Source organism: Gillisia sp. Hel_I_86 (assembly GCF_007827275.1).
Classification (GTDB): Bacteria; Bacteroidota; Bacteroidia; order Flavobacteriales; family Flavobacteriaceae; genus Gillisia.
This window is the reverse complement of sequence record NZ_VISE01000001.1, coordinates 4,152,346-4,245,106: the sequence shown is the minus strand read 5'-3', so window position 1 is coordinate 4,245,106 and position 92,761 is coordinate 4,152,346. Positions and strand designations below refer to the sequence as shown.

General features: G+C 38.9%; 99 protein-coding genes and 4 pseudogenes (1 of these 103 cut by a window edge). 24 read left to right on the top strand and 79 right to left on the bottom strand.

What is annotated here, in order from left to right:
* Positions 1-45: 45 nt before the first annotated feature.
* The 4 genes and pseudogenes from JM83_RS19045 to JM83_RS19030 form a co-directional block, all read right to left on the bottom strand.
* Positions 46-886 (bottom strand): annotated as a pseudogene (locus JM83_RS19045) (hypothetical protein).
* Positions 886-1,389 (bottom strand): annotated as a pseudogene (locus JM83_RS19040) (conjugal transfer protein). The pseudogenes JM83_RS19045 and JM83_RS19040 overlap by 1 nt, the downstream one beginning before the upstream one ends.
* Before the next feature lie 318 nt (positions 1,390-1,707).
* Entirely contained in the window at positions 1,708-2,838 is a 1,131-nt protein-coding gene (locus tag JM83_RS19035; protein WP_144958286.1) for an IS91 family transposase, read from the bottom strand.
* Between the two features lie 96 nt (positions 2,839-2,934).
* Entirely contained in the window at positions 2,935-3,402 is a 468-nt protein-coding gene (locus JM83_RS19030; RefSeq protein ID WP_144958285.1) for a helix-turn-helix domain-containing protein, read from the bottom strand.
* Positions 3,403-3,476: 74 nt separating this feature from the next.
* Here JM83_RS19030 and JM83_RS19025 point away from each other — a divergent pair, with 74 nt between their 5' ends.
* Both JM83_RS19025 and JM83_RS19020 read left to right on the top strand, forming a co-directional pair.
* Entirely contained in the window at positions 3,477-5,078 is a 1,602-nt protein-coding gene (locus JM83_RS19025) for an ISL3 family transposase (RefSeq protein ID WP_144963644.1), read from the top strand.
* Positions 5,053-5,406: a hypothetical protein gene (locus tag JM83_RS19020; protein WP_261376876.1), complete on the top strand. Its 354-nt coding sequence runs from the start codon at positions 5,053-5,055 to the stop codon at positions 5,404-5,406. The genes JM83_RS19025 and JM83_RS19020 overlap by 26 nt, the downstream gene beginning before the upstream one ends.
* Before the next feature lie 551 nt (positions 5,407-5,957).
* Here the strand turns inward: JM83_RS19020 and JM83_RS19015 are convergent.
* The 41 genes and pseudogenes from JM83_RS19015 to JM83_RS19820 all read right to left on the bottom strand — a co-directional run bounded on the left by JM83_RS19015 (position 5,958) and on the right by JM83_RS19820 (position 41,616).
* Positions 5,958-7,178, bottom strand: coding sequence for an MFS transporter (locus JM83_RS19015; RefSeq protein ID WP_144963643.1), 1,221 nt, complete (start codon positions 7,176-7,178; stop codon positions 5,958-5,960).
* Positions 7,179-7,184: 6 nt separating this feature from the next.
* Complete coding sequence (locus JM83_RS19010) at positions 7,185-8,519, bottom strand: MBL fold metallo-hydrolase (RefSeq protein WP_144963642.1); 1,335 nt, start codon at positions 8,517-8,519, stop codon at positions 7,185-7,187.
* 183 nt (positions 8,520-8,702) lie between these two features.
* Positions 8,703-9,338: a Crp/Fnr family transcriptional regulator gene (locus tag JM83_RS19005; protein WP_144963641.1), complete on the bottom strand. Its 636-nt coding sequence runs from the start codon at positions 9,336-9,338 to the stop codon at positions 8,703-8,705.
* A gap of 12 nt (positions 9,339-9,350) precedes the next feature.
* On the bottom strand, positions 9,351-11,309 hold the full coding sequence (locus JM83_RS19000) for an FTR1 family protein (protein ID WP_144963640.1): 1,959 nt from the start codon (positions 11,307-11,309) through the stop codon (positions 9,351-9,353).
* A 760-nt stretch (positions 11,310-12,069) separates the two neighbouring features.
* Entirely contained in the window at positions 12,070-14,037 is a 1,968-nt protein-coding gene (locus tag JM83_RS18995; protein WP_144963639.1) for a heavy metal translocating P-type ATPase, read from the bottom strand.
* Between the two features lie 33 nt (positions 14,038-14,070).
* Entirely contained in the window at positions 14,071-14,613 is a 543-nt protein-coding gene (locus JM83_RS18990) for a hypothetical protein (protein ID WP_144963638.1), read from the bottom strand.
* A 131-nt stretch (positions 14,614-14,744) separates the two neighbouring features.
* The gene (locus JM83_RS18985) at positions 14,745-15,056 is read right to left on the bottom strand and encodes a hypothetical protein (protein ID WP_144963637.1); all 312 of its coding nucleotides are present in this window, start codon (positions 15,054-15,056) and stop codon (positions 14,745-14,747) included.
* A complete protein-coding gene (locus tag JM83_RS18980; RefSeq protein ID WP_144963636.1) occupies positions 15,053-15,418 on the bottom strand; it encodes an STAS/SEC14 domain-containing protein in 366 nt (121 codons plus the stop codon). Before JM83_RS18980 ends, JM83_RS18985 begins: the two co-directional genes overlap by 4 nt.
* Before the next feature lie 20 nt (positions 15,419-15,438).
* Positions 15,439-15,615 (bottom strand): hypothetical protein, encoded by a 177-nt coding sequence (locus tag JM83_RS19260; RefSeq protein ID WP_186435048.1) that lies wholly within the window; start codon positions 15,613-15,615, stop codon positions 15,439-15,441.
* A 9-nt stretch (positions 15,616-15,624) separates the two neighbouring features.
* Positions 15,625-16,941 (bottom strand): APC family permease, encoded by a 1,317-nt coding sequence (locus tag JM83_RS18975; protein ID WP_144963635.1) that lies wholly within the window; start codon positions 16,939-16,941, stop codon positions 15,625-15,627.
* A gap of 27 nt (positions 16,942-16,968) precedes the next feature.
* The gene (locus JM83_RS19255; protein WP_186435047.1) at positions 16,969-17,145 is read right to left on the bottom strand and encodes a hypothetical protein; all 177 of its coding nucleotides are present in this window, start codon (positions 17,143-17,145) and stop codon (positions 16,969-16,971) included.
* Position 17,146: 1 nt separating this feature from the next.
* Complete coding sequence (locus tag JM83_RS18970) at positions 17,147-18,145, bottom strand: sodium:calcium antiporter (protein ID WP_144963634.1); 999 nt, start codon at positions 18,143-18,145, stop codon at positions 17,147-17,149.
* 33 nt (positions 18,146-18,178) lie between these two features.
* Positions 18,179-18,829: a lipoprotein signal peptidase gene (locus JM83_RS18965; protein ID WP_144963633.1), complete on the bottom strand. Its 651-nt coding sequence runs from the start codon at positions 18,827-18,829 to the stop codon at positions 18,179-18,181.
* A gap of 48 nt (positions 18,830-18,877) precedes the next feature.
* On the bottom strand, positions 18,878-19,669 hold the full coding sequence (locus JM83_RS18960; protein ID WP_186435046.1) for a cation transporter: 792 nt from the start codon (positions 19,667-19,669) through the stop codon (positions 18,878-18,880).
* A 77-nt stretch (positions 19,670-19,746) separates the two neighbouring features.
* Positions 19,747-19,995: an acyl carrier protein gene (gene acpP / locus JM83_RS18955; protein ID WP_144963632.1), complete on the bottom strand. Its 249-nt coding sequence runs from the start codon at positions 19,993-19,995 to the stop codon at positions 19,747-19,749.
* Positions 19,996-20,257: 262 nt separating this feature from the next.
* Entirely contained in the window at positions 20,258-21,661 is a 1,404-nt protein-coding gene (gene lpdA, locus JM83_RS18945; RefSeq protein WP_144963630.1) for a dihydrolipoyl dehydrogenase, read from the bottom strand.
* A gap of 90 nt (positions 21,662-21,751) precedes the next feature.
* Positions 21,752-22,171 (bottom strand): Fur family transcriptional regulator, encoded by a 420-nt coding sequence (locus tag JM83_RS18940; protein WP_144963629.1) that lies wholly within the window; start codon positions 22,169-22,171, stop codon positions 21,752-21,754.
* Positions 22,172-22,232: 61 nt separating this feature from the next.
* The gene (locus JM83_RS18935) at positions 22,233-23,882 is read right to left on the bottom strand and encodes a multicopper oxidase family protein (RefSeq protein ID WP_144963628.1); all 1,650 of its coding nucleotides are present in this window, start codon (positions 23,880-23,882) and stop codon (positions 22,233-22,235) included.
* 61 nt (positions 23,883-23,943) lie between these two features.
* Entirely contained in the window at positions 23,944-24,324 is a 381-nt protein-coding gene (locus JM83_RS18930) for a hypothetical protein (protein ID WP_144963627.1), read from the bottom strand.
* Between the two features lie 52 nt (positions 24,325-24,376).
* Positions 24,377-24,766 (bottom strand): DUF302 domain-containing protein, encoded by a 390-nt coding sequence (locus JM83_RS18925; RefSeq protein ID WP_144963626.1) that lies wholly within the window; start codon positions 24,764-24,766, stop codon positions 24,377-24,379.
* Positions 24,767-24,850: 84 nt separating this feature from the next.
* Positions 24,851-25,534, bottom strand: a complete 684-nt coding sequence (locus tag JM83_RS18920; protein WP_144963625.1) for a rhodanese-like domain-containing protein — start codon at positions 25,532-25,534, stop codon at positions 24,851-24,853.
* Between the two features lie 61 nt (positions 25,535-25,595).
* On the bottom strand, positions 25,596-25,679 hold the full coding sequence (locus JM83_RS19825; RefSeq protein ID WP_409994711.1) for an SHOCT domain-containing protein: 84 nt from the start codon (positions 25,677-25,679) through the stop codon (positions 25,596-25,598).
* A gap of 285 nt (positions 25,680-25,964) precedes the next feature.
* Positions 25,965-26,147, bottom strand: coding sequence for a hypothetical protein (locus JM83_RS18910; RefSeq protein WP_261376875.1), 183 nt, complete (start codon positions 26,145-26,147; stop codon positions 25,965-25,967).
* Between the two features lie 45 nt (positions 26,148-26,192).
* Positions 26,193-28,745, bottom strand: coding sequence for a heavy metal translocating P-type ATPase (locus tag JM83_RS18905; protein ID WP_144963624.1), 2,553 nt, complete (start codon positions 28,743-28,745; stop codon positions 26,193-26,195).
* Positions 28,746-28,770: 25 nt separating this feature from the next.
* Positions 28,771-29,661 (bottom strand): bestrophin family protein, encoded by an 891-nt coding sequence (locus JM83_RS18900; protein WP_144963623.1) that lies wholly within the window; start codon positions 29,659-29,661, stop codon positions 28,771-28,773.
* Between the two features lie 62 nt (positions 29,662-29,723).
* On the bottom strand, positions 29,724-30,161 hold the full coding sequence (locus JM83_RS18895) for an MgtC/SapB family protein (protein ID WP_144963622.1): 438 nt from the start codon (positions 30,159-30,161) through the stop codon (positions 29,724-29,726).
* A gap of 46 nt (positions 30,162-30,207) precedes the next feature.
* The gene (locus JM83_RS18890) at positions 30,208-30,477 is read right to left on the bottom strand and encodes a zinc ribbon domain-containing protein (RefSeq protein WP_144963621.1); all 270 of its coding nucleotides are present in this window, start codon (positions 30,475-30,477) and stop codon (positions 30,208-30,210) included.
* Between the two features lie 5 nt (positions 30,478-30,482).
* A complete protein-coding gene (locus JM83_RS18885; RefSeq protein ID WP_144963620.1) occupies positions 30,483-31,286 on the bottom strand; it encodes a helix-turn-helix domain-containing protein in 804 nt (267 codons plus the stop codon).
* Positions 31,283-31,723: a DoxX family protein gene (locus JM83_RS18880; protein WP_144963619.1), complete on the bottom strand. Its 441-nt coding sequence runs from the start codon at positions 31,721-31,723 to the stop codon at positions 31,283-31,285. The genes JM83_RS18885 and JM83_RS18880 overlap by 4 nt, the downstream gene beginning before the upstream one ends.
* Positions 31,724-31,992: 269 nt before the next feature.
* Positions 31,993-32,358, bottom strand: coding sequence for an STAS/SEC14 domain-containing protein (locus tag JM83_RS18875; RefSeq protein WP_144963618.1), 366 nt, complete (start codon positions 32,356-32,358; stop codon positions 31,993-31,995).
* 50 nt (positions 32,359-32,408) lie between these two features.
* Positions 32,409-32,571, bottom strand: a pseudogene (locus tag JM83_RS18870) (transcriptional repressor); the annotation flags it as partial.
* 135 nt (positions 32,572-32,706) lie between these two features.
* Positions 32,707-32,928 (bottom strand): SHOCT domain-containing protein, encoded by a 222-nt coding sequence (locus JM83_RS18865; RefSeq protein WP_186435045.1) that lies wholly within the window; start codon positions 32,926-32,928, stop codon positions 32,707-32,709.
* 32 nt (positions 32,929-32,960) lie between these two features.
* Positions 32,961-33,320: an STAS/SEC14 domain-containing protein gene (locus tag JM83_RS18860; protein WP_144963616.1), complete on the bottom strand. Its 360-nt coding sequence runs from the start codon at positions 33,318-33,320 to the stop codon at positions 32,961-32,963.
* A 26-nt stretch (positions 33,321-33,346) separates the two neighbouring features.
* Positions 33,347-33,769 carry a Fur family transcriptional regulator gene (locus JM83_RS18855; RefSeq protein ID WP_144963615.1) on the bottom strand — a complete coding sequence of 141 codons (423 nt, stop codon included), beginning with the start codon at positions 33,767-33,769 and terminating at the stop codon, positions 33,347-33,349.
* A gap of 15 nt (positions 33,770-33,784) precedes the next feature.
* Positions 33,785-34,123 carry a P-II family nitrogen regulator gene (locus JM83_RS18850; RefSeq protein ID WP_144963614.1) on the bottom strand — a complete coding sequence of 113 codons (339 nt, stop codon included), beginning with the start codon at positions 34,121-34,123 and terminating at the stop codon, positions 33,785-33,787.
* A 102-nt stretch (positions 34,124-34,225) separates the two neighbouring features.
* On the bottom strand, positions 34,226-35,473 hold the full coding sequence (locus JM83_RS18845; protein WP_144963613.1) for an efflux RND transporter periplasmic adaptor subunit: 1,248 nt from the start codon (positions 35,471-35,473) through the stop codon (positions 34,226-34,228).
* 19 nt (positions 35,474-35,492) lie between these two features.
* The gene (locus JM83_RS18840; RefSeq protein WP_144963612.1) at positions 35,493-39,893 is read right to left on the bottom strand and encodes a CusA/CzcA family heavy metal efflux RND transporter; all 4,401 of its coding nucleotides are present in this window, start codon (positions 39,891-39,893) and stop codon (positions 35,493-35,495) included.
* Between the two features lie 95 nt (positions 39,894-39,988).
* Positions 39,989-40,384: a hypothetical protein gene (locus tag JM83_RS18835; RefSeq protein ID WP_261376874.1), complete on the bottom strand. Its 396-nt coding sequence runs from the start codon at positions 40,382-40,384 to the stop codon at positions 39,989-39,991.
* A 74-nt stretch (positions 40,385-40,458) separates the two neighbouring features.
* A pseudogene (locus tag JM83_RS18830) lies at positions 40,459-40,953 on the bottom strand (TraM recognition domain-containing protein); the annotation flags it as partial.
* Positions 40,954-40,967: 14 nt separating this feature from the next.
* The gene (locus tag JM83_RS18825; protein ID WP_222430258.1) at positions 40,968-41,504 is read right to left on the bottom strand and encodes an IS630 family transposase; all 537 of its coding nucleotides are present in this window, start codon (positions 41,502-41,504) and stop codon (positions 40,968-40,970) included.
* Entirely contained in the window at positions 41,479-41,616 is a 138-nt protein-coding gene (locus tag JM83_RS19820; protein WP_222430259.1) for an IS630 transposase-related protein, read from the bottom strand. The genes JM83_RS18825 and JM83_RS19820 overlap by 26 nt, the downstream gene beginning before the upstream one ends.
* Here JM83_RS19820 and JM83_RS18815 point away from each other — a divergent pair.
* The gene (locus tag JM83_RS18815) at positions 41,565-42,572 is read left to right on the top strand and encodes a site-specific integrase (protein WP_261376873.1); all 1,008 of its coding nucleotides are present in this window, start codon (positions 41,565-41,567) and stop codon (positions 42,570-42,572) included. The genes JM83_RS19820 and JM83_RS18815 overlap by 52 nt on opposite strands.
* Positions 42,573-42,759: 187 nt before the next feature.
* Positions 42,760-43,527 carry an IS5 family transposase gene (locus JM83_RS18810; RefSeq protein WP_144959460.1) on the top strand — a complete coding sequence of 256 codons (768 nt, stop codon included), beginning with the start codon at positions 42,760-42,762 and terminating at the stop codon, positions 43,525-43,527.
* Between the two features lie 293 nt (positions 43,528-43,820).
* On the opposite strand, the gene JM83_RS18805 is transcribed toward JM83_RS18810, so the two are convergent.
* Positions 43,821-46,235, bottom strand: coding sequence for a S8 family peptidase (locus JM83_RS18805; protein ID WP_144963609.1), 2,415 nt, complete (start codon positions 46,233-46,235; stop codon positions 43,821-43,823).
* Positions 46,232-46,675 (bottom strand): hypothetical protein, encoded by a 444-nt coding sequence (locus JM83_RS18800; protein ID WP_144963608.1) that lies wholly within the window; start codon positions 46,673-46,675, stop codon positions 46,232-46,234. Before JM83_RS18800 ends, JM83_RS18805 begins: the two co-directional genes overlap by 4 nt.
* 1,567 nt (positions 46,676-48,242) lie before the next feature.
* Here JM83_RS18800 and JM83_RS18795 point away from each other — a divergent pair.
* On the top strand, positions 48,243-48,578 hold the full coding sequence (locus JM83_RS18795) for a phage integrase SAM-like domain-containing protein (RefSeq protein ID WP_144963607.1): 336 nt from the start codon (positions 48,243-48,245) through the stop codon (positions 48,576-48,578).
* The gene (locus JM83_RS19250; protein WP_186435044.1) at positions 48,562-48,840 is read left to right on the top strand and encodes a hypothetical protein; all 279 of its coding nucleotides are present in this window, start codon (positions 48,562-48,564) and stop codon (positions 48,838-48,840) included. The genes JM83_RS18795 and JM83_RS19250 overlap by 17 nt, the downstream gene beginning before the upstream one ends.
* A gap of 111 nt (positions 48,841-48,951) precedes the next feature.
* Here JM83_RS19250 and JM83_RS19705 read toward each other — a convergent pair whose 3' ends face one another.
* The 9 genes from JM83_RS19705 to JM83_RS18750 are packed head-to-tail and all read right to left on the bottom strand — an operon-like array spanning position 48,952 to position 55,846.
* Entirely contained in the window at positions 48,952-49,077 is a 126-nt protein-coding gene (locus tag JM83_RS19705; protein WP_261376872.1) for a hypothetical protein, read from the bottom strand.
* 25 nt (positions 49,078-49,102) lie between these two features.
* Positions 49,103-49,396 (bottom strand): phosphoribosylpyrophosphate synthetase, encoded by a 294-nt coding sequence (locus JM83_RS18785; RefSeq protein WP_144963606.1) that lies wholly within the window; start codon positions 49,394-49,396, stop codon positions 49,103-49,105.
* Between the two features lie 6 nt (positions 49,397-49,402).
* Positions 49,403-50,053 (bottom strand): hypothetical protein, encoded by a 651-nt coding sequence (locus JM83_RS18780; RefSeq protein WP_144963605.1) that lies wholly within the window; start codon positions 50,051-50,053, stop codon positions 49,403-49,405.
* Complete coding sequence (locus JM83_RS18775) at positions 50,050-50,943, bottom strand: ribose-phosphate pyrophosphokinase (RefSeq protein WP_144963604.1); 894 nt, start codon at positions 50,941-50,943, stop codon at positions 50,050-50,052. The genes JM83_RS18780 and JM83_RS18775 overlap by 4 nt, the downstream gene beginning before the upstream one ends.
* An 8-nt stretch (positions 50,944-50,951) precedes the next feature.
* A complete protein-coding gene (locus JM83_RS18770) occupies positions 50,952-52,454 on the bottom strand; it encodes a thymidine phosphorylase family protein (RefSeq protein WP_144963603.1) in 1,503 nt (500 codons plus the stop codon).
* 20 nt (positions 52,455-52,474) lie between these two features.
* Entirely contained in the window at positions 52,475-53,851 is a 1,377-nt protein-coding gene (locus JM83_RS18765) for an MBL fold metallo-hydrolase RNA specificity domain-containing protein (protein ID WP_144963602.1), read from the bottom strand.
* 15 nt (positions 53,852-53,866) lie between these two features.
* On the bottom strand, positions 53,867-54,121 hold the full coding sequence (locus JM83_RS18760) for a hypothetical protein (RefSeq protein WP_144963601.1): 255 nt from the start codon (positions 54,119-54,121) through the stop codon (positions 53,867-53,869).
* A 49-nt stretch (positions 54,122-54,170) separates the two neighbouring features.
* Entirely contained in the window at positions 54,171-55,013 is an 843-nt protein-coding gene (locus JM83_RS18755; protein ID WP_144963600.1) for a restriction endonuclease, read from the bottom strand.
* The gene (locus JM83_RS18750; RefSeq protein WP_144963599.1) at positions 55,010-55,846 is read right to left on the bottom strand and encodes a universal stress protein; all 837 of its coding nucleotides are present in this window, start codon (positions 55,844-55,846) and stop codon (positions 55,010-55,012) included. The genes JM83_RS18755 and JM83_RS18750 overlap by 4 nt, the downstream gene beginning before the upstream one ends.
* Before the next feature lie 150 nt (positions 55,847-55,996).
* Here JM83_RS18750 and JM83_RS18745 point away from each other — a divergent pair, with 150 nt between their 5' ends.
* Positions 55,997-57,391, top strand: coding sequence for an IS4 family transposase (locus tag JM83_RS18745; RefSeq protein WP_144959452.1), 1,395 nt, complete (start codon positions 55,997-55,999; stop codon positions 57,389-57,391).
* 116 nt (positions 57,392-57,507) lie between these two features.
* On the opposite strand, the gene JM83_RS18740 is transcribed toward JM83_RS18745, so the two are convergent.
* From JM83_RS18740 to JM83_RS18665, 15 genes are all read right to left on the bottom strand, one after another.
* Positions 57,508-57,876: a YHS domain-containing protein gene (locus tag JM83_RS18740; RefSeq protein WP_222430245.1), complete on the bottom strand. Its 369-nt coding sequence runs from the start codon at positions 57,874-57,876 to the stop codon at positions 57,508-57,510.
* A gap of 184 nt (positions 57,877-58,060) precedes the next feature.
* The gene (locus JM83_RS18735) at positions 58,061-59,122 is read right to left on the bottom strand and encodes a class I fructose-bisphosphate aldolase (RefSeq protein ID WP_144963598.1); all 1,062 of its coding nucleotides are present in this window, start codon (positions 59,120-59,122) and stop codon (positions 58,061-58,063) included.
* A gap of 13 nt (positions 59,123-59,135) precedes the next feature.
* Positions 59,136-60,149: a type II glyceraldehyde-3-phosphate dehydrogenase gene (locus JM83_RS18730; protein WP_144963597.1), complete on the bottom strand. Its 1,014-nt coding sequence runs from the start codon at positions 60,147-60,149 to the stop codon at positions 59,136-59,138.
* A gap of 21 nt (positions 60,150-60,170) precedes the next feature.
* Positions 60,171-61,520, bottom strand: coding sequence for an APC family permease (locus JM83_RS18725; protein WP_144963596.1), 1,350 nt, complete (start codon positions 61,518-61,520; stop codon positions 60,171-60,173).
* A 2-nt stretch (positions 61,521-61,522) separates the two neighbouring features.
* A complete protein-coding gene (locus JM83_RS18720; RefSeq protein ID WP_144963595.1) occupies positions 61,523-62,224 on the bottom strand; it encodes a lycopene cyclase domain-containing protein in 702 nt (233 codons plus the stop codon).
* Positions 62,225-62,692: 468 nt separating this feature from the next.
* Positions 62,693-63,226: a hypothetical protein gene (locus JM83_RS18715; RefSeq protein WP_144963594.1), complete on the bottom strand. Its 534-nt coding sequence runs from the start codon at positions 63,224-63,226 to the stop codon at positions 62,693-62,695.
* 219 nt (positions 63,227-63,445) lie between these two features.
* Positions 63,446-63,727 carry a DUF5676 family membrane protein gene (locus JM83_RS18710; protein WP_144963593.1) on the bottom strand — a complete coding sequence of 94 codons (282 nt, stop codon included), beginning with the start codon at positions 63,725-63,727 and terminating at the stop codon, positions 63,446-63,448.
* Between the two features lie 11 nt (positions 63,728-63,738).
* Positions 63,739-63,981, bottom strand: a complete 243-nt coding sequence (locus JM83_RS18705; protein ID WP_222430244.1) for a P-II family nitrogen regulator — start codon at positions 63,979-63,981, stop codon at positions 63,739-63,741.
* A 101-nt stretch (positions 63,982-64,082) separates the two neighbouring features.
* A complete protein-coding gene (locus JM83_RS18700) occupies positions 64,083-64,304 on the bottom strand; it encodes an SHOCT domain-containing protein (protein WP_144963592.1) in 222 nt (73 codons plus the stop codon).
* 247 nt (positions 64,305-64,551) lie between these two features.
* A complete protein-coding gene (locus tag JM83_RS18690) occupies positions 64,552-64,788 on the bottom strand; it encodes a hypothetical protein (RefSeq protein WP_144963591.1) in 237 nt (78 codons plus the stop codon).
* A 140-nt stretch (positions 64,789-64,928) separates the two neighbouring features.
* Entirely contained in the window at positions 64,929-65,234 is a 306-nt protein-coding gene (locus JM83_RS18685) for a cytochrome c (protein ID WP_144963590.1), read from the bottom strand.
* Positions 65,235-65,256: 22 nt separating this feature from the next.
* Positions 65,257-66,441, bottom strand: a complete 1,185-nt coding sequence (locus JM83_RS18680; protein WP_144963589.1) for a porin — start codon at positions 66,439-66,441, stop codon at positions 65,257-65,259.
* Positions 66,441-66,869, bottom strand: a complete 429-nt coding sequence (locus tag JM83_RS18675; protein ID WP_144963588.1) for a c-type cytochrome — start codon at positions 66,867-66,869, stop codon at positions 66,441-66,443. Before JM83_RS18675 ends, JM83_RS18680 begins: the two co-directional genes overlap by 1 nt.
* A 69-nt stretch (positions 66,870-66,938) precedes the next feature.
* Entirely contained in the window at positions 66,939-67,520 is a 582-nt protein-coding gene (locus tag JM83_RS18670) for a helix-turn-helix domain-containing protein (RefSeq protein WP_144963587.1), read from the bottom strand.
* 171 nt (positions 67,521-67,691) lie between these two features.
* Positions 67,692-68,114, bottom strand: a complete 423-nt coding sequence (locus JM83_RS18665; protein WP_144963586.1) for an HYC_CC_PP family protein — start codon at positions 68,112-68,114, stop codon at positions 67,692-67,694.
* 409 nt (positions 68,115-68,523) lie between these two features.
* On the opposite strand from JM83_RS18665, the gene JM83_RS19245 reads away from it, so the two are divergent.
* Positions 68,524-68,766 carry a hypothetical protein gene (locus tag JM83_RS19245; RefSeq protein ID WP_186435043.1) on the top strand — a complete coding sequence of 81 codons (243 nt, stop codon included), beginning with the start codon at positions 68,524-68,526 and terminating at the stop codon, positions 68,764-68,766.
* A gap of 37 nt (positions 68,767-68,803) precedes the next feature.
* On the opposite strand, the gene trhA is transcribed toward JM83_RS19245, so the two are convergent.
* Both trhA and JM83_RS18655 read right to left on the bottom strand, forming a co-directional pair.
* A complete protein-coding gene (trhA, locus tag JM83_RS18660; protein WP_144963585.1) occupies positions 68,804-69,442 on the bottom strand; it encodes a PAQR family membrane homeostasis protein TrhA in 639 nt (212 codons plus the stop codon).
* 25 nt (positions 69,443-69,467) lie between these two features.
* Positions 69,468-69,758 carry a hypothetical protein gene (locus JM83_RS18655; RefSeq protein WP_144963584.1) on the bottom strand — a complete coding sequence of 97 codons (291 nt, stop codon included), beginning with the start codon at positions 69,756-69,758 and terminating at the stop codon, positions 69,468-69,470.
* A 446-nt stretch (positions 69,759-70,204) separates the two neighbouring features.
* Here JM83_RS18655 and JM83_RS18650 point away from each other — a divergent pair, with 446 nt between their 5' ends.
* Positions 70,205-72,037, top strand: a complete 1,833-nt coding sequence (locus tag JM83_RS18650; protein WP_144963583.1) for a pyruvate kinase — start codon at positions 70,205-70,207, stop codon at positions 72,035-72,037.
* Positions 72,038-72,124: 87 nt separating this feature from the next.
* On the opposite strand, the gene JM83_RS18645 is transcribed toward JM83_RS18650, so the two are convergent.
* On the bottom strand, positions 72,125-73,042 hold the full coding sequence (locus JM83_RS18645; RefSeq protein WP_144960754.1) for an IS1595 family transposase: 918 nt from the start codon (positions 73,040-73,042) through the stop codon (positions 72,125-72,127).
* A 220-nt stretch (positions 73,043-73,262) separates the two neighbouring features.
* Here JM83_RS18645 and JM83_RS18640 point away from each other — a divergent pair, with 220 nt between their 5' ends.
* From JM83_RS18640 to JM83_RS18630, 3 genes are all read left to right on the top strand, one after another.
* Positions 73,263-73,970 (top strand): VIT family protein, encoded by a 708-nt coding sequence (locus JM83_RS18640; protein WP_144963582.1) that lies wholly within the window; start codon positions 73,263-73,265, stop codon positions 73,968-73,970.
* A gap of 306 nt (positions 73,971-74,276) precedes the next feature.
* Positions 74,277-74,645: a cytochrome b/b6 domain-containing protein gene (locus JM83_RS19700; protein WP_261376870.1), complete on the top strand. Its 369-nt coding sequence runs from the start codon at positions 74,277-74,279 to the stop codon at positions 74,643-74,645.
* Between the two features lie 29 nt (positions 74,646-74,674).
* Complete coding sequence (locus tag JM83_RS18630) at positions 74,675-74,980, top strand: ArsR/SmtB family transcription factor (RefSeq protein WP_144963581.1); 306 nt, start codon at positions 74,675-74,677, stop codon at positions 74,978-74,980.
* A gap of 391 nt (positions 74,981-75,371) precedes the next feature.
* Here JM83_RS18630 and JM83_RS19695 read toward each other — a convergent pair whose 3' ends face one another.
* Entirely contained in the window at positions 75,372-75,503 is a 132-nt protein-coding gene (locus JM83_RS19695) for a hypothetical protein (protein ID WP_261376869.1), read from the bottom strand.
* 1,131 nt (positions 75,504-76,634) lie between these two features.
* Here JM83_RS19695 and JM83_RS18625 point away from each other — a divergent pair.
* The 10 genes from JM83_RS18625 to JM83_RS18580 all read left to right on the top strand — a co-directional run bounded on the left by JM83_RS18625 (position 76,635) and on the right by JM83_RS18580 (position 85,463).
* A complete protein-coding gene (locus tag JM83_RS18625; protein WP_144963580.1) occupies positions 76,635-77,336 on the top strand; it encodes an aspartate/glutamate racemase family protein in 702 nt (233 codons plus the stop codon).
* Between the two features lie 103 nt (positions 77,337-77,439).
* Entirely contained in the window at positions 77,440-78,051 is a 612-nt protein-coding gene (locus JM83_RS18620) for a TetR/AcrR family transcriptional regulator (protein ID WP_144963579.1), read from the top strand.
* A gap of 37 nt (positions 78,052-78,088) precedes the next feature.
* A complete protein-coding gene (locus JM83_RS18615) occupies positions 78,089-79,339 on the top strand; it encodes a TolC family protein (protein ID WP_144963578.1) in 1,251 nt (416 codons plus the stop codon).
* Between the two features lie 8 nt (positions 79,340-79,347).
* Complete coding sequence (locus JM83_RS18610) at positions 79,348-80,241, top strand: HlyD family secretion protein (RefSeq protein WP_144963577.1); 894 nt, start codon at positions 79,348-79,350, stop codon at positions 80,239-80,241.
* Positions 80,242-80,286: 45 nt separating this feature from the next.
* On the top strand, positions 80,287-80,787 hold the full coding sequence (locus tag JM83_RS18605; RefSeq protein WP_144963576.1) for a hypothetical protein: 501 nt from the start codon (positions 80,287-80,289) through the stop codon (positions 80,785-80,787).
* Between the two features lie 22 nt (positions 80,788-80,809).
* A complete protein-coding gene (locus tag JM83_RS18600; RefSeq protein WP_144963575.1) occupies positions 80,810-81,286 on the top strand; it encodes a Dps family protein in 477 nt (158 codons plus the stop codon).
* A gap of 254 nt (positions 81,287-81,540) precedes the next feature.
* Positions 81,541-82,443 carry an ABC transporter ATP-binding protein gene (locus tag JM83_RS18595; protein ID WP_144963574.1) on the top strand — a complete coding sequence of 301 codons (903 nt, stop codon included), beginning with the start codon at positions 81,541-81,543 and terminating at the stop codon, positions 82,441-82,443.
* Entirely contained in the window at positions 82,443-83,177 is a 735-nt protein-coding gene (locus JM83_RS18590; protein ID WP_144963573.1) for an ABC transporter ATP-binding protein, read from the top strand. The genes JM83_RS18595 and JM83_RS18590 overlap by 1 nt, the downstream gene beginning before the upstream one ends.
* Before the next feature lie 58 nt (positions 83,178-83,235).
* Positions 83,236-84,342: an ABC transporter permease gene (locus JM83_RS18585; RefSeq protein WP_144963572.1), complete on the top strand. Its 1,107-nt coding sequence runs from the start codon at positions 83,236-83,238 to the stop codon at positions 84,340-84,342.
* On the top strand, positions 84,342-85,463 hold the full coding sequence (locus JM83_RS18580) for an ABC transporter permease (RefSeq protein WP_144963571.1): 1,122 nt from the start codon (positions 84,342-84,344) through the stop codon (positions 85,461-85,463). The genes JM83_RS18585 and JM83_RS18580 overlap by 1 nt, the downstream gene beginning before the upstream one ends.
* Before the next feature lie 243 nt (positions 85,464-85,706).
* Here the strand turns inward: JM83_RS18580 and JM83_RS18575 are convergent, their stop codons facing one another.
* The 3 genes from JM83_RS18575 to JM83_RS18565 form a co-directional block, all read right to left on the bottom strand.
* Positions 85,707-86,738: an IS5 family transposase gene (locus JM83_RS18575; protein WP_144963570.1), complete on the bottom strand. Its 1,032-nt coding sequence runs from the start codon at positions 86,736-86,738 to the stop codon at positions 85,707-85,709.
* Between the two features lie 150 nt (positions 86,739-86,888).
* A complete protein-coding gene (locus JM83_RS18570; RefSeq protein ID WP_144963569.1) occupies positions 86,889-87,266 on the bottom strand; it encodes a response regulator in 378 nt (125 codons plus the stop codon).
* Positions 87,267-87,276: 10 nt separating this feature from the next.
* A complete protein-coding gene (locus JM83_RS18565; protein WP_144963568.1) occupies positions 87,277-88,236 on the bottom strand; it encodes a sensor histidine kinase in 960 nt (319 codons plus the stop codon).
* 153 nt (positions 88,237-88,389) lie between these two features.
* On the opposite strand from JM83_RS18565, the gene JM83_RS18560 reads away from it, so the two are divergent.
* Positions 88,390-89,457: an IS5 family transposase gene (locus JM83_RS18560; protein WP_144958309.1), complete on the top strand. Its 1,068-nt coding sequence runs from the start codon at positions 88,390-88,392 to the stop codon at positions 89,455-89,457.
* Positions 89,458-89,545: 88 nt separating this feature from the next.
* Here the strand turns inward: JM83_RS18560 and JM83_RS18555 are convergent, their stop codons facing one another.
* Positions 89,546-91,558, bottom strand: coding sequence for a PAS domain-containing protein (locus tag JM83_RS18555; RefSeq protein ID WP_144963567.1), 2,013 nt, complete (start codon positions 91,556-91,558; stop codon positions 89,546-89,548).
* Positions 91,559-91,963: 405 nt separating this feature from the next.
* Between JM83_RS18555 and JM83_RS18550 the strand changes: the two genes are divergently transcribed.
* On the top strand, positions 91,964-92,761 hold the beginning of the coding sequence (locus tag JM83_RS18550) for an LTA synthase family protein (RefSeq protein ID WP_144963566.1). 1,242 nt of this gene lie beyond the right edge of the window; the window shows 798 of its 2,040 coding nt (coding positions 1-798); the start codon lies at positions 91,964-91,966; its stop codon lies beyond the right edge, outside the window.

The following is a 92,761-nucleotide window of genomic DNA, read 5'->3' as shown; positions in this document are numbered from 1 at the left end:
ATTTTTTGTATGATTGGTAATTGATAAATTTGCTTTAAGCACTTATCAGCCTGTAAAGAGTTTAAAAGTGAATGATGTTGCTCGTTTATATAATTTGAATTTCAGCAATACAATAAAACCGATAGACCCTAACTGAAAAAGCGGTGCGAAAAAATTACTACCCCAATCTGTACCAAATAAATCGCTCCAAAAATTGGTGTTGATTTCGGTATAGAGATTATTCACGAAAACATTGACCAGAAAAAAGGCAGGAACTAACATATAAACACCTGCATAAAGTTTGAAAAAGTTGTAGGCCAATGACCTGAACTTTTCAAAAACAGCCAAACTGATGACCAAAGGAAAAAAATGCTTGCATTATGCCCAATAAAAAGAATCGCTCTGCAAGGAATAAGGGATAAATGAACAAATCCAGCAACCAGAGAAATATTCCGGCAACAAAGGATAGTATTTTTAGACCATATAAGGGTGTGACCAAAGCTTCGTAGAGCATCGCCATTGCTTTGGTGGCGGCATCCCAAGCACTTACATCCTGTTCGATGTCAATATCTTGCATCTGTAAAGGAAGGAGTGCGGGTGCCGTGTCCCGATATTGGTTTTCAATGGCCATCAAAATGGTGTCGAAAACACCCACTACCTGTGTAGAAAAAATCACTAAAATTACTATTGCAAAGTTTTTTGCCAGTTCCGCAGGGGTCCAACCCCAAGTGTAGCCTTCATTATTGGCAACGCCTTCATTGTATTTTTTTAGGATATTGATGAGAAAGAACAAGATGGCAAGGGTCTTCATCCCTGCAATAGTATATTGTGAGAAATCACTATTTTTTATCGTTTGAAAAATAGTGGCCACATATTCTAACCCTATGCCTAAAAAAATACCTGACATTAGTAATTGGTTTCTTGGTTTTTGATTTTGTGCTGCATTTCCCTAAATTGAATAATCTCCCGATAGCGTCTGGTTTTTGCCTCAATTTAAGCTACCATTTGCTTGGATTCCAATTCCTTTTCTTTGAGTACTTCTGCTCGTTCGGCATCGGTCACCTTCATATTGTCGCTGGACAGTATTTGGTCGATATATTCCATACCTGCCATAGAATTTTCAAGGATGGCATCAAAGGATTCTGAAATACGAGTAACTTCATCTGGTTTGATAAAAGGGGAATTGAGTATTTCCCTTAAATCATCCTATACAATATCAAACAGGCGTTGGTTATTTCTTGCCAATTCCCGAACTGCTTTAAGTTGTTTGATCACATCGTTTACCTTATCGATATTCTCTTTTTGGGTTTTAAGGAATTTTACCGTCTTCATTAAATTGGCGGTCTGTTTACCAGATTCCAACAATGATTTTACAAAAGAGATAAAGTTTGTATTGTCATACACAGGCATCCCCTGGGCCGAAGCGTTACTTCCAATTAGCACTACAAATAGTGCGGATAATAACTAAGCGTTCGTGTGGCCGGTACGGCCTAACATGAACGCCCTGTTGACTAAACCGGTTCTTTGCCGATTAGCCCTATATGGGGATTAGTTTGTTTTGAGGGGTAAAGTTTGTTAGGTAGGACACCTAACTGGATGTCGGGTTATTGTTATTGACCGAAGGTGCAACTCCTTTTTGTAATGTTTTCCATAGCACTTTTGGTATTTCATGCTATTTTGATCGGATTAGGCCATAGGCGTCCTATTACGCCTTTAAGGATCATTTTTTCATATTCCGTTTTGTTTTTGCTTTTTCAATTTTTCCATCCAATATTCTGGTGGACCACGTGCCGTAAAGATGTTAAGGGTCACTAATGTTCCTTTCTTGCAAACCAGGCACAGCCGGTGTTGTAATGGTTTTTGTTTTTGGAGTTGTACCCGCCCCAGGCTTTGCCGTAGCTGGGTAAGCGTGATTTTCTTGTGGTAGGAGCTCAAGATCCCGTAATGGCGGATGCGTGCAAAGCCTTTGGGGAGGACGTGCAGGGCGAACCGCCTGATGAACTCTTGGTCGGACAAACGTAGTAAGGACCTCTTTCCCCCGTGCCGGTAATCCTTTACGGCAAAAGTAACGCCCTTGTTGTCCAGCTCTTTTATGCGATGGTTGCCAATGGCGATCTTGTGGGTGTAACGTCCCAAGTATCCCACCACTTGAGAAGGGCCAAAAAAAGGACGCTTACAGTAAACTGCCCAATTGCTTTTGAACAGGCTTTCATAGAAGGCAATGGATCGCGGCTTCAGTTCCTTGCGCAGGGCAGCTACAAAACGAGCCCTAAATACGGTGCTCCTGGCCTTTACCGGAAACAAGTATGTGCCTTTGCTCCTGGCCGACTTCCATTTGCCGGATTTGGTAATGCCTCCACCGGGAACAATGCAATGCAGGTGTGGGTGTAGGGAAAGGTTTTGTCCCCAGGTATGCAGGATAGCGATCATACCGGGATTGGCCCCGATGAACTTTGGGTTTGCAGAAAAACCTTTTATTACCTGCCATGCTGTTTTGAACAGTAAGCTGTACATCAGTTTTGGTTCATACAGGCAGGCCCGGTTAAGCTCAGGGGGAAGGGTAAACACCACGTGGAAGTACGGCACGTTAAGTAATTCTTCCTCCCTTGCCCGTATCCATTCTTCCCTCTTGTGTCCCTGGCACTTGGGACAATGACGGTTCCGGCAACTGTTGTAGCTCAGGTGCAGGCGGTGACAGCCCGGATTGTTGCAACGGTCAATGTGGCCGCCAAGGGCAGCGCTGCGGCATTTGCGCAAGGCGTGGAGGGTACGAAGTTGCCAGCTATTGGCACAATAACCGGCCAGGCCTTCCCTGTTGCGTTCCAACACCTGGGCTACTTCGTAAGCAGCACGTTTCACGCTTGCTCTTTGCAAAGCCGCTCCAGTGTGGATATTACGGTTTGAATCGGGTTCTTCGTCACTTTTGGTGAAAAAATCATTAATTATTTACACGATCTAATCGAGTGGGACATACCCTTTTCCGTTTTGGGACTCCAGCCCAATCTTTTCAAGTAATTTATATATAGTTGTGGCTGTAAATTCGGTTTTATATTCTTTATTGATCCATTTCAAAAGTAAAGGCCCTGTCCATCGCTTGGATGTGTACCCATATTCAGATGGAGCGGTATTCAAAATAGTCTGCCGAATATGATCTAATTCTTTTTTGTTTAAGCTAGCTTTTCTACCACGCCCCACTTTGTCTTTGAGCCCTTCTATTCCCTGATGTTTAAATCTATGTACCCAGTTTAGCACCTGTTTAAAGCTTACCTGATAGATATCGGCCACCTCTCTGCTGGATTTTCCCTGGTGGATCAGGTAAACCATTTGCAACCTTAGAGCTACTCTATATTCTTGTCTGCTTTTGAGAATATTTTTGATCTCTTGAGGGTTTAATTCTTTCGGGTCTAACGTGTTTTTTGCCATTATTTTTCTTCTAAAAGAATATAAATATACACATTAATTGTGTAATTTAATAGGGTGTTTTTAAACTATGTACTATGCTTTCCTGCAAATTAAAAATTAAGCAAATTGCTGTATTCCATACTGATACAAAAATCATTTTCTCTATTCTTCCAAAACAAAAGCGCAGTAGCTGCCCTTTATGTAACAAATATGGCAATCGTATTCATAGTCATTATGTTCGAAGTTTAGCAGATCTTCCAATATCAGGAAAATTGGTGCAATTACAGCTCAGGGCAAGAAAGTTTTTCTGCCGTAATAAAAGCTGTCCGCGAAAAATATTTACAGAACGCTTTAGCCAGGATATTCTGCCTTATGCAAGGCGCTTATGCCGTTCCATTGATGTGCTGCGTAGCATAGGCCTGGAAGTAGGTGGAAACAAAGGGGCATTGATTAGTCGTATTGCAGGTAACCCGGTGAGTTCCTCGACCATCTTGCGCCTAATTCAACAGTTGGAAATAGAAGGGACAACTACTACTTCTGGAGTCATAGGAGTGGATGATTGGGCATTTAAGAAAGGAAGGAACTATGGGACCATCATTGTAGATCTTGAACGTAAGAAGGTTGTCGACTTATTACCGGATAGAGAAGCAGATACGTTGAAGCAGTGGCTTCTAAAGCATCCAGAAATTCATACAGTATCACGGGATCGCGCCAGTGCCTATTCGAAGGGAACTAAAGAAGGTACCAAAGAGGCCATCGAGGTAGCTGACAGATATCACCTCCATGTAAACCTTAGGGATGCTTTTAAAAGGGTACTTCACAAGCACAGTACAACTTTGAAAGCGGCCTTTATAGCTTTTAGCCGTCCGGGCAATAGAGAACCTCTATTGGAAGAAGAAAAGGCTCGTTCACTGCCAACACCTAAATGTACATCAAACTCACAGCGACAAATGAAATTTGAAAAGGCAAAGGAACTTCATCAGCAAGGATATAGGATAAAAACAATTGCCAAAATGCTTCAAGCCGGCCCCCGAACCATCGGGAAGTACATTCAGCATGATGAATTCCCGAAACGACAAGCGCCTGTACCACAAGTAACTATGACTAATTTTCATGAGTTCAGGGAATACCTTCCGAAATTTTACGGGAAACAGGACTATCCAACCTTATACAAAAATATCCGCGATAAAGGGTTTAATGGGAAGTATACCCAATTTTGCAGTAATATGAATCAGTTTATTAAGCCTGACTCTGACAATATTTTTTTGCCAAAATTATCACCAATAAAAACCTGGTCAACCTCGAAGATTTCCTTTATGGTATTACAGCCAGAAGACCGATTAAAAAAGACGGATCAGGCTTTTCTGAAATTCCTGTATAACAAAGCGCCGGAAATTAAAGCCGCCGTAGAAATGGCCGTGCAATTTAAAAGCCTCTTCAAAAATAAAGAGGAAGGACCATTAGAAAGTTGGTTAACCCGCGCACTGCAACCTGAATCAGAATTACGGAGTTTTGCCCAAGGGGTCAAACACGATTATAGTGCCATAAATCAAGTGGTAATATCAGTCATAAGTAATGGGCAGGTGGAAGGACAGGTCAATAAATTGAAAAATATCAAACGAATGATGTATGGCAGAGCCAACTTTCCGCTTCTAAAGAAAATGGTATTACATGAAAGTATGGTTCACCAAAAGTGACGAAGAACCCAATAAGGCTCGAAACCACCCCGGCTCTACCTTTTTATACCATTACCAGGAATATGTGCAGCAGGCTAAAGATCCTTATGGCTATACCCAGTTTATGGAACATTATTGGCGTAAATATGCCAGGGAGAAAGGCTCGATGAAGCTTGAGCATGACCCTGGGAAAGAACTATTTATTGATTTTGCAGGCAAGAAACTTCATATTATTGATAAGGAAACCGGGGAGGTGATCCCCGGTAGAAGTATTTGGTATACAGCCATTACAACAAGAATTGCCAGCATCAATAGGCGAAAAAGCCTGAACAGCTGGCATAGTCATTAAAAAAATTACATAAAACGATAATATGTAAGCAATCAGTTTCATTAATTTTCAAATATACTAATTAAAGAAGATACTTATATCTAAAACCCCCAATTCATTATCTTGAGCCAATACCTTTTATAAAAGAACAAAACTAAAAAGCAGTTTATCTACCTTCTCAAATTCACCGAGATGTTATCTCGGGAGTAAATTTTAGATTGACTCTACTACAGCGTTAATTTTTCTTATCTATAAATTTCCAGAGAAGATAAACTAAAAGGATTGCCACAAAAACCCATAGAAACATCATAATCATTATTTTTAATTAAAATCAAATTTGGATTGTCGTATTTAAACAAAAAAACGGAAATTATTTGATGAGTTTCAATACGGTAGTTTAATTTTTAATCTCCAAGTAAAAGGTTTATAGAATTTTCAACAAAAAAAATACTATCAGCGGTCTCTATGGCAACATCGCTTCACAAACTAATCTATAACTAAAACATATTGATACAAAATCATTTATTTCAAATTCACAATGGGTAGCAAGAATTACCTAAAACGAAATGACTTTAATTATTTTTAATGGTCTTTAGTTCTGGCATCCTAAATTTGATTACCATTGCCGAAACTATGGTTATGGCACCTATAGACAATATTGCCATCGACACACCGAATAAATCCGCAATGATCCCAGAAACTATTGCTCCAATAGCATATCCCAAATCTCGCCATAGCCTAAAAGTACCTATGCTTTCGGCACGTTGGGCTGGGCTCGTGGCAGCTGCAATTGTAGACAAGAATGTAGGGTAGACCAGCGCAGTACCAATCCCCAACGCAAAGGTTAAGGCAATTAGCATTATGTAGCTCTCTGTAATGAAGGGTAAAATTAAAATGGCAAAACCTTGCAAAAGCATTCCCCAAAACAACATCGCCTTTTTTGAATATATATCTGACATCCTACCAGTAAATAATTGTCCCAATCCCCAAACCGTAGGGTAGATAGCTGTTATAATCCCTATATTTTGGGAATCATAATTGGCTTGAAGCAAAATTATGGGCAATAGCCCCCATATCATTCCGTCATTAAGGTTGTTCACCAGACCTGCTTGGCTCACTGAGCTAAGTGTTTTATCTTTTAATGTGGTTTCCCAAAATATATTCTTTAGTTCGGTTGAATTATCATCTTTACTTTCTAAGGCAACAAATTTGCTCGTATCATTTATAAAAAATAGACTCAATAAAAATCCTATTATAGATATAACTATTCCTATGTAAAACGGATAAGGGGTAATACCATATCGGTCTGCCACGTAACCTGAAAGGAATGCCACTATACCGATGGCAAAATAACCTGCAAATTCATTGAGTCCCATTGCCAGACCGCGATTTTTCTCTCCTACAAGGTCAATTTTCATTACCACCGTACTGCTCCAAGTCAGACCTTGGTTGATTCCTAAAAGAAGATTGGCAACTATTACCCAGTTCCAACCGTTTGCGTTCATCAAAATAAAAGGAACAGGAATGGCAAATAACCACCCAATAACCAATAAATTTTTCCGACCTATGGCATTTGCCAAACGCCCAGTAAAGTAATTGGTCAGAGCCTTGGTAATTCCGAAGGCTGTTATGAATGAAAGTATGGCTGTTTTTGATTCAATCCCAAAAACTTTTTGTGCATATTCAGGGAATATGCTGCGTTCCAACCCTATCATACCGCCAACAAAGGCGCTTACCAAAACCAACAGCGAAAACTGCTTCCAGTTCTCTCTTAAGCCTAAGCGAGTATCCATAGAAAACTATTTAAATTTTTCGATATCATCGCTTAGGTCATATACCTTAGTTCCAGGAATCTTATTTTTGAGTATGCTACTTCCTGCGGCACTTCTATAACCGCCCGCACAATGTACCACTATAGGTTTTCCAGTTGAAATTTCATTTGCCGTTTTCCGTAAATCATTTAAGGGATGGCTCAAGGCATTTTTAAAGAACTTGCCTTCCTCTACCTCGCCTTTATTGCGTATATCAACGATTGTATAGTTATCAGGGTGTTTTTCAAAGTCATTTAAGTCCAATGATTCCATCGTTTCAAGATTCATAGTGTCTGACGTGGCGACGGACAAAAGATTCACTTCATAACCTATTACTGCCACCCTTTCAAGTATTTCCTCTAAATCTTTTGGATGATCGATGACTAAATTAAATTTTTCGTCAGGTTCAACGATGGCTCCTAACCAAGTCTCGAACTTTGCACTTTCGGAAGCTGCTTGAATGTTTAAACTTCCTTTTATATGTCCTCTTTTAAAGGTTGCTTCATCCCGAATATCTATGACCAATGCTCCGTTATCAATGGCTCCATTTAACTTGAACGGAATTTTTGCAAGTGCATTACGCAAGATGGGGGCACCTGTTTTATTGGTGTCAACATTATAGCCAAAATAGGAGGGGATGAATGGTTGACCATCGAGAAGGGAATCGATGAATTTTTCTTTGGTCTCTACTTTGAACGCCCAGTTGCCCATACGCTCATTACCCAGAGTACTACTTTTATCGCTACTTATATTTTTCCCACATAATGTGCCTGCCCCGTGAGTTGGGTAAACCAGTGCATCGTCTGGTAATCCTGTAAATTTATCCTGTATTGTTTGAAACATCATCTCGGCGAGCTCTCGACGTTTAGCTTTCATATTTCCAGCTTTTTCCCTTAGGTCTGGTCTTCCTACATCTCCTATAAATAGCGTGTCCCCTGTGAAAAGTGCCACCTTTTTTCCATCTTTCGCTACTATCGTTATGCTATCAGGGGAATGGCCTGGGGTGTTAATGGCGGTAATCTCAATTTCCCCTATTTGTAAGGTATCCCCTTCATCAAAGGGACGATGTGGGTAATCTGCTCCTACCTTGTTACTTACATAGATTGTCGCACCCGTTTCTTTGTGCATCTGTAGGTGCGAAGAAACAAAATCTGCGTGCGGGTGTGTTTCAAAAACAGCAACTATTTTGGCATTGTTCGCTTTCGCGAAAGCATAATATTTCATCGGGTTGCGCTCTGGGTCGACAACCACCATTTCTCCATTGCTGACAATAGCATATGAAAAATGCGCTAGTGGTTCGTATTCAAACTGTTTAATTTTCATAATATCTAATTTTTACTCAAAAGTAAGATTTGAATGGGGCTTTTTCAGTAACCTATGATACATAAGTACTTATTAACTAAAATGATTTTTTCGCTCGCTCATTCTTTCCGGTAGTTACTGTATTTAGGAAAAAAGGGATAATTTATCTGCTCATTAAAGGTTGTAGGAAATTCATCGCCATCTTTAAAACCCAGTTTGGACTTGAATAAAACTTCGGTGTAACGATATTTTATGTTCCTGTTCCATTTTTTTTAGCAAGCGTGAAATTACAACTCTGCTCGTATGCAAATCTTCAGCAATTTCTTGATGCGTAGTATGAATATGATTGTTGTTGAGTATTGCTATTTTGTTTTGAATATAATTTTTCAGCCTTTCTTCCATATTATGGAAGGCAACACTATCGATACTTTCCAACATTTCCAACAAACGTCGTTGATAGCTTTGGAAAACGAAATCCCTCCAGCTTTTATATTTCACGGTCCATTCCTCCATTTTCTGCACCGGTATCATAATCAACTCAGTATTTACTTCAGCAACTGCCCTAATCTCACTCTTGGCAAACCCCATAGAGCAGGTCATTGTCATAGCACACGTATGCCCTTTTTCCAGGAAATACAATAGTAGTTCATCTCCATTATTATCTACTCGCATAATTTTAATGGCTCCCGATATCAACAATGGAATGGTTTTGATATAATTTCCGATATTAATTAGAGTATCTCCCTCTTTCACACTTTTATGAAACCCGCTTTCGGCTATTTCTTCCATAAGCTCCATTTCGAAGTGTGCTTTATAAATCTTCCTTAGTTGGGCGTTCATTTGCGTTGATATTTAGCTATTCATATTCTGAAGCATTTTATTTCTTGAATTGCTCAAATAGTATAATAACATCAGAACAGTAAATAATACTATTTGTGCCATTAAAGTTTCGGTAGTGGGGTAAACGCCCAACCAATCAATTTTCAGGTAAACTGGAAAACCAGTAACTGAAAGCCAACCAGCTTCCTGAATGGCGTGAACTCCTTTTCCAAGCAAGATTATCGCAAGTAAGGTTATGACCCAAGATGAGTATCTAAAAAGTTGCCGTACAGGAATTCTTTTGGAGTATTTTACAAAAAGAAACGCAAGTAGCCCTATTAGTGCAAAAGCAGCAATTACACCCAAACCTATGGAAGAGCCATCACCAGTTTTGGTCTCTAAGCTAATCGCTTGTAAAAAAAGGATGGATTCGAAGGCTTCCCTAAATACCACCATAAAAGAAAATACGGCCAATCCCAACATTTTTTCCCCTCTTAATTGTTTGCCTATCTTTTTTTCTATAAAATCTTTCCACTTTTTTGAATGGGAATGATTATGCAGCCAAAACCCGACAAATGCCAACACTATGACCGCCATTAATGAAATCAACCCTTCCATAATCTCACGGTTCTTACCACTAATACCGATTATCCAATTAGACAGGAACCATCCTGCAATACCTATTAAAATGGCCATAATCCACCCTCCGTGTACATACGGGAGTGCTTTTTTTGTGCCAGAAGTTTTTATTAAAGCCAGGATCAGGGCAATGATAAGGAATGCTTCAAGCCCCTCACGCAACATAATTGATGCTGCCAAGAAAAAAGAAAGCCAATAGTTGAGCTTCCTATCCCTCATCAATTGGTCTGCACGGTCTATCATTGATAGCGCATCAGCGATTTCAGCTTGTACCGTGGAGATGCTTTTAGAGCTCTCTATAGCTTGTCTAACCGCCATCATTTGCTGCTCTAGTTGTGAGGTGAATTCTGGGTCGTTGGCTTTCAATCGTACTTCCACCGGTTCAATACCTTCGAGATATGCATTCAGGGCATTTTGACGTGCCGATTTTTTATTGCCCGCCTTATAATCTAACAGAACAGCGTTCAGGTAATTTCTGGCAACAACCAGACTATTGTCGGTCGAGGCCTTTTCGAGAGAAAAAATTCTTAGAGCTTTCAATTTTTTATAAGTAACGGAATCTTCGTAGCCCAACTTTTGAATCAATTCCTTATCGGATAGAGTAGCCACATCTTTTAAGGAAACTTCATTAGAGATTTTGTTAAATATTTCCTTTAGCCCAAGCGAATCTGCAGAAGAGGCATTAAACCTCAGGGATTTGATATAAAAGGAAAGATCCCATACTTCTTTATCGCTCAACATACCGAAACTTTGCATTGCAGTTCCTTCTACACCAAGTTTGATGGTGTTATAAGCCTGAAAGGGGGAAACCTCACGCATAAGGGTATCGATTAAGAAATTGGTAGGCGCCGGGTTTAGGCCCATAGCTAGTTTGCCCTGTCCATTACCGCTTGCTCCGTGACATTGAATGCAATTGGTCAGGAATAGTTTCTTTCCATTATCAATATTTGGCCAATTAGGTGGGCTAATTTCAAATTCCGTAAAGTTGATAATAGCCCACTTGACCTTTGAAGTGACCGCTTTTATTTTTTGATGGGAAACCTTGTTTAGCACATTTGCTCTCAAATCCATCAAACCGCTCTGTATCTGATCTGCCTGCGTTATGGAGAGCTCCAGATTTTGGCTTAATGAGAGAATGGTTTCGCTAAATTCTTTCATTTCAAGGTATTCACCTTCGTCAACTATAACACCATTTTTAACCGCTGCTGGATAATCTTTTGATAGATAATCCAATAAATGGATTATGGTCTGAATATTCGGGTCATCTTTGGCCGTGCCCGCATAGATATTAGAGCTTAAAAAGGCAATGAAGCTTATTAGAAAAATGCGCATATAACACTTGTGCTGTAACATAAAAAAATTATTATAAAAATCACTAATATTATTTAGACTAAATAAAAACAAAGATACACTTTAAAACAAATCCTTTCGAAAAAAGTGCGGTCAATAAATCAATACGGACTTACTTTATTAAGTAATCAACCATAAATAAGGAGAGTGTCTCGAAAAATGATGCATTTAATTTTTTAACCAAGTCACCAATTTTCAGATTTTATCCATACCCCAAATCTTTTATAAAGAAATGAAACAAGAGAAGGGCTGCGATAAAAATTCCAATTAGGGCCATAATTGCCCATAACTTATCTCTTTTGTTTATTTTACTCTTAAACCTTTTCTCCCTTCTTCTTCTGTTTAATGACATAATTTAATTCCCAGCATTCAAGACACTGTTCACCCAGCAATAGGGACAAACCCCTGAATAATGCAAACTTTCTATCCTTAAAAGGAATACAATATCATCTAAGGAAATCATTTAGTTAAACATTAAATTTCAATTCCCAACATTATTAGATGAATTAAAAGCCTTTAACTTTTATCCATTATTTCAATTTTATTTATTTATTCGAAAAAAGCAGGTAAAAAAAGTAGAAAATGGCATCGAAAAAATAAAGTATAAGTACTAAAGTAAAGATGCCGGCAAGTGCTAGGATGCCATACAGTTTGTCTTTCTTCGTTATGGTACTTTTTACAGTTCTTTCATCCTTTTATCTTTGTCTTCTCTTTCTACGGTTTTGAGACATTTTACTCCTTATTTGCTTATTCCAACTTTAAATTAGTCCCACTTCATTTTCTGTAATCGAATGGCATTGAGTATAGCAAGGAAGGCTACTCCCACATCTGCAAAAACTGCTTCCCACATTGTGGCCATACCCATTGCGCCCAAAATCATAACAATGATTTTTACACCAAAGGCCAAACCAATATTCTGCCATACAATGCGCCTTGTAGACCGACCTATTTTTATTGCCCTTGCAATTTTTGAAGGTTGGTCGGTCTGGATAATGACATCCGCCGTTTCAATGGCCACATCGCTGCCCAAACCACCCATTGCAATGCCTACATCACTTATCGCCAAAACCGGGGCATCGTTAATGCCATCACCTATAAAGGCAATCTTGCTGTCCGGGCGTTTTTTTAAAGTTTCCACTTCATCCAATTTATCTTCGGGTAAAAGCCCCCCTTTTGCCCAATCGATGTTCAACTCTTTTGCAACTTGTTGCGTTATAGAGTCCTTGTCGCCTGATAACATTATGATTTTCGAAATTCCTGCATCTCTAATTTGTTTAATGGCTAGATGTGCATCTTCCTTCAGTTCATCGGCGATGGTTACATAACCCGCAAATTTTCCATCAATGGCTACCATTACAATGGATTCAACAATAGCGTCCGTTTTTGATGGAACTTCAATACCATTTGAGGTCATCAAAGCTTTGTTGCCTACAAGTACTGTTTTTCCGTTGACCATCCCTTTCAATCCCTTTCCGGCTACTTCCGAAACATTGGTCGCCCCATAGTGCGAACCGTCCGCTTTATATTCCAATATCGCCTTCGCAATGGGATGTGTGGATTGTTCTTCCATCGCCATCAGGTACTTCATCATTTCGGCTTCGCTCAATGCCCCATTATTTACCACGGCATTTTTAATTTTAAAGACCCCGTGAGTTACGGTTCCGGTTTTGTCCATTACTACCGTATTCACTTGGGTCACCGCATCCAAGAAGGATGCACCCTTGAATAGAATACCGTTACGGGATGCGGCACCCAATCCACCGAAATAACCCAGGGGAATGGAAATGACCAATGCACAGGGGCAAGAAATTACCAAAAAAATCAAGGCTCGGTATAACCAATCCTGAAATACGTAACCGTCCACAAAAAAATAAGGTAAAAACGTTAAGCATACCGCTAAAAAAACTACGATAGGAGTATAGATGCGTGCAAATTTCCTTATAAACAGTTCGGTCTTTGATTTTCTTGCGGTAGCATTTTGTACCATATCCAGAATACGGGCTATGGAACTGTCCTTGAATTCCTTGGTGGTTTCAATTTCGATAACACCATCCAGATTGATGCTTCCCGCAAAGACTTTTTCGCCTTTTGCAATGGTGTCGGGTTTGCTTTCCCCCGTAATCGCTGCGGTATTGACCGATGCTTTTTCGGATAGCAATTTGCCATCTAAAGGAATCTTTTCACCTACGCGTACTTGTATTTTTTCTCCAATTTGAACGGTCTCGGGATTTACCGAAACATAATCGCCGTTCCGATAGACCATTGCCTCATTAGGGCGTACATCAAGCAATGCCTTTATGTTGCCCTTTGCTCGTTTTACAGCTGCGTTTTGGAAAAGTTCGCCCACGGCATAGAATAGCATTACGGCCACACCTTCCGGATATTCCCCAATGGCGAACGCCCCTAAGGTTGCGATGGACATCAGGAAGAACTCGGTAAAGAAATCACCGTCCTTGATACTTTCCCATCCCTCTTTTATAACAGGAAACCCCACGGGGATGTAGGCTACCGCATACCAAGCGATTCGTACCCAACCTTTAAAAAATGGAAAGGCGTCAAAATAATCAAAAGCAATGCCTGCAATCAGCATTACAAAACTGAAAATTGCAGGTAAATACGTTCTGAAATTACCGAGTTTTTCCAGATTGCTCTGATTGTGACCGTCATTGCGCTTGTGGTTATCGGATGAAGTTTTATTTAAATCTCTTAAATTCAGTTTCTTTTTTTTCATATATTTCATTCATAATTTTATTTAAATTCACAGTTATTCCAATGTCAACACCAATTGCGCAAACTGCACCTCTAGGGTCTCATCGATTCCCTCTATTAAGGAATCCAAACCAGTATTTGGAACCAAAACCTGCCCTCTCGCACTTATCAAACAAGAAGTGGTTGTTCCTTGGTCAAAATGGTTAAGGGTCGTTTTAAAGACTGATTGATAAGTTTTTTCTTTGTACGTAACCTTTACCAACCAATTAAAATTAATTGGGTCATGCCGTTTTGATAAAAAATCTTGTGATGGAATTGTGCCAGTAAACCGAAGTATTAAAGGGGCCTCCTGCTGTTGTAAAATGGCATTGATTTCAGGACTATCTGTTGAAAAAGTCTTAAGGTCGAGTACACCATTGACCACTTTGGAATCATAATCAAGATATAGGGCCAATTTATGGCTTTCTGCCTTGACGGGTTTATCATCAACCAAAGTCATCATCATTATATGACCTTCTTCAGTCGTATAAACTTTTTGGGCGTTTACCCTATAATAACCAACCAACAGGATTATTAAAAGACAATGTTTAACATTCATAATGTTCAGCTTTAATTGTATAATTAAAAAAAAGCAGCTTCTACTTTTGCTTTTAATGCTATTCATCATTTTGCCTTAAAAAAGCATCATAAAAGCTGCCTGCTATTAATTGGGGTTTCTATTTAATTTTTTTAGGATGCTTTTTTTAATATATCATCACTTTCTTTACTCATATACAATCCAATGTAGTACATTATAGTAATGCTTACTCCCATTAGTCCAAATAGAAAATTTTTCAAAATCTGTTCAGAATCTCCCATCTCAACTATTTGTTGAAAAGCTATCCTAAAAGTATTCCACCAACTTAATAAGCCTCCCGCGTTATCGTACATAAATAGGGAAATGGCCAAGGGTTGAATTAGCACAATAGATATTATAAACCCAAAAAAAAGAGCGACCCAAAATTTAATAGTAACCAATGTTTTATATTTTTGCCGAATCATTTTGTATTATATTCAATCCAATTTTTGGCCTCTTCCTTCTGGTCTAAATCAAAATATCTGATTTCCGCATTGGTAAATGGCTTCATAAATTGGGTTATCCAGTCCTGCCATTTCTTGTCGCCCACCATAGCAATCTTCTCATAATCCGTGGCGTGCGCCGTATCCATCTTTAAATCTTCCCAAAATCCCTTGATATCCCAACCATCAAAGTCTTTCATCTCAAAATACCAGCGTACTTTCATCCCTCGCTCCAATATGGCGTGAATGAGCGGATGTATTTTTTCAATATCTTTTGCATTTAATTTTCCCGTTGCTTTCGTAGCAATTAAGTTCTTCTTTGTAAGTTCCAATATTTGTAACATATTTTTTTAGTTTTAAATTTTTATCCTTCTATATCGTAGAACCATTCTTCAGCCATTACAATTGCTTTTTTGATGGCCTTTTCTTTTGAAAAGTCTTCCTTTTCGATTAATTCTTTCGCAATTTCCAATGCCTTTTCGCGCACCTTAGGGTTTAGACCGTCGAGGTCGGTTTTAAAATCTTCGAACATCCAATCCATAGCTTCATTTTAATGGTTAAACAGTTCTTTTTCTTTTTCAGGGTCTATTTCATCCTTTGACTTTTTGTCCAAAAAGTAATCCAATACAATGCCCACGATAATCGCACCTACGAACGCCGCATAAACCTGCCAATTAAATTGGATTATCAATGATAGACTTATAAGTATCGCCAAAATGGGCAAAATCGGCACTCGTCCTATAGCCAAAGGAACTTTAAATGGTCGTTCTTGCTCTGGTGCTTTAAACCGAAGCACGATAAGTGCGACATTTACGGCAACAAAAACAAGTAAAGCGCCTAAAGAAGACATACCCGCTACAATCTTAATATCCCCCAATAACAGAAACGCAGCGACCGCGGCCATTACAACGAGGGTGGTTACCCACGGTACTTTCTGTGCATTGGTTTTGGTCATAAACTTTGGAAGTTCTCCCACACTGGCCATTCCAAAAAGCAACCTACTTATGGATATGATACCACTAAAAGCAGCATTAGCCGTAGCAAAAAGTGCCGCAATAGCCAATACCACAGGCAACCAATTGTTGAGATTGGAAGCTGCAAGAGAAAGTGGCGAATCCACGTTTGCCAGTTCGGAGGGGTCGCTTATGTTGAGTACCGTAAAAGATATTAATAGGTATATAATTGTGGTAAATACCATTGTCAATAAAAATGCCCTCGGAATCGTCTTGCCTGGATTTTTTACCTCAGAACCTAATGCTGCCATATGTTCAAAACCCGTATAAACAAAGAATAAGGTAGCAGTCGCTGCCAAGGTGCCGGAAAAAGACTCCACTCTAAAAAAATCTGCCTTTGGTGGGCCCGTTTCTGAAAGTCCAACCGCAATAAGAATAAACAGGCCCAAAAGCTGAATACTGACCATAATGATATTAGCGGTAGATGATTTTTTGATGCCCATAATGCTTATCAACGAGAGCACAACCAAAACACCATAACTGACCAGTATGGAGGGCATACTAAAAAAGGTGTTGAAATACCCTGAAAATGCTAAAAGTACCGCGGCGACAGTGGCCGAACTGTGAAACGCAATCGTCCAACCCGTAAGAAAAGATGGTATGTCAATTTTCGGAAATGCCTTGCGTACAAAAATAAACTCCGCACCTGCATTGGGATAGGTAGAGGACAACTCTGCATAGGACATTGCCGAAACGCTGGCCGCAATTGCAGCGAAAATAAAACTCAACCAAAGGTCTGTGCCCGCTTGTCCAGCTGCGGCACCGATTACAGTATATATTCCTGCACCCACAATAGTGCCAACGCCATAAAAGGTAAGTCGAAGCGTACCCAAAGATTTTTTTAATTCTGCCATTTTATATGTATTTTATTTTCCATTCGATTATTTTAAATTTCTTTTTTCCATCTCTGCCTTTACGATGCCACGCTCAATAGCCTCTTCTTTTGAACAATTTTTATTCAAATAGAAATCCGTCGCATATTTTAATGCTAATGCTCTAATATTTTCATCCAGCACATTGAGCCTTTCTTGGTAATCACTGAACAGGTCATCCTTCATTTTAAAATAGTTTTAGAACAAAAAACACCATCGTCAATAGATAAATTATATACGCCGCATCGAACACGAATATCTGCCATCTGTTAAAACCGTGAAGTTCTTTGCTTTGATGAATAAATAGGGAATACAAAAGTGGCATAAGGCCCACGAATGCGAGATTGACCCAGAACAACTGGAAATCCTCGATAGGGGTGGTTACCAGTGCCAACGGGAAAAATGCCACCGTCATGGTAACAGCATTATCCGCAATCACGCTGGTGGTGCCCGCTGTTACCTCGCCACCCTTTACCACGCTCCAGGTCTTGAATATTTCGGGGGCGGTGGTCATTATACCCGTGATGAACAATCCGCCAACGATTTCAGAGATGCTTAGGGCCGAAACAATATTTTCAGTGGCCTTTACGATGAAAAAAGCTCCTACCGCTATCGCCATAGCTCCGGCAATCGATAACCAAATCTGTTTTTTGTCCCACTCCACTTTTTTTCCCTTTTCCCTGCCTTTTATGATGGCGTGGGCCAGAAAGGCGGCATAGGCCGCGAGCATAATCCAACCGTCAATGGGCTGAAGGCCACGCCAGGCTTTGGGAAGCGTTAATATAGCCACCAAACCGATAATTGCCAGATAGGGGATAGATAATACCGAAACAGAACGTTTGTTCAAGGATAGTACCTTATTATCTAGGTGTTTTTGATGCTCATCATTGTTCTTGAAACGCTTTCGCGAAGCGAAATAGGCTATGGTAACCATTAACGGAATGGAAATGATATTTGAGCCCAATAGGTTGCCCAGGCCAATATCCGAAACACCTCGTGCCGCACTGGTAATGTTTATGGCCACTTCGGGGCTCGCCGTTACAATAGCAAGAAAAGCGGCTCCTGCTGAAGCCGTCAGGCCCCATTGTTTGCGGAGCATCTTTAAAGGCGTCAGGAGTTGGTCCGCACCCCAGTGTGCCGCCCAAGCTGCCAACCCCAATACTACTACCCAAAGCCAGACGTTCATAACTAATCTATTTTTATAATTGTTCTGTTACCTTCAGTATATTTTCAACTTTTTCTTATCCGATATTTTCTGGTCTTTTCTTTGTTTGTTTTGAAAGATCAGGAGTAAAATAACCCCCGTGCTAATCCAAACATCTGCGGTATTGAATACAGGGTCGAAAAAAGTAAATTCATTGCCTCCCCATAATGGCAGCCATTCCGGAAGCCTTGTATCAATAATTGGAAAGAACCACATATCCACCACATTGCCATTTAAAAATCCAGCATAACCACCGCCTGATGGGAATATTTCTGCAATGTTCTGTAATGCCGGATCACTTTTTTCAAAAATCAGTCCGTAAAATGCACCGTCAATCAAATTACCCAATGCACCTGCGTATATAAATGCTGCACAGACTATAAAGACCTTTGCATATCCCTCGCGTATCATCTTTTTGATGTGAAAAGTCCCCCAAATAACGGCTACGAAACGAAATAGTATTAAAACAAATTTGGCCAGATATCCCTGCCCAAATTTAAAGCCCCAGGCCATTCCTGAATTTTCCAAAAAATGCAAGCGAAACCAATCCAGGCCAAATACGTAGTACTCCTCGCCATAATAAAAATGGGTCTTCACATAAATCTTTATGGCCTGGTCTATTACCAACAACAGTAAAATCAATAATGCTACATTTCGTTTATTCATAATCATCTTGTTGTTGTTACCTATACATATTGTGTATCACATATTTAATTATTTCGAAAGTTTCAATATCCTTATGGCGCCCCGCATCACAAACGTGAAAACGATTCCGCCAATTACCAAATCAGGCCATTTGCTATTCAGAAAATAGACCAAAACACCGGCCAGTATTACCCCTCCGTTTACGATGATATCATTTGAAGTAAAAATAGCACTGGCCTGCATATGCGCCTCCTTACTTTTGGCCTTGTTGATCAACCAAAGTGAAATGAGATTTCCTAGTAGGGCAAAAATGGAAACAATGATCATCCATTGAAATAATGGAGTTTCACTTTCACTGAAAAACCTTCTCAATACCTCCATAAACCCCAGTGTTGCCAAGGCCATCTGAAAATACCCGCTAAACTTTGCAACTTTCTTTTTTCTGGAAATGGCACCACCTACTGCAAATAAACTTAGCGCATATACTATCGAATCTGCCAGCATATCCAGTGAATCTGCAATAAGGCCCATAGAAGAAGAGATCCACCCCGTGGTCATTTCGATAACGAAAAAGCCAAAATTGATTCCCAAGACCCACCAAAGAATCTTTTTTTGTTTGGATTGGTCTTCCATTACAGGAGGTTCGGCTTCTTCGGTTCCCTGAAGTTTTTCATTGAACTTTAATTCTGCAATTGATGAATGTATCTCCTCGATCGTATCTATATGGTACACTTCCAACTTTCTGTTGGGGATATCAAAATCCAAGTATTTAACTTGGGTGTAAGTCTCTAATTTCATCCGGAGCATCTGCTCTTCCGAGGGACAGTCCATTTTAGTTATTATAAAAGTGCTTTTTTTCATTATGAGATGCTACTGGATTATTTAATTTAAAGCTTGATTACTTGGTATTTGAAATATTCAAGTTTGCTCCACTTTTGTTAAGATTTACTATTTTTAATTTTATCTTTAATATATGTCTCGGCTTCGCCTAGGGTAGTTATTTTGTCGGCTTCATCATCTGAGATGGTTATATTGAACTCATTTTCAAACTCCAGCATCAATTCCACCATATCCAAAATATCCGCCCCGAGGTCTTCCCTAAAATTTGCTTCTGGTCTCAACAAATTTGGATGTCTTCCAAATTTATTGGTCAGGAGCTTGTTGAACCTTATTTTAAAATCTTCCATCCGTTCTTCATTTATTTATTTATTTATGTGATTCTATATATCTTTCCAAAATTGACTTCAAGCTATCCAAATATTCCACGAACGAGCTGACGGAAAGCTCCCGTGTTTCGCAATCAGGGATTGTAATAGGGTTTTCATCGAGATATTGGTATAGTTCAGGGTAGTCTTGCTCAATTCTCAATGTCAATTCGTTAATTTCCTTGGTCAATTGCTGAAGCTTTTTCATCTCTTTTATTCTTTATTGTGCCAGTTATTGTAAATGTTAGATATGCAATGCCCTGCCTTCGGTAGCGGCCAGACAGGCCTCCTTAAAGGTCTCGGAAAAAGTGGGATGCCCGTGTGACATTCTTGCAATATCTTCGGCAGATGCCCTAAATTCCATCGCTACCACCGCTTCGGTATAACTATCTGCGATGCGAGGCCCTATCATATGCACCCCCAATATCTCATCGGTCCGCTTATCTGCGATTACCTTGATAAAACCATCGGTATCCATACTTATTTTTGCCCTTGCATTAGCCTTAAATGGGAAAGAGCCTGTTTTTATACTTCTATTGGCCTTTTTCAATTCTTCTTCCGTCAAGCCTACGCCGGCGACCTCGGGCTGGGTGTACACGATATTTGGGATGAGCGAATAATTAATGTGGGGCTTTTGGCCAACAATCGTTTCGGCTACAAAAACACCTTCTTCACTGGCTTTATGGGCAAGCATTGCCCCGCGGATTACATCTCCTATGGCATACACTCCCTTGACGTTGGTTTCGAGGTTCTCATCCACCGTTATCTGTCCTTTTTCATTGGTTTCCACTCCTATATTTTCAAGTCCTAAATTTGCGGTGTACGGTTTTCGGCCAATGGCCATAAGGCAGTAATCGCCATCTAAACTCATTTCTTTTTTATTGGAAAGGTTTTCTGCTTTCAACTCCACTTTGTTATCCGCTGCCGTTGCATCCGTCACCTTATGCTGTAGATAAAACTCAATTCCCTGTTTTCTTAGGGAACTGTGCAATTGATGTCCCAATGCGCCATCCATAGTGGCGATGAGGCTATCAAAATATTCTACTATAGAAACCTTTGAACCCAAGCGGGCGAATACGGAACCTATCTCAACACCGATAACGCCACCACCAACGACCATTAAATGCTTGGGGATTTCCCGTAGGGCAAGGGCTTCGGTAGAAGAGATAATCCTCTTTTTGTCGATTTTGATATTAGGTAGCGAAGCGGGTTTGGATCCGGTGGCAATAATGATTTTACCGGTTGCTATGGTTTCCGTTTTATCTTCGCCCTTAATTTCTATTGTATTTTTATCCTTGATGGTACCATGGCCTTCATAAACGGTAACTTTGTTCTTTTTCATCAGATAGTCAACTCCATTAATGATTTCCTGTACCACGTCCTGAACCCTTTGGTTCATTTTTATGATATCGACATTGGCCTCTTTTACGTTGATCCCAAATTTTTCGAATTGATGCTTGAGTTTGTAATAATGCTCAGAGGCTTCCAGCCAGGCTTTTGACGGAATACAGCCCACATTAAGACAGGTTCCGCCCAGGGTGCTATACCTTTCAATAATGGCCACTTTTAAACCTAATTGGGCACAACGGATTGCACCTACATAACCGCCCGGGCCAGATCCTATAATAGTTACATCAAATTTTTCCATATTCAAATATTTTTTTAAGTTAGAGAAGGTGGAAGATACCTGACCCTGACCATTGGGCGCAAGGGTTCAGGGATCTGGAACTCCCACCTTTTATTTTCCCCTGCATTTTTCACATATTCCTTTCAATACCACGTTCACATCGCTCACTTCATAATCGTCTGGCAAGCTTTCTTCCGATATTTTATTCGGTAGACAGATTGTTTCTCCACAATTGGTACAATGAAAATGCATATGTAAATCTGAGATGTTTTCATCAGAAAGTGCATATTTCACAACGGCTGTTCCATCATCAATCTGATGGACTATGTTTTTTTCCTCAAACAACTTCATCGTTCTATAAAACGTGGTTTTATTTGCTGTTTTGTTACTTTCACTTTTTTTGATAAAGACTTTTAGCATTTCGTTTAAACTGGCTGCATAGGTCTTTCTCTTGAGGTATTTGTAAATTTTCAACCGCATTACAGTAGGGCGTATCCCTTTGGTAAATAATATTTTTTCCGTTGTTGTCATAGCAAAACTCTTCAAAAATCGATTTTATAAAAGGCCGGCCAGTACTATGCCTGTTCACCTTTTATTCAATTTTAAAGTTGCGCATCATTCCCATATCTTCGTGTTCCAGATTATGGCAGTGGTATAAAAAGAGCCCTTTAAAGTCTTCAAAGCGCATAATTAGTTTAACACTCATATCTGGCATTAACAGAACCGTGTCTTGCCAACCCTCATCTATAAATCCATCCTTAACCGAATTCCAAATCCTGCTGTCCACTTTAGAAACGTCCCTTTCAAGAATATTAAATTGTAAATGATGAATATGAAAAGGGTGCGGCATTTGCATTCCCCCGCCCATCATTCCTCTGTCTCCTTCCATTTCTCCACGGTCTCGCATTCGACCTCTTTCTCCCATCATATTGCCATTGCCCATCATTCCACCACCACTATTTACGATTTCCCAAATTTCAGTTGTATCTAATTTTACCGTTTCTTCTTCGGTAACCCCCGTCATTTCCCAAGTTCGTCCGTTGATTGTCCATTGCATTCGCCTCATAAAGAAGCGGAACGTCCTTGGGGTGTTTCTATTAACGGCAGTGGCAGGATCAAGTTTATTGAATACTGCCAGTTTTTGTGGGAGCTCAAAGTTGTTGCTCCCTGCTTTATCGATGGAAATTTTCAATATTTCATACTCACTGCCCAGGGGAAGGTTATTTCGACCCCTGCCCATCATTCCACCCATCATCCCCATCATCCCGGGAGAGAACGACAAACTTTTCATAATCATTTGGGAGCCTTGAGGTTTGTTCCTTAAATCGAGCCAGACATCGATTCTTTCCGCAACGCCCAACATTATATAGGGTTTAGATTTAGGGCTATCCAGTAAACTCCCATCCTTGCCTATAATAACAAGGGGAGTGCCGTCTTCCCAGGCCAACTTATAAAAGCGCGAATTGGAACCGTTGAGAATACGCAATCGATAGACGCATCCGCTTTGAAGGGAAAGTTCCCCATCCGGATTTCCATTGACAAGGATACGGTTGCCCAAAAAGCCGTTCATCCTGTCCATACGTCCACGGTTTAGATATACCAACTGATTATTACCATCAAACTGGCGATCTTGCAGTACAACGGGAACATCATATTCGCCTGATGGCAATTTCAGCCTTTTTTCCTCATCGTCCGTAACTATAAAAAGCCCTGCTAGGCCGTTATAAACCTGTGGCCCGGTCCGTCCGTGCGGGTGTGGGTGGAACCAATAGGTGCCGGCACGGTTCATTATTTCAAATTCATACACATAGGTGTCACCGTTTCCTATCACATCTTTAGGATGGCCATCATCCTTTTCTGAAACGTGCATACCGTGCCAATGCACGATACTTTCCTCGGGTAATTGATTTTTGAAACGGATTCTTATTTTCTGCCCTTTCTTTACGCGAATTACAGGCCCTAAATAGCTCTCGCCCAATTTTTGGACTGCGGTTCCATCACCGGTCAGAACCTTTCCTTCAAACATCCAAACCTTGGTGGTATTTCCTTTGAACAATTGGACATTCGCCTCTTTGGCAATCAGATCCAAGTCCAAATCTGCTTGAAAATCGGGATCGACGGTATTTTCCTTTTCCGAAGCAAGCCCGTTACAAGAATTCAAAAGAGGCCAGGCAATAACAATAGTTGCCCCCAAGCTACCAAGCTTGATGAAGTTTCTTCTATCTATTTTATCCTTTTCCATAACTTTTCAATTTCCAATTAACAATTTGTCCAAAGAGTCAGGTTTATTAGATTAGTTCAAGTCACTGCTTTTCATTTTCATCATTCTCCTCCATTTTACACTGGCACGTTCCATCTTCATCTTTACACTCACATTCACACTTCATCCCTTTTTCTTTTTTCATTGTGGCCATTTTTTCCTTCATCTTTTTTGACATTGTAGTGTCCTTTTCCACCATCTTCATCATTTTCTCCATCATCATTTTTGACATCATAGAATCTTTCTTAACCATTTTTTCCATCATTTCCATTCTCATTTCGGGATCGTTGCCAATGGCCGTCATAATTTGTTCCCTTTTTTCAGGGTCCTTCAAAATTTTGTCTGTGTTTTGTGCATTGCTCTGAAAGCTTATCATCGAAGCCACCAAAATCATTAGAATACCTGCATTTTTAATTTGTTTCATAATATTTGTTTTTAATTCATGTTAATTTTTATTGGATTTCATTCTATTATATTTACAGCTTTTCAATAACCTTTTCTAGTTTATCCCTTACCTGAAAAGCTACTTCGTTCAATGCTTCATTCTCTACTGCACTCATAGAAGCTGCGGGGTCAACTGCAGAAACTTCTATTATTCCTTTTTCTCTTTCCTGAACAATAACATTGCAAGGAAGCATGGTGCCAATTTTATCTTCTGCTTGGAGTGCCTTATATGCAAAAGGAGGATTGCAAGCACCCAGGATTCTGTAATTATAGAAATCTACATCAAGCTTTTTCTTCAGCGTAGCTTTAATATCAATTTCCGTTAATATACCGAAACCTTCTTTTTTCAATTCTTCGGTAACTTTTTCGATGGCCTCATCGAAACTTACATTGGTCAATGTTTTTTCAAAATAGTAACTCATTTTCTTTTATTTTAATTATTAGTACGCCTTTTCATTTAGTGATAAATATTGTGTCATATCCTGGTTTGCTCCATACTATTGCTTTTATAATCGTTGTACAGGAAGCCCCATTGTTATCCAATCATGCATTCCTCCTCTGTAATATAAAATTCTATCGGCCGGAAAATCTGCATTCAAGAGGTTCTTTATAGCTGTTGACGATTGTGGGCATTGTGGGCCATTGCAAAAAAATATATTGGGATAGGTTTTATCCAACTCATCCATTCTTCCAGCCAACTCATCATAGGGAATACTTTTTGAACCCGGAATACTTACCCCATCGGTAGTACTTGCTTTTCGTATATCAATAATGGATAGGTTCATTTTTTGGTGATGGTACACTTCCTGTTCCCCAATTGTGACTACATTTTGTGCAGCCTGCATTGGCTGAATACTGCCCCATGTTGTATCAACCTCCACTAACCCAGATTCTGAGCCTATGCCTTTTGGAACCATAAAATTTTTAGCTCTTTTCGGAGTCCTGATTTTTGATATGTCCTTGTCCCTTATTTTTAGTTCGTTTATTATATCTAATATTTCCTTCGTCTCTATCGATTCCACTTTCCCATCTACAATTAATAAAGGCGAATGCTTTACGTGATATTTTTCAAGTAATTCGGGATGCTCCTCAAAATAAGCTACTTTGTAGGGTAACCAGGCATTTTGAAGTTCATGTTCAAGTAAAGTCCGGTGAGGACAATTTTTAGTTACTGCTATTAAAATTTCCATAAAAAGTTTTTTAATAATTAATTTTAGTTTTAAAAAATATTATATTTCATAAGAGCATCAACTACTTTTCCAATGCTCTTTTTCTTTCTTCAAACTCTTCTTTAGAAATATCGCCTGCGGCATACTTTCGCCTTAAAATTTCCAAGGAGGAATCTTTCCCTTTCCTGGCAATTATATTATTAGGGCGAAAAATCAGGAAAATAAGAATCAGAACCAGGACAACCCAAAAGAGCCATCAGAACCCGTGCATTCCAAAAAAATGCCAATCATTATTACATTCGTACCACATAATTTTACAATTTTGGTTATTTAATATTTTATGTTTTAAACTGAATTTATTATTTGCTAATTACTTAATTTTCAACCCACTCTTTTGCCACTCCGACCCCATCATTAATCTGATGAATTAGCCCTTTATCCTCAAAAATCTTTAGGTTGCGATAAAAGGTCGTTCTGTTTGCTGTTTTATTTCTTTCACTTTTTTCATAAAGACTTTTTGCATTTCCTTTAAGGTTACGGCATAGGTCTTCCTCTTGAGGTATTTGTAAATTTTCAACCTCATTTCAGTAGGGCGTATCCCTTTGGTAAATAATATTTTTTCCGTATTTGTCATTTAATATTCTTTCAAAAAACCAGGTTCTTCTATGTCCCAATTTTTCTAATCTTTTTTATAAGCCAAAAGGCGCAGCGCATTGGCCACGACTACCAAGGTAGACCCCTCGTGAAACGCAACGGCAACCCCTATGTTTACCCAGCTCAAAATGGTGGCCGGTATAAGCAGTGCCACAACACCAAGGCTTACCCAAAGGTTCTGCTTGATAATGGCCTTTGCTTTCCTACTTAAGCCAATAGCAAAAGGCAAGGTTTCCAACTTGTCGGCCATTAGGGCAACATCCGCCGTTTCCAAGGCCACATCGCTTCCGGCCGCTCCCATTGCTATGCCCACGGTACTGTTTGCCATTGCGGGCGCATCGTTTACGCCATCGCCCACCATTGCGACTTTGGATTCCTGTTCTTTTAATTTTTTGATGGCATCCACTTTTTCTTCCGGCAACAAACTCCCCCAGGCATCGGTCAACCCAATTTCTTTCGCCACGGCATCGGCAACTTTTTGATTATCCCCAGTTAGCATTATCATCCGTTTGATGCCGATTTCCTTTAATTTTTTCAATGTTTCTTTGGCTGCTTCCCGTGGGGTGTCCATCAGGGCAATGATTCCTATATATTCTTTATTCTTTCTTATAAGCATGGTTGTATTCCCACCACCTTCAAGTTCCCTTACCTTTCCTGTTATATCTTGAGAAGGTTTGTCATCATCAAGTTCATCGTACAAATTGAGGTTTCCTACATAAATTTGATCTTTTTCTAAGGATGCCTTTATTCCTTTTCCCAAAACAGCTTCTAAATTGGAAGCTTCGGGTATTTCCTTTCCTTCCAGGATCTTTTTTCCATCACGAACCACTGCTTTTGCAAGGGGATGGTCACTTAGATTTTCCACTGCAACAGCTATTTTTAAAAGGTCTTCTTCTATCATATTTCCTAAAGCAACTATCTGAGTGAGTTTGGGTTTACCTTCAGTTAGTGTCCCGGTTTTATCAAAAGCCAAAGCCGTAATGACGCCCAAATCCTCAAGCGGTCGCCCCCCTTTTATAAGTACACCGCCCCGTGCCGCCCGTGCCACACCGCTTAATACGGCACTTGGTGTTGAAATGGCCAGTGCACAGGGACTTGCAGCTACCAATACCGCCATAGCCCTATAAAAACTGGCACTAAACGGTTCATCAATGACCAGAAAGGCAAAGAGCAGGATACCAACCAGTATCAGTACGGATGGCACAAAATATCTTTCAAATTTATCGGTAAGCAACTGGGTGGGCGATTTTTGGGTCTGAGCCTCATTCACCAATTTTACCAATCTGGACAGTGTAGAATCCTTCGCCTCTTTGATTACCTTAATTTCAAGCGTATTGTTGCCGTTAATAGTTCCAGCAAACACGCGGTTTTCGTCCTTTATTTCATCATCCTCTGAATAGTCCTTGGCAGTATCTTCCACGGGAAGTTTGTCCACGGGTACACTTTCCCCGGTAATAGGTGCCTGGTTGACGCTGCTTTTTCCGTTGACCACAACACCATCGGCAGATATTTTACTGTTTGGCTTGACCACGATGATATCGCCAATGCCCAATTTTTCAATCCCGACTTCTTCTGTCTTGCCATCTTTTTTAAGCAAGGCTGTTTTTGGCGCAAGGTCTGCAAGCGCGGCGATGCTTTTTCTTGCCTTGTTCATTGCGTAATGTTCCAGGGCGTGCCCGAGGCTAAATAGGAACAGCAAGAGTGCACCTTCTGCCCATTCTCCCAGAATGGCGGCACCAATGGCAGCGACCAGCATCAAAAAGTCAATTTCAAAACCACCTTTGACAACGGTCTCTATGGCTTCTTTCGCTGTAAAGTAACCTCCAAAAAAGTAGGCGCCGATGTATAGGGATAGGCTCACCCAATCCGGGATGGATTCCACGTAGGAAAGGCCAAAACCAATGCCCAGAAGCGTACCGCAAATGATAGCAAAAATAAGTTCGGTGTTTTTTCCAAAAACACCACCGTGGGCGTGGGAATGTTCTTCCCCGGCCCCGTGGCTTTCACCTTCCTTATGATTCTGGACTTCGTTATCTTTATGCTTTTGTTCTTCTTTGCCCTTTGCCTTTTTTTTATTTAAATTTTCAGGATTCTTTTCCGCAGGTGCAAAACCATTTTCATCGGCAGAGGAGCTTTTATTGACTTTTAGGTTTTCCTTTTCGAGCTTTGCGCTTATCCCTTCAAAACTGGTCTCACGCTTGTCATATTCCAGACGGATCATTCCCCCGGCATTGGCAGAAGCTTCCAATACCCCATCAATGTCAAGCAGTTTTTTTTCCACCAGGCGGGCGTGGCGGGTATGCCTTATTCCATTGACCTCTATGAGCAAATGGCCATATTTCTCGGTAATTTCCGCCCCGGTACGTTCAGCCAGGTGCTGGATGCGGTCAATGGAGATGATATCCGGATCATAGTGAAAACAGAGTAGCGGCACACCGTCCATTTTTTTATCGGATACGTGCACATTGTCAATACCTTCACGGCCATTTAGTTTATTGATGAGCCTGTTGACGCAGGCATCTTTTTCGTCCGGTGCCTGTGGAAGGATTACGGGAATGTGGATTTTTAGTTTTTTCATTTTATAAAATTTTAAAGTTGACCCTTTACAGTATATAATATTCGCTCGGTTTTTCTTTGATTGGAATATCTTTATTCCCTATCATTTGTTTGAGATTTATTTCAATAGTTGTGGCCAAATCGGTTACAGGGGTATCCATAGGTTGGTTTTCAAAAGGATCCTGCATCAAAATGGATGTTTTTTCAATGGCAACAAAGATGATCGGGATAAAAAAGGTAATAGCAATTTCAACAGCCACGTTCTTATCATCCAGGCCAAATGGCAGCATTGTGGCGAACACATAGATTATAAGATGTATCAATAAGCTATGTGCTTTGGGGAAGACCGTGTTTTTTATACGTTCGCACTTACCCATTGAATCACAAAGTCTAGCTATCGTGCTATCTAGTTGAATCTGCTGAAACTCGTTCACTATTCTTTCATTTCTTGCATCGGTCAATGCCTGTGAATGTTTCAGAAGAATTGCATTGGGGACATTTTGGTCAGAGATATCTTCAAATTTCATGTAACCGGCCACATTGGGCGAAAACGGAAGGTTTCTTAAAGATTCACCCAATGCATAGCACCAGATTATTTGACGGTTTACCGTTTCTTTTACATTATGTAAATATTGCTCATCTACCTTGTCATAAAAGGAAATGGTCTGCCTGATTAGTGTACGGGAATCATTGACAATGGCACCCCATATAATACGGGCTTCCCACCAGCGCTCATAGGCTTGATTAGTACGAAAACCCAACAATAATGCTACAGCGGTGCCAAAAACCCCGGTTAATGCAATGGGGATCGAGATTTTTGCTAAAAAGCCATATTGGTCCATATAACCCACGAGAATTGCGTAGCTACCTAAAAATAATACATCATATTTTATGGTATTGAGGAAGTGGAAAATTGAAATACGTTTGTTCAGTAGCATTTTTATTGTTTAAAAGGTTATTCGATATATTACCCGCTTTATATGTAGATTGTTTTATAGATTTAAGTTTTATTCTTGAACTTTTTTCTTGTTTTAAAATAGGGTAATTTTCGGGCGACCAGCAGCAAGATGATAAGTAATGTGCTTGTAATACTAAGTAAGTACATCCCAAACCCCAAAGCAATACCTACCCCTGCTGTTGCCCACACAGTAGCGGCCGTGGTCAAACCCACTATAGCGCCTTTTGAATTGTCCTTAAAAATGATACCGGCTCCCAAAAAACCAATACCGGAAACAATATTTGCAACAATCCGAGTTTGGTCTGCCACCTCAATATGCGTATTGATGATTGTTAAAAGTGCGGCTCCAAGACATACAGCTGCATAGGTTCGGATACCAGCGTCGTGGCCGTCAGCTTCCCTATCGATGCCAATTAAAATCCCCAATAAAACTGCCAACCCTAATCGTGGCAATAACAGTAGTTCAGTTTGAAGGTCCATTGATTATATTTGATTTTGTCTTATAAAATTAATAATCCGTTGTTGTTTACGTTCGGTTGCCACAATTAGGGCAAAATTTGGCATCCATAGGGATATCCTGCCCGCAATTGTCACATTTTCCCTTACCCAATGCTGAACCGCATTTTTGACAAAAAGCCGCACTTACTTCATTTTTCTCATCACATTTTGGGCATCTTATCTTAACCCTTGAATCTGAATAATCATCCCTGTTTTCATAATCGTGTTTGCGGTTATGTCTCCTTGAATGATGGCCGCCCCGGCCCATTCCGCGCAATAAATGTTTTAAAAATCCCATATTGTTTAATTTAAGTGTGTTTCCATATACTCCAATGCTTCGGGCATATCCAACTCCCGGGTACCGTTCCCGGTTCTGATAAAGAAATGAGAACGGTCGCCCAGGTTCAAATACACGGGTTTTTGCGATTTGCGGATCCTTACATAACAGATATCCTTTTCTTCAAATTGGTAAAAGGCCACCTTTGCCAAAGGGCAAAAATGGGTGCCCAAATTGACGGAAACCAATTGCATTACATACTGTTCAAACCCATCCTTGCCCGGTTTTTTTAAGGCCCCGTAATCTTGTCCCAGCCCTAGAATTCTACCTTCATCATCAACTCCGATAATTAAATGCCCGCCTTCGGTATTCATAAATCCTGCAATGGTCTTTGCCACTACCATTTCCAAGGCTTTGTTTACCTTACCTTGTAGAAGGTCCCACCGCAAGGTACTTTTGAATTCTATCTCGTGGTTTTCCCCTTTGTCCAATAATTCCCTTATTAAAGTAACCCCGACTTTCTCCCTGTTTAATCGAAATATCGTTTTTCTTGTGTAGAAGATTAAGGCGAGACTGCTTCCCATAATGCCAAACAGGATATTTTTTAGGATTTGGTCCATATCGCTAAAACCTACAGCTTGCCCAACTGCATTTTTGAACAAATACCACCAGTTGTCCACATCACCACCTTGGTCATACTGGAATAGGGAAAGGCCCAAAGGCTGTATGATGAGTATGCCAACCGCAAACCCTAAAACACTAGCAATAAGAAGATCTCGCCTGTTCAGGGCCGCTCTTTTTTGATAATGTATGCCCTTGGACAGTTTCATTTTCCTATATTTATCGGTTTAGAAATCAGATTGTCCAATTCCAAATATTTTTCTTTCATAAGGCTCAAAGCAAAAGCTCCCGCAGAAGCACTAAAAACAGAAAAGTCAAGCGCTCCTTTAATTCCGGTTGAAAAAGTCATAGACAAAGCAAATATTAAAAGTAGAAATCCGCTTAATTTTGCAAACAGTTCCGTTTTAAATCCTATTATCAAGAAAATCGCAAAAACAATTTCGGCTACGGTTGCCAAAATTCCGATTGTTGGGATTAGTGAATTGGGAATCCAAGGATTTATCATTTGGGTATAACTCAAGAAACTGTCCCAATTTCCCCAAACAGAAACTTCTTTGCTCCAAATTCCAAATCTGTCGGCTACTGCTGATAAAAAACCGATTGAAATTGCTAATCGCAAAAAGACTTTAATAATTTTGGCATTCATATCTTTTTTTCGTTTCTAATTTCCGTAGCGTTTGGTCAAATGCAACGCAACTTGTTCTCCCGTGACCATTTTTTACACTCCTCAAAATCTTCCTTGCTTATTTCACCCCTCGTAAAACGTCCTTCAAGATTTCCATTGTGCAGTCTTTTCTCTGTTTTTGTCTATGGGGTGGGATGAGGATTATCCAGAGCCTCCAGCATATCGTACATGCCCCCAAAATACCAGTCGTCCATCATAGTTGTGTTGTTTAAAAAAGTTATTAATTCAGTTTAAAAGCCATCTTTTTCAATCCATTTTTTAGCGTCTTCCTTTTGGCTAATGTCAAAATATTTAATGTTGGCATTGGTAAAAGGCTTCATAAATTGTCCTGCCCATTCTTGCCACTTTTTTTCACCAACCACTGCAATTCTCTCATAATCCCTTTCATGGGCAACATCCATTTTAAAATCTTCCCACAAACCTTTTATGTTCCACCCTTCAAAATTGTTCATCTCAAGATACCAACGTAGTTTTAAGCCTTTATTAAGTATGGTATGGATTATTGGGTGCACCTTTTCAATGTCCTGCTGTTGCAATTTTCCACTAGCAATTGTAGCAATCACATTATCGTGTTTTATGCCGGTTATTTGTAACATCTAATAAAATTAAGTTAATTGATCGTGCAGCGGAAGTGCATTATTGCCCATTACAAGTTTATATTTTCTGCCAAATAACCTTTGGGCAGATTAATATGTGGAATTTTATGTTCGGTCAAGCATATCGTTTCGTTGCAATTGTTGCAATGAAAATCTAAATGGAGGGTCGTTACCGACCTCACATTCACAATCGTACTCCAACAAGGCGTACGAGAACAGGAAAATGCCCAATGGCTGTATGATAATTATGCCAGCTGCAAACCCTAAAACAATAGCAATGGGAAGTCCTTGCCTGTTCAGCCCTCCTCTTTTTTGATTATCTATGCCATTGAGCGGTTTCATTGCAGCTTATTTTTTCTTGTTTTCCCGTAACAGTTTCTTTCGCTGTTCAAACTCTTCCTCGCTTATTTCGCCCCGTGCAAAACGCTCCCTCAGGATTTCCATTGCACTGTCTTTTTTCCGTTTTTGTCCCGGGGTGGGGTAAGGAATTAGGAATATCCAAAAGATGAGGATTATCCATAGTCCCCACCATATCCAGTGCATGCCTCCAAAATACCAGTCTTCCATCATGATTTCTCTGTTTTTAAATTAATTTAACTGTTTTAATTATTTTCTTTCTCTATCCATTCTTTGGCCCATTTTTTTTCATCTGGGCCGAAGAATTTAATATGCGCCCTTGTAAAGGGTATCAAAACTTCCGTAAACTGTTCCTGCCATTTTGGGTTACCCACTAATGCAACCCGTTTTAGTCGCTCCTCATTGGGAAGTTTCAGCTCAACACCTTTCCAATACGCACTTGCGGTCCATCCCTCAAAATTTTCCATCTCAATGTACCAGTACACTGTGTTGTGTGCCTGTATGTGGTCTTTTAATTGAGGTATCAAATTGTCATAATCTATAGCGTCCAATCTATTTTGAGCCACCATATATACCTTACCTTCATTTTTATAAATCGTCATCATTGTTCCAATTTTTTAAATCAAAAAATTTAATCCAGGTCATCGCTGCACTTCTCACAGACCCCCTTTGCCACCAGGTTGATATCTTCTGCCACATAGCCTTCCGGCAGGTTTATTGCTGGAATTTTATGCTCGGTCAGGCACACCGTTTCCCCACAGCTATTGCAATGAAAGTGTAAATGGAGGTCGTTGCCGACCTCGCATTCACAGTCTTCTTCGCACAGGGCATATTTAATTATGCCGGTACCATCCTCAATTTGGTGCACGATTCCTTTTTCCTCAAATGTTTTCATAGTACGGAAAAGCGTGCTCCGTTCCGAGCGTTCAAAATCTTTTTCGAGCTCGCCCAGGCTAATGGCCACTTTTAGTTGCGCCAACCGCTTATAGGTCAACAGGCGCATTGCCGTAGGGCGGATGCCTTTGCTTTCCAACTTTTTTACTATTTTTTCCATTCGCTACAAAAGGGTTTAGAGGTCGTAACGCTTTAAGGATTCCCCGGTTTTTACCTGAAAAGCATCTTCAATATCTGATAGATAAATGATCCCATCCCCGGGTTCAGTTGTTTTTGCATTTTCAAGGATAATCTCGATTGCTGATTGTGCTTCTTCATTTTGACATACCAGTTCCACCTTTACCACGGGACTGTTCGTTACGTAAAAATCGAGTGAAGGTCTAGCGCCTTTTGCCTTGAAGGCTCCAGTTCCTTCTGCTTGTGACAGGGTCATACTTTTAAATCCGTTATTCGATAGGGCTTCAATGACCCGTTGTATCCTGTTCGGTTTTACAAATGCTTTTATTTCTTTCATAATTATTTATTTTTAATCGATTTTGACCCGAGCCTGTCCTTTTTAACTAACTAATTAAGACGATAAACAAACTCGGGATCAAAACCTTTGATTGATATTGGATTAATGCCCGTGTTCCAGTTCGCCCTTGACCATTTCCGAAGAAAGGGTGTAGGCTCCAACTGTGACAACCTTAATATTTTTTGCCATTTCTGAAGGAATATTGATTTCCACAAAGCCAAGGTCGTTTACGCCTGTGCTTACCGGAATCCTTTTAAATTTCATCGTATTCCCTTCCGTTTCACCATCCTCTTCTAAGATGAAAATGTAAGACTGTTCGCCTTCCTTTACTATGGCTTCTTCAGGGACGGCATATCCGGATTTCTCTCCTTGTACTATTCTGCCCTCCACATACATTCCAGGCAGTAGGTCCTTATCTTTGTTTTCTATATCTGCAAGTACCTCTATGGCTTTTGGGTCTGATTCGAAAGTCTGTCCTACAGATCGTACAGTCGCTTTTAGTAGTTCATCTGGTCTCGCCGTAGTCGAAAAAAGGATTTGTTGTCCTTCCTTGATTTGTTTTATATCTTTTTCATAGACTTTGAAGTTGACATAAATCTTGGAATTGTCACTTATTGAAAACATTTTGGACTGTGGCGCCACATAATCGCCAAGGCTTATCATAACTTCATCTACATATCCTTTTATAGGGGATGTTATGGGAACAGCGGAGTATATCTGGCCTTCGGCCACTTTGTCCGGGTCAATGCCCAACAACCTCAATTGGGACCGTAAACCATTGACGCTGGAAGTGGTGGAGCGGAATTTTGACTGTGCCATCTGGAACTCTTTGGCCGAGGAAACACCTTTGTCATAAAGGGTCTGCTTGCGTTCAAAATCCTGTTTCAAAAAGACCAGTTCATCGTTTTTTTCCTGGTAATCCTGTTGCATTGCAACGATATCTGGGTGTTCTATATATGCCAGCACCTGGCCTTTGTTGATGTTGTCGCCAGGGATTACCTTGATCGCGCTTACGTTCCCACCTACAAATGGACTGATATTGGCCTTGTCCTGGGGGAAAAGCGCCAGCATTCCTGTTACTTTAATGTTGTTCCCTAAATTGCGTTCTTCCAAAGGTTTCATTTCCAAACCTATGGTCTCGGCCTGTTGTTTGGAAATCTCCACCACGCCTTCTTCGCCTTCTTCTTCTTCATTATGTTCACCTTCTTCTTCGTGGGCATCACCGTCCTCTTTCATTTTTTCAGAGGTTTCGCTATTTTCGTTATGGCCCAATTCCGACTTGGGTTTATCATTGCAGCCAACCATCAAGAAGACCATTAATGCTACACTTACTATTGCTATATTTTTCATTTCTTATTCTTTTTTTAGATTATAGGTTGCCCAATTGATATTGTATCTCAATGGCCTGTTGGTTATACTGGTTGATAAAATCCAAATGGTTTATTTTTATGTTGATGGCACTGTTGAGGATGGTGATATAGCTCACATAGTCAATTTCCCCTTCCTTGGAGGCCAGTTCGGCAGTGGTCAATTGTTCTTCGGCCAGGCGCAGTGCTGCTGCTTCATAGTAGTTCAGCGTCTTCAGCGTTTTGTCCTGGGCTTTGTAAAGTTGGGAGACAAGGCTCCGGGTGACCGCTTTTTGTGTCAAATACTGGTTTTCGGCCACCATTGCATCTGCCTTTGCCGCCCTTACCCTGTTTTTTTGGGGAAGGAACCACAAGGGGATGCTGATACCCGCCTGATATGCATTGAACCCCGTAAAATCATTGTACTTGAGCTTGTCATAGCTCAGGCTGAACTTTGGCAGGAACTGGGATCTTTCTACCTTCACGTTCGCCTTGCCCACTGCTGCGTTCTGCAGGTCGAACTGCAACAAAGGGTTGTTCCCTATATCCAAACTATCGATAACGGGCATAAGGTTTATGGTCCCATAAGGCCCATCCATCGTTTCGATGGGGCGGTCTGTCCCCAGATATTGCTTTAGTGCCCTTTTGGCGATCTCGATGTCGTCATAGGCCTGTTGCCGCAACACCTGTATTTGTTGGTACTCCGAGGAAGCGGAAATATAGGCGAGTTTTCCGGTCTCACCGCTATCGTACCTTAATTTGGCCGCACTTTCAAAATTGGCATAGATGCTGTCCAGCCTCTCGGCAAGCTTCAGGCGGGCCTTATTATAGGCAATCTCGTAATAGGCCTGCATCACATCACGTACCAACTGTTGTTCGTTAAGTTCATAGAACTTTTCCCCAAGTTGCACGCGCTCTTTATAAAACTTGTTTTTTGAAAACCCGGAAAGCAGGTCAATGTTTCCCTGTTGTACCCCGTAGGTACGCAGTATTCCCTGCTGCACCCCTTGGTCTTCCCTGCCGGCATATAAAAAGGTCCTGCCCAGGTCAAAACTGGTGCCCTTCAACGCCTGTTCCCTGTCTATGAACGCTTGCCCTTCCTTAAGGGTGGGATAATTTTCCTTTGCCAAGGCAACGGCTTCTTCCAAGGTAAGGGTTTGCGCCAACTGATTGTCCTGTGCATTTGTTGAATTTGGGATTAAAAACCCTCCCAAACTCAATAATACGATAATAACCGTTGTACCTTTCTTGATGTAACTTGCGTCACCACCATTGCTTTTCTTTTCTTTGCGTGCTTCCAGCCAATAATACAGGACAGGAACGACGACCAATGTTAAAAACGTAGCCGTAATTAAGCCCCCAATAACAACTGTGGCCAAAGGCCGTTGTACTTCAGCGCCTCCAGAGGTGGAAATCGCCATTGGGATAAAGCCCATAATAGCAGCGGTTGCCGTTAGAAGTATGGGCCGCAGCCGCTCGTGGGTCGCTTCATATATCCTATCTTTTAAATTTGTCATTCCACTTTCTTTTAATTCATTGAATTTGTTTATCAGTACCAATCCGTTTAACACCGCTACTCCAAAGAGTACGATAAAACCAACACCTGCCGATATACTAAAGGGCATTCCCCTTATCCAAAGGGCGAACACCCCACCGATGGCTGCCAAGGGCACGGCCATATAGATCATAGTGGATTGTGAGAAAGAACCAAGGGCGAAGTACAGCAGGATAAAGATGAGTGCCAACGCAATGGGTACCACGATCATCAATCGGTCGGTCGCCCTTTGCAGGTTCTCGAACGAGCCCCCATAGGTAATATAGTATCCCGGTGGTAGGTCCAACTGCGCATCGAGTTTTTGCTGCACCTCCTCGACCATTGACTTAACATCCCTGCCCCGTACGTTCACCCCTACATAAATCCTTCTATAGGTATTGTCACGTGATATCTGCATCGGACCCGGTTTATAGCTGATATCCGCCACTTCTTTCAAGGGTACCTGATTGCCGTTGGGCAAATCGATATAGAGGTTCCTGAGATTGTTAATATCCTTACGGTATGCTTCCGCCAATCGTATGACCACTTCAAACCGCTTCTCGCCTTCAAAAATGACACTGGCGCTCTCACCAGCAAAGGCGGCGCTTACATAGTCGTTCAGTTTATCGATGGTCACCCCATATTGGGCCATCTTTGCACGATTGTAAACAACGGTCATTTGCGGCAAGCCACTGGTAGCCTCCGCCCGTACATCCCCGGCACCCGGCACAGTCTGGATGATGGCGGCCATTTCGTTGGCTTTTTCTGCCAAAATATCCAAATCTTCCCCATATATTTTGATGGCCACATCTTCCCGAACCCCAGTCAAAAGTTCATTAAAACGCAATTCAAGGGGTTGGGTAAATACAAAATTTACCCCGGGGATCACCGAGATCTTTTCTTTGATTTTTTCTATGAGTTCCTCTTTGCTTTCGGCACTTGTCCACTTGCTCTTGTCCTTCTCAAGGATGATATAGCTATCGGCGATATCCATGGGCATGGGATCGGTCGGGATTTCTGCAACCCCGATCCGTGAGATCATCGTCTTGACCTCTGGAAATTCGTTCACCAAGTTCTGGAGTTTTTTAGAGGCCTCGATGGATTCGGTAAGGCTGCTCCCCGGTTTGATAAGGGCTTGCATTGCTATATCGCCCTCATCAAGTTTAGGGATAAATTCGCCTCCCATATTGCTGAAAATAAATCCCGCAATCATAAGCAAGGCAACAGCGCCTATAACGACTCCAGCTCGAAAACGAAGTGCAAAATTTAGCAATGGCACATACCCTCTGTTTAAACCGGACATTATTTTATCACTGAACCTATCAATCTTGTTTTCAAATTTGGCAAACCAACTATTCTGATTTTTAGCAGGTTTTAGGAACATCGCCGAAATCATTGGAACATACGTAAGACAAAGGATAATCGCTCCTAAAACGGCAAATCCGAACGTAAACGCCATTGGACGGAACATTTTTCCTTCTACACCAGTCAAAAAGAGAATTGGTGTGAATACAATAAGGATAATAAGTTGTCCAAAAAATGCCGAATTCATCATCGTACTTGCCGATTCATAGGCGATTTCATCCATTTCAGACTGGCCAATGGCGGTTGTGGTTTTTTTCATCCGCTGATGGATATGGAGCACCATCCCTTCCACGATAATGACAGCGCCATCAACGATAATACCAAAATCGATCGCACCCAAGGACATCAGGTTTGCCCAGACCCCAAACTGCTTCATCAAAATAAAAGCAAATAAAAGGGAAAGGGGTATTACCGAGGCGGTTATCAGTCCGCCACGGAGACTTCCCAGAAGCAGTACCAAAACGAATATTACGATCAACGAGCCTTCTATCAGATTTTTTTCAACCGTGCTTGTGGTTCTTGCAATCAGCTCAGCACGGCTTAAAAAAGGTTCGATATAAACGCCTTCAGGAAGTGATTTTTGTATCTCGTCAATACGTTTTTGTACATTATCAATAACATTACTGGGACTTTCCCCTTTGAGCATCAAGATCTGTCCACCGACAGACTCGTGGCCATCTTGGGTAAAAGCACCATACCGTACTTGGTTGCCATAGCCTACTTTTTCGGCAACGTCCCTGATCAGTACCGGTGTGCCGTTTTCCGTACTCACGACGGTATTTTCCAGATCCTCAAGGCTACGTGCCAACCCTTCGCCCCGGATAAAATTGGCCTGGTGGTTTTTTTCAATATAGGCACCGCCCGTATTGGCATTGTTGGCTTTTAACGCATCAAAGACCTGGCTCATCGTGATGCCAAAACTATTGAGCCTATCCGGGCTGAGGGCAATTTCATATTGCTTTACATAACCGCCAAAGGCATTGACCTCAACCACCCCCGGCACCAATGCCATTTGGCGTTTTACGATCCAGTCCTGGATGGTACGCAGTTCCATAGCGTCATATTGGTCTTCATAACCTTCTTTTACCTTTAAGGTATATTGGAATATTTCGCCCAGACCTGTTGTTATGGGCGCCATAAAAGGTGTGCCGAAACCTTCAGGGATTTCTCCGGCAACTTCGGTTAATTTCTCTTGTACCAATTGCCGTGGCAGATAGGTGCCCGGTTCATCCTTGAATACAATGGTAACCACGGACAGACCAAAACGGGATACTGAACGCAGCTCGATAACGTCAGGAAGATTTGCCATTGCCAACTCCACCGGATAGGTAACAAATTGTTCTATATCTTCTGTCCCCAAGTTTGGGGCAACGGTAATAACCTGTACTTGGTTGTTGGTAATATCGGGTACGGAACCCAGGTTTATAGTGGCCATGGACCAAATGCCCGTGCCCACAAGTGCCACTATAAAGAGCCCAATAATAAATTTATTATTGATTGAAAATGAAATGATTTTGTTAATCATAGAAAAAGTTTAATGAATTATAAATAGTAGTGAGTTGACCACAATTGAAATGGGCCACGATAATTTATAAGATACCTGCCTTTGCAGATAATTCATTAAACCTTGGGGGGTTGGAAAAGAGATTCCAGATATCTGGAATTTAATTGGAAAGCGTAATAATTGAATTGATTTTGTGCCCCGTGGGAAACCGTATTAATTGATATAGGTTGAAAAGGGGCAAAGAACACAAAATGTTGACAACATGGATGGCTCGTATGCAAAGGGACATTTTCATGGTCTGAATCTGGATGGTGGTTATCCACTTTTCCATCATCATTTATGTAATCTTCATAAAGATATTCAAAAAAAGAATATCCATCATCTTCTTTATGGTCTTGATAATGAGCAATAAAATGGGATATTTCTTCAATCTGCTCACAAACTTCCATATTGGCTGCTATTCCTTGAAAAAAGAATAGAAACGACATCGATATGGAAACGAATATTTTCATAAAGTTTGACAAAAATACAAATTAATCGATGCACAGGTTGTGCAAAAGCTATGGTTGTTCTTTATTAACTAATTTTAGTTAACCTTAAATATAGATTTTGCCTCTCTATAAATCCGTTCAAAATTGAGCTTTAATTCATCGGTTGTGAAATGTTGATGAGGATTTGGTATTTCCCTTTTAATCGTTTGTAGTTTAAATTGAACTCTTTTATCCTTGCCATCAGCAAAAGTTATAAACTCGCCTTGTTTCAAACGAAAGAAAACATCTGTCCTGCGTTTGGAAACTTCTTTTTCGCCTGTGGTAATCCGTCTATCAAAATTAAGATTGAACCCCTTATTAACGCTTGTAGTTTCCATTTTTACCAATTCAAAAAAACGTTCATAATATCTGGCGGTGCCTGGGTCGTTTACCTTACCGAAAAATTGATAGGATAGGTTGCTTAAAATAGCTTTACTAGCTTTATCTCCATAGAGCATATCATTCTGTATTTTGTCCTGCATCACATAAATTGTGGGAATATCATAGCTTCGTAAAGTTGCCGGAATGCGGTGCAAATTAAGTATAGCTAAATCAAAATAAAACATCATAATTTTGAGTATAAAAAAAGTTCATCGGGATCGTAGCCAAATTTTCGTCTAATACTTTTAGCTTGTGCCCATTTCTTTTCTATTGGATTTAGGTCAGGACTATATGGAGGTAGGAATTCTACGATAAGCCCTGCCTGTTCAATGGCTTGCATAGCATCATTTCTTTTATGGAAGGTAGCATTGTCAAGTACGATCACCGAATGTTTAGGAGTGTTAGGGATCAACTCCTGTGTCAACCATGCATAAAACACATCTGCATTGATATAGGTATCGAACAGACACACATTGAACAGCTTAAAGTCAGTTATTGCCCCAATAGCATTTACCCTACCTCTTGCATGCCAATCCCTACTGGCGTAGCACCGTTGTCCTTTTGTACTATAACCACCACCCCTTGGCGCATCCATAGCAAAACCACTCTCATCAACATAAACAATCTGGCGTTGTTCTATAAACTCATATTTCAATATCGTAAGTTGAAATATCAACCGCTTTAGAGAATCGGCTTTAGGATTGAATAGCGTTTTTTTTATAGCTGATTTTCAGGCGCCTCAAGGCATAGTATATAGCACTTTGACTTACCCCAAACTTTTTTGCGCGTTCATATTGAAAATGATCTGGATTGTCACAAGCAACTTTCCTCAGAGAATAAAGTGGTTTCCGCCCAGAGTATCAAAGCTCGGTTCTACGGTACTGATGAACACCAGAAAACCTTGTTGGAATTGATGAGCTATCACAATTCCCACATGAAAAACGTGTTGAAATCCGGAACGATGAAAAATTATCGTACCACCGAAACCTATTTAAAAGAGTTTTTAAAGCAGAAAATGAGCTGTAATGATATCGACATCAAACAAATCAACTATCGGTTCGTAACCGACTTTGAACAGTTTCTACGCCAGTATTCTGCTAAGGTTTCTCGCAAGACTTGTGGCAACAATGGCACGATGAAACATTTGGAACGTTTTAAAAAGATGCTGAACCTTTCAATTAGGCTGGAATGGCTGGTTAAAAATCCTTTTGATAGTTTTAAATTCAGGTTCGAGAAAAATGAGCGGCAATATCTAAGCAAACGGGAACTTCAACTAATAGAGGGCACTGAATTTACGAATAGCAGCTTACAAAAAGTTAAAGATGTTTTCATATTTTCCTGTTATACCGGGCTTTCTTATGTAGATATAAAAGAATTGACCATTCATCAAATTATTAAAGGAATCGATGGTAGCAACTGGATCTATACCAAACGTGAGAAAACAGACGAAACGGTAAAAGTGCCACTTTTGCCCCAGGCCCAAAATATTATGGATCAATATGCCGATAGTATAAAAGACGAATTTTTATTCCCGGTCTTTTCGAATCAAAAAGTCAACAAATATCTAAAAGAGGTGATGCTGCAATTGAAAATAAAAAAGACCATAACATTTCACTCTGCCAGGCACACTTTTGCCACCACGGTAACTTTATCCAATGGCGTTCCGATAGAAACGGTTTCCAAACTCTTGGGACATACCAAATTATCTACCACTCAGATTTATGCTAGGGTTTTAGAAAATAAATTAAGTGAGGATATGATGCTGTTGAAAGAAAAACTAGGATCATGATTTTAAATAATTTTGATCGAGTACGAAATCAAGCCCCGTATCTACCGAACTAATACTATGAATTGTTTGGGATATTTTATTAAATGAATATTCTATTTTAGAGCATGTTTAAAAACAAATTTGGGTGAAAGTTTGTAAAAAAAGTTGGGCAGTATAAACTTTGTAGTTCACAAATAAAACAGAGTTTATGAAATCGAGATACACCCGATCGACTGCCCAACAGTGGGAAATTATGAAAAAATTCCTTCCCGTTAAAATCAAGGGCCACTATAAGTTGCGCGACATTGCCGACGCCATCCTTTGGATATTGCGCACCGGCTGCCAATGGCGGAACCTACCGGAATGCTTTCCCAAATGGGAGAGCGTCTACTACCATTTCAGGAAGTGGGGCCGGGACGGCACCCTTTCAAGGCTGAACGCAGGGCTGAACATGATGGAGAGGAAGCGGCAGGGAAAGGGGGCAACGCCCAGTATGCTGTCGATCGACAGCCAGTCCGTCAAGGCGGGGCCGATGACCTCCGAGTCGAAGGGCATCGACGGGAACAAGAAGATAAACGGACGGAAACGGCACGCGATCACCGATACCCTCGGCCTGGTATGGGGCGTTGTGGTAGGCGCGGCGAACCAGGCCGACGGGGCGGTGGCCGAGAGGGTGGTGGAGCCCCTGTTGGGCTATCTGGACCGGATGGAAAAGATACTGGCCGACCATGCCTACAAGAAGGTGTTCATGGAGTGGGTCGAGAGGACGGTAATAGGGCTGGAAGTGGAGATCTCGTCATGCCCGCCATCCTCGAAAGGCTTTGTCCCGGTAAAGTGGAGATGGGTGACCGAAAGGACCTTCGGGATCTTCAATTTCTTCAGGCGACTGGACAAGGATTATGAAAAAACACCGGAAAGTCAGGAATATTGGGTATTGTGGCAGAATTGTCAGATTATCCTCAATAGAATCGAATGATTCTTGTGAATCGTTTTTAAACATGCTCTTAGAAAAATAAAAATTAAAGCAATTAGTCTTTTAAAATCTTCGCAACCTCAGGGCGCAAATCAAGATTGTCATGACAATCTTGATTTGTTGATATTTAGTGTAAATTAATAACTAAGTTATTGATCTTTTAATTAATGCAAGTGGCGTGGAGTAGGAACACGTTCTTCTTGGCTTAATTGTTTTTTATTTGGTATCTAAAATATCTATTTTTACTGATAGCCCGCTATTTGCGGGCAACCTACTTAAGTTGCGTATAGTTTTTTCTAGTGTTTTATAATCAATTTTTCAATCACTCGCTTCTTACCGTTAGATAAGTGTAAAATATACAACCCATCCTTGAGCATGCTCACATCCATCTCATGGTTGACTTCTTTAGTCGTTGTTCTAAAGAACAACCTTCCATTGAGGTCAAACAATTCTATTTGGAACACCGTGTCTTTTTTATTTTCAACAACCAAGGAGTTTGAGTTGACATATAGCGTTTGGTCAGCTGGGTTAGGATGTAAAATTGTGTTGCTCGATAGCGAGTTGCTTAGAGGAGAAGGTGGTCCTCCAGAACCACCACAGGATGGATCATTGTATCCACAATCACATAAGGTGGGCTTATAAACAAGGACGGGATAGGACTGAGACCACCCGCAATTGTTCCTTATGCTTATGTACACGGTCGTAGACTCACCATCTTGTAAGTTGTAACTGTCCGAAGAAAATTCATAATGGGCAGATCCTGAGTGGTATGTGGTTGTTCCGTTGTGGTATACTTTGAATTCCAATGCGGCATCAGGATAAGTAGCACTGATTCTATAATTAGGCTCATAGCAAGAACCAAAGGTTGTTTTCGTTATTTTTGCTTGGCCTACCCAAACCTCTTTTCTTACTGTCCCAGTTGATAGAATAGCTTCTATAAACCCTTCTCCTTCTCCATTTGCCTGTACGGTTATGCTATTACTGTTAGAAGATATTTTTTGTAAATTGGAAGAAACAACCCAGTTTACAGAAACGCCATTTGGAACTTGAGATAAACTATAGAATGTATTCGAATTACAAACTGTATTATTGCCTATTAACTGCATATTCCCTAAAATTACTTCCTCAACTGCTTTTAAAGCATTTACCCTGCCATAGCCTACTTCGCTATTCCAAGTTCCATTTGGCTGACCTGAAGTATTAGAATAACTATATCCATTAACTTTATCAGTATTTCGCTCTAAGATCCCCCTCGCTTGCTGTTGAGTAAGATTTGGATCTGCCGATAAAATCAAAGCAACAACACCCGCTGCATTTGGACAAGCTGAAGATGTTCCGTTAAAATTAGATATATAATCTCCAAATCTGTAACCATTTGAACCTGAAATATCTGTTGTGTATATTTGCACACCAGGTGCAACAATATCTAATGAAGAACCAAAATTACTCCCCCAAAACTCTCCATCACAAGATGATAAATCTTTTCTAGTATCACATATTGAACTGGCACCAACAGAAATGACATTTTCTAAATTAGCTGGAAAAGATACAGGGTTTCCATTGCCACCAGGGTCATTCCCTGATGAAAATAATACTACTGAACCCCTAGGGTTGCCGTTTGTGTCTACTCTCCCATTGTTAACTGCATTGTTTATAGCGATTGTTACAGTTGCAGATGTAGAACCCATACTCCACGAGTTACTTAGAATATCCGCCCCATTTTGCCAAGCCCAATTGATTCCATTAGCTAACCAGGTATCATTAGACACCCATGCTCTTCTGTTATCTCCTAATGGAAAACCATTTGAAAAAGCAATCCTTACAGGAAGGATTTTTGCATTATAGGCAATACCCACAGTTCCTGTTGTATTATCAGCAATGGCAGCTATTATACCAGCACAAGCCGTTCCGTGTGCATCGTCATTATCTTCATTGGGTGCACCGTTTGAGCCATTCCCTGTTGCATCAAATCCAGGCAACAGGTTAGCTGTCAAATCAGGGTGTATAAGATCAACACCTTCATCAATTACAGCTACTACGATATTGTTGCCCGTTGAATACGCCCAAGCCTCTTCCACATCCATATCGGCATCAACCGTTCCGCCTAGGTAACCCTGATTATTGATTGACCATTGATTGTTGAAGAATGGGTCATTGGTATGAGTTTTAATAAGACGAAGAAAATTAGGCTCTATAAATTCAATTCGATTGTCATTTTGTAGTTGATTGACAAGAAGCAACAGTTTAGAAGTTTCTAAATCTAATTTTACTAAAAACAAGTTTTTTTCAAACTCATTGGATTGAAATGTGAAATCTAAATCTTTAAATATTTCATTCAAAGAAGCATTAGCTTTTAACTTAACGCTCAACTCCCCTTTAGCAATCTGTCGAGTACCGTCCTTGTAAATCAAAACTGGTTCTACCCTTTGAAAATCAGTTGATATTTTGCCTTTCAAACCCTGTCTTCTTTCTTGATAAGTACCTTTTAAATCCGTCATTTTCAAAATAGCGGAATTGTTGGTTAGTCCTTCAAACTCATCATTTGCAATTCGTAGAATGGCTAACTTTTGGCTAGCTTCATACTCTACATAAAGTTGCTCTTGTGAAATTGTAAATTCAATGTTCTCTCCATTGAGGTTAAAGTTCAGTTTTTCTTGTGCTTGTATGAAGAACGTAATCAATAATGTGATTAATAGTATAATTTGTTTCATAGTCTTTCAATTGATGTTAATGTAATATATTCAAAAGTTTCGTCTGCCGGGAACGCCACAGGCAATTCGCAAATTCTTTTGAGATTGCCTGAAAATTTAACTTCTACAACTTCTCCCGAAACTATAATATCATCAAATTCACTTCCTAAAAGATCTTCATTACAAACTATCATATGATGAATACAATTGGAACAGTTTTGTTCCGTATAGCCAATCCAAAACGTGTTATTGTAATAATCATCTTGAGAGTCAATTTGAGTTTTATAGGCGATTTGACCAATTAAATTCGTTGATTCGGGAATTATTGTTCGTGTCTCAGACTCACAGCCACAATCTGGTGGTGGTATGTCGTCATCTTTACAACCAGTAAAAAATAGCGTAATAACTAAGCAGCTAATAATTGTAAATGCTACTTTCATACTGTTTAATAAATTTTTCATTATTCCTTAATTTTTTTCATTAGCACCGTTATTTAAAGTTAGTAATTGGCATTTGTTAAAATTCTGGCTAAATTTTAATTAACTTTAATTTTGTTCAAATCACTAATTCATAGGACTTTATCTATTTTTAATTTCTGAATTTTATCAAAAAAATATTTCCCTGGCTCATGAAATTAATCAAGATTTCTTGAGTCAGAGAATTGTGTCTCCATTGAGGTTAAAGTTCAGTTTTTCTTGCGCTTGTATGGAAAACGTAATCAATATAGTATAATTTGTTTTACAGCCTTTCAATTGATTTTAATGTAATATATTCAAAATTTTCGTCTGCTGGGAACCCCACAGGCAATTCGCGATTTTTTTTGAGATTGCCTGAAAATTTAACTTCTCCCGTAACTATAATATCATCAAATTCATATCCAATAATCTCATAATTAGCTTAGTATCAAACTCCGAAACGCAAAGAGAAATTATCCTAATTCTATTATTAGTATTCTTAAAAAAATCTCCTGAAATTATTTCTAATATTATTTGAGATGTGAAGTAGGGTATTGAATCTCAATAAGTTAAATTTATAAAAAATATTAATAGGAATGAATATTTTTATAAATATTTTCTTACGTCTAACTCTTTGTAGAGCTTCGCCAAGAAAAATGGATGGAGGTATATAATTTATCAAACTTTAAATCTAAAAGAAGTATGATTGGACACTGTACTATATTTTGAAGATATTTCTTTGCAACCGCCGGGCGCAAAGCAAGATTGTCATGACAATGACACATCTTGCTTTGCTTCTCCAAATGAAATTCTCCCATGTGGCATTTACCGATAGAATTTTAAGTCTCAATCAATTTTAATTTTTAAAAAAACTTTAAAAGGGAATTGTGTAAAATTCATATTTACTTTTTTTATCCTGAGCACTTTCCTTTTTTTTGATTTGCCTTAAAATTTTCTGATAATAAATATTCCTAAACTATTAAATTAATTTACTTCTTTCAGAGCCTTCGCTACTACCTTTTTTTGATGCTATTCCATTCAAGATTTAGAATTAGGAAAGGACTTATAAAAGGGCAAAGTATGAAGCCCGGCTTATGCAGTCCGGCTAACTTCTAAATCTTGTCCTTTTGCATCAACTAAAAAAAGTAGTAATGAAACGGAAAATTAGTTTTTAGGAAAGTCTATTTTAAAGAAAATCATATCTTTACAGCACAAAGACGATCAAATAATATGTAAGCTCTTTGTTTTGTGAAGTTTGGTGAATCATTCGGTGAAACATCAAATTGATTTTCAGTGAAAGTACTGTGGATAGGGCGTTTGTTCTTGAATAAATTATCCTGCCACCCCGACTTTTAATGTTTTAAATGACATTAAATAATACCTAAAAAAAATGATTTTCAATACTTTAATAGAATTGAGGATCATTTGTTTTTATTTAAAACCATCCTTAAAGTGACCTAATCGGTCACCTGTTCGGTTACCTTTTTTTTCTTAACTTCAAGTATCCTACTGGACTTTTCAAAGTGATTTGATTTTCGTTTATCTCATTTTTTAACTTTTAAAAGAGAAAGCAATGGAAACAAAAATCACATCAGTATCCTGTTTTGGAAAGCTACAACTGACCAATGATGGGATCATGAAACATATGGAGCGCTTTAAAAAATTACTGAACCTTGCGATAAAATTAGAATGGATGCTCAAGGATCCATTCCGGGACTATAAGATGAAATTCAAAAAGTTTGACCGGGCTTTTTTAAGCAGGTTGGAGCTTCAAAAACTGGAAGAAACTATATTTACCAGTACCACATTGGAAAAGACCAAGGACATCTTTCTATTTGCTTGCTATACCGGTTTATCTTATGTAGATGTAAAGAAACTTTCAAAAAAACCATTTGGCAAAAGGTATTGATGGACGGGACTGGATGCACTGTCTCCGCAAAAAGAGCCAAACCTCCATAAAAATACCACTTTTAGAAAAAGCCAAGACTATATTGAATCTAAAAAATTCCCCGATGGCTCTGCCTCGAGGTTTTCGTTTCACCTCTCCTTGGGAAAGGTCAGAACTGCCCTTTTTGACAGTTCTGGGTAAGGTAAAATACAAAATTTCGATTTTTGGCCCTGAGGCCAAAATGAAACCGGAGAAATACCTCTATGGCTTGCCTCGAGGATAGTCGGTTTCAAGAAATTTTTTATGGTGACCGTGACCCATTGCACCGTGGCCTGGATTATGCCCTGAATGATCGCTGCCACCATGATCCATTTTTGAATGATCCATAGCTGCTTCATGACCGTGCTTGGCCTTTAGCAAGGTGGTCTTTTATATCAACTTCTTTTTTCTTGGCTGCTGCCTTTGCAGGTTCCTTCCCTTTGTTGTTATTCCCGTGGTGATGATGTTGGGGATTTTCCATAATTTTTTAGGTTTAAGATTGCTGGTTACCGTAATTTTTTTCGCATTGCTTCTGAAATATTTTCAGCATAGACGCCGTAGGCATCTACCAAAAGGCCCTTTATTCCATCTTTCGAAGATATAGCATATAAAACACTATTATCATCGGTGCTGCTCATTCCTTCAAAACGATAGGTTTTATCTACTTTAAAATCTTCGGGGTGGATTTCTATTTTTAGTGAAGCACATTCCAAGCATTCCGGCTTTAAGTTGAAATTGTACGTGTAGTCGTTTATCTGTAAATCATTGATAGCTTCGGAGAGGGTATCGTAATTTTTCATTTTTCTTTATTTATAGGTTATTGTAAAATAACTTCCATCTTCTTCTGTAAACTTCTGGAAGGACAGCAAACCATTATCATGTAGTTTTTCGTTGACGGCATAGTCGAGTTGCTTAATACGCAGGCCCAATGCATAGGCTTTGATTTTGATTTTTGACCTTATAATTTTAAAGCCTTTGCCAACTTCCAAACTTCTGTTATAAATCTTTATCAAGCTTTTAGAACCAAAAAAATTCAGCAATCCCGAATCAAAACTCATTTCAAGTTCAATATTCTCCAAGTTATCAAAATCATATAATTCCTTGAAATTTTTTGAAGTGGTATTGATTTCGGTTTCTTTTGATTGAGGATTGGAAAACGGAAACGCCATTAGAATTATACTAGCTTCCTCAGGCTTACAGCGATAGGTCGTGGTGTATTTGTTGGTAGGATTTTTGTTTTTGTCAAACAATTCCGTCACAACCTTAATCTCATAATATCCATTTTTATTAATGGTGTTTCCAGCTTTAAAAGTTTGTTTGTTTAAAAAACCACCTTCTTCATCAAAATTTTCACGTTCTATAAGCCTTCCTGAAATCTGCCCAATGAGCATTTCGGTCTGGGCATTTATTGTAATGCTGAATAAAATAAATAGTAGTACAAAGCCTTGTTTTTTCATATATGCTGCATTAATTTCTTTACTTCTTTTGCCATAATATCGCTTAAATCAATAGCATTTGAAGGATGTGGAATGGTATTGCAAGTTACTATTTTTTCTATTCCAGAATCCAATAAATCCCGATAAGCATTACCTGAAAAAACCGCATGAATGCCAACACATACAGGTGGTTTCATTCCGGCTTTTTTTAAATGTTTCACCGTTTCAATCATGGTATGCGCCGTGGAAATAATATCATCTACCAATATAGGTGTGGCATTTTTGTATTTTTCCACATCAGGCACCGAAACCTCTACATTACGGTCGCCGTGACGCACTTTTTGCAATACCGTAAAAGGTGCTCCTGCTTTTTTGGCAACTTCGGAAACCCATTGTTCACTTTCCGAATCGGGACCGATAAGTACCGGGTTTTCTATGTTTTCCTTTATCCATTCTGAAATAGCATTGGCAGCGTGAATCACTTTATTTGGAATATGGTAAACTTCTCCCAAAGAACTAATTCTATGTAGGTGTGGGTCAACCGTAGTAATGCTATCGGCAAAACCTGAAATCAATTTTCCGAAGAAACGAGAAGTAACACCTTCACCTTCATGAAAGGCTTTGTCCTGTCGCATATAGGCGAGATAGGGTGCTACCAAACAGGTGCACATTGCGCCCAATGATTTGGCCGTATGGCTTAAAAAGTAAAGTGGCAACAGTTTTTCGTCTGGTTTGTGCAAGGTGCATACCAGTACAACACATTTGTCTTTGACGTCAGATAAAATGCATGTATAGGATTCCCCATCTGGGAATTTGCGTAAGGTGGATTTCCCTATTTCTGCGTTCATTTTCTTGGCCATCAGTGCTGTGAGTTCTTCGTTTCCGGGAAGGCTGAACAATATCGTTTTCATATCTGTTTTTAAATAATAGTTATAATGTTGTCGTGGTTGTTTTTATAGGCCAAAGCATAGTTAAGCTCGCCTTTGGATTCTGCATAAATGGTGTACAACAATTGGCCCTCTTCAATTTGTTCTCCCAAATGGGCATTTAAAAGAATCCCTGCCGATTTAGATTGAGGCGCTCCCGAAAGCTTGGCAAGTTTTGCAATCTTTCTGTTATCTATTCGCTCTAAAATCCCAGAGGCTTCGGCTTTGATTTCGGTTTTATAGGGTGCTAAAACAGGTTTTGAAAAGCGGCCTTGTGCTTTGCAAATGGCAATAAATTTTTCATGCGCTTTTCCAGATTTGAGAATTTGATGTGCGATTTCTAATCCCTTCCCTTTTTCTATTTTACCAGAAAGTTCCAATAGTTCAGCGGCTAAAAGCAATGCTCTTTCTGTTAGGTCTTTAGGTGCATCTGCTTCATTTTTCAAAACTTTTAATATATCTATGGCTTCTAAAGTGGGACCGATACCTCTTCCGACAGGTTGTGTTCCATCTGTAATCATAACTTTCACATTCAGCCCAACAGCGCTACCCACGGTTTCCATATGGTTTTTTAATTTTTGTGCCATTTCCTGGCTGCGCACTTTAGCGGTTTCTCCCACAGGAATATCAATAACGACGTGTGTGGATCCTGCGGCAGCTTTTTTTGAAAGTACCGAAGCAATAAGTTGCCCTTCGCTGTCAATATCCAAAGCCTTTTCAATTTTTATGAGCACATCGTCCGCAGGGCTTAATTGGGCCGTACCGCCCCACACGATGCAACCCCCTTCTTTTTCTACTACGTTCTTTATTTCTTCGGAAGAGAGGCTTACATTGGTCAATACTTCCATAGTATCTGCCGTTCCAGCAGGTGAGGTAATGGCTCGCGACGATGTTTTGGGCATGGTAAGTCCACAAGCGGCAACAATAGCAACAACCAATGGGGTTGTCCTGTTGCCCGGTAATCCACCAATGCAATGTTTATCGACTACGATTTCTTGGTTCCAATTCAGCTGTGCGCCAGAGGCTATCATTGCCTTGGTGAGATCGGAAATTTCCTCGATATCCATTCGGTCACCTGCACAGGCAGTAATAAATGCCGAAAGGTGGATGTTGGAATAATCGCCTTCAGCGATATCGGTTATGATTTCATTAAATGCTGAAAAATCCAATTTTTGATTATAGATTTTGGCCCGAACGTGACTTAAGGATTCAATAGGTTCCAAGTGTGAAACATATAAGGTTTCATTTTCGGAAACATTCAGTTTTTTAGCAGCAGCATCAGATAGTCCGATTTCATTTGGTAACAGAATTTCTGAATTTAAAACATTAAGACTTGCTACGATTGATGTGGTTGCATTGGATATCCTTATTCGGGTAAGCGCCTCAAACCCTTCTGAAATACAGACGTGGCAATCTTCATGCATATATACTACGTTTTCGTTCTGGGTGTAAATGCCGAGGTACTTGTATTTTAATATGCTTGAGGGTTGTTCCATAATGTTCAATTTTCAAAGGCCTATTCTATTTCTTCAATGCTATACAATTGTGGGATTATAGCATTCCAACCATAGGTGTCTTTTATCCCTTTTTGTAATGCTTCTGCACTTTCTTTTTCACCGTGAACAATGAAAATCCGCTCTGGCTTATGCTTGAGCTTGCTCATCCAATCAATTAGTTCAGTGTGGTCTGCGTGTGCCGAAAGCCCTTCGATTTCAGCAACTTCCATATGAAACGGCACCCATTTTCCATAGACTTTTAGTTCTTTCTCACCTTCCAATAATTTTCTACCACGGGTGCCTTCGGCTTGATAGCCTACAAAAAGCAAGGTGTTATTTGGATTTTGCGCTTGGGTTTCGAGATAGTTGAGCATTCTTCCACCTGTGAGCATTCCGCTTCCTGCAATTACTATTTTTGGTTTATTATTGGTTCTCAGTTCCATAGTTTCCCGATAACTGCTTACGACTGTGAAATGCGAACACATTTCATCGCATTCATTGGCTTCCAATCTGTGCCAATCCCTTGTACGATGAAACAATTCCAATACATTGGCTCCCATTGGGCTATCCATTATCATTTGAACTTTGGGGATTTTCTTTTCTTTCAATAATTTCCAAAAAATCAGCATCATCAGTTGGGCACGTTCTACGGAAAAACTTGGTACAAATAGACTGCCCCCTCTATTAATGGTGTCGTTGACCAATTTTTCAATCTGTGGAATGGCTTCCACTTCATCTGGATGAAACCTTCCTCCATAAGTAGATTCTATAAAAAGCACATCGGTTTTTTTGGGTTTTAGTGGTGGATAGAGCAATAAATCATTGGTTCTTCCAATATCTCCTGAAAAGACAAAACGTTTTCCGTTTACATCCAACTCGATGTAAGTTGCACCCAAAATATGCCCGTTGTACTGGAATCGCGCCCTGATCCCATCAAACAGTGGAATCCATTGGGATTGTGGAATCCCTTTAAAAAGGGGCAGGGTTTTTTCTACATCCTTTAAATCGTAAAGCGGTTCTGCCGGGTTGTGTTTGGAATAGCCCTCTTTGTTGGCACGTTCGGCTTCCTGTTCCTGTATTTTTGCACTATCGTTCAAGATAATTTTGGCGATATCCAAGGTGGGATTGGTACCATATACCGAACCTCTAAAACCTTGTTTTACCAATCTTGGCAGGTAACCTGTGTGGTCTAAATGGCCATGAGTAAGCAATACCAGATCAATTTCTGAAACTTCCACGGGTGGATATTCCCAGTTTCTAAGGCGTAATTCCTTTAACCCTTGAAAAAGTCCGCAGTCTATCAATATTTTTTTATCTCCTGTGTCCACTAAATATTTTGAGCCGGTTACTGTACCTGCCGCTCCCAAAAAGTGAATGTTTATTTTATTGTTTTTCATTTTTATTGTATTTGCTTAGTGTCCGGCACAACAGGAAGACGTGTTGACTTTACCTTGGGTCAATTTGTATGGATTTACTATCTCATGGTATAGATTGCGAGAATCTGATTTTATAGGCGGGGCTAGTTTCTTTATAGACTTTTGTTCGGAGTTTACCATATCCAATAATATTTCCAATGCTTCTTCAAGAAGTTTTGGGTCATCTTCCAATGCTTGGTAAAATGGTTCCAAATCTATGTTGTTCTGTTTATGTAATCCTTCTGTTTTCATCTATATTGTTTTTAAGATTAATGAATGTTTATTATTCTTTGTCGTGGTTTTAATTTGTTGTACATAACTCCCGTGAATCTTCGAGAATGTTTTTGTGTCTTTTTTTATCAATTCCTATCTGCTCCAATAATGCAGGGTTTTCATGAAGTTCTTTGCAAAGCACGATGCCTATATCCAATAACTTTGTTTTTTCTGATTTTGTTAGTGTTGTTAAAGCAGTAAGTGGATGTAAACCAGACTTATCTATTCTATCTTTTAGGCCGTCTCCCATTGGGTAGTCCCAACTTGTCAATAACAATCCCACACATTTTCCATATTGCACTGCATCACTTGTAAATCGTGTATTGGTGTAAACAACTCCTTTATGAAGTTTAGCCTCGTGACCCTTTTGGAGCCCCCATTGTTTTTCCACATCCAAAAATCTCGAATAGATATATAAAGGGATTTTCACATTGCAAAACCTGCCTTGGTCACTGTGGTATTTGCATTCAATCATATAATGTTTATTATCTTTTTGCGCTATCACATCCACTTCGTGCTGCACGCAATTGCCTTGGACAATCACCCCTACCTTTGTTTTAAAGCCTTCGTGTTCTAGTAGCTTGCCGGTCAACTTTTCAAAAGGAAACCCTGAAGGCCCCAATTCCATCAGGGCTTTTTTGAGCTTGTACTTTGAAGCACTTACCCGTGATTTGCCTTTTAGCATTTTAAATGCCATTTGATAAATCTTTTTGGTTGTAATTCCTTCATATAATTGGTGTTCAATTTGCTCAACAATTTGCGGAATCAACTCTTCACTTGCTTGGGAACGTCTTAAGGAATTGATAAGCTTATCCACATCAAAAGCTACCACGTCGCCAGAATATTTAATTATTTTGATTGGGCTTTTCATTTTTTGATATTTATGGTCATTACCGGTAGTGCGGAGTGGTTTGCGACCCCCTCAGCGATACTTTTGGAGAACAAGCTCAAAAAACCTGTGCTTCCACGGGTGCACATCGCAATCAAATCGGCATTCTTGTAAGCTAAGAAGTTGTTTATACCTGTTTCCACGGAGGGTTCGTTGTATACGTTCATCGAATGAGTATTTAATTGAGGGAACTTTTTCAAGAACTCTTTGATGGGGTTTAAGCCTAGTTCTATACTGTTAAAATCAGTCTCGGTATTGATCCTCAATAAATGGATATGTGCACCACATTTTTCGGCAATCGAGATGACGTGTTCAAAAGCTTTGCTTACATCTTCTGAAAAATCTGAAACAAAAACAATATCCTTGAATGGAAAGGTGACCTCCTCTTCTTTAACAACAATTACAGGATCATCCGATTTTCTTATTATTTTTTCCACATTACTGCCAAATAATTCACGTACTCCACCCTTGGTGCCACTACTGCCGGTAACTATAAAATCATGGTGAAAATGACCTGAATGTTTTAAAATATCGGCATGTCCAGCATTAAATTCCAAAAAGGTCCTACTTACCAGTCCTTGGCGTTCCGCTTTTTTTTCCAGTTCTCTCAAGTCAGCTTTAGCACTTCCTATTTGTTTCAAGGTTTCGGGATATCTTTTTTCTTTTAATTTGTCCAATTTTACCCAATCCACAGGAGTAGTTATTAAATGTAAAAAGTGTATTTCAGCATTGTATAATTTTGCCATTTTAATGGCAAGATGTGCAGCTTTTGTACAGTTTTTGGAGAAATTGGTTGGTACGAGTATGTTTTTCATAATTTATTGAATTTTATGTTTTTTAAATCAATCTTATGCCCGTAAAAAGATTCCAATAGTGATAGTATTTTTGGTTTAACTGTTCCTGTCCTATCGTGTGGACACAATTATTTAATATTTTAAGGGATTAGCATTAATTTTACTCAAAAAATGAGAAGGGGGTTCACAGGCTTAGGGGATAAACGGTTGGTTTATCGGGGCAACAAGATTTTATCGGACCTGTTCAGCAAGAGCGTCCATTCGATCCGTCAGCTCAGCAGGAACGAATCAGACGCAAAGGCCGTTTACCGTTTTTTGCAGAACGATAGGGTCAGTGAAGGAGATATAGTAGAGAACTTGGTACATAATTGCCAGATGGCTTGTGCGGGCAAATTTGTTGTCTGTATCCAAGATACCACGGAGGTCAACCTAAGCAGCCATGGTAATAGGATCAATAAAGATGGCTTTGTGGGCACGACCAATGCGAAGAATTCCCAGGGACTGGGGTTCTTCATCCACCCAAGTTTGGTCTTGGATGCCGTGAGCGGCACCCCCTACGGCTATTCTGATATAAAGATCTGGAACAGGCCCTTGGAGTTCGCATCAAAGCATGAAAGACAGTACGGCAAGCTGCCCATAGAAGAAAAAGAGTCCTATAAGTGGATAGAAGTTTCCAAAAACACACAGGCCTCGCTAAGGGGCGTGGTAGCGGGAATGGTGATCGTACAAGATAGGGAAGGCGATATCTACGAACAGTTTGCAACCATACCAGATGCACAAACAGATCTATTGATAAGGGCCCGTACGGATAGGACCTTGGCGGATGGGTCAAAATTGTTTAGCTGCCTGGCGGACCAACCCTATCAAGGATCCTATGAGGTACAGGTGGATGCCTGTGCAAAGACCAGAAGAAAAAAAAGGATTGCAAAAATTGAAATCAGATATAAAGAGGTGGAACTTAAAAGGACCAGGGCGGCAAGCAAAGCAGTGGCACCCAGCATAAAACTATACCTGGTAGAGGCCAAAGAGGCGAACCGTACCGGGCCGGACAGGGTGTGCTGGAGGTTGTTGACAAGCCTGCCCATAGAGACTCTGGAAATGGCAGAAATGTGCGTGGAATGGTATAAGTGGAGGTGGACCATAGAAGAGGTGTTCAAGATATTAAAAAAAGAGGGCTACAATATCGAGGCGTCAGAGCTGGAGTATGGGTCATCGGTAAGAAAACTGAGCTTGTTGATAATGGAGGTCATCATCAAACTGTTCTTGATGCGGCTGGCGTATGCGGTACCAGAAGGAGAGATGAGCGCCGATAGCTGTTTCACGGAAGAAGAACAAACGTTTTTAGAGCACCAGATAATAAGACTGGAAGGTAGGACAGAGAAACAAAAAAACCCGTATAAGGAAAAAGGGCTAAAGAGATATGTTTGGGCGATAGCAAGACTTGGCGGATGGAAAGGCTATGAAAGCAAAAGGCATCCGGGCATAACGACCCTATGGATAGGATTGAAATATTTTAAGGCTGCCATGGAAGGGTGGACCATTCATAAAGATGTGTCCACACGATAGGTTCCTGTCGGGAGATACCTATCTACTCATCTCTTATTGGAGTTGCTTTCTTTTATTTGTCCTTATCATCTTTTAAAAGGCTCTTAGAAGGTGTCTTCAAAAATACCAGCCCTTTTTCAATGGTTAACGCCTATGATCATTACTACAGCCATTGTAGCAATCATTACCGGGACCCACCATCCCCACTTTGAGAAACCCATATGGTTATTGCCACGTTTATAACTGGTTTTGGTGAATTTTTCCGGGTTTTTAGTGAATACTGCAAGACATTCCTCAGAATCGAAATAGTAAACAGAACCTTGATATTGATAGGTTAGGGCAGAACCGGATTTTACAAATTCCCCACATACAGGATCATTGTATATGTTTTGGGCGGGAGCGGGATACCTTTGGTGGGTGGAGCAGGAAGAAATTACCATAACGAAGGTTGCAACTATGCTCAAAAGGAGGAGTTTTTGTACTATGGATTTTACTGTTTTCATCATTTTTTGTGTTAATAGGTTTAAGAATTTGCGTTTTCGGACAATTGCCAATCTTTGTGGTTTTACCTATTCCATGTACCGGATCATTGTCCATATCTATATCCTCCATGGCTGTTTTGCAGGTTGGTGTTTTCCATAATTAGAATTGCCCGTGGACATTATTTTCGTATTATAGATTTTATTATATTTAGGCTACTGTGATTTTAGTGTCCAGATAAACGCTCTGCACGGTATTGATTAATTTAACCCCTTCACTTAATGGTTTTTGGAATGCTTTTCTACCCATTATCAGCCCAGAACCCCCGGCCCTTTTGTTAATGACTGCCGTAGTGATGGCTTCCACCATATCGGATTTTCCTTTTGAACCACCACCGGAATTTATCAGTCCTATTTTGCCCATATAACAATTGGCTACCTGTAACCTACAAAGGTCGATGGGGTGGTCGGTTGTCAAGGCCTCATACATTGGATCGTCGTATTTTCCAAATCCTATATTCTTAAACCCGAAATTATTGGTGGGTAGTTTTTGTTTGATGAAATCTGCTTGAATGGTAACGCCCAAATGGTTGGCTTGCCCTGTTACATCGGCAGCTGCGTGATAATCTTGTTTTTCTGTTTTGAATGCTTCATTGCGCAGATAGCACCATAAAATGGTAGCCATTCCCAGATTATGGGCTTCTTCAAAAGCTTCGGAAATTTCCTTGAGCTGCCGGTTGCTTTCTTCGGAACCAAAATAGATGGTGGCACCCACGGCAACGGCTCCCATATCCCAGGCAGTTTTCACTTTTCCAAAAAGGGTTTGGTCATATTTGTTGGGGTAGGTGAGGAGCTCATTATGATTGATTTTCACGATGAACGGGATTTTGTGGGCATATTTACGGGCGTTTAGTCCCAAAACCCCAAATGTGGAAGCCACCCCGTCGCACCCGGCCTCAATGGCGAGTCTTATGATATTCTCGGGGTCAAAATAGTCAGGGTTTTTATAGAACGAGAAGGCCGCGCTATGCTCGATACCTTGGTCTACGGGCAGGATGCTCAAATAGCCTGTCCCGCCCAGATTGCCGTGGTTGTATAATTGGGAGAGGCTTCGCATTACCTGCGGACTTCTGTTGCTATTGCCAAATACCTTGTCAAGACTCTTTTTTCCAGGTATTTGCAATTCATCCTTTGTTATTTTTTCACAAACGTGATCCAAATAGAAGGATGCTTTTTCTCCTAAAATTTCTGTGATATTTATAGCTGTTTTCATTTTTTAATAAGAATTAATGAATTCCTAAACTTTCATTGGTTTTGGCAATGGATTTTGCTCCATCGGTTTCAATCCCGGTAAGTGCCCTAATGGCATCAATAGTTTCAGGTATAACAATGGCCTGGTTATCGACCACATATGCATAAAAAAGTTCGTCTCCCTGTACCTTCAGCATATCTTCCCAAAGGGCAACTTCATACATATCGCCCCAGGGCCTGCCCATATCCAGGAACATTTCCTTTATGGTGTTGTTGGAGACCAGCCCCTGGTCATAGCGGATCATTTTAATTCGCGTGGATGTTTTGAATGCTTCCACAATTTCTTCTTTGGAAACCTTTTTGCTCAACTTTACATTCCAGTAGTGCATATGGCTGAGTGTTTGGGGCACTTTTACTGCGGAAGTGATGACATCCAATTCGGGATCTACGCTTTGTGCATCGGGTCCTTGATGGCTTGGGATGTCCTTTTCGGGCACCATGGTGTTCATAATACCACCTAGATGGCTTTCCCAAGGATCTGTGGCTCTTCTCAATAGTGTTCCCCTGGCATGATCCAATAAATCTGCTTTTTTTAGGGCAGTTAACGTCCTTAAAATAGAGGTAGTGTTGCAGGAAACAACCCTAGTGGCATCAAGATTTATAGCCGATTTGTAATTGTTTTCGGCACTAAAGGAATGGCCTGTGGTTTCGTGTTTTTCACCTCCTTGGAGAATGAACTTAATGCCTTTTTCTTTATAGGTTTTTACATTTTGAGCTGCTATTTTTTTTGGGGTACAGTCCACGACGAGGTCCACTTTGTCCAATAGGTCTTGCATATTTCCCTTTACTGAAATCCCTTGGGACTCCATTTTATCAGCTGCCTCTTGAGTGGCCGCGTAGATATCATACTCTTTTCTCACCGCATTTTGTATGCGCCAATCGCTAATGATATCGCACACTCCAATAAGGCTCATATCGTCTTGTAGATGGATGGCATCAACCACTCTTTTGCCGATGACCCCATATCCTATTACTGCTATATTTTTCATACGTATTGTTTTATTAATTAATTATGTATTATTGTTTTTTTTAGTTTCCATTCCCATCGGCATATTACCTTCATCATCTGTATGCGAAATCATAAAAAGGCGTTCCGCAACAAGTATTAAAACAATCCCAATTGCCGCAACGATAAGCACCAATGGATCGTTCAGGTATTTTATATAAAGAAAGGCTGTGAGTACAGCTATATCCATTACAATGGCAATTAGCGGAATGATGGGTTGAAATTTCACCTCGTTTTTAAGGTGACGGAAAAGCCCCCAATGGATAGCGATATCCATAATGAGGTAAAAAATAGCTCCTAGGGAAGCAATTCTTGTTAAATCGAACAGGACGGTGAGTAAAATAGCGAGGGCAACCGTAAAGATGAGAGCGGGGTTTTTAAAATTGCCCATTTTTTTTAAGGAGGGCACCTGTTTCATATTGCTGAGCATTGCCAACAAGCGTGAAGCCGAAAAAACACTTGCTATTACGCCCGAAAAGGTTGCTATAATGGCTATTGCTATGGTAATCCAAGAACCCCATTCGCCAAAAACAGGTTTTGCAGCTGCGGCCAGGGCATAGTCTTTTGCTTCGATTATTTCCGGAATGCTTAATCCTCCAGCAACAGCTAGGGCCAGAGCAACATAAATGAAGGTACAAATAAGAATGGAAAAAATAATGGACTTCCCAAGATTTTTATGGGGATTTTTAATGTCCCCTCCTTGATTCGTTATTGTTGTAAATCCTTTATAAGCAAGAATTGCCAAGGCCAAGGCAGCTACAAAGCCTAATCCCTGTGGCAAGGTTTCGGTGTTTTGAGGGATATAGTTTCCTGTAATATCTGCAAACCCGGAAGCTACAAGACCTGCAATCGCAAGCAATGCAATACCAGCTACTTTAATAATAGCTGTAAAAGTGGCTGTTGCACCAATTACTTTGTTTCCTAAAATATTCACGATATATGCTGTCATTAAAAGAAGAATACCAAGAATGGATGCGTAACCGGCAAAACTCTCTGGGAACAGCCGAAGCGTATAGGCTCCGAAAGTACCTGCCACCAAACTTTCAGAAACCACCATTGAGACATACATCAACAAAGAAAAAACACCGGTTGTCGTTCCAGGCCCATAGGATTTATTTAAAAATTTGACTACACCTCCCGAAGAAGGAAAAGCATTTGAAAACTTTACGTAGGAATAGGAACTGAAACCCACCACAACAGCTCCCGCAATAAATGCGATGGGAAATAGGTCACCTACCAACTCGGCTATTTGCCCCATCAACACAAATATACCGGCACCAATCATTACACCCGTGCCAAGGGATATAGATCCTATTAAGCTTAGCTTATTGTTTGTGCCTTTACTGTCTTTCATTGTTAAATTATTTCTGTTTGAATCGATTTTCTCCAATATAAATGCTCGTACAGATCAGGCCAGTACATCCCAAAAGTAAACGCAAACAATAATTCTTCAATGGGAATGCCAAAAACAAGAATATGGGTCAGGTTGTCCAGGTTCCAGTACAGTTCTACATATTGGGGATAGAACGGAAGAATACTTCCAAAATAAACGAAATAGAGTGCCGTGAACAAAATTCCTCCAACCCAAATCTTTCCTTTTAGATCTGGACGGCAATAAAGCGTTGCCAATCCACCGATGAACAGCGTTATGATGCCACAATACATATGGTTAAGCGATGTGAAAAGTGCCAGGCCGATGAATACGATTACGGGCACAAAAAGAATATATTTATGCAAGCTATGCCTTTGATGGCTGCGTTCGGTGTAGGATATTTCAGTGAGGCCCAATTTAAAAATAAGGATGTAAAGCACCATGCCAATGCCGCCAATGGCAAAAGAAAAGATAAGGCTCTCGATATCAAACCCTGTTCTTTTTGCCAAATTAAATAAGGATGGCGGTAACCAATATTCTGGTACAAACAATTGTTCTGTTAAACCAAAAGGCATTGTAATAAGGCTCATTTTGAGCATTTCTTTCCTAACCCCTTTTTTGGACACATAGATCACAGCCCAAAGGGCAAGAATGATAAGCGACCATATGAACCAAACATTTTGCATTCCATTCTTTTTGTCAATTACCTGGGGACAAACTCCTCGGGCATCGGGTTGGAAAACTAATTTTATATAGGGGCAAGCTTCCTAATTCCTATACTAAAACAGGAATTTTCCAAATTATTGAATCTCCTGCGTCCGCCCAGTTTTTTTTACTGCAGGCTGGATCAAATATCTCATCTTTATTTAAACATGATCATACAACTATGCAGTTCCTTCATTTATAAATATTTTAGACATCTCTGATGGTACTTCCAATAATGAGTTTTTTATAGGATTATTATTTTCCTGAAATAAGCATGACATTTCCGCAAGAGGGCTTTTAAATTTTCAAAAAATAACACTCAGGCAGTTTCTTACTGATCTTGGAACATATCATTTGGTTGTTATTACTATAAGGCTTGCATATTCAATTTTTAAAAGCAATGCCAATCCAATTTTTAATATTTTTTGTTATTGAAGAATTGAATACACTTATAACTCTTGTCTTTTTCCCTGAAATTGCAGGTAATAAGGTACGTCCCCATCCATCATTTTGAAGCGATACCCGAAAGCCTGGTCCTGCATACTAAAACCACCAAAATGTTCATCGCCTTCCTCGTGCTCATCATTTAGGTGATGCGTCCATTCTGTTTCACCATTTTGTTTGTCATTCATCATGCTCCCACTGCCATGTCCCTGACCCAACATGTGACCGTACATATTTTCGAAATCTTCCCCGTTAAAGCATACCAGTACACTGTCATCGTGTTGGTAGTAATTCAATACAAACGTGGTATCCAACTCATTGCTGTAGCAATGGATCTCTAGAAGGTTATTTCCAATATTTGTAACTTCTGCCACAGCATCTTCCTCTTGGCTCGCCCCGTTTCTTTTTAGACCATCAGAGTGGGTAAGTGTGCCTAAATAAGTTCCTTCAATTACATTTTCAGAAGGGTCTTCTGATTTTTCACAAGCAGCCAAAACCGTTAAAACAACTATAGTGGCTATTAATTTAATTTGTTTCATTGTATTTATTATTTAGCAAATAGTTTAATTTTTTTTTTGCTTGTCCGTAAAGTATCCTAAACTGAAAAATGACGTCATTCTGAACTTGTTTCAGAATCTCATTTCAATGTAAATCAATGCAATATTGAGACCCTGAAATAAATTCAGGGTGACGAAAGAACTTTTAGGACAGAAAACGGATATACATTAAATTTTTATTAATTTTTTGAATCCATTAATTCATTTATGGATTTTTTTTGCCTGTACATTATAAAAAGCTGCAATACAAGCACCAATAAGCCATCCTAAAATGAATGTCTGTACTATACCAAAGAATGCTTCCAATAGGGAAACATCCATCCGGATAATATTGGTAGTATCCAACCCGTGCAAGAGACTGTTAAAAAAGGTGATTGAACCTTCTTGTCCCGTAGTTGCCATTACAATCATACAACCTAGATAAATCAAGGCACCTGTTAAACCGGTGGCCAGCCCGAGCTTTGTTATATTTAATTTGTACATGACATTAATTTTTAAATAATTTCCTCAGGTTTCAACGTTTTCACTTTAACAACCTCCAATATTTCACTAATGCATATAATTCCATCTCCTGGACACCCCGTTTTGCCGTTTTCATGAATGATCTGCACTCTTTCATCCGGAACAATTATCTCTATCTTGGCTATTTTTGAGTGTGAAAAAGGAAGTTTAAGTGAAGACCATTCTTTTCTGTTATCTAAATAGCGCCCTGTTCCTTCCCCTTCAAAAACTGTCAAATCTAAAAAGCCTTCCTCCTTAAGTTATTAACAATATCCGTGAGCCTTTTTGGTCTTATAAATGCCTTTATTTCTTTCATTTTTATTCTGGCTTTTTAAGTTTATTTGCTATCGGTAATACCTAATATTTTCTTTTTTTCTTCAAATTCTTCTTTGGATATTTCTCCTTTCGCAAAACGCTTTTTCAAAATTTCCAGTGGACTTTCTTGTCTTTTCTTTCTAGGGTTACCAAACGGTATAAGAAAAATCCAGATTAAAAAGAAAATCCAGAGAACCCACCATATCAAGTGCATGCCCCAAAAGCTTTCATCAATGCTATGCATAATTTTTAATTTTTAATTATTATTAATTTATTTCAGTAATTGTAAACCCTTTAAGGTTGTTAAGTTGTTTTTGCAACTCATCTTTTAAAAGGGTTTTCTTCATCGTGATGGGTGCAGCACCTTTGGGTGACTAGAAAATCTCTGTATTTTTATCCTAGGGGTGTTCTTGTAAGGTATTGTTTACCAGTACAATACATTCACCATAACTGCTTCCGTTTATTTGGAATTTTTGTTCCTATTACTAAGTTCAATGATGTTGGTTTTCTTTTTTTTCTTTGTTAAGATAACCTCCATTATTTTCTCCTGCACGCTTTCCATGGCCATGCCTTGCATGATGCATTGGCATCAATAAGTGGATAGCAAACATTAAAAGGATAAAAGCAAAAAGTGTATTATATCTTGTAATTCCCAAGCTGGGGGCCAAGAAAATAAGCAATAAGGGTATTGCACACCCCAGCACCATCCATATCCAGTGAATTTTCATGGTTTTTTTTGTTAATTTTTATTTCTTATCCCTTAATAGCCTGAACCGGCTTGTGCACTAAGTGAGGATTCATGCGCACAAGCCTTGGAGAATTCAGGTCTAAAAAAATATTGGGGTTTAATGGGAATGCTTTAAATTTATTAATTGGCAGATTTTAAAAAGGTTTCAATTGATGTAATTTCCTTTTCGGTAAGATTTGCCCTAACCCTCATATGCAAGCTTATGGTACTCCAATCTGTATCATTGTAATCTGCAGGTGAAGGCGCCAAATGACATCGATTGCAGGCTTCTCCCCACATTTGGGCACCAGATTTTTCGATTTTGAATTCCTCTTCAACATCGGTAACATCTGTATAATTATCCTTTGTAGAAGAACAGCTCACTATTATTCCAGCTGTTACAAATAACATTAAGCTTACTAAAACTATTTTATATATTGTTTTCATAATATCTATATTTAAGTATTTGTTAGAACCCGATAGCCCAGTGTATAAAGAAGCCATCAGTTGTACCACCTCCGTCATGGCCACCGGCGCTCTCAGTTGTTTGGTACGCGACTTTTATGACCGACCTCCATGTTAGCCAATAATTTAGACCGAAGGCATATTGATCTGATTGTTCTTCCCATTCGGCACCTTCAGGCGCATTAAAATTTGAATATCTCCCAACGAGTTCTAACTTTTTCAGAAAATCACTGCTGGCCATTGTTGGGCGATAGCTCAATTGCGCATAAAAAGAGTTACTCTTGTTATCAAAAGTATATTCTTCTTCTACATCATCCTCTATCTCAATATAAGTAGCATCATCAATATCAGAATTATTGTACTGGCCTTTAACATCAACAAACCCAGCAATGGCAGGTATTTGTTTTACAAATGAAAAATCTAAGGCATAAAGAAAAGCACCTACATTTCTGTAATTTGAATCTCTTGATCCAGCTTTATTTGTGGAATAGGTAGAAAAGCCTATTTCTGTTGAGGAATCTGCAAAGGGCAATAGCCCAATACGGCCACCAAAAGCTTTGCTGTTATTATTGTCTTCATAATTTTGAAACAATAGCATACCTGCTTCTTCCGGTTCTTCACTACCATCTTTTAACCGTGGGCCATTGGTTGAATACACAGAATAATTCAATTTTGGGCCTCCAAGATCAAAAGCACCTCTTAATTCTACACCAATGCCTGATGATGGCGCAATGCCATCATGACCATAACCTAAAGGTGTTGTTGAAAACCTATTGATCCAAGAGGGGTGTAACCGTTCCATAAAGGTACCGAAAGGAAGCAAAAATCTTCCTGCTCTTACGTTCATGTTTTTATTAAGAACGTACATGACATTAGCATATTCCAGGCCAACTTCTAGTTCATTGCCTTCTAATACAAACTCTAGCTCTGCCTCGAATATAAGCCTGTCAGAATGCTTGAACAGGAAAATAGGTGCAAAAGCAGAACCAACATAAGATGATTCGGTTCCTTCATCATTGCTTACTGTATTTAGGCCCGTATGGCCATAACCCCTGATCATAAACTGGGTTTTACTTGGCTTAAAAGGTTCAGGTGCAGTTATGCTATCAGTCTCAAAGTTGTTGTACGTTTGGCTATAAACGGTACTGCCAAAAATAATTATAGCAATTAAGGTTATAATTTTTTTCATTATTTAAGTGTTCTTATATAATTAATAATTTCCCAACGTTTTTTCTCTGGAATTGAAGTTTTGTACGAAGCCATAGGTGCCCTACCTTCAGCAATTTTCCAGAAAATAGCTCCATCAGTTTGAGATTGTACTTCTTCGCTGGTCAAATCTGTGGGTTTAGGTGTTAGCCCAGCGCCTGCCATACCATCTCCTTTCCCTTTTGGCCCGTGACACACTAAACACATGGCCTTATAAAGTTTTTTACCAGAAGCAGCGGCATTGGCATCTCCTTTTAAGGGATTGACTATCTTGTCGGCACTAGCGGGTGCCACCCATTTTTTTTGTTGTACAGCTAGGTAATCATTTTTTGGAGCTTTCACAAAACTGACAAGCAGTGAAAAAAGCAACCCTGCAAATGTGATACTGATTAAGATTTTTTTTGTTTTCATTTTATTTAATTTTAGGTTATAAATTTATTTAATGAATTTGTTTTCTTGATGCATGATTTTCGTGGTTATCTATATAATTTCATCGTAATAGTTTCGTTTCCAATTTTCCGTGTTTTTATAATCCGTCATACTCACTCCAATTACTTCTTTAAACTGTCTGGACAAATGGTTGATACTGCTGTAGTCCAATAAGTATCCTATTTCTGAAAAGGAATGTTGTTTAAGCTGAATGAGCTCTTTAACTTTCTCTATCTTCAATTTGATAAAGTACTTTTCAATGGTCGTTTGTTCATTGACAGAAAATAATTTGCTCAATGTTTTATAATCGCATTGAAAATTTGATGCCAATAATTCCGATATTTTCACCTTAATATATGGCGGTAGCTCTTGTAATTGTTCAATTAGAATAATCTTGATCCTTTCTACGAGCATTTCTTCCTCGTTCTGAACGATTTCAAAATCATTGGCGTGGAGTACGGTTGTTACGGCGTTGATAATGTCATTTTTGGTTTTTGTGGGTGCTTCTATAAGCAATCTTCCAAGTTCCAAGGAAAGAACAGTTACCCCAATTTCCTGCAATTCTTGCCTAATTACTTTAAGGCAGCGATTACAAACCATGTTCTTAATCCAAAATTCTTTTGATTTGCTCATAGTGAATAATATATTATCGTTGAGTTTTAACTCAATGCTGTTAAAAACACAAGCTTTGCAGATCTAGTGATATGTGGTTTTGTTGAGGATAGGGTACAACATATGTTAACCAGAAGTAAAACTTTGGCCATAGAGGCAATGCAGATTAAAATCCATCTGCAATGTAGAAATTTAAATCAAGAAAGTCTCGTTAAGAAGTTGTATGTCCTCAAACAGTAATGGAGGCTTATAGGTTTTAAAACGAACTACATTTTCCTCTAATCCTTCAAAGAGATTGATGTAGATGAAAACAAACCTGTTTAAGAAGACAAGAGTTTCAGTTTCAATTTCAGGGCTGCATTTTTTAAAGGTATCATCTCCCTCTTTTACAAAGGTCTGACTACTACAGCAATCTTTAGCTTGTAAGGTAGTACATTGCTTTATTGGTGAATCTTCTTTTTGAACCTTGTCCTTACAAATTTCGGCCTGGCCTAAAAAAGCCATATCCACCATTTGGTTACAACAAAAATGCATATTTACCGCAAAGGAAGAGGTAGAAAACAGTATGAAAACTGCTAAAAAAATGGATGATATTTTAGTAAAAATTGATTTCATATCTAAAGATAAAGAAATATTGTCTAGCATTCAAAAATATATAATACGTCATCGTTTTTGTTAATAATTTGATAATTAAGTATATATAAGCAAATTTAGCACTTATTCTGCTCAAAAATAACTTGAAAGATTCAACAAGAATATGACAAATGTCAGTAACCGAATAATTTTTACGAACTTGTATATGGTATTATTAATAATTTATATGGGAAGAGCGTTTTATACTGAGTGTGGAATAAGAAGAGGGTAACGGGCAGAGCCGCGTTACATATTTTAATGTATTGATTGTAAGCTTTTTATAATATTTTTATTTTTCATGTGGGTCTTCATCATATTCCTTTGCATTTTATTTCATGGAAAAAGCTTCACCCAAAGGTCTTGGACACGAGCCAAAAAGATTTGATATTTCATGGATTTATGGAATAAATATTTTTTAAATCAAGTCCGCTTGTTTAGAATTGCTAACTGTATTCTATATATAGAACCCGATCTTTACTTCTTGCACTTTATTATGCTTTTAAAGAATTATCTTTTGCAACCAAAGAAACAGGATCTGAAAGAAGTAGATGAGAAAGCACAGAAAGCTTATTATTTGATCCAATATTGGAAAACGCCCGTTTTCAGTGCCTATTCCATTTTATACAAAACCTAAAAAAAAGAGGATAACAGATTAAAAATCCAGTTGTCCATTACACTGCCAATAAGATAGCTACATAATGGGAAACAGCCGCTGCCAGCACAAAAAAATGCCAAATGGCATGGTTGTAAGGGTATTTTTCCCATAGATAGAAGATTACTCCCAAAAGGTAAAGCGCACCGCCAATAAGGATCAAAGTGAATATGGCAGCGGGAATGGCGTCAAAGAAGGTACGTCCGCCTACAACCATTAGGCATCCCATTGCTATGTAAACAAGCGTCGAAACAATATTCCATTTACCGGTAAAAAAGATCTTAAAAATAATTCCCAATGCTGTCAAGCCCCATAATACCGATAGCAAGGTAATACCAAAGGTGTTATTCATATAAATCAATAAAAATGGCGTATAGGTACCGGAGATCAGGAAATATATACTGATATGGTCAAGAATTTCCAATACGCGTTTTGTCTGGGCATGTTGAAAGCCATGATAGAGTGTAGAAAAAGTAAAAAGTTGCAGAAAGCAAAATCCATATATGGCTGCACCGATAACACCGAGCGAATTATCGCTTTTTATGGCAAAGGCAATTAGAACAGGAATGCCCGTGATGCCAAAAATAATTCCGAAACCGTGTATGATACTGTTTACGAGTTCTTGCTGAATTTGTGTGTCGGAATTCGGGGTTTGCATGAGAATAAATTAAGAGTTACAGTGATTAAAGAGTCCAAGGAACAAATGCGAATGAGTTGGGGTAGGAGGATATGTGGTTCTTGTGCAACTTGGCCCTTATTACAAAATCGAGGATTTCGTTCCCAGTGCTCCCTTCTTGGGGAACCGCTTCTGGCAAAATTTCGTACCTCTCCTTGCTCGATGTTGTTGTAACAAGATCCTTTGCCCACATTGTATCAAAATGTTCAATAATGGAGTCCACCACCCGAGGCCCATAATCCCTCATTTGGTTTTTTGAAAGAGTAAGTGTAGAATCGTTTTTGGTTTGTGTATTCATTAATTCCAACTAATTTTTATCTATTTCCAAGTGTTATGGTAAGTTTATTATGAAATTACGGTTTTTTATATTAAAATATCTCACGTAACCGACCTCTTTTAAATTTTATGCTTCTCCAATTTTCCGAAAGCGACAATCAATATTGGATAGATGTAACTAAATTTGTAGGGGAGGGTCGAATTAAGATTACAAAAGCCTCCACCCATTCGATTCGCTTTGATATTCAGTGGAAGCGAAAGATAGAAATGGCATACGCAATGGCGTTTCAATTCCGGTTAATAGGTCTCTTTTTGATCAACAAAAACCGAAAGATGCACCAACAGATTGAATGAGGGGGAAAATGTGTTGCGTAAATGCCATTTCAATACTGGAACAGAAAGTTAAAGGTACCCATAAGCATCATTAATGCGCTGATAATAAATCAGTTAATATAAAACGCTTCAATTATGCATTACCCAGAAAAGAAATTGCAAGTAATATCAGTCGCCATTGATTCAATTATTGATAGGATTTCAGAATTTGAGCTAAAATATAAAGCGCAATTGGACAACGTGCATCCCAATTACGCCCAAAGTGCCAAAAATATGATTCATTATCTAGCTCTGCGCACATTTGATATCAGCGATTTACAGAAAAAATTGGATGATATAGGTATGCCCATATCTCCCGAAGCCAAAAACAGCATTTTACACAGAATACTGAATTTCAAAACCATCCTCAATAGTCTATTGAACATTGACCTTCCCACTGATCATAAAACCCACCTTACCAATAAGGAAGCAAAGATCATTCAACATCGTAATTCCAAGGTGATTTTCGGAACTATAAAGAATAAAAGGGAAACGGCTATTATGATCACCCAGCCCACTGAGGCCGCAACCGACAAAAAATTTGTGGAATCCTTGTTGAAACTGGGCATGGACTGTGCCAGGATAAATTGTGCCCATGATGATGAGCATATTTGGAAACAAATTATAAACAACATTAAGGAAGTCGAAAACGATTGTAAGATTGCGATGGACCTTGCGGGCCTAAAGATAAGAACGGGAAATATAAAGCCCGGTGCCAAGGTAATTCATATACAACCAAAGAAGAATATGTTGGGCAAAGTAATAGCGCCTGCCAGGGTTTGGCTGTCATCGCAAGGGATAGCACCCCCAAGGGACAAGCAAGTAGGTGCGGTCATTACCGTTAATGAAAAATGGCTTAAAAAAAGTGAAAAAGGGGCCACGATTGTCTTTAAAGATGCGAGAGGCAAAAAACGCCAAATCCATATCGATGCAAAAGAGGACAATGGCATTTGGGGCCTGTGCTATAAGTCTGCCTTCGTGACCAGTGAAACCGTATTGAACGTGTTTTTTGAGAAAAAAACCACATTTGAGGTGCACACCGTTCATGATTTGGAACAATTGGAAGCGATTATCTTCCTATCCAAAGGTGATTTGCTAAGACTCGATAAAGACCCCATCCCCGGGAACCCAGCCGTCCTAGATGAGCGTGGCAAGGTTACCGAAATTGCCCATATTTCCAGTACCTCTCCTAAATTTCTGAACAATGTTTTAGTGGGAGACCCTATTTTTTTTGATGACGGTAAGATTGGAGGTAGGGTCATAGAGGCCCATTCCAAATATTTGATTATTGAAATCACGAACGCAAAAAAGAAAGGCGGAAAACTAAGGGCGGATAAAGGAATAAACCTGCCTTCCAGTAAAATCGATTTTGCGGGACTGACCGACAAGGATAAAAAAGACCTGAAGTTCATAGTGAAAAACGCCGATATCGTCAATTTTTCGTTTGTAAACAATAAGCAGGACGTCACGGCCTTATTGCAGGAGTTGACAAAACTGAATGCCAAGATTGGCATTGTATTAAAAATCGAAACCATGGAAGGGTTCAGGAATCTGCCGGGTATCCTATTAAAAGCCATGGAGAACTATCCAATTGGGGTCATGATTGCCCGTGGCGATTTGGCCATTGAAACCGGTTGGAAAAATTTCGCCATCATCCAAGAAGAAATCATACATATTTGTGATGCGGCCCATTTGCCTGATATTTGGGCCACGCAAGTTTTAGAAAATTTGACAAAAAAAGGAATTCCTACCAGGGCAGAAATCACAGATGCTGCAATGGCGCAACGCGCAACCTGTGTCATGCTGAACAAAGGACCTTACCTAGAGCAAACCGTTAAAATCTTGGATCAAATACTGCACAAAATGCAACAGATCCATAACAAAAAAGGAGCCTTATTGCCCAAATTGGAGTTCAATGAGAATTTATGAAATGCCATTGGTGGAAGTCCCATCTTTGATTTTCTTGGTTCGGTTTTTTTTTGGTTAGGATAAAGCAATATTTATCTGTATATCCGTTTAATGTCCACTCGCTGTAATGCTTGCTATTACTAACCTATCGAATAACTTATCTCCAAAATACCTCCGATTAAGCTTGTATACAAACTCATTGAGGTATAATTGCAGATATTTTTTCTTGATCTTATGATAGGTTCCCACAAAATTCCTTTTGGCATTGCTTATAGCTATATGTACCCATTTAAGAGTTTCTTTGGTGGTCTTTTCACTTGATTTTTCAGTAATATGTAGCTCTACGTAATCTGCGATATCAACGTAGGATGTGCTCTGGTCGGAAAAGATGATAATGTGTTCATCAGCAATTGCGCTTTTGAGCATATTGCTGGTTTGACCGGCCTCATGGTTGTCAAGGACTTTTGCCTTAAAATACCTGCAATGCCGCTCCACTTTCCCTGTTTTTATATCTTCCAAGACAGTGCTCTCGGCCAGAACCATAACGTTGGATTTGGTCTTGCTGCCACGACCGGCCTTTTGGGTTTGGTGATCGTTTTGGCTTGCCTCAATGGTGAAATAACCTTCATCCATCTCGATCATCCCCTCCAACGTATAGCGGTCATCTCGCTGCCCCATGGCTTTGCGTAACTTGTGCACCATTGCCCAAACCGGCTCATAGCGCTTTAGGCCCAGCTGCCGCTGTATTTCCTTGCTGGAAAAACCTTTCTTTGTCGTGCTCAAAAGAAAGATGGTCTTATACCAGCTCATAAAAGATAATTTGGAGCTTTCCATAATTGTTCCACTTCGCAAGGACATCCTCGCCTTACAGGATTTGCACTGATAACTCCATTTGTTTTTGAGCCAATAATGATCTATTGACCCACAGCGATGACAGACAACTCCTTCCTTATCACGTTGCTCCTTGAAATGTAGGCGGCAGCTCTCCTCATCAGTAAAATGAACTCCGAAAGAAAATATATTCATATCCAATCAATTTAAATTCAATCAAATATAGGAATATTTCCACTAATTAGGAATGTTTACGGATATACAGAATATTTATTAACCTAAATAATTCCCCCCGACGGTACTCCCTCAAAGATCGTTGGTTTCAAGAAATTTTTATTTTTTGAAATGTGACCTTTGTCACATTTCAGCTCAAGTACCTATCGTATATTTGCGATAAGAAATAAGAAATTAAAGTATGTCAGAATTTGAAGATGATTATCTAGACAATCATTATATACACCGAAGTAATTGGTTAAGGGCAGCTGTCCTTGGAGCAAATGACGGTATTCTATCAACAGCGAGTCTTGCTATAGGTGTTGCCGCCGCAAGTGATTTCAGGGAACCCGTGATATTGGCAACGGTGGCCGGATTAGTTGCCGGTGCTTTATCCATGGCAGCAGGAGAATACGTCTCTGTGAGCTCTCAAACAGATATAGAACAAGCAGACATCGAGAGAGAAAGGCAAGAACTAGAGGAAATGCCTGAAATAGAATTACTGCGATTAGCCGAAATTTATGAAAAGCGAGGGCTAAAAAATCAAACCGCATTAACCGTTGCTAAAGAATTAACGGAGAAAGACGCGTTGGCGGCGCACGTTAGGGATGAGTTGGGTATTAGTGAAATGAGTAAGGCCAATCCCATACAAGCTGCATTTGCATCTGGGGCCGCCTTTACGGTTGGAGGCGTACTTCCTCTATTGGTAACACTGTTCCTACCATTAAAAAGCATGGAATATTCCCTCTATGGTTTCGCCATTTTATTCCTGATTATTTTAGGTGGTCTATCAGCTAAAACAGGAGGTTCCAGTATTGGGAAAGCAGTAATCAGGATCACTTTTTGGGGGACAGTCGCAATGGGATTGACGGCATTGGTAGGATATCTATTTGGAGTTAGTTTAAACTAGAAAATGAATGATTGAATATTAAAAAAAACAGCATGCAATAGTTGCCCAATATGATGTTGTTAAAAACACAAAACTGATACACTAAATACGAATATCATGGAAAAAATAAGGTATTCTAAAACATATCGCATAATTCATTGGGCAATTGCTGTCTCATTTCTACTACTTTTAATTACGATTTTTTTGCGATCAACTTGGATGAATAAGTATAATGTGGCAGCTATCATTCAAGATTATTTGAGTGGTACCGACTAGGTTTTATCTCAGGAACAACTCATTGTTTTAGCAAAAAAGATAAGACAAACCATGTGGAATTGGCATATATACCTAGGTTATGTATTGACAGGGCTATTTAGCTTGCGTTTTATCCTTCCCCTTTTTGGGCATATGAAGTTTCAAAATCCTTTTGGCAAAACTCTGTCTATAAAGGAGAAATTTCAAAAATGGACATATCTCATTTTTTATTTTGGTGTTGTTATTTCATTAATTACTGGACTTATAATAGAATTTGGTTCAAAAGAGTTAAAAAAACCAATGGAAGACATCCATGTATTTGGTATTTATTACTTGATAGGATTTATCGTAATCCATTTAGCTGGTGTATTTATAGCAGAATTTACAAATCAAAAAGGAATAATTTCAAGAATTCTGAGCGGCTCAAAAAACAAAAATTAAAATGCACGAACGCACTAAAGAAAAGAAACATGAAAAGTAGCATAAAACAAATTGAATACACGGAAGATACCGAAACTTTGGCAAAATTGGCTAAAGCTTTAGGTCATCCCACCCGGATTGCCATTTTAAAGCATCTTGAAAATCAGTCGTGTTGTTACACTGGCGATTTGGTAGATGTATTTCCTTTGGCACAATCCACAGTTTCCCAACATCTTAAAGAATTAAAAAACGCTGGGCTAATTCAAGGAGAATTAAAACCACCCAAAATAAAGTACTGTATCAATCAAGAAAACTGGAAAATGGCAAAAACATTATTTCAGCAATTTTTTGATTGATTTTTTTAACAATCATATCGTCTATTTGAAATTTACCTTTACAAAAGCCACTATTGAAGTCAATGCGGCACGTCTTGAAAATCCGCCAATAATAGATAGCATCGTTTACGATTTGACAATTTATGGCAACTATAAAAAACTCAACACAGACTTACTTAAAAAGAACATTGAAAAGTTTGGTACTATCTACAATATCATAAAGTTGTCCTGTACCATTTCAGGAACAATTAACACGATTAACAATGTTTGATTGGGTAAAAAATAATGCAGATAGGTTAATCCATAATGCCTTAAATTGTATCAAAGGCAACATATATTAGAAATTCTAAAATTTTTGATCTAAGACTCGCACTTTTTGGTTCTTTTCATCCCAGTGGACTATGTGCCTTAACTATAGGGCCAGCTCTTTTTCCTCAATGGTTATGACCTCGTCCTTGAGTACAGTCTCCAGTGCCGCATCTTCCATGTAAAATTCTGCCACGCTCTTGTAAAGCGCATTTTTCTTTTGTGGTGAAATGTTCATAGGTCTTGCATGTCTTTTAGTACCGATCAATATCAAAAGAATCGACTGTCCGATCAACAATCTGCCGTGGGATCAAGTTAACAATTGTTAGATTATTGGATGTCCGCTAAAGTGGGTTGTTCATAGTATTTTAGTTTGTGGTAAAACCAAATTACTATAAAGCGGGAAATCCATTAAGGAAATCCCGTTTTTAAAAAGTTTAATCGGACACTAATGATATACTATAAGACCTCCTTTTGACTTTAACAAAATAAAAAGGCTTGCGGATATTTGTATTGCGCAACATCAACTATCAAAAACACCAGCCCTATGTACTTGGTACTGAGCAAGGGTCTAATAGAAATGGAAATGAAACGATTAAATGAAGCAATTCCATGTTGTAGATAACAAATATGGGAGAAAAGGAATTGGAATACCAAGAAGGTAACGGACAACACCATGGTACATTATTATAAATAGATTGACTATTTTGGTTTTTCTTTTTTTTTTAATTTGCGTCGAATGCTCTTGAAAACCCTATAAACAGGCTGATTTTTGCGCCGAACTTTGCTAAACAGTGAATTTTGGATGCAATTTCAGGGTAATCCCATTATGTTCCCTTGCATTTGATTTCAGGGAAAAAGCTTCCTCCAAGATCCTGCACACGGAACAAAAAGATTTAATCTTTTATTGTTTGAGGGATAAGCCTTTTTGACTCAAATCGTTTTGTTTCCTAGTACCAACCCTAGTTCATTTGTTAAGGACCACTATCCAAAAATCCAATAAAACCAAAAATGGCAAGGCTCCCCTTTATATCAGAATTACCTTATATAGGATGAGCGCAAAAGTAGTCTTAAAGGTAGCAGCGCAGAAAGCATCCAGGAATCCTTTCGCCAGCCAAAAAGTGAGGACAAACATTTGATTTCCCCTTTTTTCTTTTTTTGTTTGATCCATACGTGGTGTGTTCTTATGCTTCCAGAAGAACCAACTCCTCACGATTAGGGATTTTTTCAAGATCCGATCATTTTTATTTTGAAGTAAAATCAGACTAGATGGCTGTCCAATTTTATGACGTGGGTCATAAACCAAAGCAATTCGTCTTTGTAAATTTATTATGTAATAGAATCTTAAAACATTTAATATGGATGCGATATGAAAAAAATAGGACTAATAGGTGGTACTTCCTGGCATTCTACAATTGTATACTATAGGATGATCAATGAACTGGTAGGTGAGAAAAGAGGCACTTGGGGCAACCCACCTTTACTTATTTATAGTTTGAATATCGAACTTATGCGCGAACAGAACAAGGAGAAAATAAATACAGCCTACCTCGATATTGCTAAAAAATTGGAAAGTATCGGAGCAGAGGCGCTCGTAATTTGTGCAAATACCCCTCATATGGTTTTCGATTACGTGCAACCCAAAATAGGAATTCCTATTTTACATATCGCAGATGCGGTTGGGGTAAAAGCTACAAATAATAAAATAAAGAAGTTGGGATTATTGGGGAACCGCCCTACCATGACTCGTGGTTTTATGCAAGAATATTTAAATACTAATTTTGGTATTGAGACAATAATTCCAGATCCCGAGTATATAGATAAATGCCATTTTTATATTTCCCATGAACTCACCCAAGGTAAATTTACCGATGAATCAAAAAGTTTTTTTAAAGAGCAGATGGAATTGCTCAAAACAAAAGGGGCGGAGGGGATCATTTTGGGATGTACAGAACTTCCTTTGCTTCTTGACCAAAATGATTTTGAATTGCCGTTGTTTTCTACCACTCAGTTGCACGCAGAGATGGCTGTACAATTTATTCTTGAAGATAATCCATCATCAGCAGGGTAGCACTAGCAATTAAGACCATTTCACTATTTCTAAAATTTTAATGAGGGTATTAAAAATATTTAATTATCTTTGTTAACCAAATGGTTAAACCAAATAGTTTGTTATGCTAAAAAGCAAAGATGAAAATACTGAAAATCAGATCCTGAATGCAGCTGAGAACGTTTTCCAACGTAAGGGAATGGATGGTGCACGGATGCAAGAAATAGCCAATGAAGCGGGGATAAATAAGGCGATGTTGCACTATTATTACAGGAGCAAACAATTGCTGTTCGAAGCTGTTTTTAAAAAAGCCTTCTCTTTGTTGGCTCCGCAATTGAACAAGGTGTTGAACGATGACTCTTCCATCGAAGTAAAAATCATAAGTTTTACGCACAACTATATTTCGTTTATTATCAAACATCCATACCTACCCAATTTCATTATTCAGGAATTGAACAGAAACCCGGATTTCATCCTAAAAATGAAGGACGGTAAAGGCTTTCCGAATATCAAAAAATTCAAGGCCCAGGTGACAGCTGAAGTTGAAAGTGGGATATTAAAACCCATTAAAGGGGAGCAACTGTTTGTTAACATTCTGGCATTGAATATTTTCCCCTTTGTGGCCACTCCCTTGATCCAAGCCTTTGTGAATATCGACGATAAGTCCTTCAAACGATTAATGGAAGAAAGGAAAATTGAAGTTGCAGATTTTATTATTAATGCAATAAAAAACTAAAATGAATTAAATCTGACCTTTTTAAAAATATCAACAGATGAAACATCTTATCTTATATATTGTTCTACTAATTCCCTTTGGTCTTTTTGCCCAGGACCAAATTACCCTGGAAGAATGTTATCTATTGGTGGACACCCATTATCCTTTAGCGCAACAAAATGTGCTAATGGAAAATCAAACTACGATAGATCTGGAAATTATCAAAACTGAAAGGCTGCCGCAATTGGGCCTTTCGGCACAAACCACGTATCAGTCAGATGTTATTGAAATCCCACTTGCAAATTCCACAATAGAACCCCTCAATAAAGATCAATACCGGGCAACAGCTTCGGTGAACCAATTAATTTATGCCGGGGGAACAATCAATGCCAAAACCAATTTGGCCAAAGCAGCTCTGGCAACCCGGCAAAAAAAGTTGGAAGTAGACCTATATCAATTAAAAAAACAGGTCAATCAGCTTTATTTTTCTATATTGTTGACCCAGGAAAAAAACCTTTTATTGCTTTCCAGAAAATCACAACTTCAAACCAAATTAAAAGAAGTGAAATCTGGGATTGAATATGGGGTGCTCTTACCTACTTCAGATAAAACAATTGAATCTGAACTGCTTTTAATTGAACAACAGTTGACCGAAGTGCAAAAAAATGAGCTAGTGCTCATAGAAACCTTGTCTTTTTTGGTTGGCAAAGATTTAAACCTGGAAACAGAATTCTCCCGGCCTATAATTACAACCGATTTTTCTTCTAATATGGAGCGTCCGGAAGTGGAATTTTTTAAATTGAAGAAACTGGAAATTGAAAGTTCAGAACAGTTGCTGTCCAAAGAAAACTCCCCAAAACTTTTGGGATTTGCAGATGCCGGCTATGGCAATCCCGGTCTTAACATATTGGACAATTCATTTCAGGCTTTTTATGTGGTTGGCTTAAAATTAAATTGGAACGTATTTGATTGGAATTCCAATAAGAAACAACGCAAGTCATTGCTTATCAATCAGGAAATTGTTGATAGTGAAACCCAATCATTTACGCTAAACACTAATATTGAACTTAATGAGCAGCAAAAGGAGATTAGTAAAATTTCTGAATTCATAGCAACCGATGAAGAAATAATCGAACTTAGAAAAGATATATTAAATGCAGCCGAATCCCAATTGCGGAATGGCGTAATAACCGCATCGGCTTACATAACAGAACTCACCAATTTATACGAATCTGAGAACAACCTTGTTACACATAACATTCAATTACAATTGGCAAAAGCAAATTATAACATTATAAAAGGACAATGATTTTTGATATGAAGAAGCAACTATACATATTTTTGGGCATGGGCTTACTTAGTGTAAGCCTAGTATCCTGTAATTCCAATGACGGGAGAGCCGATGGCTATGGTAATTTTGAAGCTACGGAAATCACGGTTTCCGCAGAAAATACCGGAAAATTAATTCAGTTCAATGTCAACGAAGGAAATCGTATTCAAAAAGGGGTTTTTGTAGGGTATATAGACACTATTCCCCTATCGCTTAAACGAGAACAACTTTTGGTCTCCAAAGAAGTAATAAGCTCTAAATCCAAAGGGGTGTTATCTGAAATTGAGGTGCTGAAAGCTAAATTGGAAACTGCAAACATCAATAAAATCCGAACAAAAAATCTTATTAGGGACAATGCGGGAACGCAAAAGCAATTGGATGATATTACAGGGGAGATGAATGTGATAAACCAGCAAATTAGAAGTGTTGAAATTCAAAATGCCCCCGTGGTAAATGAACTAAAAAGCATTGATGTACAACTCAAACAAATTGACGACCAAATCGAAAAAAGCAAGATCATTAACCCCATAAACGGGACGGTATTGGTAAAATATGCAGAAATAGATGAGATTACCAATTTTGGGAAACCGCTCTATAAAATCGCAGATTTATCTACCATGCAATTGCGCACCTACATAGGCGAGCCACAGTTGGCAAGTATCAAAATAGGGCAGGAAGTTACGGTGAAAATAGATGATGGCGATACAATGAAATCCTATAAGGGCAAAATTAGTTGGATTGCTTCTGAGGCAGAATTCACACCCAAAATCATTCAAACAAAAGAAGAACGCGTGGCCCTGGTGTATTCGGTAAAAATAGACGTAAAAAACGACGGTAGCCTAAAGATTGGAATGCCTGCCGAAATGTGGGTTTCTCAATAACCAGTAAAGTTAGTTAACCTAAAAAAAAACAGTAAAACTAAAATCATGAAGAAAGTAAACTTTATAACAATGATCTTTTCAGTCTTTTTATTGGGCTGCAAAGAAAACAAACAAGCAAATGATAGTACAAATGATGCTGAGAAAGCAACTTCTGTCCCTAAACAGGAGACAAAGAAATCACCTGTGCAATCCTCTGCAATGAATAATGCCTGGGTAGATGAAATTAAACTAGACTCAGGTTCAAAATGGCAAGCTAATATGGAAACTACCCAAGGTGTAGATAAGATGCTCGATCTAATTAAATCCAGCGACCTAAAAACTTTGGAGGATTACCATAGGCTCGCCACGAAATTAAATGAGGAGAAGAATTTCGTGGTGAAAGAATGTACCATGCAGGGAGCTTCACACGACAATCTTCATGTGTTCTTACTTCCGTTGGTGGAAAAAATTGAAGCCTTATCCAATACTTCTACATTAAGTCAAGCAACTATAATCACGTACAGGATCGAGGAAAATCTTGAAGGATATTACACCTATTTTCAATAAAAATTAATAAAAAACACATGTTATGAAAAATCTAAATAAAATTGGTCTGGATACAGGAAAATCAAAAGCACTGGCCGATAAATTGAACAAGCTATTAGCAAACTATTCAATTTTTTACCAGAATACAAGAGGGTTTCATTGGCATATCAAAGGGGATAAATTCTTTGAACTGCATTTAAAATTTGAAGAGCTTTACAGTGATTTACAATTAAAAATTGATGAAGTGGCAGAGCGAATATTAACCTTGGGACATTCGCCAGAACATACCTATTCAAAATATATTGAGTCATCCAAAATAGCTGAAAGCAAAAAAGTATCGGATGGGTTGGTAGCTGTTGAACATATATTGGATGGCTATCAAGTGATTCTGCTTTTGCAGCGCGAAATTTTAGAAATTGCTGCCGATGCCGATGATGAAGGTACTAACGCCCTCATGAGCGATTATATTCAATTACAAGAGAAACAAGTTTGGATGTATTCTTCATTTCTAAAAAAATAAACCACTATGGAATTGGAATCCATAGTTTTAAAACAAAAGAATGAAATTCTTTTTAAAGTTAGCTTGGCATTTCGACCCTTGGGAGAAATCTATTTTGAAACAGATTTCTCAGTCGTTTCACTTCTTCGAAATGACAAGATGCTCTTATAAAAGTTTATAGAAACTAAAGCAACTGCCATGTATCCCGATAACTATCGGGAGCAGGATTTTAACCTATAAAGAGATAATAAACCAGAAAAAACTAAAATAAAAGAGTGAGTATTTCCCTGCAACATATCAGCAAATCATACAAAAAGGTCGAAGCTTTGAAAGATATTTCTTTTGAAGTAAAAGAGAATGAGCTGTTTGGTTTAATTGGTCCCGATGGTGCGGGGAAAACCACTTTATTCAGAATTTTGACCACGTTATTGTTTGCTGATGAAGGCACTGCAAACGTAGCTGGTTTTGATGTGGTAAAAGACTATAAAGACATTAGACAAAGTGTGGGATATATGCCCGGAAGGTTCTCTTTGTACCAAGACCTGACCGTAGAGGAAAACCTGAATTTTTTTGCGACCATCTTTGGGACCACTATTGATAAAAATTATGAATTGATCAAGGATATTTATGTGCAGATTGAACCGTTTAAAACTCGCCGTGCTGGTAAACTTTCAGGCGGAATGAAGCAAAAGCTGGCCTTGAGCTGTGCCTTGATCCACAAACCAAAAGTGCTGTTTTTGGATGAGCCCACCACAGGGGTGGATCCTGTATCAAGAAAGGAATTCTGGGAAATGCTTAAGCGCCTGCAACAAAAGGGCATCACTATTTTGGTTTCCACACCGTATATGGATGAAGCGGCGCTTTGTGACAGGATAGCGCTAATACAGGATGGAAAGATCTTAAAAATCGATACCCCAGCAGCTATTGTAGAACATTATCCAAAAACCATTTACAACATAGGTGCCAATAATATGTATCAATTGATTTTAAGCTTAAAGGCCTATGAAAATAGTTATAGCGTATATCCCTTTGGAGAATTTGTGCATTATACAGATAAACGAACCGATTTTGATTTAAACGATTTGAAAAAGTACCTGGAAGCCCAAGATTTAAAAGGCGTAAGCATACAAAGTACACAACCTACCATAGAAGACACTTTTATGGACTTAGCAAAATAATGGAAAAAGAAAACGTCATAGAAGTAGAAAATTTGACCAAGATGTTTGGTGATTTTACCGCTGTAAATGCGATAACATTCGAGGTTAAAAAAGGAGAGATTTTTGGGTTTCTTGGAGCCAATGGTGCGGGAAAAACAACGGCAATGAAAATGCTTATCGGCATCTCAAAACCTACTTCCGGCACTGCAAAAGTAGCAGAATTTGATGTGTATGCCCAAACAGAGTCCATCAAAAGAAACATCGGGTATATGAGCCAAAAATTTGCCTTGTACGATGATTTGACGGTTAAAGAAAATATCACATTTTTTGGGGGAATATATGGGTTGTCCCGTTCAAAAATCAAAGAAAAAACCATAGCACTATTGGAAGAGCTAGGGCTACAGGAAGTAGCCAACCAATTGGTAGGTTCCTTGCCATTGGGGTGGAAACAAAAAATATCTTTTTCGGTATCGCTGCTTCATGAACCTCAAATCGTCTTTTTAGATGAACCCACAGGAGGTGTAGATCCCATTACCCGAAGACAATTTTGGGAAATGATCTATAAAGCGGCAAACCAGGGCACCACCGTTTTTGTGACCACGCATTATATGGATGAGGCCGAATATTGTGATAGGGTATCTATCATGGTGGAAGGAAAAATTGAAGCATTGGATACCCCCAATAAGCTGAAAGATCAATTTAAAGTGGACTCGATGAATGAAGTTTTTTTAAAATTGGCTAGAAACATAGAATGACATTATCCAATGAAACTTTTATTTGAAATCCAGGTGGTATTAAATTAATTACGATTGTATGAAACGTTTTATAGGCTTCATAAAAAAGGAATTCTACCATATCTTCAGGGATAAGCGATCGTTGTTCATCTTATTTGGTATGCCCATCGCCCAAATTTTGCTTTTCGGATTTGCCATTACCAATGAGATAAATAATGTGGAGATCGCAATTTTAGATCACTCCAAAGATGCTACTACAGGAGAGATCATCAATAAAATTTCATCTTCAAAATATTTCAGCATCAATCAATTTATAGAGCGGGAAGCAGATATTGAGGCTGCTTTTAAAAAAGGGGAAATTAAAGCCGTCTTAAACTTTGAGAAAGATTTCAGTAAAAACCTCATAAAAGAAAAACAGGCGACCATTCAGGTAATAACCGATGCCACCGATCCCAATACCGCTAATACCATAAGCAATTATATAAACTCCATCCTTCAAAATTATCGGCAAGGCCAAAATAAAGACATTAAAATAGCGTATCAAATCGTTCCGCAAACCCGAATGATATATAACCAGGAACTAAAGAGTGTATTTATGTTTGTGCCTGGGGTGATGACCATTATTTTAATGTTGGTATCGGCCATGATGACCTCAATTTCCATCACCAGGGAAAAAGAATTGGGCACTATGGAGATCTTGTTGGTATCGCCATTAAAACCTTTTCAAGTAATTATTGGAAAGGTGGTGCCCTATATTTTTCTATCGGTCATAAATGCGGCGGTTATTGTGATATTAAGCATTTTTATATTTAAAATGCCGGTACAGGGAAGCCTCTTTTTATTGGGCCTGGAAAGTGTGTTGTTTATTATTACCTCTTTAACCTTGGGGATTTTAATTTCGACCATTTCGGCTACCCAACAAACCGCTATGATGATCTCCCTAATGGGATTAATGCTCCCTGTGATCTTGTTATCGGGTTTTATTTTTCCCATTTCCAGCATGCCGGGAGCTTTGCAAATTATAAGTCATATTATCCCCGCCAAATGGTTTATCATCATTTTAAAAGGCATTATGCTAAAAGGGGTGGGCATATCCTTGATTTGGAAGGAAACCCTGATCTTATTAGTGATGACGCTCTTTTTTATTGGCTTAAGTATTAAGAAATATAAAATCAGGTTAGAATAATGAAGACCATAGGCTATATCATACAAAAAGAGTTCCGGCAGATCTTTAGGAATAAAGGCATGCTTCCCATCATTTTTATATTGCCAATATTGCAATTGGTTATTCTAGCGAATGCGGCAACCTACGAGGTGAAAAACATCAAATTTGCCTATATAGATAACGACCATAGTTCTTACTCCCGCGAATTAATAGAAAAATTCAATGCCTCTACCTATTTTAACGTTTTAACGGATTTTTCTTCGGAAGCTAAAGCCAGTTCGGCCATGTTAAAGGGGGAAGTGGATGTGCTATTGGTGGTCCCTGATTATTTTGAGCGCGATCTGCGAAAAGAAAAATATACAGATTTGGGAGTCACCAGTAATGCCATTGATGGTGCGGCGGCGGGGGTAGAAAACGTATATATCAATCAAATTGTGCAAAGTTTCAATAAAAAACTGAAGGTAGAATTAATGCAGCCTGAAGATGCCTTGAGAATACCCGTAAATATTACCAGTATTCCATCTTTTTGGTATAACGAGACCTTAAACTACAAAACGTTCATGGTACCTGGAATCTTGGTGCTATTGGTAACCATGATCACCTTGTTCCTTTCGGGGATGAATATTGTTAGGGAAAAGGAAATAGGGACCTTGGAACAAATCAATGTCACCCCCATTCAAAAGAGCCAGTTTATAATTGGGAAATTATTTCCTTTCTGGGTGATAGGCATGGGGTTGTTGACCATTGGCTTGATCCTGGCCAAACTTATTTTTGATGTTCCAATGCTTGGAAGCTTATTGCTGCTTTATGGATACACCTCTATTTATATACTGGTAATACTTGGGATGGGCCTTTTTATCTCAAATTTTACCGATACGCAACAACAAGCCATGTTCATTGCCTGGTTTTTTGTGGTGATTTTTATACTGATGAGCGGTCTGTTCACCCCCATTGAAAGTATGCCTGAATGGGCACAGGTCATTACAGAATTCAACCCTATAAAGTATTTTGTTGAAATCATGAGAATGGTAATGCTCAAAGGTTCTGGATTTACGGATATTTTGTCACTGGCCTTAAAGACCCTGGCCTATGCCATAGTAATGAACGGTTTGGCTTTGTGGAGCTACAAAAAGACAAATTGATGGATTGCCCTGCTGGTGCATATTGATCGTGGCGGCCTATTTGAATTCCAAACAATCAGGGCGGTGGTCTTCAGGATTGCAGTGAACATTAGCTTCGCTTTGGTTACATATTGAGACCGTTGCAAAATTCAATAAATTACTCCAATCCATTTTTTAGATGGATTTCCGATTGTTTTTTATCAACAACTATAGTTTTTACTTCGTTTTTTTGTCTTTAGAGTTCATTTCCTTACTGTTTTTCCCTTAGTTTTTACAATTGGACGCAATTATCCCTGGACTTCGATACAAATTATAGCACATGGCCTCCATCAGATTTTGAGTATGCATTTTTTCCATTCCCCGGTACCTTGCCAGCCCTCCGTTGAACCATCTTTTTATCCCGCCAAATGTCCGCTCTACCTTGAACCTTGTTCTACCGACCAGTTTATTGAACTTCTTCTCCCAATAGGTTAACGGTTTATTCTTTCTTGCCTTTTTTAGAATATGGTTTTTCAGGTTCTTTTTTTTCAGCAGCTCCGTGTTTTTCTTGGATTGATAGCCTAATGGAATATCTTTTGGCAAACCTACGTTTACTGTTTCCAGCACTTCTTCTAAATTGGCTATCTCGTTTTTACTTGCCGTGGTGGTCAATACTCCCAAGACCAGTCCTTCTTGGTCTGTAACGTGATGTTTTTTGAACCCAAAACGATATTTCCCTCCTTTCTTTAGCCAGGTACCATCTTTGTCCACACTTTCGGCATACTCTTTTTTTACTGCTACCTCTTGGTCCGGGCGATCTTCGGTCACCTTGTGATTGGTCTTTCCTTTTGGACGAAGTGGCGTGTCTATGACACTGGCATCCACTATGATCCCTTTTTTGACAATGATCTTGTGGGCCTCAAGCTGATCATTGATGGGACCGAAGAGCTTCTCAAAGGTCTTGGTTTTGGTCAGTGCGGTCCTAAACCTGCTCAAGGTACTATGGTCGGGTGCAACTTCATCTATGTGCATTCCACAAAAACAACTGAATGAGATACTATCGTTCAACCGGTCTTCTACTTCATAATCGCTCAATCCGTACCAACTTTGCAAAAGGCACATTTTAAACAACAACAGGCCGTTATAGGAAGGTTTGCCCACGGCACTTTTTCCTTTGGAATAATCGGCATCTATCAGTTTTTCGATTTTCTCCCAATCGATCACCGCATTTATTTGATTAAAAAATGTTGTTTTTATCTTTCTTGCTCGCAAATCGCAAACTGTGTCTGCCAATGTGGGTTGTTTCTGTAATTTCATACATTAAAAACAAGCCTTAACAAATTAAATATCAATTGATCAAATTATTTTTATACTCCGATTTTGAACAATTTATCCCTTGCAACGGTCTTGAAATATTACGACAAAAAACGGATATACATACGATTTTTGGCAAATGAAGACTACATACTAAAGATCTTCCAACATGCTTAACGATAAAGGTTTGGTAAGGAATTTTTTTACGAAAGGATATTGAAGTGAGCGTTTAATATCTTGTGGGTCATTAGAGGATGTAAGCATGATTATCTTGCATTGGGCATGAATGGCTTCTGGATATTTTTTAAATTCTTCAAGAAACCCAAACCCATTCATTTCTGGCATCTGGATGTCAAGAAAAATGATATCGGGAAATTCTTCAATATTGCTTTTTAACGGTTCTAAATACTCCAGGGCCCCCATAGCGGAAGTATGCATGTCTATTTTTTTTGCAATTTTACTTTTGGAGATATTGTGTTTGGCAATATAATTGTCAATTTTATTATCGTCAATTAATAAAACATGAATCATAAGTTAGGTTTTAAATAAGAACTGTAAGTTGATTGGGTAGGCTTACATTAAATGTTGTTCCTTTGCCCAGTTCCGATTGCACCGTAATGGTGCCTTTAAGCTTATCAAGGGTTTCCTTTACAATGTACAATCCAAGTCCAGAGCCTTCGGAAATCTTGGTGGCCCTGTAAAACATTTCAAATATTTTTTCCTTATCCTGTGTGCTCATACCAATACCATTATCTTTAATACGTATAAGGGCCTTGTCCTTACTACATTGGATATCTATGCTTACAACCTGATTTTCTTTTGAAAGGTCTTTATATTTAAGGGCATTGGAGATAAGGTTGGTCAAAACAACCTTGATCCTTCTTTTATCCGAAACAAACTTTATGTCTTGTTGTATGTCTACATTCAGTTTAATTTCATTGGTGCCATTCATATGCTCATGCTCTTTAATAAAGTTTTGCAGGGTTTCTTCAAAATTTATGTCTTCTTGTATAACCTCGGTACGGGAATTGCGTGAATATTGCAAGATATCTTCAATAAAATCATCGAGCTTTATAATACTTTTCTTCATCATGTCCATCTGTTCCATTTGAATGATATTATCTGGATCCATACCTTCTTTTACTATGTCAGACAAGCCGAGCAATGATTTTAATGGGGCGCGTAGATCGTGGGAAGCACTGTACACGAAACGATCCAATTCGTTGTTCGTTTTTTTGAGCTCTCGGTTGGTAATGGTCAACTCATTAGCCCGTTTTTCGATCTCCTCATTTTGGAAAGCAAGTTTTTTGTTTTGTTGTTTGAGCTTTTCCCGGGTTTCATTTCGTATGGTAATATCAACAATACTCGCATAGATCCTTGGATTTTTGTCCTCAGGTAATAAGGCAAGTTGTACTTCACACGGAATATTCTTTTTGTTGGCATCACAATGCATCCATTCAAAACTTACTGTTTCGCCCTTAATTGCTTTTTCAATATACATCTTGGCTTTTTCTTCTGATAAACTACCATCTGGTTGAAACTTTGGACTAATATCCTTAGGTCCCTTTTCATTAAAGGGGAGTTCTAAAAATTAAATACATGATTTTCAAGTATTTATCCGTATATTTATGACTTCAAAAACACAGATAAAAACATGGATAAACAGATATACAAATCCACAGGAAAGAAGTCATTATTCGACGAGCAATTTTCTGCTGAAAAATTATCAGAAATTGGTAATCCGTTAGATAAAATCAGTAAAGCTATTGATTTTGAAATGTTTAGAGCTTTATTGGAGAGCAAGCTTCTAAATTCTACCAAGAAAAATAATGCCGGAGCAAAACCCTTCGATGTAGTTTTGATGTTCAAAATCTTGATCTTACAACGCTATTATGGACTTGGAGATAAGCAGGTAGAGTACCAAATATTGGACAGGACAAGTTTTAAAAACTTTTTGGGCCTGGACACTGGCGACAAGATTCCAGACGAAAAAACCGTTTGGGCATTTAGAGAGATCCTTACAAAATCTGGTCTTATTGAAGATTTGTTCACACAATTCAAAAGTTTTTTAGAGACCAAGGAACTGATATTGAACAAGGGGCAAATGATAGATGCCAGTTTTACTATTGCGCCACGCCAGCGCAATACCCGTGAGGAAAATAAAAAGATCAAAGAAGGAGAAGGTGATGGTTTATGGAACGACAAACCCCACAAAAAATCACACAAAGATATTGATGCCCGTTGGACCAAGAAAAACAACGAGAATTTTTTTGGCTATAAAAACCACGCAAAAGTGGATGCCAAAAGCAAATTCATCAACACTTTTGTTGTAACGAGTGCCTCGGTCCACGACTCGCAAGCCACCGAAGACTTGTTAGAGGAAACAGATAAAGATCAAGAATTGTATGCAGACAGTGCTTATACCGGAGAAAAGCAAGAAGAAACAATTGCAAAATATAAAATGATAAATAAAGTTCACGAGAAAGGATATAAAAACAAACCATTAACAGAGGAGCAAAAGGAAAACAATACTGAGAGATCAAGAACACGAGCCAGGGTTGAACACGTTTTTGGGTTTATGGAGCAAAGTATGAATGGCCTAAAATTGAAATCAATCGGAATAGCAAGAGCTACTGGAATAATCGGACTGATCAATTTAACCTATAATTTATTCCGATATGAACAAGTAGTCAGATTAAACATTTTACCTATAAAAAACTAAAAATCAAAGAGATAATTGTTTTAAAAATGAATTTTTAGAGGTGTCAGGTCAAAAATATATTGAGATTTAGCTGACGAAAAAATTATTTCTACAAAACCAATGGGGATTGCTTTGTAAAAAAATCAAAAAAATGAATTTTTAGAACCCACCTAAACTCTTTAACTGATAACTTAAACAGTTTTGTACCATTTTTATTGACTTTTTCAAATTTTTGGGTCCTTAAATCAAGTATCAGAATACTTTCAGGTGCATTTTCAAAAAGATTGCGAAACCTATTTTCACTTAGTGTCAATTCTTGGGTCCTTGTTTTTATTTTTTGCTCTAATTCAATATTGAATTGTTTGATTTCCCCTTCCAATAGTTTGTTTACAGTAATATCTTCCCTAATCACTAAATGCTGGTAAGGCTTCCTCTGTTCATTCAGGAAGGGAACAATTGTAGTGTTTACCCAATAAATTGAACCGTCCTTTGCTTTATTCCTTAATTCACCTTTCCATACATTGCCTGTAGCAATGGTGGTCCATAAATCCCTTATAAATTCCTTGGTGTGAAATCCCGAGTTAATAATTTTGTGATCCTGCCCAATCAATTCTTCGCGGCTGTATTTTGAAATTTTGCAGAAGTTGTCATTGACAGATTTAATAATGCCTTTTTGATCTGTAATTGCGACTATGGCCGATTCGTCCAAAGCATATTTATAATCAGAAACTTCCTTTAAACTTAGTTGAAGGTTTTTTTCTTTTTGTTTGGCTTCCTCTTCAAATAATTTATTTTCAGTAATATCGTCTCTAATCACTAAATATTGATAAGGCTTCCTCTGTTCATTCAGGAAGGGAACGATTGTAGTATTTACCCAATAAATAGTGCCATCCTTTGCTTTATTTCTTAATTCCCCTTTCCATACATGTCCCTTCGCAATGGTGGTCCATAAATCCCTTATAAATTCCTTGGTATGAAATCCCGAGTTAATGATTTTGTGATCCTGCCCAATCAACTCCTCGCGGCTATATTTTGAAATTTTACAGAAGTTATCATTGACAGATTTAATAATGCCCTTTTGATCTGTAATGGCGACTATGGAAGATTCGTCCAGAGCATGTTTATAATCGGAAACTTCCTTTAAGCTTAGCTGAAGGTCGCGTTCCTTTTGTTTGCTTTCCGTAATATCCCAATTGGTGCCTATCATCATTATGGGGGTACCGGCTTTATCACGCTCTATAATTGCAAATCCTTGGATATAACGGATAGACATGTCCGGCAAGATAATCCTGAATTCGGAATTGACCTCCTTCTTACTTAGCAGGGCCTTACTCACTTCATTATTGAAACGCTCCTTATCATCTGGATGAAGCTTTTGTTGCCATGACTTGTATACACTACTAAACGCTTGTGCAGTAAGACCATAAATGTTATACATTTGATCATCCCATTTAATTTCTTTTTTAACAATATCGTAATGCCAGACACCCACCCCTCCTGCACGAGCGGCAAGTGACAGATTTCTATTGGCTTCAATAAGGTTTTCTTCGGCTTCTTTCAAATTGGAGATATCGATCCAATTGCCTATCATTTCAATTGGTCTTCCCTGCCCATCATATATAAGTTTTAGCTCATCGCTCATCCAGCGATACTCGCGGTTCTTGTATTTCCAGCGGTATTCGTGTCGGTGGGTGCCCTCGGCAAAAAGATTGGAGAGCCCACTCAAAACTCTCTCTTTATCGTCTGGATGAATGTTGCTTGCCCAAAAATTTGGATCCTGGATATAATCTTGAGGGGTATAACCCGTAAGTTCATTGACATTTGCGCTGATAAAAGTTGCGCCAAAAGGTGCTTCTGCTTCACAGGTGTATGTAATGGTAGTGGTGGATTTAAGTAAAAACCGCAATCGCTTTTCAGAATCAAGAAGTGATTGCACCTTCTGGTTTGTGATTTTAAGTTTGTCCGTAGTTTTTTGGAGCTTTTCCTGTGTTTTTTTGTGTAGGTTAACCTCTTTTTCCAATAATAGCCCCTTGTACTTCAAGTCTTTGTTCGCCAACAACAGATGCTCTGTTAGTTCCTTGTTTTTTTTGACCAGAAGTGCGTTACGTGTATTGTCTTCCATGTTGTTACTGCATAAGTAGGTAGTTACACTTTTGGGGGGTTAACCATCTTTATTTGATCATTTGAAAATTTTGATCATCTTTCTAATATCTAATTTATAAAAAAAGAACCAGCTTCCAATGGCATCTCTCATTTCTTAAACTACGGGAAGGTATGGTTTGTAAACATATAAAACATAATTTGGGGTCTTTCTTCTTAAATCATTCCCATTTTGCCCTGCAACGAAATATAAATGAAAAAAAGATAATTTAAAATTAAAATATATTTTCTGCTTACACAAAAAGGATATAAAAGGAGGAAAGTTCCTAGATTAAGTTGAACGCATCCCGTATTCATAAAAAAATAATTCTATTTTTGAATACGTTAAAATACAACCTGCTCCAGCTTACTATTTAATAATTACCTAATGGAAGAACATAAAAATAGAATTTCACTGAAGGAACGATTGGTTCGTGCTACAAGAACCTTTGCCAGCTTCTCCCTAATTTGGCTAGTGCTGATGTTTGTTTTTAGCATTGCCGAAATAACGTTAAACGCATTTACAAATGGATTGCCTTCTGGGTTTTTCAATTTGATGCTATGGAGCTGGTACCTGAATCTTCTATTCTGGTTAAAATGGGTGCTTATAATTTATATACTATATGTGCCTATATATATGCTTTCTCCACGACTGGCAAGGCTGAGTTTTCAGGTATTGATGGCGCTCTTTTTTGTTATCCAAATTATATTATTCAATTATTTTAGTGCCGCTCTCGTAATGCTGGGAGCCGATCTTTTTGGATATAGTATAGAAGACATTAAACAAACCGTTGGTTCTTCTGGAGGCTTAAATGCTACTTCTGTTATGATTTTTATTCTTTTAATTGGTATTGTACTGGTATCCACTCACTTTTTCACAAAAAAGGTGCGTCCCAATTTATATATAGCATTGGGCCTACCCATCCTGTCCCTTTTATTTATGTCGTTTAGTGGATATAAAGTGGTTGGCAAGGTGAATTTAGAGTCGGATTTCGCAAATAGTCTGGTCACCAATAAATCAGATCATTTTTATAGCAGCGCATACAGCTATTACAATCCGGTAATTTTTGAAACCGATATTTATGCCGATAATTATATAGGCAATTTCTTCATCAAATTAGGCGAGGGGATCACTTTTAATTTTATAGATGAAGAGAATTTTCCTTTTTTACATGAAGAAGTAACC

Excerpts from the sequence above, each read along its gene's own strand:
- JM83_RS19030 (WP_144958285.1), bottom strand. The coding sequence starts at position 3,402 with ATGGCAAAAAACACGTTAGACCCGAAAGAATTAAACCCTCAAGAGATC.
- JM83_RS19025 (WP_144963644.1), top strand. The coding sequence starts at position 3,477 with ATGCTTTCCTGCAAATTAAAAATTAAGCAAATTGCTGTATTCCATACT.
- JM83_RS19020 (WP_261376876.1), top strand. The coding sequence starts at position 5,053 with ATGAAAGTATGGTTCACCAAAAGTGACGAAGAACCCAATAAGGCTCGA.
- JM83_RS19015 (WP_144963643.1), bottom strand. The coding sequence starts at position 7,178 with ATGGATACTCGCTTAGGCTTAAGAGAGAACTGGAAGCAGTTTTCGCTG.
- JM83_RS19010 (WP_144963642.1), bottom strand. The coding sequence starts at position 8,519 with ATGAAAATTAAACAGTTTGAATACGAACCACTAGCGCATTTTTCATAT.
- JM83_RS19005 (WP_144963641.1), bottom strand. The coding sequence starts at position 9,338 with ATGAACGCCCAACTAAGGAAGATTTATAAAGCACACTTCGAAATGGAG.
- JM83_RS19000 (WP_144963640.1), bottom strand. The coding sequence starts at position 11,309 with ATGTTACAGCACAAGTGTTATATGCGCATTTTTCTAATAAGCTTCATT.
- JM83_RS18995 (WP_144963639.1), bottom strand. The coding sequence starts at position 14,037 with ATGAAAAAAAAGAAACTGAATTTAAGAGATTTAAATAAAACTTCATCC.
- JM83_RS18990 (WP_144963638.1), bottom strand. The coding sequence starts at position 14,613 with ATGAATGTTAAACATTGTCTTTTAATAATCCTGTTGGTTGGTTATTAT.
- JM83_RS18985 (WP_144963637.1), bottom strand. The coding sequence starts at position 15,056 with ATGATTCGGCAAAAATATAAAACATTGGTTACTATTAAATTTTGGGTC.
- JM83_RS18980 (WP_144963636.1), bottom strand. The coding sequence starts at position 15,418 with ATGTTACAAATATTGGAACTTACAAAGAAGAACTTAATTGCTACGAAA.
- JM83_RS19260 (WP_186435048.1), bottom strand. The coding sequence starts at position 15,615 with ATGGATTGGATGTTCGAAGATTTTAAAACCGACCTCGACGGTCTAAAC.
- JM83_RS18975 (WP_144963635.1), bottom strand. The coding sequence starts at position 16,941 with ATGGCAGAATTAAAAAAATCTTTGGGTACGCTTCGACTTACCTTTTAT.
- JM83_RS19255 (WP_186435047.1), bottom strand. The coding sequence starts at position 17,145 with ATGAAGGATGACCTGTTCAGTGATTACCAAGAAAGGCTCAATGTGCTG.
- JM83_RS18970 (WP_144963634.1), bottom strand. The coding sequence starts at position 18,145 with ATGAACGTCTGGCTTTGGGTAGTAGTATTGGGGTTGGCAGCTTGGGCG.
- JM83_RS18965 (WP_144963633.1), bottom strand. The coding sequence starts at position 18,829 with ATGAATAAACGAAATGTAGCATTATTGATTTTACTGTTGTTGGTAATA.
- JM83_RS18960 (WP_186435046.1), bottom strand. The coding sequence starts at position 19,669 with ATGAAAAAAAGCACTTTTATAATAACTAAAATGGACTGTCCCTCGGAA.
- acpP (WP_144963632.1), bottom strand. The coding sequence starts at position 19,995 with ATGGAAGATTTTAAAATAAGGTTCAACAAGCTCCTGACCAATAAATTT.
- lpdA (WP_144963630.1), bottom strand. The coding sequence starts at position 21,661 with ATGGAAAAATTTGATGTAACTATTATAGGATCTGGCCCGGGCGGTTAT.
- JM83_RS18940 (WP_144963629.1), bottom strand. The coding sequence starts at position 22,171 with ATGACAACAACGGAAAAAATATTATTTACCAAAGGGATACGCCCTACT.
- JM83_RS18935 (WP_144963628.1), bottom strand. The coding sequence starts at position 23,882 with ATGGAAAAGGATAAAATAGATAGAAGAAACTTCATCAAGCTTGGTAGC.
- JM83_RS18930 (WP_144963627.1), bottom strand. The coding sequence starts at position 24,324 with ATGAAACAAATTAAAAATGCAGGTATTCTAATGATTTTGGTGGCTTCG.
- JM83_RS18925 (WP_144963626.1), bottom strand. The coding sequence starts at position 24,766 with ATGAGTTACTATTTTGAAAAAACATTGACCAATGTAAGTTTCGATGAG.
- JM83_RS18920 (WP_144963625.1), bottom strand. The coding sequence starts at position 25,534 with ATGGAAATTTTAATAGCAGTAACTAAAAATTGTCCTCACCGGACTTTA.
- JM83_RS18910 (WP_261376875.1), bottom strand. The coding sequence starts at position 26,147 with ATGACAAATACGGAAAAAATATTATTTACCAAAGGGATACGCCCTACT.
- JM83_RS18905 (WP_144963624.1), bottom strand. The coding sequence starts at position 28,745 with ATGAAAAAACTAAAAATCCACATTCCCGTAATCCTTCCACAGGCACCG.
- JM83_RS18900 (WP_144963623.1), bottom strand. The coding sequence starts at position 29,661 with ATGCTACTGAACAAACGTATTTCAATTTTCCACTTCCTCAATACCATA.
- JM83_RS18895 (WP_144963622.1), bottom strand. The coding sequence starts at position 30,161 with ATGGACCTTCAAACTGAACTACTGTTATTGCCACGATTAGGGTTGGCA.
- JM83_RS18890 (WP_144963621.1), bottom strand. The coding sequence starts at position 30,477 with ATGGGATTTTTAAAACATTTATTGCGCGGAATGGGCCGGGGCGGCCAT.
- JM83_RS18885 (WP_144963620.1), bottom strand. The coding sequence starts at position 31,286 with ATGAAACTGTCCAAGGGCATACATTATCAAAAAAGAGCGGCCCTGAAC.
- JM83_RS18880 (WP_144963619.1), bottom strand. The coding sequence starts at position 31,723 with ATGAATGCCAAAATTATTAAAGTCTTTTTGCGATTAGCAATTTCAATC.
- JM83_RS18875 (WP_144963618.1), bottom strand. The coding sequence starts at position 32,358 with ATGTTACAAATAACCGGCATAAAACACGATAATGTGATTGCTACAATT.
- JM83_RS18865 (WP_186435045.1), bottom strand. The coding sequence starts at position 32,928 with ATGATGGAAGACTGGTATTTTGGAGGCATGCACTGGATATGGTGGGGA.
- JM83_RS18860 (WP_144963616.1), bottom strand. The coding sequence starts at position 33,320 with ATGATGACGATTTATAAAAATGAAGGTAAGGTATATATGGTGGCTCAA.
- JM83_RS18855 (WP_144963615.1), bottom strand. The coding sequence starts at position 33,769 with ATGGAAAAAATAGTAAAAAAGTTGGAAAGCAAAGGCATCCGCCCTACG.
- JM83_RS18850 (WP_144963614.1), bottom strand. The coding sequence starts at position 34,123 with ATGAAAGAAATAAAAGCATTTGTAAAACCGAACAGGATACAACGGGTC.
- JM83_RS18845 (WP_144963613.1), bottom strand. The coding sequence starts at position 35,473 with ATGAAAAATATAGCAATAGTAAGTGTAGCATTAATGGTCTTCTTGATG.
- JM83_RS18840 (WP_144963612.1), bottom strand. The coding sequence starts at position 39,893 with ATGATTAACAAAATCATTTCATTTTCAATCAATAATAAATTTATTATT.
- JM83_RS18835 (WP_261376874.1), bottom strand. The coding sequence starts at position 40,384 with ATGAAAATATTCGTTTCCATATCGATGTCGTTTCTATTCTTTTTTCAA.
- JM83_RS18810 (WP_144959460.1), top strand. The coding sequence starts at position 42,760 with ATGAAATCGAGATACACCCGATCGACTGCCCAACAGTGGGAAATTATG.
- JM83_RS18805 (WP_144963609.1), bottom strand. The coding sequence starts at position 46,235 with ATGAAACAAATTATACTATTAATCACATTATTGATTACGTTCTTCATA.
- JM83_RS18800 (WP_144963608.1), bottom strand. The coding sequence starts at position 46,675 with ATGAAAAATTTATTAAACAGTATGAAAGTAGCATTTACAATTATTAGC.
- JM83_RS18795 (WP_144963607.1), top strand. The coding sequence starts at position 48,243 with ATGGAAACAAAAATCACATCAGTATCCTGTTTTGGAAAGCTACAACTG.
- JM83_RS19705 (WP_261376872.1), bottom strand. The coding sequence starts at position 49,077 with ATGGAAAATCCCCAACATCATCACCACGGGAATAACAACAAAGGGAAG.
- JM83_RS18785 (WP_144963606.1), bottom strand. The coding sequence starts at position 49,396 with ATGAAAAATTACGATACCCTCTCCGAAGCTATCAATGATTTACAGATA.
- JM83_RS18780 (WP_144963605.1), bottom strand. The coding sequence starts at position 50,053 with ATGAAAAAACAAGGCTTTGTACTACTATTTATTTTATTCAGCATTACA.
- JM83_RS18775 (WP_144963604.1), bottom strand. The coding sequence starts at position 50,943 with ATGAAAACGATATTGTTCAGCCTTCCCGGAAACGAAGAACTCACAGCA.
- JM83_RS18770 (WP_144963603.1), bottom strand. The coding sequence starts at position 52,454 with ATGGAACAACCCTCAAGCATATTAAAATACAAGTACCTCGGCATTTAC.
- JM83_RS18765 (WP_144963602.1), bottom strand. The coding sequence starts at position 53,851 with ATGAAAAACAATAAAATAAACATTCACTTTTTGGGAGCGGCAGGTACA.
- JM83_RS18760 (WP_144963601.1), bottom strand. The coding sequence starts at position 54,121 with ATGAAAACAGAAGGATTACATAAACAGAACAACATAGATTTGGAACCA.
- JM83_RS18755 (WP_144963600.1), bottom strand. The coding sequence starts at position 55,013 with ATGAAAAGCCCAATCAAAATAATTAAATATTCTGGCGACGTGGTAGCT.
- JM83_RS18750 (WP_144963599.1), bottom strand. The coding sequence starts at position 55,846 with ATGAAAAACATACTCGTACCAACCAATTTCTCCAAAAACTGTACAAAA.
- JM83_RS18745 (WP_144959452.1), top strand. The coding sequence starts at position 55,997 with ATGAGAAGGGGGTTCACAGGCTTAGGGGATAAACGGTTGGTTTATCGG.
- JM83_RS18740 (WP_222430245.1), bottom strand. The coding sequence starts at position 57,876 with ATGATGAAAACAGTAAAATCCATAGTACAAAAACTCCTCCTTTTGAGC.
- JM83_RS18735 (WP_144963598.1), bottom strand. The coding sequence starts at position 59,122 with ATGAAAACAGCTATAAATATCACAGAAATTTTAGGAGAAAAAGCATCC.
- JM83_RS18730 (WP_144963597.1), bottom strand. The coding sequence starts at position 60,149 with ATGAAAAATATAGCAGTAATAGGATATGGGGTCATCGGCAAAAGAGTG.
- JM83_RS18725 (WP_144963596.1), bottom strand. The coding sequence starts at position 61,520 with ATGAAAGACAGTAAAGGCACAAACAATAAGCTAAGCTTAATAGGATCT.
- JM83_RS18720 (WP_144963595.1), bottom strand. The coding sequence starts at position 62,224 with ATGCAAAATGTTTGGTTCATATGGTCGCTTATCATTCTTGCCCTTTGG.
- JM83_RS18715 (WP_144963594.1), bottom strand. The coding sequence starts at position 63,226 with ATGAAACAAATTAAATTAATAGCCACTATAGTTGTTTTAACGGTTTTG.
- JM83_RS18710 (WP_144963593.1), bottom strand. The coding sequence starts at position 63,727 with ATGTACAAATTAAATATAACAAAGCTCGGGCTGGCCACCGGTTTAACA.
- JM83_RS18700 (WP_144963592.1), bottom strand. The coding sequence starts at position 64,304 with ATGCATAGCATTGATGAAAGCTTTTGGGGCATGCACTTGATATGGTGG.
- JM83_RS18690 (WP_144963591.1), bottom strand. The coding sequence starts at position 64,788 with ATGAAAATTCACTGGATATGGATGGTGCTGGGGTGTGCAATACCCTTA.
- JM83_RS18685 (WP_144963590.1), bottom strand. The coding sequence starts at position 65,234 with ATGAAAACAATATATAAAATAGTTTTAGTAAGCTTAATGTTATTTGTA.
- JM83_RS18680 (WP_144963589.1), bottom strand. The coding sequence starts at position 66,441 with ATGAAAAAAATTATAACCTTAATTGCTATAATTATTTTTGGCAGTACC.
- JM83_RS18675 (WP_144963588.1), bottom strand. The coding sequence starts at position 66,869 with ATGAAAACAAAAAAAATCTTAATCAGTATCACATTTGCAGGGTTGCTT.
- JM83_RS18670 (WP_144963587.1), bottom strand. The coding sequence starts at position 67,520 with ATGAGCAAATCAAAAGAATTTTGGATTAAGAACATGGTTTGTAATCGC.
- JM83_RS18665 (WP_144963586.1), bottom strand. The coding sequence starts at position 68,114 with ATGAAATCAATTTTTACTAAAATATCATCCATTTTTTTAGCAGTTTTC.
- JM83_RS19245 (WP_186435043.1), top strand. The coding sequence starts at position 68,524 with ATGGATTTATGGAATAAATATTTTTTAAATCAAGTCCGCTTGTTTAGA.
- trhA (WP_144963585.1), bottom strand. The coding sequence starts at position 69,442 with ATGCAAACCCCGAATTCCGACACACAAATTCAGCAAGAACTCGTAAAC.
- JM83_RS18655 (WP_144963584.1), bottom strand. The coding sequence starts at position 69,758 with ATGAATACACAAACCAAAAACGATTCTACACTTACTCTTTCAAAAAAC.
- JM83_RS18650 (WP_144963583.1), top strand. The coding sequence starts at position 70,205 with ATGCATTACCCAGAAAAGAAATTGCAAGTAATATCAGTCGCCATTGAT.
- JM83_RS18645 (WP_144960754.1), bottom strand. The coding sequence starts at position 73,042 with ATGAATATATTTTCTTTCGGAGTTCATTTTACTGATGAGGAGAGCTGC.
- JM83_RS18640 (WP_144963582.1), top strand. The coding sequence starts at position 73,263 with ATGTCAGAATTTGAAGATGATTATCTAGACAATCATTATATACACCGA.
- JM83_RS19700 (WP_261376870.1), top strand. The coding sequence starts at position 74,277 with ATGTGGAATTGGCATATATACCTAGGTTATGTATTGACAGGGCTATTT.
- JM83_RS18630 (WP_144963581.1), top strand. The coding sequence starts at position 74,675 with ATGAAAAGTAGCATAAAACAAATTGAATACACGGAAGATACCGAAACT.
- JM83_RS19695 (WP_261376869.1), bottom strand. The coding sequence starts at position 75,503 with ATGAACATTTCACCACAAAAGAAAAATGCGCTTTACAAGAGCGTGGCA.
- JM83_RS18625 (WP_144963580.1), top strand. The coding sequence starts at position 76,635 with ATGAAAAAAATAGGACTAATAGGTGGTACTTCCTGGCATTCTACAATT.
- JM83_RS18620 (WP_144963579.1), top strand. The coding sequence starts at position 77,440 with ATGCTAAAAAGCAAAGATGAAAATACTGAAAATCAGATCCTGAATGCA.
- JM83_RS18615 (WP_144963578.1), top strand. The coding sequence starts at position 78,089 with ATGAAACATCTTATCTTATATATTGTTCTACTAATTCCCTTTGGTCTT.
- JM83_RS18610 (WP_144963577.1), top strand. The coding sequence starts at position 79,348 with ATGAAGAAGCAACTATACATATTTTTGGGCATGGGCTTACTTAGTGTA.
- JM83_RS18605 (WP_144963576.1), top strand. The coding sequence starts at position 80,287 with ATGAAGAAAGTAAACTTTATAACAATGATCTTTTCAGTCTTTTTATTG.
- JM83_RS18600 (WP_144963575.1), top strand. The coding sequence starts at position 80,810 with ATGAAAAATCTAAATAAAATTGGTCTGGATACAGGAAAATCAAAAGCA.
- JM83_RS18590 (WP_144963573.1), top strand. The coding sequence starts at position 82,443 with ATGGAAAAAGAAAACGTCATAGAAGTAGAAAATTTGACCAAGATGTTT.
- JM83_RS18585 (WP_144963572.1), top strand. The coding sequence starts at position 83,236 with ATGAAACGTTTTATAGGCTTCATAAAAAAGGAATTCTACCATATCTTC.
- JM83_RS18580 (WP_144963571.1), top strand. The coding sequence starts at position 84,342 with ATGAAGACCATAGGCTATATCATACAAAAAGAGTTCCGGCAGATCTTT.
- JM83_RS18575 (WP_144963570.1), bottom strand. The coding sequence starts at position 86,738 with ATGAAATTACAGAAACAACCCACATTGGCAGACACAGTTTGCGATTTG.
- JM83_RS18570 (WP_144963569.1), bottom strand. The coding sequence starts at position 87,266 with ATGATTCATGTTTTATTAATTGACGATAATAAAATTGACAATTATATT.
- JM83_RS18565 (WP_144963568.1), bottom strand. The coding sequence starts at position 88,236 with ATGTATATTGAAAAAGCAATTAAGGGCGAAACAGTAAGTTTTGAATGG.
- JM83_RS18560 (WP_144958309.1), top strand. The coding sequence starts at position 88,390 with ATGGATAAACAGATATACAAATCCACAGGAAAGAAGTCATTATTCGAC.
- JM83_RS18555 (WP_144963567.1), bottom strand. The coding sequence starts at position 91,558 with ATGGAAGACAATACACGTAACGCACTTCTGGTCAAAAAAAACAAGGAA.